We start from the raw sequence: 115,343 nt of genomic DNA on the forward strand, positions 1-115,343 counted from the left end.
GCAGCGCCTCCACGAATCCGGGCAGCGGCTCGCCGTGCAGCTGGACGGCGATGCGGCGCCCGTCGACGCCCTCGTCCAGCAGCCGGTCGAGGACCTCGGCCAGGGACTCGCTCGACGGCGACCACTCCTCGGTGAGCCCGGCCGCGCGCACGGCTCCCTTGACCTTGGGCCCGCGCGCGAGCAGTTCGGCCCGGCCGAGCGCCGCGAGCAGTTGCTCGCCGAGCCCCCAGCCGTCGGCGGCCTCGATCCAGCCCCGGAAGCCGATGGCGGTGGTGGCGACGACCACGTCCGGCACCTGGTCGATGATGTCCTTGGTGGCGGTGAGCAGTTCGCTGTCGTCGGCGAGCGGCACGATGCGCAGGGCGGGCGCGTGCAGGACGGTGGCGCCGCGCCGTCGGAGCAGCGCCCCGAGCTCGTCGGCCCGGCGTGCGGCCGTCACGCCCACGGTGAATCCGGCGAGGGGCGCGTGCTCGTGTTCCGGTCGCTGTCGCTGTTCTTCGTGTGCGTCGTGTGCGTCGTCCATGACCCGCTCTCCTGGCTGACCCGCGTGCCGGACGAGCCTGTCAACGGCGCGTGACGGGCTCGGTTCGGCGTGATGTCGCCGGTGTTACGTCACGTCACACCCTGGCATGGCTGAGCTGCGGCTTCGCCTCGGCGGCAGGCGACGCCTCCGCGGCCGGGCGGCGCAGGTAGACGCTCCAGGTGAGGGCGAGGCAGAGGCCGTAGAAGCCGAGGAAGGCGACGAACGCGCCGGTGCCGGAGCCGTAGGAGAGGAAGGACTGCCGGAAGGCGAGGTTGATCCCCACGCCGCCGAGCGCGCCGACGGCGCCGATGATCCCCATGGATGCCCCGGAGAGCCGCCGCCCGTAGCTGGCGGCCGCTTCACCGCTGAGGTCCTTGGCGAGGGCCTTGGCCTGGAAGATCCCCGGGATCATCTTGTACGTCGAGCCGTTGCCGAGCCCGCTGAGCACGAACAGCACGACGAAGACGGCCACGAACAGCGCCGGCGACTTCTGGGCCGAGGCCGCGATCAGGGCGGCGGTCGCGGCGGCCATGGCGACGAAGGTGCCGAGCGTGATCCGCGCCCCGCCGAAGCGGTCGGCGAGCCGGCCGCCGACGGGCCGGACGAGCGAGCCGAGCAGCGGGCCGATGAAGGTGAGGGAGGCGGCCTGGAGCGGCGTACGGCCGAACTGGCCGGTGAGCACCTGTCCGAAGGCGAAGCTGTATCCGATGAACGACCCGAAGGTGCCGACGTAGAGGACGGCCATGATCCAGGTGTGCGCGTCCCGTACGGCGTCCTTGGCGGCCCCGGTGTCGTTCCTGAGGGTGGCCAGGTTGTCCATGTACAGCGCGGCGAGGACGGCGGCCACGACGATGAGCGGGATGTAGATCCCGAGCAGCACGCGCGGACCGCCGCCCGCGCCGATGACCGCGAGGGCGACGAGCTGGATGACGGGCACGCCGACATTGCCGCCGCCGGCGTTGATCCCGAGGGCCCACCCCTTCTGCCGCAGCGGGAAGAAGGCGTTGATGTTGGTCATGGAGGACGCGAAGTTCCCCCCGCCGATGCCGGCGAGCAGCCCGACGAGGAGGAAGGTGCCGAAGGACGTCCCCGGCTCCATGACGAGGAACGCGGCGATGGTCGGCACGAGGAGCAGGGCCGCCGAGACGACGGTCCAGTTCCGCCCGCCGAACACGGCGACGGCGAAGGTGTAGGGCACGCGGACGACGGCCCCGACGAGCGTGACCACCGACGTCAGCAGGAACTTGTCGGCGGGGCCGAGCCCGTACTCCGGCCCCATGAACAGCACCAGCACGGACCACACGGTCCACACGGAGAACCCGATGTGCTCGGAGACGACGGAGAGGACCAGATTCCGCCGGGCGACCTTCTTCCCGGTCGCGTTCCAGAAGGCCTCGTCCTCGGGATCCCAGTGCGCGATCCAACGGCTGCCGGGGCGAGTTGGGGTTGCCATGCTGCCTCCACGATGCTGCGGGCTCGGGGGTGAGGAGTCCCGACGGTAGAAAGGCCGCGTTTCCACGCTGTGGCTGGGCGTGACCGGAAGGGAACGTTGCTCTCACCCTCGGGGGCGGGCAGGTGAGAGGTCGACCGGATACGCTGCCCGCTCGCTGAACGGCGACAAGGGGAGGGATCATGCGCGGAGTCGGGGAGATCGGGCGCAGGGGCATGGTGGCCGTCGCCGTGCTGGCCGGTGTGCTCGCGGCTGCGGGGTGCGGCGCGCAGAACCCGCCGAAGGAACAGGGCCCGTCGAAGTCCCGTGCGGGCGGCCTGCGTTGGGAGTTCGCGCACATCGCGGACTTCAGCGGAGAGCTCACCGACGTCGCCGCCCTGGCCGAGGAGGACATCTGGGCGACCGGGGTCGAGCACAACGGCGGGGCCGCCGTCCGCCTGCTCCACTTCGACGGCGAACGGTGGCGGCCTGAACCCCTCCCCGAGGCGCTCGGTGCCACCGCCTACCCGCCCCTGCTCGAAGAGGTCGGCGACGAAGACGTGTGGATGCGTCCGCGCACCCTTCCCGAGGGAACCCGCACGGTCCCCTGGCTGAGGTGGGACGGCACCCACTGGTCCCCGGTGCCGAACCCACCGCCGGACCGTTCCGGATATCTCAAGGCCGCGGCCCCGGACGACATCTGGGCCCTCGCCGACGAGCGGACCGCGCACCACTGGGACGGCACGCGCTGGACCACGACCCGGCTGCCCTCCCCCGCGGTCGACCTCGCGGTGGTGGGGCCGGACGACGCCTGGGCGGTCGGCAGCCGCTCGACGGGACCGGGCACCGAACTGGGATACGGCGAGCGGTACAGCCAACCTCTGTCGATGCACTGGGACGGCGTGTCGTGGAAGGCGGTCGAGACACCGCAGGTCCACTTCGAGAAGCCCTACCCGCCGGAGCCCGGCGCCGGACTCAGCCGGGTCGTCGCGCTCGCCGGCGGTGAGGTGCGCGCGTACGGCTCCAACGGCTTCAACCACGGCGAGGTCGAGGACGAACCCGAGGACCAGCCCATCCGGCTGCGCTGGGACGGCTCGCGGTGGGTCGAGCAGCGGCCCGCGCCGGGCCAGTGCGCCCAGAGGATCCCGATCGGTCAGGACACCGGGGGCCTGTTCCTCGACGGCAACTGGTACCTGACCGACGACGGCCGGTGCGTGAAGATCAAGCGCCGTCGCCTGCCCCTGTCGACCGGCGCCCGCAAGGAGTCGAACCAGTCACTGTGGCTGACGGAGATCCACCGGATACCCGGCACCGACGAGTGGCTGGGCGCGGGACACGTCCAGGTGAACCAGTCCGGCGACCCCTTCAGCGCCCCGGTCGTCGTACGCCTGAAGCGGGGCGGCTGACCTCCGGTCCCGTCCTGTCCGGCCACAGCCTCGGCCTGCGCAGGGCGGCGAGGTCCTCGATCCAGCCGAACGCCACCACCGCCAGTGCGATCAGCGGCCACACGACCACGAACATCCACAGGTTGTCCGTGGCGTCGAGGGCCGCGACCGCGCCGTCGCTCTGGAGGAACGGGAGGTCGTACGCCTGGTCGACGACCAGGACCGCCGCCGCGATCAGGAGGTTGTGCCACAGGTAGATCGTCACCGCGCGGTTGTTGGACAGAGTCACCAGCTTGTCGCAACGGGCCAGTCGGCCCGGGAGTCGCTGCCATGACGGGGAGCACTGGAGGAGGATCACCACGAAGCCGAGGGACCAGGTGGCCTGGGCGAGCGGGATGTCGTTGAGGTCCCAGCCCTCGGGGCCGAGGTGGCCCGAGGCCCACCACAGGCCGAAGGCCATCACCAGCGTCGACAGCGAGACCGCCAGATAGCGGGGGACGCCGGCGAGCAGGCCCTCGTGGTGGGCGAAGCCCAGGACCCAGCAACCGCCGTACACCGCGAAGTCGGTCACCGCGTTGCCGGTCTCGCCGGGGATCGTGACCAGCCCCGTGCCGACGATCGCGGTCAGGCCGAGGGGGGCCAGCAGGGTCGGCCATGGGGCTCGGCGGAACGCCCGGAGCAGCAGGGGCGAGGCGAGCACGAACCACAGGTAGGCGCGCAGGTACCACAGCGGGCCCGCGGCCTGTTCGGCCCACGAGGACTCCAGCAGGCCCGACTCCGAGCCGATGTGCCAGGGGAACGGGGGCGCGCCGACCGGGACGACGTAGTCGATCAGGTCCAGTACGCCCCACAGCCCCCCGTTGTCCGGGTCCTTCGCCGGGTTCCAGCCGCCCGCGAACAGCATCGTCAGCACCACCGCGCCGAACGCCCACAGGGGCGGCAGCAGTCGGCGGATCCTGCCCCTGATCACGCTCAGCGCGGGGCGGCCGAGCGAGCGCGCCATGAGGGAGCCCGCGAGCGCGAACATCACGCCCATGGACGGGAACAGCACGCTCAGCCAGGCCCAGCCGAAGAGGTGGTACACCACCACGCGGACCAGGGCGATCGAGCGGAGGAGGTCAAAGTAGCGGTCGCGGCCCGCCGGTTGACCAGCAGGGCCCTGCGACCTCTGCGGGGAGACAGCCTGGGTGGTCATGCCACGGGACTCCGATCACTACTGTCACGCGTCACCCGGCGTGGTGTCCGGCCGCCGCCCGGCGCCTCCACGACCCCGGTGCGGCGCAGCTTCTGCCAGCGCAGCCGGCCGCCGGTGAGGGCCGTGATCCAGGACTGGAGCAGGACGACGTACATGAGCTGGCGGTAGAGGATCTGCTGGAGCGGCAGCGAGACGAGGTGGGTCATCCGCTCCCGGTCGAGCCGGAAGGCGTACGCCGCGCACACCGCCTGGACCGTCAGGACGCCGAGCCAGGCGACGATCGTCTTCTGCGTGGGGCCGAACACGACCCCGTAGAGAAGGAACATGTCGATGAGCGGGGCCAGGAGCGGGGCCAGCACCATGAACAGGGAGACCAGCGGGAGGCCGACCCGGCCGAAGCGGCCCGAGGGGCCGCGCTCCACCAGGGCGCGCCGGTGCTTCCAGATCGCCTGCATCGTGCCGTACGACCACCGGTAGCGCTGGGACCACAGCTGCCGGACCGACTCGGGCGCCTCCGTCCAGGCCCGCGCCTTCTCGGCGTAGACCACGCGCCAGCCGTCGCGGTGCAGGGCCATCGTGACGTCGGTGTCCTCGGCGAGGGTGTCGTCGCTCATGCCGCCGACCCGCTCCAGGGCCGAGCGGCGGAAGGCGCCGACGGCTCCGGGGATGGTCGGCATGCAGCGCAGGATGTCGTACATCCGGCGGTCGAGGTTGAAGCCCATCACGTACTCGATGTGCTGCCAGGCGCCGATCAGTGAATCCCGGTTGCCCACCTTGGCGTTGCCGGCGACCGCGCCCACGCGCGGGTCGCCGAAGGGCTGTACCAGCTCGCGGACGGTGGCCGGTTCGAAGACCGTGTCGCCGTCCATCATCACGATCAGGTCGTGACGGGCGTTCGCCAGGCCGCGGTTGAGCGCCGCGGGCTTGCCCGCGTTGAGCTGGCGCACCACCCGTACGTCGGGCAGGTCCAGCGCCTCCACGATCCGCGCGGTGCCGTCCGAGGAGCCGTCGTCGACGACGACGATCTCGACCGGGTGCTCGCTGGCCATGAGTGAACGGACCGTGTTCTCGATGCACTTGGCCTCGTTGTACGCCGGCACGAGCACCGACACCGGTTCGGTAACCGGCGCTCCCCAGCGGAACCCGGCGCGGCGCACCCGGCGCGCGTGGAGGCCGGACAGCAGCAGCATCAGCGCGAAGCGGGAGATGACGAGGACGCCGATCACCGCGAGGCCGACCACCAGGACGCCGGTGATGTCCTGCGCGGCCTGGACCAGGAGGATCCATGCCCTGCCCTGCCACAGGTCGGCGCCGGTGACGGGGGTGTGCGCGCTGGGCGCGTCCAGCGCCTCGGTGACGTTGACGAACCGGTAGCCCTGCCGCTGGAGCGTGGGCAGGAACGTGTCGAGGGCCTCGACGGTCTGGTGGCGGTCGCCGCCGGAGTCGTGCATCAGGACGATCGCGCCCTTGCCGCCGTGCGGCGTGGCACGGCGGATGATCTCGGCGACACCGGGCCTGCGCCAGTCCTCGCTGTCGGTGTCGTTGACGACGGTGATGTAGCCGCGGCTGCCGATGTACCGGGTCACCGGCCAGGAGGCGTTGTCCATGGCGTCGGCGAAGGAGGAGTACGGCGGCCGGAAGAGCGAGGTGCGGATGCCCGCGGCGCCCGTGATCGCGAGCTGGGTCCGGGACAGCTCCTGGTCGATACGCTCCCTGGACTGGTAGGAGAGATCGGGGTGGTTGAAGGTGTGCAGCCCCACCTCGTGGCCCTCGGCCACCATGCGCCGGACGAGGTCCGGGTAGCGGGAGGCCATGGTGCCGGTGACGAAGAAGACGGCGTGCGCGTGGTGCTTCTTCAGTACGTCCAGGACCTTCGGAGTCCAGACCGGGTCGGGGCCGTCGTCGAAGGTGAGGACGAGGCGGTGGCGGGGCACGCGCAGGCTGTCCGTCCGGCCGCCGCGGGTGTCGATGACCGGGCCGCCGTCGAGGATCTTCTCCGGCACCTGGTCGGTGGCGGCCTCGGGCCGGACGCGGTGGTCGGCGAGGATCTCGCTGTGGACGTAGCCGCGCAGCATCAGCATGGCCATCAGGGCGGCGAGGATCAGTACGGGCAGCAGCAGGCGCATGGGCAGACGGCGGCGCCGGGAGCCGTCCCGGGGACCGGTCGTGCTTCGGGGACGGCGGGTGCGGGATGCCATCAGAGGGTGGGCTCCCGCGGCAGGCCGGTGGACGCCTTGCCGTGCCGCTCGGCGGCGACGGGCCGCCGCGAGGCCGCGCTGCCGGCGACCGGATCGCCGCCGGGTCCCGCGCTGCCGCCGGCCGGGGGTGCCGAGGGGGTGCCGGGACTCTCCGCCGGCCGGCTCGGGCCGGCCGAGGTCTGCGAAGGCGTGGGGGCGGTCGAGGGCTGGGTGCCCTGGGAGGGGCCGCCGCTCGCGCCCGAGCCGGACGTCGGCTTCGCCGTCGCCGCGGGCAGCTTGACGTCGGTGGTGGAGCCCGGCTTTCCGGGGCGCGGGCGGGCGGCGGGCGCGGTACTGCCCACCCCCTGCGACGGCGTCGTACCGTCGCTCGCGGCCGGGCCGGTCCCGGACGGCGCGCCGTCCTCGCCGCGTGGCGCGTCGGACTCGGCGGGCAGCGGTGAGATGTCCACCTGGCCGGCCGGTTTGCCCTCGCGCTGGCCCGGCATGGGCAGCCACGGCGCGTCCGAGCTGCCGGACAGCAGCGTGACGACGATGACGGCGCCGTAGGCCGCGCACGCGAGCCCCACGGCGGTGCCGATCCGGCGGAACGTACGGCTGCGCCGCCCCGACTCGTCGACGAACACCGGGCTGTCGGAGCCGTCCTGACCGCCGCCCCCGGGCGCCGGACGCGGGCCGCCCCCGAACCGGACGGCATCGAGCTGGACCGTCACCTCGTGCGGGTCGTGGGCCGGGGCGGCGACGGCCCCGCCGGACTCGCCCCAGGGATCCCGCAGGGACCCGGGCCGCGCGGCCCGACCCGCCCCGAACTTCGCCGTCGAGGCCTTGGCGGGCGGTACGGCGGTCTCGTCCGTCTCGGGCGCCGGCCGGGTCTCCATGACGGTCGCCGTCGCTCCGGTCTGCGGAAAGGTCTGGGTCTCTCCCCCTGCCGCCGGTAGGTTCCCGGTCGCCGTCGCGGCTTCGGGCCAGGTCGGACGGGCGTCTTCTCGCCACTGTTTCACGTGCGCGGATCCCCCCACGGGACGGTTCTGGGTGCGCCTACGAACCTGAGCACCCGTCGACCGGACCAGGCCCCCCGCCCGGCTCGGGCGCTCCTCCTGCCACGCCGTGCTCAGGCCAGAAATGTAGCGCGCAGAGTGGTTCCGTGCTGGCAATGCGTCAATTATCCCCACACATCGCATCTTCGTCAGTGGCCGGAATCCATCCGTCGGCGGGCCGTCGAAGCCATCCCTCGGCACGGGCGATCTCGGCCGCGGCCCGCCGAAGCGCGTCCAGCCCGCGATGGACCAGCCCCTTTCGCCACACGAGCGACACGGGTGACAGCGGGACGGGGTCGACGAGCGGCCGCAGGACCGTGCGCGGCATGGCCGGAAAGTCCACCACGGCCAGAATCGGGTTCCTCGTCCTGGCCATGATCCGCTCGAACTCCTCGTCCCCGACGGCCAGGGGAAGGGGTGAGGCGACATGGATGCCCCGCCCCTCAAAGAGGTGACGGGCGAGAGACGGGCCTGCACACGGCCACCTCGCTCGAACAGGCCGCGGACGAGCTGTGCTTCATGCTCGGCCCGGTCCTCGCGTCCTTCCTGACCGGCACGTTCTTCCCGGAGGCGGGCACGCTCACCGCGGCCGTACTGCTGCTCGCCGGCATGCTGCTGTTCACCGCCCAGCGGGCGACCGAGCCCCCGACCCACGCCCGTTCGAAGGCGCGGTCCCCGCTGCGCGCCCCCGGCATCCCACCTCTCCTGGCCTGCTTCACTGCCACCGGCGCGGTCTTCGGCTCGATGGAGGTCGTCACGATCGCGTACGCCGATGCGCAGGGGCACCGTACGGCGGCCGGTGCCGTCCTCGCGCTCCAGGCGGCGGGCTCGTGCGCGGCGGGCCTGCTGTACGGGGCCTCGAAGCCGGCCGGTCCGGCGGGACGACGTCTCCCCTGGTGTCTGCTGGCGATGGCCGCGCTGATGACCCTGCCGTGGCTGGCGGCCACTGCCGTCGGCACCCTCCCGGTCCTGGCGGTCGCGCTGCTGGTCGCGGGCATGGCGACCGCGCCGACGATGGTCACCGCGATGACGCTGGTCCAGGAGCGCACCCCCGCCGACCGGCTCAACGAGGGCATGAGCCTGGTCGTGACCGCCCTCCTCACCGGCATCGCCTGCGGCTCGGCGTCCGGCGGCTGGGCCGCGGACCGTCTCTCCGCCGCCGCTGCCTACGCGGTCCCGGCCGCCGCGGCCGCCGCGGCGGCGCTGATCGAGCGGGCCGGGACAGCGCGAAGGCCCCGCCGCTAGCAGCGACGGGGCCTTCGCCCACATGGGGTGCGGAAAGCACGGGGCTTTCCGATCGTGGAGATGGCGGGAATCGAACCCGCGTCCACCGGTGCAGAAACAGGGCTTCTCCGTGTGCAGTTCGCTTCGATTTTCTCGGCCCCGGAGATCACGCGAACAAGTCTCCGACGGGCTCAGTCACTGTTGGATTTCCCTCTTCACCCCGTGACCGGGATCAAGGTTTAGTTCCCTAGCTGATGCCAGGATCCGGGTCGGGAACAGCCCCGGGCTGACACTTCGCAAGTCGCTACTTAGGCAGCGAGGGCGAAGGAATCGCGCTTGGTGTTGGCGATTATTTTTTGCGACATATGGTTTACGAGATCATTGCCGCTTCCTCGACACGCTTCCCCTGCTTCGACAGCCGCTGTCGAAACCGATCATCCCCATGTTGATTTTTCAATGCCTCCCCGGAGGACCGGAGGAGACGCGCACCCTCTGTGGAGTGCATTGCCATCGTACGTGACCAACGCACGATGGTGCCAGCCTATTCCCGGCGGGCGGGCGAGACACCTCCTAGGCGCCCCGCTGCCGCCTCTTGGCCGCCGCGATCGCGCGGTCCGACTCGCGCCGGTCCTGCTTCTCGCGCAGGGTCTGCCGCTTGTCGTACTCCTTCTTGCCTCGCGCGAGCGCGATCTCCGCCTTCGCGCGGCCGTCCTTGAAGTACAGGGCGAGGGGCACGATCGTGTGACCCGTCTCCTGCGACTTCGCCGCCAGCTTGTCGATCTCCTCACGGTGCAGGAGCAGCTTGCGCTTGCGGCGCACGGAGTGGTTGGTCCAGGTGCCCTGGAAGTACTCGGGGATGTGGGCGTTGTGCAGCCACGCCTCGTCCCCGTCGATCTGGACGAAGCCGTCCGTCAGCGAGGCCCGCCCCTGGCGCAGCGACTTCACCTCGGTGCCGGTCAGGACGAGCCCGGCCTCGTAGGTGTCGATGATCGCGTAGTCGTGCCGCGCCTTCTTGTTCTGGGCGACGATCTTGCGCTTGCCGTCCTTGGCCTTGGCAGGGGCCCCGCCCTGCTTGGGCTGGGACTCCTTCGGTACGTACATTCCCTTGCTCATAGTGCTGGCCATTTTCGCACCAGGAGGGGGGCGGGGGGAAAGCCCATTTCAGGGTGGATCACCGAGGCCGCTCAGGACGGTCTCGGCGCGCTCCAGGGACCGCTTGCCCGCCTCCAGGTCAGGGGTGATGCCACGCTTGTCGACGGCGTGGCCGGAGGGGGTGCGGTAGTGGCCGACGGTCAGCTCGGCGACGGAGCCGTCGGGCAGCCGGGTCGGCATCTGCACGGAGCCCTTGCCGAAGGTGCGGGAGCCCACGACGACCGCGCGGCCGCGGTCCTGGAGGGCGCCGGTGAGCATCTCGGCCGCGCTCATCGTCCCGCCGTCGACGAGCGCGACCAGGGGGCTCGTGGTGTCGCCGCCGGGATCGGCGTGCAGGGCGCGTTGGGCGCCGTTCACGTCGTACGTGGCGATCAGGCCGCCGTCGAGGAAGGCGGAGGCGCTGGTGACGGCTTCGGTGACCAGACCGCCGGAGTTGCCGCGCAGGTCGAGGATGATCCCGGAGGACGCGGGGGCCTGCCGTACGGCGGTGCGGACGTCGTCCCCGGTGTCCTTGGTGAAGGCGGCGACCCGGATCACGGTCACCCCGCCGGGCAGCTTGCGGACGGTCACGGAGTCGGTGGACAGGCGCGCCCGGCGCAGGGTGCTGCTCCACGCGCGCGTGCCGCGCTGGAGACCGAGGGTGACGGTGGTGCCGGCGCGGGCGTCCTCGGCGTCACCGCGCAGTAAGGAGACGACCTCGGTGACCGGGCGGCCGGCGACCTTGGCGCCGTCGACACTGACGAGCCGGTCGCCGTGGCGGATCCCGGCGCGGCCGGCGGGCGACCCGGCCTGGACCCGGGTCACCTCGATCCGTCCGTCGCGCTCGCGCCGGGCCCAGAGCCCCACCCCGGTGTACCGGCCGTCGAGGGCGTCCTCGAACTCCTCGTACTCCCCGTGGGAGTAGACGGCGGCCCAGCGGTCGCCGCTGCGGCTGACCGCGCGTTCGGCGGCCTTCACGGGGGACTTCCCGGTGGCCATGGCCCTGGCGGCGGCCTCCTGGACGTCCTCGTGGGCCGGGGTGGCGGGCGGCGCTCCGGCCGTGTTCTTCCGGGCGGGGCCCGGGTGTCCCGGCGGGCCGGGGTACGGGAAGGAGCCGGTCGTGGCGCCGGCGACGAGGACGCCGGTGAAGACCAGGGTCAGCGCCGTCCCGCGGCGGATGCGGCGGGACTGGGTGAACAACACGTCGCGACAGCCGGACATGTCGGCGAGTCTAGGACAAGGCGAAGGGCCGTACGGGCGGTTGCCCGTACGGCCCTGTTGGCATGTGTCACACCTTCAAGTACTTGCGCAACGCGAAGAACGCGGCCAGCGCGGGCATCAGCACACTCGCGGCGAGGATCAGCGGGAGCTTGGTCAACACCGCGTCCCAGCCGACGAAGTTGATGAGGTTGAGCTTGGATGACAGGGCCATGCCGTGGTCGATGGTGAAGTAGCGGCCGACGACCAGGAAGACACAGGCGAGACCACCGCCGATGACACCGGCGACCGCGGCCTCCATGATGAACGGCGCCTGGATGTAGAAGCCGGAGGCACCGACCAGCCGCATGATGCCGATCTCGCGGCGGCGGCTGAACGCCGACACGCGCACGGTGTTGACGATCAGCAGCAGCGCGACGACCAGCATGAGCGCCATGAGGCCGAGGGCGGCGCGGTTCATCAGGTTCAGCAGCCCGAACAGGTTGTCCAGGATGCCCTTCTGGTCCTGCACCGACTGCACACCGTCACGCCCGTCGAAGGCGGTCGCGATGACCTGGTACTTCTCCGGGTCCGTCAGCTTGATCCGGTACGACTCCTGCATCTGGTCCGGGGTGAGCGAACTGGCCAGCGGGGAGTCGCCGAACTGCTCCTTGTAGTGCTTGTAGGCCTGATCCTGTGACTCGTAGGTGACCTTCTCGACCACCGTCATCTTGCTCAGGTCGGTCTTGATCTGCTTCTTCTGGTCCTCGGTGACCGCGCCCTTGGCGCAGTGCGGGTCGGACTCGGCGTCGCTCTTGTTGCAGAGGAAGACCGAGACGTTGACCTTGTCGTACCAGTAGCCCTTCATGCTGCTCACCTGGTCGCTCATCAGCAGCGAACCGCCGAAGAGGGCCAGGGAGAGGGCGACGGAGACGATGACGGCGAAGGTCATCGTCAGATTGCGGCGGAGACCGACACCGATCTCGGACAGAACGAACTGGGCGCGCATGGCGTCTGGTTAAGCCTTTCCGTGGATCCTGGGCGTCAGTGCTGGTAGCCGTAGACGCCGCGCGCCTGGTCGCGGACGAGGAGGCCCTTTTCCAGCTCGATGACGCGCTTGCGCATCTGGTCCACGATGTTCTGGTCGTGCGTCGCCATCACCACGGTCGTACCGGTCCGGTTGATCCGGTCCAGCAGCTTCATGATGCCGACGGAGGTCTGCGGGTCGAGGTTGCCGGTGGGCTCGTCGCAGATGAGCAGCTTGGGCCGGTTGACGAAGGCCCGCGCGATGGCCACGCGCTGCTGTTCACCACCGGACAGCTCGCCCGGCATGCGGTCCTCCTTGCCGCCGAGGCCGACGAGGTCGAGCACCTGCGGCACGGACTTGCGGATCTCGCCGCGGGACTTGCCGATGACCTCCTGTGCGAAGGCCACGTTCTCGCCGACGGTCTTGTTCGGCAGCAGACGGAAGTCCTGGAAGACCGTCCCCAACTGGCGTCGGATCTGCGGCACTTTCCAGTTGGAGACGCGGCCGAGGTCCTTGCCCAGAACGTGCACCTGTCCATGGCTGCACCGCTCCTCGCGGAGGACCAGCCGCAGGAAGGTGGACTTTCCGGAGCCGGAGGACCCCACGAGGAAGACGAACTCGCCCTTCTCCACCTCGAGGGAGACATCCCTGAGGGCGGGGCGGGTCTGCTTGGGGTAGACCTTGGATACGTTGTCGAATCGGATCACGGATGCACCACGGGTCGCCGGGGGTAGATGAGCGTGACCATACGCGACCCGGGTGCGCGAGCGCAGGCGCCGGTCGGGGTTGCGTGACGGTTGTGCGCTTTTGTGCCCGCAGGCCTTCACATTTGCGCGAAGAGGTCCGGTGTGCGATGGGGACCGCACGGGCGGTCGCGCTCTTTTCGGGGAACCTGGCACAGTGGAGGGGGAACGTTCTCGTTCCCGGCAGCGTTGTAGAAGTGATGGACGGCGCAAGGAGGGCGAGCGCATGACGTACGACCGGTTGGTGTGCGCGAACTGCGCGGCGCCCGTGAACGAGGGCCGGTGCCCGGTGTGCCGTGCGAACCGCGAGCGGTTGCAGCAGGACAGCTTCTTCGCGGGGATCAATCCGATGGCACTGGTCGTGCTGCTGGTGGTGCTGGTCGCCGCGGTGGCGCTGCTGGCGCACCAGACCGTGTAGACCCGTCCAGCGCGACCGCGCGAGAAACCGCGGACAGCAGACAGCCGAAGGGCCCGGAGCGTGCACTCCGGGCCCTTCGCCGTACGGTCATTCACGCACCGTACGGGTACGACTTCGGTCGGCTGCCGTCAGGCCGCCGCGCCGCCACGGCCGCCCGCGAGACGCGGGAGGACGCGGAAGCCGATGCCACCGGCGATCATGGTGGCGGCGCCGACGATCAGGAACGCGGTCTGGCCGGCACCCGTCTCGGCGAGCTGCTGGCCGTTGCCCTGCGGCTGGGCCTGCGTGCCGGCGGGAGCGGCGCCCGTGCCGGCGGCCGGCGTGTCCGAGCCGGTGTCGGTGAGGGAGGAGGAGCCCTCCTCCTGGGCCGAGGTGCCCGAGCCGCCGTTGGGGTCGGCGTTGTTGCCGCCGCCGTTGCCGTTGCCGCCGCCATTGCCGTTGCCGCCGCCGTTGCCCGGGTCCTGGGTGCCCGGGTCGGTGGGCTCGGTGGGCTCCGTCGGCTCAGTGGACCCGCTCGGGACACCCGGGCCGGTCGGGAGGGTCGAGCCGGTCGGGATACCCGGGCCACTCGGGATACCCGGGTCGGTGGGCGGGCTCGGCGACGTGCCGACGCACAGCAGGCCCAGGAGGCAGGTGTCCGCCTCCGCGGCCGAGGCGGCGCCCGCGGCGGTCAGCGAAGCACCGGCCGCGATCACGGCACCCGCGGCGACTCGCGCGATCCGGATCCGCGTCTTCTTCGTCATATGGTTGCTACCCCCAGTAGCTGAATGGTCATTGAGCGACACCTTGGGGGCCGCAGTGATCGACGGAGGTAGCGGTACACATTCAAGCCCCCCGGTTCACATGCGCCCCACAGATACGCATGCCACGCTTCACCCTTCCCATTTTTCAATGCAACGTCAAGGTCGTTGCGTACGCGATGTCCGCTTGGAGAGTTTTGCCGAGGCTCGAAGCGTGTGAGTGTGATGTAAAACCCAGACATAGAGGCCGAGAGTGGTTCCACAAACAACAACTGCCGCCCACGGGGCGGCAGTTGCGGACGACCGTCAGGTCGACAAATTCACTTCTCCTGCTGCTTGCGCCAGCGAATTCCGGCCTCCAGGAAGCCATCGATCTCGCCATTGAACACGGCCTCGGGGTTGCCGACCTCGTGCTCCGTGCGCAGGTCCTTCACCATCTGGTAGGGGTGCAGCACGTACGAACGCATCTGGTTGCCCCAGGAGTTGCCGCCGTCACCCTTGAGGGCGTCCATCTTGGCCTGCTCCTCCTGGCGGCGCCGCTCCAGCAGCTTGGCCTGGAGGACGTTCATCGCGGTGGCCTTGTTCTGGATCTGCGACCGCTCGTTCTGGCAGGAGACGACGATGCCGGTGGGGATGTGGGTCAGTCGCACCGCGGAGTCGGTGGTGTTGACGCCCTGGCCGCCGGGGCCGGAGGACCGGTACACGTCGACCCGGAGCTCGGACTCGTCGATCTCGATGTGGTCGGTCTGCTCCACGACGGGCAGGATCTCGACACCGGCGAACGACGTCTGGCGGCGGCCCTGGTTGTCGAACGGCGAGATGCGCACCAGCCGGTGGGTGCCCTGCTCCACCGAGAGGGTGCCGTAGGCGTACGGGGACTGGACGGCGAAGGTGGTGGACTTGATGCCCGCCTCCTCCGCGTACGAGGTCTCGTACAGCTCCGTCTTGTAGCCGTGCCGCTCCGCCCAACGCAGGTACATGCGCTGGAGCTTCTCGGTGAAGTCGGAGGCGTCGACGCCGCCGGCCTCGGCGCGGATGGTGACGAGCGCCTCACGGGAGTCGTACTCGCCCGAGAGGAGGGTGCGGACCTCCATCTCGTCCAGCGCCTTGCGGACGGCGGTGAGCTCGGACTCGGCCTCGGCACGGGTGTCCGGGTCGTCCTCCTCCTCGGCCATCTCGAAGAGCACGGCGAGATCGTCGATCCGACCGCGCAGCGCCTCCGCCTTCCTGACCTCGGCCTGGAGGTGGGAGAGCTTGCTGGTGATCTTCTGCGCCTCGTCCGGGTTGTCCCACAGGGACGGCGCGGCCGCCTGCTCCTCGAGCACGGCGATGTCTGCCCTCAGCTTGTCGAGGTCCAGAACGGCCTCGATCGACTCCATGGTCGAGGAGAGGGACTTGAGCTCTTCGGATACATCGAGGACTGCCACGCCATCAAGCGTAACGGCTACGGCAACCGACCCATGCCGCGCGGGCGTGGGCCGGCGCCCACGCCCTGAGCACCCGTGCCGTGCCACGGGGCGGGGCCGGCCGCCCCGAGCTACGGCGCCGAGGAGTTCCAGGTGTCCCACGATGCCTGGGTCCGGCGCCTGCGGGCGGCGGCCCGGTGCCGGGCCGAGCCGGGGCGGGGCGGAGCGGGGTGGGGCGTGCCGGACGCCCTGGGCACCCTTGCCGTGCCGCGCGGCGGGGCCGACCGGCCCGAGCTACGGCGCCGAGGAGTTCCGGGTGTCCCACGATGCCTGGGTCCGGCGCCTGCAGGCAGCGGCCCGGTGCCGGGCCGAGCCGGGGCGGGGCGCGCCCGACGCCCTGGGCACCCGTGCCGTGCCGCGCGGCGGGGCCGGCCGCCCCGAGCTACGGCGCCGAGGAGTTCCGGGTGTCCTGGGGCGTGGCTCCCGCGTCGCTGCCCTCCGTTGCCAGCCAGGCGCCCGTGCCCACGGCCGCCGCCAGCAGCAGGCCCACGACACCCAGGGCCACCCGGCGCCTGCGGGCGGCGGCCCGGTGCCGGGCCGAGCCGGGGCGGGGCGCGCCCGACGCCCTGGGCACCCTTGCCGTGCCGCGGGCGCCGCCGGCCAGCTCGTCGGGGCCGGGGACTCTCATCGAGGTGTGCGTGTCCCGGTTGGAGTCCGGCTTCGCCCCGGGGACCAGGGACACCGCTCCCCGGCGCCGTACCGGTTCCCCCGCCTCGGTTTCACTGGAAGCATCCGCCGCGGGTGGCGCGGTCTGCGTGCCGTCCTCGGGTTCGGTCCCCGGTTCGTCCACGTCCAGCGGCGGGATCCCGGCCAGCAGCGGCAGCAGCTCGCGCAGCCGGGCCGCCAGCTCGGAGGCCCGCAGGCGCGACGCCGGGGCCTTCGCCAGGCACTGGACGACGAGCTGCCACAGCTCGTCGGGGATGCCCGGCAGCGGCGCGACGGTCTCGGTCACATGCCGGCGCAGCACGGCGCCGGGGTGCCCGCCGCCGAAGGGGGTGAAGCCGGCCAGCAGCTCGTAGAGCACCGTCGCCAGGGCGTAGATGTCGACGGACGCCCGCGGGGGCAGGCCCTCGACGATCTCCGGGGCCAGATAGTCCGGGGTTCCGATGATCTTCGTGGCCCGGGTCCGCTTCGGGGTGTCGATCAGCTTGGCGACCCCGAAGTCGGTCAGCAGCGCCGGGTGGGCGCCGCCCGGGCCGAGCGGTCCCTGCATGTCCAGCAGGACGTTCTCGGGCTTGACGTCCCGGTGCACCACCCCGGCCGCGTGTGCCGCCGCGAGTCCGTCGGCGATGTCGGCCACGATGGCCACGGCCGCCTCGGGCGCCATGCGCCGGACCCGTTCCAGACGGGTGCGCAGGTCCGTGCCGCGCACCAGGTCCATGACGAGCGCGAGGTCGTTGCCGTCGACCACGAGGTCCCGTACGGAGACCACATGGGGGTGCTCCAGTCCGAGCAGGGCCGTGCGCTCCTGGACGAAGCGTCCGACGAGCTCCTGGTCGGACGCGAGGTCCTCGCGCAGCAGCTTGATCGCCACGGGCCCGTCCGGGCCCTCCCCCAGCCACACCGTGCCGGCGCTGCCCCGCCCCAGGATCTGGTTCGCGGTGTACCGGCTGCCGATCTTCCGTGTCAAGACTGCTCCTACAGACGCGTGTTGCCGACAAAGCTACGCGCCCGAGGGGCCAACCTCCGCCACGCGGACGGAAATCACCCGTCAGGTATCGACAAATCACCAAGCCCGGCGGGCCGATGCCACAGCGGCTGCCGCCGGACCGACCCGTCAGTTCCCGCCCGTACCGCTGCCCGAGCCGCTGGTCGCGTCGCTCAGGCCGCCGATCCAGCCGGCCACGGTGTCGTACAAGTCGGTCAGCTGCTGCCAGTAGGTCTTGCCGGTGCCGATCCACTCCTGGAGCGGGGTCAGCTCCCAGACCAGCCAGCCGGCGACGAACAGGATGACGATCGTGAACAGGCAGCCCTTGAGGCAGCCCAGCCCGGGGATCTTCATCGGGTTGGCGCTGCGCGGGCGCGGCTCGCGCGGCGGCCGCTGGGGCGGCGGTGCGGGCCGCTCGTAGTGCTGCGGCCGCTGGTGCTGCGGCGGGGCGTACTGCTGCGGCTGCCGCTGCGGCGGGCGGCCGTACCCGGCGGGCGCCCCCTGCTGGGGCCGGGCCACCTGCCGCTGGGGGCGGCGGCGCAGCGGGTCCTCGTCGGGGTCGATGTACTGGATCTGCGTCTGCTCGTTGCGGTCGCGGGCCGCGCTGAGCTGGCTCTGCCAGGGGTGCGGCTGGTCGGGCTGTTGCCCCTGCGGCACGGGCGGCATCACGGCGGTGGGGTCGGCCGTGCCCCCAAGGCCGCCGGGCATGCCGGTGTGCGGAAGGACACTCGTGGCCGCGTTCGGGTCGTACGCGTCCGCGGGCGAGTTCGTCGGCAGGACCTGCGTCGCGTCGCCGGCGCCGGGCACGCCCGGTACGGCGGCCGGGGCGGGATCGGGCGCCAGCAGGGCGGCGACGCCCTCGGCCGCGGCGATCTGCGCGGCGGTGGCGTGCACTCCGACGCCCTCGGCGACGACGCGCAGGGCGCGGGCGAGGCTCTCGGCGCTGGGGCGCTCGTCCGGGTTCTTGCGCAGACAGCGCTCGATGACCGTCCACAGCGGGCCGGGAACGGTGGAGGGGCGGCGCGGCTCGGCGTTCAGGTGCTGGTGCAGGACCTCAAGCGTGGAGCCGCCGGAGAACGGCGGACGGCCGGTGACCAGCTCGTACAGCAGGATGCCGGCGCCGTAGATGTCGACGGCGGAGGTCTGCGGGCGGCCCTCGGCGGACTCGGGCGCGACGTACGCGGGCGTGCCGACGAACTCCTGGGTACGGGTGAGCCCCGGGGAGTCGGCCAGGCGCGCGATGCCGAAGTCGGTCAGCAGCGGGTGCAGCTGACCGTCGTACTGCTGGAGCAGGACGTTGGCGGGCTTCAGGTCGCGGTGGACGACGCCGTCCGCGTGGCTGGCCGCGAGCGCGTCGGCGACCTGGGCGGTCAGCAGGGCGGCGGCGACGGGCGTGAAGGGGCCGTACTCGCGCAGGTAGCGGTGCAGGTCGGGACCCTCGACGAGGTCCATGACCAGCGCCAGCAGATCGCCCTCGACCACCAGGTCGCGCACCCGGACGATGTTCGGGTGGGTGAGGCGCAGCAGGACCGAGCGCTCCCTGAGGAACCGCATCACGACGTCCGGGTCGCTCGCGAGCTCCTCCTTGAGGACCTTGATCGCGACGGTCTCGCCGGGCTGGCCGGCCACGGCCGCCTCGGCGCCCGCGGTCTCCCTCTGGCGGGCTCGCCAGACGGTGCCCGTGGCGCCGCGTCCGAGCGGCTCCTCGAGCAGGTACTTGCTGCCTACCGGCCGCACGTCATGCGCTCCCTGCTGATTGCTGGTGTCCGAGCTGGTGGTCTCCGAGCCCGCCGTGACCGGGTCGGGTGAATCCGAGCCGGTCGTTCCGAGCTGGTGTTCCCACCCACCGCCTTGCCGGTGTTCCGATCCACTGTAGTGGCCACCCGCGCGCGGGCAGCTTGTCCTCCCTACGCGGTACGGACGCGGTCCCGCCCATGTTCGAAGAAAAGACGCTCGACTCCGTCCGTCGGTTGCCGGATCCGAGCGTGACCGATCTCAGGACCGATCTCAGACGGTCACCGGGGCGGCACTGGTCAGGCACTTTTACGGGCAGAGCCGACCAATCAAGATCACTTGGCGGTGGGGGGCGGGCACGATGTCGGCGGCAGGTGCGAGGATGCCCTCAGTACTGGCCGACGTGCTGGTGCGGCGGTGGGGGGAAGTCTGCGGTGGGGGGCCGCGGGGCGGCTTCGGCCCCCGTTCGCCGGCGCCCGCGCAGAAGGGACCGCAGACGGCGATGCAGATCCGGCTGACCGTCGTAGACCCGCTGGGCGCGAGCCCCGACAAGGGGCGAGCCGCGAGCCGAGACGTGCTGGTCACGGCGCCCGCCGGGACGGCCCTGGCTGCGGTGGCCCCGGCCCTGGCCTCGGCGGTCGCGGGCGAGGGCGCGGCGGGCCGGGAGGCCGTCGGCGCGACGATCGTGCTGTACGCCGACGCCCAGCGCCTGGACACCCAGCGCTCCACCCTCGGCGAGCCCCCGCTGATCGACGGCGCGGTGCTGTCCCTGGGCGCTCCCGCGGCGCCGGAGCCGCATCCCGAGCTGGACGACGCGCCGACCCAGCTCCATGTGGTCGCGGGCCCCGACGCGGGCGGCGTCCACCTGCTGCACGGCGGCCGGATCACCATCGGCCGCTCCGCCGAGGCCGACGTCCCCCTCGACGACCCCGACGTCTCCCGCCTGCACTGCGCCGTCACGGTCGCCGCCGACGGGCGTGTGTCGGTCGTCGACCTCGACTCCACCAACGGCACGGTCCTCGGCGACACGCACGTGGGCACGCGGCCCGTCCGCTTCCCCGCGGGCGCGCTGCTGCGCATCGGCGAATCCGCCCTGCGGCTTACGCCGTCCGGGGGTCCGGGGGCGCGCAGGGCGACGACGCCCGACGGCGAGGGATGCGTGCGCGTCACACTGGGCGAGCGGGACCCCGCCGCCCGGAACGCGCGCCCGGACACGGGAGCCGCTCCCGGCGGCCCCGCGCCCCACGCGTACGGCGCCACCGGCTGGAACGCCCCGGACGGCAGCCCCCGGGCGCAGGAGCACGGCCCGGTGGAGCCGCCCCTCGTCCCGGGGCAGGGCGGCGCGCCGCGGATCGAGAGCCACGGCACGGCCGCCGCGCAGGGCTTCCCCGGCTCGGGCGGGGACACGCACTTCGACCTTCCCGGGACCGCGCCGCACGCCTACGGACGGCACCCCCAGGACCCCACGACGCACGGCGAGGGCACCGGCCCCTCCGTCCGGCCCTCGGACGCCCCGGCGCACGCGACGGCACCGGACGGCTCCACCACCGGCACCCGCGCGCGGGACCGCGATCACGACCCGGAGGGCGGCCCGGACACCGGCGGCCGCAAAGGCACCCCCGTCCGCGGCACCGACGTCCCGCCGGGCGTGCGCAAGCGCGGCGGCCTCGGCGCCTGGGCGCGGCGGCTGACCGGCGGCTGGGGCGAGCCGGTGCCGGCGACGGGGGCGCACGCGTACGAGGCGGACGGGGCCGCCTCCGCACCCCACGTCCCGCAGCAGCCGGAGACCTGGCCGGACCCGGCGGCGCTGCTGCTGACCGCGCTGGGCCCCGGACCGCGGCTTTGGGAGCGCGGCCCCGGTCACCCGGAGACGCTCACGGTCCGGCTCGGTACGGCGGACCGGGCGATGCCGAACGGCCCGGGTCTGCTGCCCGCCGTCCCGGTCACCGCCGATCTGCGCGAGGCCGGTGCCCTCGGCCTGGCCGGCCCGCGCGCGCGGCTGTCCGGTCTTGCCCGCGCGGTGCTGGCCCAGCTCGCCGCGCTGCACTCCCCGGACCTGCTGGAGATCGTCCTGATCAGCTCGGACCGCTCGCGCCCGCTGGAGAACCGCACCGCCGAGTGGGCCTGGCTCGGCTGGCTCCCGCATCTGCGTCCGGGGCGCGGCCAGGACTGCCGTCTCCTGCTCGCCCTCGACCGCGAGCAGGCCGCGGCCCGCACCGAGGAACTCCTGCGCCGCCTGGACGACCGGACGCCGGAGGGGTCCGACCTGAACCTGGCCGACGCGTCCGCCTCCACCGCCGATGAGGGGCAGCGCGCCCCGGCCGACCGGGCGGCCTCGTCCGGCCGGGAGGCACCGGTGGACTGGGACACGCCCGTAGGCCGGGAGACCCCCGTGAGCCGGGAGACCCCCGTGAGCTGGGAGACGCCCGTGGGCCGGGAGGCACCGGCGGGCCGGGAGACCCCCGTGAGCTGGGAGACGCCCCCGGGCGGGAAGGCGTCGGCCGGTTTCCCCGGGCCGTACACCGTCCTCGTCGTGGACGGCGACCCCGGCGGCACCGGGCTGCACGAGGCCGTGGCGCGCCTGGCGCTGGAGGGGCCGCGGGCCGGGATCCACGTCGTGTGCCTCGCCGAGACCGCCCCGGCCTCGCCCGCCTCGCCGGTGGCGCAGACGTACGCGGCGGCGTGCGCGGCGGCTCCGGCCTTCCGCGCCTGCGGAGCGGTCGCGCTGCTGAGCGGTGACGTGGCCACGGGGATGCACCTGCTGCGCGTCCCGCGCGCGGAGCTGCGCAGCGGCTCTCCCGCCGGGCCCGTCGGCCCCGGCACCGTCGCCGCCGTGGACGCCGTCTCGGCCGCCTGGGCCGAGCGGTTCGCGCGGGCGCTGGCGCCGCTGCGCACGGACGGCACCCTCGGCGAGCGCGGGCACGCCCGCGCGGCGGCGCCGCTGCCCCAGTCGGCCCGTCTGCTGGACGAGTTGGGACTCGCCCGCGCCACCCCGGCGTCCCTGATGGCGCGCTGGGCGGCCGCGGCCGACGACACCGAGTCGCTCGGCGGACGCGCCTGGGCGGTGCTCGGCGCCGGACCGCGCGGCCCGCTCACGGCCGACCTGGTGGCCGAGGGCCCGCACCTGCTGATCGAGGGCCCGCCCGGCAGCGGTCGTACGGAACTGCTGCGCGCGGTGGTCGCCTCGCTCGCCTCGGCCGAGCGCCCGGACCGGCTGGGCGTCGTCCTCTTCGACGGCCGGGACGGCGTGGGCACGGGCTCGCGACAGGGCGAAGGCCTGTACGCCTGCACGGACATACCGCACGTCACCACCTACCTGACCGCCAACGACCCCGTCCGGATGCGGGAGTTCGCGCAGTCCCTGAGCGCCGAGCTGAAGCGGCGGGCAGAGCTGCTCGGACAGCTCGGCTTCGCCGAGTGGCATGCCGCGCGCGAGGTGTCGGGCCGGTTCGTCGCGCAGCGCACGGCCCCCGGGCGGGCGCCCGCGCCGGGCGACGGCGATCTCGACTCACCGCCCAGCACGACGCTGCGGCTGCGCCCCTCCGCCGGCGCCGCCCGTCAACAGGCCGAGGAGGCGGCCGCGTTGCCCCGGCTGGTGGTCGTCGTGGACGACCTGGACGGGCTGGTCTCCCCCGCCCTGGGCTCGCCGGGGCGGCCGGCCGCGGGGTCGGTGATGCGTGCGCTGGAGGCGGTCGCCAAGGAGGGCGAGCGGCTCGGCGTGCATCTGGTGGCGGCGGCCGCGCTCGGCGGTCGTACGGCCGAGACGGAGCTGTCGCGCCGGTGCGCCCTGCGCGTCACCCTGGACGCCCCCTCGGCCGGGCCGGAGGAACCGGCGCCGGGGCGTGGGCGGCTGGCCGTCGTAGGCGGTCCGACGACGCCCTTCCAGAGCGGCCGGGTCACGGGCCGTATCCCGCGCACGGCCACGCTGCGGCCGACGGTGGTCCCGCTGGAGTGGCAGCGCATGGGCGACCCGCCGACCCGCCGCCCGGTGCGCGAACTCGGCAACGGCCCCACCGACCTGGCCCTGCTGGCCAGCGCGGTGGAACGAGCGGCACGAGAGGTCGCGGCCGTGCACATACCCTCGCTCCTCTGAGCGCGGGCGGCAGCGGCCGCGACGCCCGCGCCGACGCCGGCCCACCCGTCACAACGCGGTCACGATCCCCCGGTCGACGCGGGAGGCGCCCTTGCCGCGCCCGCGCGGCCGGGCGTACACCGGACCGCACGGGACAGCGCTCGGCGTTCACGAAGACGCTCGGAAGTTCACGGAGAGACGTTCAACGAAAGACGTTCAACGGAGAACGAAGAACGGGGCAGTGATGCGCAGGAAGAGCAGCACCATCCGGACGAACAGGCCCGTCACGACACTCGCCGCCCTCATCGCGGGGGCCCTCGCGCTCACCGCGTGCGCGGGCGGCGACAGCGACCCGGGCGACGGCCAGGCCAGTGGCGCCGCCGAACCCACGACGACCGTCACCCTCCCCAAGCTCGACGGCGCGCACCTGGAGGTATCCGCCGTCTGGACGGGCGCCGAACAGGCCAACTTCAAGAAGGTCCTCGCCGAGTTCGAGAAGCGGACCGGCGCCAAGGTCACCTTCGTGCCCGCCCAGGACCCGATCATCAACTTCCTCGGCTCGAAGATCGCGGGCGGGCAGCCGCCGGACATCGCGCTGCTCCCGCAGCCGGGCGCCATCAAGCAGGCCGTGGACAAGAAGTGGGCCAAGCCGCTCGGCCCCGACGCCGTCAAGGAGCTCAAGAAGAACTACGCGCAGGGCTGGCAGGACATCGGCACGGTCGACGGCAAGCCGTACGGCGTCTACTACAAGGCCGCCAACAAGTCGCTGATCTGGTACAACGCTCAGGCCTTCGCGAACGCGGGCGCCAAGGAGCCCAAGACCTGGCCGGAGCTGCTGGCCACGGCGCAGGCGGTGTACGACTCGGGCGTCACCCCGTTCTCCATCGGCGGGGCGGACGGCTGGACGCTGACCGACTGGTTCGAGAACGTCTATTTGTCACAGGCGGGCCCGGAGAAGTACGACCAGCTCGCCCAGCACAGGATCAAGTGGACGGACCCCTCGGTCAAAAAGGCGCTGACCACGCTCGCCGAGGCCTGGGGGAAGAAGGACTACGTCGCGGGCGGTCCCGACGGCGCGCTCCAGACCGAGTTCCCGGCCTCCGTCACCCAGACCTTCACCGGCGGCGACCAGCCCAAGGCGGCCATGGTCTTCGAGGGCGACTTCGCGCAGGTCAACATCGGCGAGACCAAGGCCAAGGTGGGCACGGACGCCAAGGTGTTCCCGTTCCCGGCGGTCGGTGCGAAGGCGCCGGTGGTCTCGGGCGGCGACGCGGCCGTCATCCTGAAGGACTCCAAGGCGGCCCAGGCCCTGGCGACGTTCCTCGCCTCCCCGGACGCGGCGACGATCCAGGCGAAGCTCGGCGGCTATCTCTCGCCGAACCGGAACGTGCCCGTGTCGGCGTACCCGAACCCGGTGCAGCAGAAGATCGCGAAGGCGCTGATCGCGTCCGGCGACGACTTCCGCTTCGACCTGTCCGACCAGGCCCCGCAGGCCTTCGGCGGCACCCCCGGCAAGGGCGAGTGGAAGGACCTCCAGGACTTCCTGAAGAACCCGAAGGACGTCGCGGGCGCTCAGGCGAGGCTGGAGAAGGACGCGGCGGCGGCGTACGGCAGCGGGAGCTGAGCGAGCCATGCCGACGCGCAGGAGCGTGACCGGCACCCGCAGGACCGTGGTGGCGCTCTTCCTGCTGCCCTCCCTGGTGCTGCTCGGTGCGCTCGTCGTCTATCCGATCGGATACTCGGTCGTCCGCAGCTTCTACGACGCCTCGGGCGACCGCTTCGCCGGAGCCGGCAACTACACGACCCTCTTCACCGACGACGGCATCCGCACCGCCCTGAAGAACAACATCGTCTGGGTGGTGTTCGCGCCCACGGTCTCCACCGCCCTCGGTCTGGTCTTCGCGGTGCTGACCGAACGGGTGCGCTGGGGAACGGCGTTCAAGCTGGTCGTCTTCATGCCGATGGCGATCTCGATGCTGGCCGCCGGGATCATCTTCCGGCTCGTCTACGACCAGGACCCGCAGAAGGGCGTCGCCAACGCCGTCTGGGTCGGCGTCCACGACACCTTCGCCCAGTCCTCCGCGTTCCCGAAGGCGCACCCGGGGCGCGAGTCGCCGCTGAAGCCGGACGCGGGCGGGTTCGTCACCGCCGGGACGGTCCAGGCGGGCCGGCCGGTCGCGCTGCCCCTCGTGGGCGTCGCCCCCGACCAGATGCCCGACGGCGCGAAGAAGGCCGCCCAGGCACGGTCGGAGCCAGGGAAGGTCACCGGCACCACCTGGCAGGACTTCACCCGCGGCAAGGGCGTCGGCCGGCTGGACGCGCCCGACCCGTCCGAGCTCGGCTACGCCGGGATGCGGATCGAGGCGGTCAAGGACGGCCGGGTGGTCGCCTCGACGACGGCGGCGGCGGACGGCACGTTCAGCCTCCCCGCCTCCGCCGAAGGGGCCCGGCTCAGACTCCCGGCGAGCAACTTCGCGGCGCCGTACAACGGCGTCGACTGGCTGGGCCCGGCCCTCGTCACGCCGGCCATCATCGGGTCGTACGTCTGGATGTGGGCGGGCTTCGCGATGGTGCTGATCGCGGCCGGGCTCGCGGGCGTGCCCCGGGAACTGCTGGAGGCGGCACGGGTGGACGGGGCGAACGAGTGGCAGGTGTTCCGGAAGGTCACGGTGCCGCTGCTCGCCCCGGTCCTCGCGGTCGTCACCGTCACCCTGATGATCAACGTGCTGAAGGTCTTCGACCTGGTCTTCATCATCGCGCCGGGCTCGTCCCAGGACGACGCGAACGTGCTGGCCCTGGAGCTGTACCGCAAGGGCTTCTCCGAGGGGCAGCCCGGCGTCGCCAGCGCCATCGCGGTGTTCCTGCTGCTGCTGGTGATCCCGGTGATGCTGTTCAACATCCGTCGGCTCAGGCAGGAGGGGCGGCGATGACGACGCACGCGACGGGCACCGGCACGCAGGCCGCGGTGGCGGACAGGCAGTCGCTCGGCTCGCGTATCGCCGAGCGGCTGAGCGGCGGCACGGTCCGTGTGTTCCTCGTCCTCGTGGGTCTGTTCTGGCTGGTGCCGACCATCGGGCTGTTCCTCTCCTCCCTGCGCTCGCCCGCGCAGATGAGCGCGAGCGGCTGGTGGAAGGTGTTCACCGAGCCGTCCCAGCTCACCTTCGACAGCTACCGACGGCTCCTGGAGAACGGCGACATCACCCACTCCCTGGGGAACACGGTGCTGATCACGGTCCCGGCGACGATCCTGGTCGTCGTCATCGGCTCCCTGGCGGGCTACGCCTTCGCGTGGATGGAGTTCCCGGGCCGCGACTGGTGGTTCCTGGGCGTGGTGAGCCTGCTGGTCGTACCCGTACAGGTGGCGCTGATCCCGATCGCCGAACTGTTCGGCAACGTCGGCCTGTTCGGCACGATCCTCGGCGTCATCCTGTTCCATGTGGGCTTCGGCCTGCCCTTCGCTGTGTTCCTGCTGCGGAACTTCTTCGCGGAGATCCCCCGCGAGCTGCTGGAGGCCGCCCGCCTGGACGGCGCCGGTGAACTGCGCCTGTTCGCACGGGTGGTGATGCCGCTCGGCGGTCCCGCCATCGCGAGCCTCGGCATCTTCCAGTTCCTGTGGGTGTGGAACGACCTGCTGGTCGCGCTGGTGTTCACCAAGTCCGGTACGCAGCCGATCACGGTCGCGCTGCAGACCCAGGTACGCCAGTTCGGCAACAACATCGACGTGCTGGCACCCGGCGCGTTCATCTCGATGGTGATCCCGCTGGCCGTGTTCTTCGCGTTCCAGCGGCAGTTCGTGTCCGGCGTGATGGCCGGCGCGGTCAAGTAGCGGCCAACTGACAGCACGACGCGATCTGTTGAGGGGCGGGCCGGTCACGGCCCGTCCCTCGCGGCGCACCGGGCGTCCCCCGAACGACGTACGCGACCGTAACCAATTCACTCCATCGGCCGTTGCCGGACAAAGCGCCCGCGCCGCCGACCCATGGAATTCCCTTGCCCAGGTTCAGTGTCATCGTCCCCGCGTACAAGGTCCAGGCGTACCTGCACGAGTGCCTGGACTCCGTGCTCTCGCAGTCGTATCCGGATCTCGAACTGATCGCCGTGGACGACTGCTCGCCGGACGCCTGCGGCGCGATCATCGACGAGTACGCGGCCCGCGACGCCCGCGTACGGCCCCTGCACCTGCCGGAGAACCAAGGCCTCGGCCGCGCCCGCAACGCCGGGATGGAGCTGGCCCGGGGCGACTACCTGGTCTTCCTGGACAGCGACGACACGCTCACCCCGCACGCGCTGCGCTCGATCGCGGACCGCGTCAAGGAGACCGGCGAACCCGACGTCCTCGTCTACGACTACGCGCGCACCTACTGGACGGGTGAGGCGGTCCGCAGCCGTACCGCGCTCCAGCTGACCGAGGAGGGCCCGGCCCCCTTCCGGCTGGAGGACCGCCCCGGCCTGCTGCGCGTGCTGATGGTGGCCTGGAACAAGGCGTACCGGCGGGAGTTCGTCGAGCGGGAGGGCTTCGTGTTCCCGCCGGGCTACTACGAGGACACCCCCTGGACCTACCCCGTGCTGATGGCGGCGGAGTCGCTCGCCACCCTCGACCGGGTGTGCGTGCACTACCGCCAGCGCCGGCAGGGCAACATCCTCGGCACCACCAGCCGCAAGCACTTCGACATCTTCGAGCAGTACGACCGCGTCTTCGCGTTCGTCGAGCAGCGGCCCGACCTCGCCCGCTGGCGGCCGGTGTTGTTCCGCCGGATGATCGACCACTTCTCGACGGTGTTCACCAAGCCGGACCGGCTGCCGCGCGGCAGCCGCGCCGAGTTCCTGCGCAAGGCCCGTGCGCACCACCGCCGTTACCGCACCCCGGGCGACCCGCTCCCGCTGCGCTCCCGGCTGCGTCACACGCTCGTGCGCTTCGGCCTGCACCGCACCTACCGCACGCTGATGCGGGCGATGGCCGCGCGCCGCCGGGTCCTCGGGCTCACCGCCGCGCTCACCCGGGTCCTGCGGGCCGGCGCCCTCCAGCTGCACTACCGCGTCCAGTGCTGTCTGCCGGTGCGGGCCGACCGCGCCGTTTTCGCCGCCTCCTGGGGGCGCGGCCACGGCTGCAACCCGGGCGCGCTGGAGGCCGCGTTCCGTACGTACGCCCCGGACATCCGCACGGCCTGGATCGCCCGCCCCGAGCACCAGCACACCGTCCCGCCGGGCACGCGCCGGCTGCGCCCGGGCACGGCGGCGTACTGGACGGCGCTGGCCCGCTCCAAGTACCTGGTGAACAACGTCAACTTCGACCGGCGGCTGCGCAAGCGGCGCGGCCAGGTCTTCGTGCAGACCCAGCACGGCACCCCGCTCAAGCACATGGGCCTGGACCTCCAGGAGCGCCCGGCGGCCGCGCGCGGCATGGACTTCGCCGAACTGCTCAGGGGCGTCGACAAGTGGGACTACGTCCTGTCCGCCAACCGGCACACCACCCTGACCTGGGAGCGCGTCTACCCCGGCCGCTACACCACGCTGGAGTACGGCTATCCGCGCAACGACGTCTTCCAGAGGGCCACGCCCGCGGACGTGACCCGGCTGCGCGAACAACTCGGCATCCCGCGGGGCGCGGTGGCGATCCTCTACGCGCCCACCCACCGCGACCACCTCCGCACCCAGCGCACCAGCCTCGACCTGGACCGCGTCCTGCGCCGCCTGGGCCCGCGCTATGTGATCCTGGCCCGCGCGCACCCGGGCCAGGCCGCCGCCGTGCCCGAGGGCGCCCGGGTCATCGACGTCAGCGGCCACCCCGACGTCGAGTCCCTGTGCCTCGCCTCGGACGCCCTGGTCACGGACTACTCGTCGATCATGTTCGACTACGCCAACCTGGACCGGCCGATCGTCCTGCACGTCGAGGGCTGGGAGGCGTACGAGGCGGCCCGGGGCACCTACTTCGACCCGCGCGCCGTCCCGCCGGGCGCGATCGCCCGCACCGAGGACGAGCTGATCGACATCTTCGCGACCGGCCACTGGCGCGGCTCCCGCTCGGCGCAGCTGCGGGCGGCGTTCCGTGAGCGGTTCTGCGCGTACGACGACGGACGCGCCGCCGAGCGGGTCGTCCGGCATGTCGTGCTGGGCGAGAGCGAGCGGCTGCCGGCTCTCACACCGCTCGGCGAGCGCCACCCCGCGCCCTCGGCCTCCTCGGCCCTCACCGGGTCCCCGCTCGCCACCGTCCCGCAACCTTCCGGCCCCGCCCCCGTCACCAAGAGCCTCTGAACGCCGTTGCTTTTCCTGGGAGTTCGTATGCCACCGAGCACCTCACGGCCCACCCCGACCCGGCCGTCGACCTGGCGTCCGGCCCCACGGCCCGGCCGCGCCCGTACGGACTGAGCCTCCAGGCGGTCACGAGCCGGCCTGTGCTCCAGGACAGACAAGAGAAAGAGCAGTATGCCCCGCTTCAGCATCATCGTCCCGTCCCATGGGGTCGCAAGCCGGCTGTCCGAGGCGCTGGACTCGGTCCTCGCGCAGTCCTTCGGCGACCTGGAGCTGATCCCGGTGCACGACCCGTCGGACTCCCCCGCCACCGACGTCGTCGCCGCACACGCCGAGCGGGACTCCCGGGTGGCCCCGGTCCACTCGCCGCCGTCCGCCGGTCTGAGCGGGGCGCGCAACGCCGGAATCCGGGCGGCGACCGGCGCGTATCTGCTGTTCCTCGACGGCGACGACCTGCTGCTGCCGGGGGCGCTGGCGGCGCTCGACGCGCGGCTCGCCCAGGCCGGTGACGTCGACGTGCTGTACTTCGAGCACGAGCGGGCGCCGTGGTGGGAGGGCGAGACGACCAACCCGGTGGCGCCGCTGCTGGCCAAGGCCCCGGGCGGCGCGTTCACCCCCGGCCGCGCTCCCCAGCTCACCGGGGTGCACTTCCCGGCGTGGAGCGCCGCCTACCGCCGCGCCTTCGTCGCCGACAGTCATCTCGCCTTCCCCGGCGGGCACTTCACGGACATCGGCTGGGGCGGGCTGACCTCGGTCGCCGCCGAGCGGATCGCCGTGCTGCGCTCGGTCCTCGTACGGCACCGGCTGCGGCGCCAGGGCAGCCGGCTCAATCTGCCCGGTCCGCATCAGGGCGAACTGCTCGACCAGGTGGAGCGGGTGCTGGCCCGGGCCGCCGAGCACGGTCTGCCCGAGGAGCAGGCGCGGCCGCTGTTCGAGCAGCTCTTCTCCGTCGTGCTGAAGACGGCCTCGCGCACCGAGCGGCTGACGTCGGGGCGCCGGGCCTTCTTCCGCCGGGCGGGCCGGCTGTACCGGCAGCACCGCCCGAGCGGTTTCCGGGCGCCCGGCGGCAGCGTGGGCGTACAGCACCGGCTGCTGGCGGCGGGGGCGTACGCGGCGTTCCGCGCGCTGCGCGGCGCCAACCGGGCCGCGGCGGGCCTCGCCGAGCGCCTGCCCCGCCCCCGCATGCTGCGCACCCGGCTGCGCTACGCCCGCGATCTGCGCCGCCCGCTGGACGCCAACCTCGCGGTGTACTGCGCCTATTGGGGCCGCGGTTACGCCTGCAACCCGGCCGCGATCCATGCCAAGGCCCGCGAACTCGCCCCGCACATCCGCTCGGTGTTCCTGGTCGAGGCCGGCCAGGAGCACGGCGTACCGGAGGGCGTCGAGTACGCCGTCATCGGCAGCCGCAGGTACTGGCAGGTGCTGGCCCGCGCCAAGTACCTGATCAACAACGCCAACTTCGCCGAGGGGATCGTCAAGCGGCCGGGCAGCGTGCACGTCCAGACGCAGCACGGCACCCCGCTGAAGACGATGGGCGTGGACCAGTCGACGTACCCCGTGGTGGCCGCCCGCACGGGCAGCTTCACCAAGCTGCTGGGACGCGTCGACCGCTGGGACTTCAACCTCTCCTCCAACCGGCACTCCACCCAGATGTGGGAGCGCGCCTTCCCCGGCTCGTACGAGGCGCTGGAGTACGGCTATCCGCGCAACGACGTCTACTGCACGGCGCGCGCGGACGACGTGGCCCGTATCCGCGCGGAGTTGGGCGTCCCGGAGGGGAAGACGGCCGTCCTGTACGCCCCGACCCACCGTGACCACCAGAGCGGCTTCGAGACCGGCCTGGACCTGGAGGCCTTCTGCGAGGCGGCCGGCGAGGACGTGGTGGTGCTGCTGCGCGCCCACTACTTCTACGACCAGGGGCTCTCCCGGGGCTCCGGCCGGATCATCGACGTCACCGGGCACCGCTCGGCCGAGGAGGTGTGCCTGGCCGCCGACGCGCTGATCACCGACTACTCGTCGATCATGTTCGACTACGCCAACCTCGACCGGCCGATCGTCGTGCACGCCGACGACTGGGAGGTCTACCGGGAGACGCGCGGCGTCTACTTCGACCTGATGGCCCATCCGCCGGGCCTGGTCACCCGTACGCCCGAGGAGCTGGCGCGCGTCTTCGCCGACGGTACCTACGCCGGTGCGGAGTCCCGCGCGCTGCGGGCCGCGTTCCGGGAGCGGTTCTGCCAGTTCGACGACGGCCTGGCCGCCGAGCGCGTCGTACGGCGGGTGCTGCTGGGCGAGCCGCCGGAGGCGATCCCGCCCGTGATCCCGCTCGCGGAGCGCGTCCCCGCCCCCGCCGCCGCGACCCTCGTGAGGAGCTGACCCGCCGTGCCCCGCTTCAGCGTCATCGTCCCGTGTTTCAAGGTGCAGGGCTTTCTGCGCGAGTGCCTCGACTCGGTCCTGGAGCAGTCGTATCCGGACCTGGAGCTGATCGCGGTGAACGACTGCTCGCCGGACGGCTGCGGCGCGATCCTCGACGAGTACGCCGCCCGCGACCCGCGCGTGAAGGTGCTGCACCTGCCGGAGAACGTCGGCCTCGGCCGCGCCCGCAACGCCGGGATGCCGCTCGCCACCGGCGACTTCCTGTTCTTCCTCGACAGCGACGACACCCTCACGCCGGGCGCGCTACGCGCCATCGCCGACCGGCTGGAGGAGACCGGCGATCCGGACGTGCTGGTCTTCGACTACGCGCGCACCTACTGGTGGGGCGGCACCCGGCGCAACGTCCTCGCCCACGTCCTCGCCGAGGCCGGGGACACGCACGGCAGCGGCACCTTCACGGCCGCCGAACACCCGCAGATCCTCGACCTGTTGATGGTGGTGTGGAACAAGGTCTACCGGCGGGACTTCGTCGCGGAGCACGACTTCCGCTTCCCGCCCGGCTACTACGAGGACACGCCCTGGACCTTCCCGGTGATGCTGAGCGCGGAGCGCATCGCCACGCTGGACCGGATCTGCCTGAACTACCGCCAGCGCCGCCAGGGCAACATCCTGTCCACCACGAGCCGCAAGCACTTCGACATCCACGACCAGTACGAGCGGGTCTTCGCGTTCGTCGCCGCCCGTCCGCACCTGGCCGGCTGGCTGCCCTTCCTGCACCGCAAGATGGGCGAGCACTGCCTGGACATCCTCGCCAAGCCGGACCGGCTGCCGCCGTCGGACAAGGGCGAGTTCTTCCGGCGTACGGCCGCGATGTTCCGCGGGCACCGGCCCGAGGGCGCCTCGGTGAGCGGTGAACTCGCCCTGCTGAACGGCACGTACGCGACCTACCTGGCCGCGCGGCAGGCCGGGCGGGGCGTCCAGGAGCTGAGCCGGCGGGCCGGGCAGGTCCGCAGGTCCGCGGCGGCGCGGATGAAGCGGGGGCTGTCCGCGGTGCACTCCCGCCGTCCGCTGGACGGAAACCTGGTCGTCTACTCGGCGTTCTCGCACCGCGGGATGCTCGGCGATCCGGCGGCCGTGTACCGCGCGGCGCGCGAGATCGCCCCGCAGTTGCGCGGGGTGTGGGTGGTGCGCGACGAGGAGCACGCCGCTCAGCTACCGCCCGGTACCGAGCACGTCCTGCTCGGCTCCCCGCGCTATCTGGAGATGACGGCGCGGGCGAAGTTCTTCGTCAACAACGTCAACTGGCCCGGCGCGCTGGCCAAACGTCCCGGCAGCGTGCACATCCACACCCACCAGGGCACCCCGCTCAAGTACATGGGCGCCGACCTGCTGGACAAGCCGGGTGCCCGGCACAACCTGGACGTGCCCCAGATGCTGCGCCGCTCCGACCGCTGGGACCACAGCCTGGTCGCCAACCGGCACTCGGAGCTGGTGTGGGGGCGGGCCTACCCCTGCCACTTCGCCTCGGCGCGCACCGGCAGCCCGCGCAACGACGTCCTGGTCAGGGCCGTCCCGGACGCGGGGGCGGAGTTCCGCGCCCGGCACGGCATCCCCGCGGACCACACCGTGGTGCTCTACGCGCCGACCCGCCGCGACTACCGGCGCGGCGGCCTGGTGGACCGGGTGGACCTGGCCCGGTTCGCGGCCGACCTGGGCGAGGGCCACACCCTCGTCGTCCGGCTGCACCCCTCCCTCGCCACCGGCCCCGCGCGCGGGCTCGGCCTGAGCGATCTGCACCGGCGGGGCGTCGTGGTCGACGCGACGGACGAGCCGCACGTGGAGGAGGTGATGCTCGCCTCCGACGTGCTGGTCACCGACTACTCGGCCCTGATGTTCGACTACGCCAACCTCGACCGGCCGATCGTGGTCCATGCCGACGACCTGGCGGCGTTCACCGCGAGCCGGGGCACCTACTTCGACATCACCGCCGAGCCGCCGGGCCAGGTGTCGTGCTCCTACCGTGAGCTGACCTGGCTGTTCGCCTCGGGCGCCTGGCGGGACGGGGAGTCGGCGCGGCTGCGGGCGGCGTTCCGGGAGCGGTTCTGCGAGTTCGACGACGGGCGGGCCGCCGAGCGGGTCGTACGGACGCTGCTGCTCGGGGAGTCCCTGCCGGAGCCGGGTGTGGCCTGGGTGCCGAGGCCGTCCGCCGGTCACGACGCGCTGGCGTCGGCATGAGGGGCGTGCGGCCGCGCACCTGGGTGCTGCTCCTGGCCGCCGTGTTCGCGTTGATCCAGCTCGCGAGCATCACCGGCCGGGACACTCCCGACTCCAAGAACTACGTGTCGTACGCGCTGAGCCTGGGCGGCGCGGACAAGCGGGAGGCCGCCGGCTCGACCATCGACTGGGTCTGCGCGGGCATGGCGTCGATCGCCCGCCGCAACCAGAGCGTGGACGTGGTGCACTTCCACCGCGCCGACCCCACCGCACGCGTGAGCGCCGACTGCCGGGCCGACGAGTGGGGGCGCGTGGACCGGCGGCTGGCGGCCGGGCAGACGGACGGGCACATCGTGCCGTTCGTGGGGCCGCGCCTGAGGCAGATCTTCGAGGTGCGGCCGGGTTATCCGCTGTACCTGCTGCCGTTCGTCACAGCGTTCGGTGTGACGTGGGGCGTGTGGCTGTCGAGCGTGGTCGTCGCGGCGGCGTGCGGGGTGCTGGCCTTCCTGATCCTGCGCACGCTGTCCGTGCCCGTGCCGCTCGCCCTGACCGGGCAGGCCCTGTTCTACGTCCTGCCGTGCGGCGTGACCGCCATGCGGCCGATGACCGAGGGCCTGATGCTGGCGCTGACCCTGGCGGTGGTGTGGGGCTGCGCGCTGGCGCTGACCGGGCGGACCCGGGCCGGTACGGCGCTGACCGCCGGCTGCCTGGCCGCGCTGTTCGCCGTCAAGCACTCCCAGTCGCTGTTCCTCGGCCTGTGCCTGGCGGTCGCGTCCGCGGTCGTCGTCGTACGGCGGCGGAGGTCCGGGCGTGCTCCGGGGCGCGAGGTGATCGCGCTCGCGGCGGTGGGGTGCTGCGCGGTGCTGGGGACGCTGCTCCTGGCGGGGCTGCTGGACTACCCCTCGGAGTCCGAGAGCATGCAGGACCTGCTCACCGGTCACTTCGCCCGGCCCGACCGTGCCCGCCCGTGGCCGGAGTTCCTGCGTCTGCAGGGCAACTTCTGGCTGGAGTGGGGGCGGCGGCAGCTCGCCGAGCCGCTGCTCCTGGCGGCCCTGGCGGCGGGGGCGTGGGGTGCGCTGCGGCGGCCCGCGTTCGGCTGCTTCCTGTCGGCTGCCGCGTTCACGGGGATCCTCACCGAGGCCGGGCACCCCGACATCAACATCTGGGGCGACCGGCTGATCGTGCTGGTGTGGCTGCTGCCGGTGGTCGGGCTGCCGCTGCTGCTGGAGCCGTTCGTCCGGCGGCCGGTGAGCCTGCCGCTCCAGGGGCAGGGCGAGCGGCAGGCTCACTCGATGAGGTGATCGACGGCAACGCCGTTGACCTGGGCGGGAACAATCCTCAAATGCCCAGTCTCGTTTTCGTCGTCCCGGTCTTCGTCGTCCCTTTCTGCGTCGTCCCGCCTGCGCCGGACGTCCGGTGACCGCAGAAGTCCTGAACCGGCGCTCCGTGCGCGGGGTCACCGCGCTGCGCGGTGGCCGCAGATGGCGTCCGACGCCGTACCAGGTCTTCGGCCTGGCCTTCTGGCTGCTGATGACGCTGGCCTTCTGGCGGGTGCCGCCGTGCTGCGACGCCGGGCAGCACGCGGCGGCCGTGGAGCGGCTGCGGGCGGGCCTGCCGGACGCGGGTTTCTCCTCCCCGTACGTCCTCGCGCAGGGCGCGCTAGCCCGGCTGACGGGGCTGTCGGGCTGGGCGGTGCTGCGGGTGTGCGGTCCGCTGAACCTGCTGGTGCTGCTGTCCGGCGTCGGCCGTTTCGTCCGCGCGCTCACCCCGCGCGCGTGGGCGCCGGTGCTGGCGCTGGTCTTCCTGACCGTGCTGTGGGGCACGGAGCGGGCCTGGGGCGCCGGGTACCTCGCCCTGATGCCGATGACCGGCGTCCTCGGTTATCCGTCGGCCTGCGCGCTCGGCCTCACCTTCTGGGCCTGGGCCCTGACGGCGGCCCGCGCGCGGGACACGCGTCCGGTGCGGTTCGTGGGGCCGAGCGGGCTGCGGGGCTTCACCGGGTACGCGGCGCTCGGCGTGCTGTACGGGGCCGTCGCGCTGCTCGACCCGGTGACCGGGGTGGGCGCGGCGGCCGGTGCGGTGGCGTGCGTGGCGGGGTGGCAGCGGGGCCGGTGTGCCGCGGTGGCGGGGCGGTGGGCGCTGACGGGCGTGGTGGCGGTGCTGGTCGCGGCGTGGCGGCCGTACTCCGCCGGGGACTTCGCCCAGGGGCTGCCCGGCGGTCTTCTCGGCTGCTGCTGGCTGGCGCTGCTCGGGCTGCCCGCGCTGTGGCTGCGGGCCCGGCGGTCCTCCTGGCGGGATCCGCTGGTGCTGCTGACGGTGCTGGAGTGCTTGGCGGTGGCGTACGGCCGGCTCGGCGCCCTGCTCGGACTGGCGCTGGCGGGGCCGCAGTTGGCGCTCGCGGTGGAGCTGGCGGCGGCGCGTCCGTGGCCGGTGTGGCGGCGGGCGCTGGGCTGGTCGGCGGCGGGCGGCGCCTGCCTGGGCCTGCTGACCGTGCAGGCGGGGGCGGTGGTGCCGCGGTCCCTGGATCCCGTCGGCTTCGCGCAGCCGCCGCGCTGGCCGTCGTACGACTGGGCGGCGGGGTACCTCCGGCCCGGCGAGGTCGTCCTCGCCGACGGGTCCCACGCCCTGCGCACGCTACCGGGCTACGGCGTCACGGCCGCCGACGCCCGCGCCTACCTCTCCCCCGCGGCGACCCGCGCCCAGCGCACCGCGATCCTGCGCCGCGGCCGGGTGCGCTGGCTGCTGCTGACGCGCGGCCGGCGGATGCCCGCGGACGCGGTGGTGGTGGCCTGGAGCCGGCGGACCGGAGAAGTGCTGGCGCGGGTCGGCACGGGGCCGAACGCCACGGCCCGCCCGACCGCGGCGACCACGCGATGACGGCCGCTCGACGACTGCCGCGGCGACCACGCGCTGACCGCCGCTCGACGACAGCCCCTCGCCGGCTCCGTGACGGCTACTCGACGACGAGCTCGACCGGGATGTTGTTGCGGGTGGCGTTGGAGTACGGGCAGACCTGGTGGGCCTGCTCGACCAGCTTGCGGCCGGTCGCCTCGTCCACGGCGGCGGGCAGCTCCACGCGGAGGGTGACCTTCAGCGCGAAGCCCTCGCCCTGCTTGCCGAGGCCGACCTCGGCGGTGACGGCGGCGTCGCTGACGTCCGTCCGCGCGGCGCGGCCCACGAGGGCCAGCGCGCTCGCGAAGCAGGCGGCGTAACCGGCGGCGAAGAGCTGCTCCGGGTTGGTGCCCTGGCCGTTGCCGCCCAGCTCGACCGGCATGGCCAGGCCGACGTCCAGCTTGCCGTCGGAGGAGACGGCACGGCCCTCGCGGCCGTGGGTGGCGGTGGCGACGGCGGTGTAGAGCGCGTCCATGAAAGACCTCCGTGTCGAAATCACGTTCCCGTACTCCACGAGTAGAGCACACAATTAAATTGCGCACAATCTAATTGCGAGGGACGGCTACCCTGGAGTCATGACCGCCACCCCGCTCCCCGCCGCCGAGGCGGACTGGCTGCACCTGGACCGCCAGATCTGCTTCTCCCTGCACGCCGCGTCCCGCGCCTTCAACGGCGTCTACCGGACGCTGCTCAAGGACCTCGGGCTCACTTACCCGCAGTACCTGGTGATGCTGGTGCTGTGGGAGCAGGGCGAGCTGCCGGTCAAGAAGCTGGGCGAGTATCTGCGGCTGGACTCGGGCACGCTGTCCCCGCTGCTCAAGCGCATGGAGGCGGCCGGCCTGGTGCGCCGGGAGCGCAGCGCGCGCGACGAGCGCTCGGTGGAGGTGCGGCTGACCGAGGAAGGCGCCGCGCTGCGCGAGCGGGCTCTGGAGGTGCCGCGCGCCATCGTCGCCGCCACCGGCTTCGACGCCGACGAGGCCCGCGAGCTGCGCACCCGCCTCGACCGGCTCACCAGCGCACTGAACGCAGCGGCCGAACGCGTGTCGGCTCCAGGCGCAACGGCCCCGAAGGCTGCTCCGGACTCCCGGCCATGAGCGCGCGCCGCACATAGAGCCCGACGATCACCCGGCCCCGTACGGACTCCTCGCAGAGCGAGAACCGCTCGCCCAGGACGGCCAGTTTGAGGCGCTCGGTGGGGTTGCGGGGCGAGTACGAGGCCCTCAGGACGTACCGCTCGGCGACGACCCACACCCGGTCCAGCCCGGCGAGCCGGTGCCGCAGGACGGCCGGGGCGACCTCGGTGCCGTACAGCGTGCCGGAGGCGGGCGCCCCGGCCGCTAGTGCCACGTCCCGCATCCCGTGGAAGCTGCGCGGATACGCCAGCGCCGTGCCCCGCGCGTGGGAGGGCAGGAACAGCACCGGGTCGCCCGGGCGCAGTGCGCGCGCGGCGGCGGTGGAGACGGCGCCCAGGTTGTCGGGGCGGTGGTCCGCCACGCGGTCCTGGCGCAGGAGCGGGAGCTGCTGGGCGAGGACGAGGGCGACGGCGGCGGTGCCGGTGAGGGTGAGCAGGAGCGGCGGCCCGGGACGCAGCCGTCCGAGGGCGCCGGCCAGCCGGTCCGCCCCGGCGGCCACGCAGAGCGGCGCCCCGGCCAACGCGTAGAGCACGTACCGGTCGACGTACAGGGGCGAGACCTGCGAGGCGAGCATCAGCGTCACCGGCGGGACCACCACCAGCGGCAGTCCGACCCCGGCGCAGGTCAGCTTCCCGCGGCGCGCGATCACCTCGGTCAGTCCCACCGCCGCCAGCGCCAGGCACGTCCAGTACACGCCCGATGCCGGCCCGACGAACGCCCGCAGCAGGTCCTGCGCGTTCTCCACGGTGGGCACCCGCAGCCACGCGACCTGCGCGGACTGGCCGTGCGAGACGATCGCCATCGGCACCACCGCCAGGACGACGCCGCCCGCCGCGCACGCCCAGCCCCGCCAGACCGCACGTCCCGCGCGAGCGAGCGCGAGCGTTCCCGCGTGGGCGAGCAGCAGCAGGACCGCGAGTTCGTGCATCAGGCAGGTGCCGCCGAGGACCGCGCCGTACGCCCACCAGCGCGCGCCCGTACGCCCCTCGGCTTCACCCGAAGGTGGGGCACCCCTCTCCGCCGCGCGTGCGAGCAGCAGCGTCGCGCCCGTGGCTCCGGCGGCGACCAGGGCGTAGGAGCGGCCCTCCTGGGCGTAGTGGCCGGCCATCGGCGTGACCGCGTACAGCAGCCCGGCCCACAGCCCGACCCGGGGCCGGGCCAGCCGGACGCCGAGCGCGGCGACCAGGCCCGCCGTCGCCGCCGCCGCGCACACCGACGGCAGCCGGAGGAGGACCTCGCCGGGGCGTACGGCGAGGACGGCGTGCATGAGCAGGTAGTACAGGCCGTGCACCGCGTCCACGTCGTGCAGCAGCCGCCAGATCTGCGGCACCGTGCGCCGCGCGACCTGGTAGGTGACGGCCTCGTCGCGCCACATGCCGCCGCGGTCGATCCCCCACAGCCCAAGCGCGAGCATCACGGCGGCGGGGACGGCGACGGCCACGCGCGCGGGGCGCCGGTCACGGCTCGGCGGCGCGCTCGGCGGCGGCTCCAGCGGCTTTCGTGACGAACCCGACAACGTGCCCGACGGCGGACCCGACGATGTGCCCGACGACATGCCCGACGATGTGCCAGCGGGGGGATTCAGCAGGGGCCCGATGTTCACCACAGCCCGATCTTTTGCGATTAGCCAACCTTTATCGGCTATTGACGGCGTATCGGCATGGATACACCATCCGCGCGGCTTACGCTCCGTCGTGATGAACCGCCGTCAGTTGCCTTTCGCCGCCCTCGCCGCCGCCTGGCTGGCCACCCGCGCGCTGATGCTGTGGCTTCTCGTCCACGGCACGAGCCCTCATCTGGGCCGCGGTTCGGTGGCCCGTGAGGTGTGGCGGCTGTACTTCCACTGGTACGGGACCCTGTCCCACGGCGCCTTCCCGGCCCACGACACGCTGTGGCAGTACCCGCCGGGCGCGGGCCCGGTGCTGCTGGCGCCCGCGCTGCTGCCGGAACTGACGTACTTCCAGGCGTTCGTGGTCCTCACCCTCGCCGCCGACGCGGTCGTCCTGCTGGCGCTGGCCCGCGCGGGCGCGCGGCCCGGCCGCAGCCTGCTCGGGGCGGCCCTGTGGACCGGCGGTCTGCCGCTGCTGCTGCACGTCCCGCTCGCCCGTTACGACGTCCAGGTCACGGCGCTCGCGGTCGTCTCCCTGCTGACGCTCGCGCATCGCCCGCGCGCGGGCGGCGCGTTCGCGGCGCTGGGCGCCCTGGTGAAGGTGTGGCCGGCGCTGGTGCTGCTGGGGACGCCGAGGGGCCGCTCGACGCGGCGCGCGGCGACGGGGGCCGTCGTCACTGGCGCCGTGTCGCTGGGCGTCCTCGCCGCGTGGTTCGCCAATCCCCTGGCCTTCCTGCGACAGCAGGGGAACCGGGGCGTGCAGATCGAGTCCCTGGGCGGAACCGCGCTCAGCCTGGCGCGGCACGCCGGATGGCGGGGGACGGTGCGGTACCAGTACGGCGCGATGGAGTTCACCGGCCCGTACGTCTCCGCGGTCGCGGCCGTCTCCCTTGCGCTCACGGCGGCGGCCTGCGGCCTCCTGCTGCTGTGGCGAGTGCGGGCCCGGCGCTGGACCGAGGCGACGCCGTTCGACGCCGCCCTGTGCGCGGTGCTGCTGTTCACCGTCACCAGCCGGGTCATCAGCCCGCAGTACATGGTCTGGCTGCTGGGCCTGGCGGCCGTCTGCCTGACCTCGCGGCACACGGCCCAACGCCCGGTCGCCGCACTGCTGGTGGCGGCGACCGCGGTCAGCGCCGTCGCGTATCCCGCGCTGTACGGCGAGGTCGTGCGCTGCACCTGGACGGGCACGCTGCTGATGCTGCTGCGCAACGGGCTGCTGACGGCCGCCGCCGTCCTCTCCCTGACCCGGCTGTGGCGCCACGCGCGTCCCGCGGCCCCGCGGCCGGCCCCGGTGCACGAGCCCCGCTCCGGCGCCGACGGCCGCCCGCAGCACGCCCTGAGCACCTCGCCGTGACCGCCGCCCCCGGGGTCTGCGTCGTCGTCATCGGCTACGACGACGCCGGGCACGTGACCGACGCCGTGCGCTCGGCGCTCGCGCAGGGGCCCGCCGTCCGCGAGGTCGTCGCCGTCGACGACTGCTCCGGCGACGGCAGCGCGGAACTGCTGGCGCGGCTGGCCGCGGGCGAGCCGCGACTGAGGGTGGTGCGCCTGCCGGTCAACAGCGGCGGCTGCGGCACTCCGCGCAACACCGGCATCGACGCGGCGACCTCGCCGTACGTGATGTTCCTGGACAGCGACGACGTCCTGCCGCCCGGCGCGGTGGACGCCCTGCTCGCGGCGGCCACCGGGGCGGACGCCGAGGTCGCGAGCGGGCTGTGCGTCCGCCGGGAGCTGCCCTCGGGCCGCGAACGCCCCTGGCAGCCCGCGCTGTACCGGGCGCACTCCGTCCTCGCGCGCCCCGCCGAGTGCCCCCGCCTGGTCCACGACACGCTCTGCGTCAACAAGCTCTACCGCACCGCCTTCCTGCGCGAGCACGGCATCCGCTTCCCCGAAGGCCGCTTCCTGTACGAGGACTTCGTCTTCACCGCCCGAGTCCTGGCCGCCGCTCCCAGCATCGCCCTGGTGCCCGACCCGGTCTACGTGTGGCACGTACGCCGCTCGGCCGACCGGCTCTCGCTGTCCCTGGACCGGGCCGGCATCGGCAACTGGCAGGCACGCACCCGGGCGTGCGCGCTGGCGTACGACATCCTGCTGAGCGCCGGCCAGAAGGAGACCGCGCGCGCGGCCCGCGCCAAGTTCCTCGACCACGACCTGCGCATGTACGTCCGCGAACTCCCCCTGCACGACGAGCCGTACCGCCGTGCCTGGTGGACCCACACGCGCGCCCACCTGGCCCGCTACGACGCCGCCGACTGGGACCACGCCCCGGCCTCGACGGGCCGCCTCCTCGCCCAGGTCCTCCTGGCCTCCCCCGCCCCGCGCGACCTACCCCGCCTCAGGGACCTGGCGTCCCGCCCGGCCCGCCTGCTGCCCCCGTACGCTCCCAACCAGGTCTGGTCGCCCGACCTCCCCCAGGTCCCGCTCACCCCGCTCCTGTCCCGCCCGGCCCACGCCCTCCCTCTGGCGGCGGAGGCGGAGCTGCATCCGCGCGCGGGGACGACCCGGCTCCGGCTGCGCCTGCACGACCTCTACGGCCGTGTGACCGAGGCGCACCCCGAGGACGTGACGGTCTGGTGGCAGTCCCCGACGACCGGCCGCACGACGGCGTCCCGCACCACCGCACTGTTTTCCTCCCCTGACCACACCTGGTCGACGGAACTCGACCTCCGCCCAGCAGCCTTGACCGCAGGCACCTGGGAACTACGCCTACGCGTCCGCTTCGCCGACGGAACCCACCGCGACATGACGGCCCACGCGACGGGTTCGCTCCGCCGCCGTGCCCTTTTTGACCCCCGTCATGGCCTACTCCTCCTCCACCCCTACGCCACCCACTCGGGCGCGTTGGCGGTGCGGGTGGCTGTTGGGGTGCGGGGGGTCATGACAGTTGTCCGCGGGAGACTGCGGCGCCTGATTCGCTGAGAGGCGGCCGAACAAGCGGTCGCGTACGACGGCCTGTCCACCGGCATCGCCCAGCGCTCGAACGGTCAGCCGAGCCAGGTCACACGCTGGATGTACACACGCTTCCGGTAGTCGATGACCTGGTACCACACCATGAGCGGCCCCATGGCGATCACCCGCAGACCCTGCGGGTTCGTCGCACTCGCTCCATCGCCCGGATCCTGGCCCAGCGAGGCGAGTACGACGAGTTCCCGTGCGACCTCCTCGGCCGCTTCGCGACCCTTGACCGGCAGGTCTCGGGCCACCCAGTCAGGCTCTGCTCCGTACTCCCAAGCCCACTCAGAGTCCGGCGGCTCTTGATCGTTCAACGCCCGATCTCCTGCTCGGCCTCGCGCAGGATCCTGTTGATCTCCGCCATGGCGGCGCGGAAGGAAGCCTCGCCCACGGTGCCGTCCTGGGAGATCCGCTCAGCCTCGTGCAGACGTGCTGCTCGCGCCGGATCACGCTCGATCGCCACGAAGACCCCCCAGCGTTTCAGGAAGAGCTGGAGCGGAGCCGTGCTCCCGGTCTGACTGGCCTGGTCGAATGCCCGCCCGGCTTCCAGGTCGAACTGCGGGAGATCCACCAGGCTCAACCGCTTCACGGCCTCGCGCAACGCGTCCCTGGTCAATGGGGGCATCGGAATGATCGGCCCGTCGTGATGCACCGGCTGCGCGCTCATCCCTGGTTCCCCTCTCCTTCTCCGACCAGGCCCAGCAGGCCCGCACTCATCACCTGCCAGCGTAGCCGCGCGGAAGCCCAGCCGAACGGTCATCGGACCGACCCGGACGGGCTGACCGCCCCGAGCTCGAACCACACGCTTTTCCCACCCGCGCCGTCCAGTCCGAGGCGGTTCCCGGGCCCAGCCCCCCAGCGCCCCTCCGTCAGGGCGTCGACGACCCATAGTCCCCGGCCGGACTCACTGTCGTAGCCCTCTCTCAGGGCAGGCACCGCCTGACCCTCGTCGTAGACCGTGACACGCACGGCGGCGGTGTCTGTGGCGATCCGTAAAACAGCCCCCGCCCCCGTGGCGTGCACGCAGGAGTTGGTGATCAGCTCGGAGGTACAGGCGGTCGCGTCGCCGACGAATACCCCGAGTTGCTGTGCGCGCAGTACGGAGGCGACGAAGTCGCGGGCGATACGGGGAGAGGTGTCCAGACGTGGACAGTGGAGGGTGTATTCGGGCATGCGGGATCAACTCCTCGAGGCGTAACTCGGTTAGGGGTCACTCCGGTTGAGTTCAAGGATTCGCTGGGACGGCTGCACGTCGGCTCGTCGGTGGCTCTGCCCACGCGGTCGACTTCACGCGGGCGCACTTCCAACGGTCTTTGAATTTGGGCGGATTGAGGCCACAGCCATCACCACAACCGACCGTGTTGACTGCATCACCGAAGGTAATGGACAGTGTTGCTACGTAGCAACACTGTCCGCGAAACCCCGCCCGCAAGAGGGAGTCCGCCCCATGCCGCCGAGGACCAACCCCACCATCCGCCAGGAGCGCTTGGGCGCCGAGATGCGCAAGCTGCGCGAGACCGCTGGGGTCTCCGCACGTGACGCCGCCGCGCTGCTCGGCTCCGGGCCGACCCAGATGAGCCACCTGGAGGCGGGCCGATTCGGCATCAGCGAGGAGCGGATCCGCAGGCTCGCCGCTCACTACTCCTGCGGGAACACCCGCCTCGTCAACGAACTGGTCGCGATGGGAAGCGAGAAGTCCGGTCAGGGGTGGTGGGAGGAATACCGCGGCATCCTCACCCCCAGGTCGTTGGACCTGGGGGAACTGGAGCACTACGCCCATTACCTGCGCCAGGTCGAGGTCATGCACATCCCCGGGCTCCTCCAGACGGAGAGCTGCATGCGCGCGATGTTCGCATACGCCGTACCCGAGCTGCCGAAGAGCGAGTCGGAGCCGCGCATCGCGTATCGGCTGCGGCGCCAGGAGATTCTCACCGACGCACGGGCACTGCCGTACGAGGCCGTCATCCACGAGGCGGCCCTACGCATCAAGGTGGGCAGCAGCAAGGTCGGGCGTGCCCAGCTTGAGCATCTACTGGAGATGTCGGAGCGGGGGAACGTGACGGTACGCGTCATCCCATTCGACGTGGAGGGTTTCGCTGGGTCCGGGTACTCGATGACGTACGCGGGCGGGCCCGTGCCGGAACTCGACACGGTCCAACTGGACACGGCCCATGGGAGCATGTTCCTCGACGCGGCACCTCAACTCGACAAATACCGGGCCCTCTTCGACAAGATCGAGGGCGCGTCCCTCACGGCCGCGGAGTCCAGAGACCTGATCCTCCGTATCGCACAGGAACTGTGAAAGGCCCTTCGTGTCCCCCATGCCGAGCTGGCAGAAGTCCTCGTTCTCCGGAACCGGGGACGACAACAACTGTGTGGAGCTGGCCTCCGCCTTCTGCTGGATACACCTCCGCGAAAGCGACACCCCCACCACTGTCCTCACCACCAACCGCGCCGCCCTGAGCGCCCTCCTGGCCACAGTCAAGAACGGCAACGGCCTGACCGAATGAGCAACACCCTGGTCGTATCCTTCGAGTTCGGCCCCCGAAGGGGCCTTCTCCGCGCGCTTCCCGAAACTGGAGCACGTTGGGGGGTTACGCAAGGGCAGCCGTGGCACACCGCCGCTGACGAGGTCAGTCACCGGACCCGCCGGACGGCCCCTGAGAAACGACCGCCGTCACCGACCGGCTCGGCAGCGGGCTGGAGTAGACGACACTCGTCGTGACGGAGCCCAGGGTGGCGATACGGCCTGTGATGCGTTCCAGGTCGCGCATCGAGCGGGCGACGACCTTGAGGACAAAACACTCCTCGCCCGTCACGTGATGGGCCTCTACGATCTCGGGTGTGGTGTCGAGCAGGTCGTGGAACGGCTTGTAGTTGCCGGTGGGGTAGCGGAGGCGGACGAAAGCAAGGATGTCGAGCCCCAGGGCCTCGGGACTCACGACGGCGGAGTAGCCGGAGACGGCCCCGCTCTCCTCCAGCCGGCGGACTCGTTCCGTGACGGCGCTCGGCGACATGGAGACACCACGCGCCAACTCCGCATAACTGGCACGCCCGTTGCATTGCAGGGCTTCCAGGATGCGTATGTCGGTGGCGTCAAGGGAATCAGCGGCCATGGCCGATAGATACCACGCATTGCACGGCGAGCGACGGCTCGGTCCGGCGATCTCGCGTTCCGGGGTGGGGCCCGGAGCCATAGCGTCTACGACATGACCAACACCCTGATCAGCGCCGCCCTGCGAGTACCCCCGGCGGCCCCCGCAGAGGCGACCGCCTTCTTCGCCGCGCGCCTCGCCTTCCAGGCGGATGTGTCCGATGTCCACGCCTCACTGGAGTCCGAGGACCCGGGCTTCGTACTGATCGACTCACGCGGGTCCGACGCATGGGCGCAAGGGCACGTACCCGGTGCGCTGCATCTGCCGACGGCCGAGATTCCCGAGCGCGCCGCCCACATGCTGGACGCTTCGGTTCCGGTCATCGCTTACTGCTGGGGACCCGGCTGCGACGGAGCGACCCGCGCGGCGCTCGCCCTCGCCCGACTCGGCTACCACGTCAAGGAAATGATCGGCGGGATCGAGTACTGGATCCGTGAGGGGTTCCCGGTCGAGGGCCCGAACGGGGTGGCACGACGCGCGGCCGACCCGTTGACGGCGCCGGTCGGGTCAACCCACTGTGCTTGCTAGAGCGCTCCGCCGAGTCGCCCACCCTCGCAACCGAAGACGGACTGCGGCGACGGTGCGAGTCCCCTTGTCGTCGGCGTTGCCACCAGGGCCACTCGGACGGTGCTACTTCAGGCGCTCTTCGAGGTCCTCGACGGTCCAGTCGGCCTGACGGAGGATGGAGCGGAGGGTGCCGGGTGCAAGGGTACGGTGAAGTGGCACGATGACGGTCCGCTCGCCGTTGCGGTACTTGGCGTGGCTTCCGCGGGCGGAGATGTACTCGAACCCGCCTCGCTCCAGAGCCTTGGCGACGGCCGTTCCGGAGAGGCCCGCGGGCACGGCGGGGCTCACGCGACGCGCCGCACTTCGACGGGGGCGGTGATCACGTCGGTGACTTCGGGTGCGGGGGCGTCCTCGAAATAGAGTTCCAGCGCCTCGCGCAGGTTCTCCAGGGATTCCTCGATGGTCTCGCCCTGGGAGGTGACCTCGACCTGGAGACAGCGTGCCACGTACCACTCACCTTCGTGGGTGATCGCGGCGGTGAGGTGCAATGCGTCAGCCATGCCGCCAGTCTGGCATGTGTATCTTCCTCCGCGGAGCGGCTTTCCTCGTGTCACCCGAACGTGCCCGGCCTCGCGCCGCCCCGAGGGAAGCAGCCCGCCAGGGCTGTGCCGCCCCGATCACAACGCCTTCAGCGCCGCCGCCGTGGCCCGGGCCAGGCTCTCCAGGTACCCCTTCGGCGGCTTGGGGCCGCGGACCACGACCGCTCGCCAGTACAGGGGGCCGGACATCAGGTCGAGCGCGAGTTCCTGGTCGATGTCCTCGCGTACCTCGCCCCGGGCCGCCGCCGCCGCGACGATCCCGCTCGCCACGCTCTGCTGCCCCTCCCGCAGCGCCTTCTGCAGCGCCTCGGCGATCTCCGGGTTGCGGGCCGCCTCGGCCTGGAGGTCCGGGATGATCTGCGAGGCGACGGGGTGGCGCAGGGCGCGTGCGGTGACCTCGTAGAGGAGGCGCAGGTCGCCGTCCAAGGAGCCCGTGTCGGGGACGGGCAGGCCCAGGACCGCGAGCGCCGAGACCACGTCGAGGACCAGATGCAGCTTGGAGCGCCAGCGGCGGTAGACGGCGGTCTTGCCGACGCCGGCGCGGCGCGCGATGCCCTCGATGGACATCCGGGCGTACCCGACGGACGCGAGTTCCTCGAAGACGGCCGCCCGGATGGCCTCCGTCACGTCCTCCCGCAGGACGGCCGCCCCCGCGGGTGCGCGGCGGCGCGGACGCGTCTGGGGCCCGTCGGCGTTCGTCGTCATGCGGACCAGCATAGGGCGTTACGACGAAACGGTTGCGTTCCGACGTCGAAACGTCCTACGCTCCCGTTGCGACGATACGGTCCCGTCCCGACGTAAGAGAACGTGAAGCAAAGCGCAGGGAAACACCGGGAGACGGACCCGCCGGACGCGTACTCCCCACCCCCCGAGCGAAAGCAGCGGATGTGAGTCAGGTCCTCCACACACCGCCCCCGACCCAGGCGGCCCCGGCCGACGACGACCTCGCGGCGCTCGCCGCCCGGCACGGGCTCACCGTCAGCGGCGCGCGCCCGACACTGCCCCAGTACGTCCGCGAGCTGTGGGCGCGCCGCCACTTCATCACCGCCTTCGCCACCGCCAAGCTCACCGCGCAGTACAGCCAGGCGAAGCTCGGCCAGCTCTGGCAGGTCATGACGCCGTTGCTGAACGCGGCGGTCTACTACTTCATCTTCGGCGTGCTGCTCGGCACCAAGCAGGGCGTGCCGGACTACGTGCCGTTCCTGGTCACCGGCGTCTTCGTGTGGACGTTCACGCAGAGCTCGATCATGTCGGGCACCCGGGCGATCTCCGGCAACCTCGGCCTGGTGCGGGCGCTGCACTTCCCGCGGGCCGCGCTGCCCATCTCCTTCGCGCTCCAGCAGCTCCAGCAGCTGCTGTTCTCGATGGCCGCGCTGATCGTGATCCTGCTGTGCTTCGGCGTCCCGGTGGCCGCGTCCTGGCTGCTGGCGGTGCCGGTGCTGGTGCTGCAGTCCACCTTCAACGCCGGCGTCTCGATGATCATGGCCCGCATGGGCGCCAAGACCCCGGACATCGCCCAGCTGATGCCGTTCGTGCTGCGCACCTGGATGTACGCCTCCGGCGTCATGTGGAGCATCGACAAGCTGACCTCCGACGACCGGCTGCCGCACGCGGTGACCTTCCTGCTGGAGATCAACCCGCCGGCCGTCTACATCGACCTCATGCGGTTCGCGCTGATCGACAGCTTCACCTCCGACCACCTGCCGCCGCACGTGTGGGCCGCGGCGGTCGGCTGGGCCGTGCTCGCCGGCATCGCCGGCTTCGTCTACTTCTGGAAGGCTGAGGAGAGGTACGGCCGTGGCTGAGAACCTGAACGAGCGGATCCCCACCGTCGTCGCCGACGGCGTCGACATCGTCTACCGGGTCAACGGCACCGGCGCCGGCCGCGGCACCGCGACCGCCGCCCTCAACCGCATGCTGCGCGGCAAGCGCGCCGAGAAGGCGGCCGGCGTGCGCCGGGTGCACGCGGTCAAGAGCGTCTCCTTCGCCGCGTACAAGGGCGAGGCCATCGGCCTGATCGGCACCAACGGCTCCGGCAAGTCGACCCTGCTGAAGGCGGTCGCCGGACTGCTCCCGGTGGAGAACGGCCGTATCTACACGGGCGGTCAGCCCTCCCTGCTCGGCGTCAACGCGGCCCTGATGAGCGACCTCACGGGCGAGCGCAACGTGTTCCTCGGCGGCCTCGCCATGGGCATGTCCCGCGAGCAGATCAAGGAGCGCTACCAGGAGATCGTCGACTTCTCCGGCATCAACGAGAAGGGCGACTTCATCACCCTGCCGATGCGCACCTACTCCTCCGGCATGGCCGCCCGCCTGCGCTTCTCCATCGCCGCCGCCAAGGACCACGACGTCCTGCTGATCGACGAGGCGCTCGCGACCGGTGACCGCTCCTTCCAGAAGCGCTCCGAGGCCCGGATCCGCGAGCTGCGCAAGGAGGCGGGCACCGTCTTCCTGGTCAGCCACAACAACAAGTCGATCCGCGACACCTGCGAGCGGGTCCTGTGGCTGGAGCGCGGCGAGCTGCGCATGGACGGGCCGACGGAGGAGGTCATGAAGGAGTACGAGGCCTTCACCGGCGACAAGGCCAAGCCGAAGCCCAAGCCGAAGCCGAAGGCCGCCGCCCCCAAGGCGCCCCAGCAGGCCCAGGCCTCAGCCGGGGAGACAAAGGTCGCGCTGCCCTCCTGAGCGACCACCCTTCCTGACCTCCCGCCCTGACCGCCGGACGCCCCGAGCCCCGAGCCCCGTGAAGCCTCCCGCCTCACGGGGCTCGACGGTTCTCCGCCGGGGGACACCACCGCGGGTCCACATATCCGTTTCGCCTACTTGATGGCAGTATGACCGGATACGTTTCCCCGGCGACGACCAGGCGAAGGAGTCCCCCGCGATGCCCGAGCTCAGCGTCATCGTCCACGGACCCGACACCCAGGGGCACTTGGCCGAGCTGCTGGACTCCCTCGCCGCCCATCCGCAGGGCGACACCGAGGTCGTCGTGGCGGCGGTCGGCGACTGGGCCCGTGAGGCCGCCGAGGCGCACCCCTCGAAGCCGGTGGTGGCGCCCCTGCCGGACGGCACCGGCGAGGCGGCGGCCCGGTCGGCGGGAGCCGTGCGGGCGGGCGGACGCTGGCTGCACTTCGTCCACACCAAGGACGGGCTGCCCGCCGACGCGCCGCGCCTGATCGCCGAGCGCACCGCCGAGCTGCCGGACTCCGTCGACGCCCTCCTCCTGGACCACGTCCGCACCACCTGGAGGACCCCCGCCGCCCCCTCCGGCGACGCGCGCCTGCTCATCCGCACCGGCCGCGCCGACGTCGCCCTCGACGACGCCGCGAACCTGCTGCGCCTCACGCCGCTGCTCGGCAACCGCGTGCTGCGCGCCGGTTTCTGGCGGGCACACGAGGAGCAGCTCGCCACCGACGACGAGGCGTACGCCGCGCACGCCGCCCTCCTCCACGCGGACCGCCTGGCCTGCCTCGGCCACGCCGCGTACGACGACCGGCAGCCACGCCCCGAGAGCCTGCCGCCACCCGCCCCCGAGCAGCGCTACGCGCTCGTCGACCGCTACGAGCGGCTCCTCGACCTGACCGAGGACCGCCCGGCCGCCCACGCGGTCCTGTACGACGTCATGGTCCGCGACCTGCTGCGCACCTTCGCCCGTGAGGAGCTGCCCGAGGCGGTGGCCCGGGAGTTCTTCCGCCGCGCCTCCGAGGCGGCGGTCCGCCGGCGCCCCGCGGGCCACCGCCGCCCGGGCGGCTTCGAGGGCATGCGCCGCACGCTCCTGGAGGAGAACGCCTACACCCGCTACCGCGCCCTCCAGGCCGCCAACCGCGCCCGCCGGGCGGCGCGCAAGGAGGTGCGGTCCCGCAAGCGCCGCCTGGGCACCCGGCTCCGCGACCACCGCTACCAGCGCGCGCTGGAGCGGCCGGTCGATCCCGGCCTGGCCGTGTTCTCGGCGTACTGGGACCGCGGGGTCAGCTGCAACCCGGGCGCCATCGCCGCCAAGCTCACCGAACTCGCCCCGGACATCCACCCGGTGTGGGTGGTGACGAAGGAGAACGCGGTCCTCCTCCCGCCCGGCACGGACCACGTGGTCCCGGGGACCCGGCGCTACTGGGAGGTGCTGGCGCGGGCCAAGTACCTCACCAGCAACGTCAACTTCCCCGGCGCGGTGGTCAAACGCCCCGACGCGATCCACCTACAGACCCACCACGGCACCCCGCTCAAGCGCATGGGCCTGGACCAGATGGCACACCCGGCCGCCGCCCAGGGCCTGGACTTCGCCGCCCTGCTGAGCCGCGTCGACAAGTGGGACTACAGCGTCTCCGCCAACGGCCACTCGACCCGGATGTGGGAGCGCGCCTACCCGGCCCGCTTCACCTCGCTCGACTACGGCTATCCGCGCAACGACGTCTTCGCCACCTGCACCGCGGCCGACATCCGCGCGGTCCGCGCGCGCCTGGGCATCGCCCCGGGCCGGACGGCCGTCCTCTACGCCCCCACCCACCGCGACTACGAGGCCGGCTGGAACCCCCGCCTGGACCTCGCCGCCCTCGCCGAACGCCTCGGCGAGAACACCGTCCTCCTCGTCCGCGGCCACTACTTCTACGGCGACACGGCCTCCCCGCTCACCGGCCTGCGCCGCACCGGCAAAGTCGTCGACGTCTCCTCCTACGAGCCGGTCGAGGAGCTCTGCCTCGCGGCCGACGCCCTGATCACGGACTACTCGTCGATCATGTTCGACTACGCCAACCTCGACCGCCCGATCGTCGTCTACGCCGACGACTGGGAGACGTACGCGACGACCCGCGGCGTGTACTTCGACCTGCCGGCGAAGGCGCCCGGCCCGGTCGCCCGCACCCAGGAGGAGCTGGCCGAGATCTTCACGTCCGGCGCCTGGCGGGACGAGCGCGCGGCGCGGGCGCGGGCCGCCTTCCGCCGCCGGTTCTGCGAGTACGACGACGGACGCGCCGCCGAGCGGGTCGTGCGCCGGGTGTTCCTGGGCGAGAGCGAGGAGTCGCTGCCCCCGGTGATCCCCCTGGACGAGCGCGTCACGGCACCCACCCCGCAGGAGGCCACCGGATGACCCCCGAGGTTCCCGACGTCACGGTCACGGTGATCGTCTACAACGACGCGGCACGGCTCCCCCGCGCGGTCGCCTCCCTGCTCCGGCAGACCCACGCCAACATCGAGATCGTCATCAGCGACGACCACTCCACGGACGAAACCCCGTCCGTCGCCCGGGGGTTGGCGGCCCAGGACCCACGCGTGCGCTATCTGCGGCTGCCGGAGAACAGCGGCGGCTGCAGCGCCCCGCGCAACCGCGCCCTGGAGATCGCCCGGGCGCCGTATCTGATGTTCCTGGACAGCGACGACGAACTCCCCGAGAAGGCGGTCGAGTTGCTGCTGGCCGCGCACCGCGAGCGCGAGGTCGACTTCACGATGGGCGCGGTCCGGCGCATCCGCGTGGACAACGGCCGCCGCTCGACCTGGATGCCCCAACTCGTGGCCCGGCGCCGCACCCTGGACGGCATCGAGACCGACCCGCGCCTGCTCTTCGAGCACCTGTCGACGAGCAAGATGTACGCCCGGGACTTCCTCGACCGCCACGACCTGCGCTTCCCCGAGGGCATCCACTACGAGGACCAGCTGTTCTCGGCGCAGGCCTACTGCCTGGCCAAGGCGTTCACGATCATCCCGGACCCGGTCTACCACTGGTACATCGAGCCGTACGCGGCCTCCGACGCGGCGTCGATCTCCAACCAGCGGCACAAGCTGACCAACGTCGGCGACCGCGTGCACGTCCAGCGCCTGATCGACGACTTCCTGGTGACGAGCGGCCGCGGGTCGCTGCGCGAGGACAAGGACTACAAGTTCCTCAAGCACGACTTCCGGATGTACGCCGGGGACCTGCCGTACCGCGACGACGCCTGGCTGCGCGGCTTCGCCGAGATCATGACGCCGTACCTCGACACCCTCGCCTCGAACGCGTACGCCCGTCTGCCCCGCCCGGAGCGCGTGGTCCTCCAACTGCTGCGCGACGGCCGCCTGTCCGACGCGCGCTCGGCGGCACGCGGCCTGGGCCATCCGGTGGCGCCTGCGCGGGTGACGGCGGATCCGGAGACCGGCGCGACGTACTGGGGCGACCGCGTCCCCGAGTCGGCGACGGCCCGCCGCGAACTCGACGTGTCCGACCTGGAGTTGGACACGCTCCCCCTCGCGAGTGCCCGGTTCCGCCACGAGATCACCGAGCTGATCCCGGGCCCCGGCGCCTCGCTCACCCTGCGCATCCGCACGTACGACCCCGGTCTGCGCCTGCCGATCGGCCCCCACCGCGCCGCCCTCCTCCTCTCCCCCGGCTCGCGCCGGCTCACGGCCCCCTTCCGGCTGACGCCGGTCCGCCCCGGCGTCTTCGAAGGCGAGGCCCACCTGGACCTGGCAGCCGCCCGCCTTCCCCTCCATGGCTTCACCGGCCTCCGCCACCCGGTGCTGCGCGTCCAGCACCGGGGCCAGACCCACACGGGCCTCCTCCTGGCCCCGCTGACCTTTCCCGCCCTGACGGCCCGCGTCGCCTACCGCGGCGGCGCGACCCCCCACCACGTCACGGTCGAACCGGAGGGCCGCAACCCCGGCCGCCTCCAGGTCCGCTGGCAACCGACGGGCACCACAGCGCGAGTGCTCGGCCCGGCGGTCCGGCGCCTGGCCCACCCGAAGGTGAAGAACGCGGCACGAATGCTGGCGAGCGCCCTCAGGTGACGGAACCCCGGCCGACCCGGGGGGTCTGCTGAGGCACCACGGCGTACAGCATCTGGCCACCCGGCCCGCAGCCCGGGCCAGGCCCCGAACCCACGCCCGTGGTGAAGAACGCAGCGCGACCAGTGGCGAGCGCCCTCCGCTGACAGTGCCGGCTGACCTGGGGCGCACCACGGCGTACAGCACCCGGCCCACAACCCACCCCGCCCGCAACCCGGGCCGCTCCGCCCCCACGCCTTAGCCAGGTGACTGTGCCGGCCGACCCGGTATCTACCGCCGCACCACCGCGTACAACACCTGCCCACCCGGCCCCCGTGCCACCGCCCGCAGCCCGGGCCACGCCGACCCCACGCCCGTGTCGACGACCCAGTTCGCCCCGTACTCCCGTACGATCCGGCGCCGTTCGCCGTCGCCGGTCCCGGTCGCGAAGTAGCGTCGTACGGCCGCCTCCCGGTGGCCCGCGTCCGGCAGGAACACGTCGGGATAGCCGGGCGCCACCGTGTACGGACCGTACGCCGGGATCTGGCGGGCCGGGACCGTGCGGGCCATGACCACCTCGCCGTACTCCACCCACGGCCTGATCCAGCCGTACCCCGTCCAGGGCGTCCGGTACGCCGCCGCCATCGCGTCCGGCAGGTGCTCGCGCCCGATCACGTACCCGAGGGTCCCCGCCTGGGCCCAGGCGCCGGCCGCCAGCGCGACGGCGAGCGCGCACGCCCACCACGTCCGTACGGCCCGGCGCCCCGCGGACACCGTCTCCAGCGCGGCGGCGATCTGCGCCGGGATCACCACGGCCGGCATCACCCGCCCCCACGAGTAGTGACCGCTCGCCCCGCCCGCCACGAACACCACCGCTCCCAGCGCGAAGAAGATCACCAGCGGATCCCGGTGGTCGCGCCGCCACCGCAGGACCAGCGCGACGACCCCGAGCAGCACCAGCCCGTAACGCCCGGGCAGGTGGCGGTAGAGCGAGCGGTGGATGGCCTCCAGGTCCGTGCCGGCCGTCAGGAGCGCGAAGAAGTCGTAGTACGGCCAGATCCCCAGCACCACCAGCCCCAGTACCACCCCGGCCCCCGCCCGCACCAGCAACCGGCGCCCCGGCCGCGCCGCGACGACGAGGGCGAGCGCGCCCAGCGTCGCCACGACTCCGGAGAACTGGTGGACCAGCAGGATCACCGCCCACAGCACCCCCAACCCGAGCCATCTCCCCCACCCGGCACCGGCGCCCCGCAGCGCCCGCGCGAGCCACGCCCAGAAGTGGAAGGAGAGCCCCAGCGCGAACACGCTCGGGTACGCCACCGTCAGCGCGAGCGAGTTGAGCGCGAGGAAGCCGCTCCAGTTGAACGGCACCGGCCCCCACAGCAGCACCAGACACAGCAGCACCAGCGCCGGCGCCGCCCGGTGAACGCTCAGCGTCCGGACGTACCGCCACACGCCCGTGGCGAGCAGCACCAGCCCCGCGACCGCGCCGACGCGCAGGACGCCGAACACGGACATGCCGGTGACCTGGGCGACGCAGCCGAGGACCAGCATCCACGGCGAGTAGTACGGGCTCGGGGTGTCGGCGTCGACCAGCGGGTTGCCGGGGTCGATCAGGCTGTGCCGCAGGCGCTGGAGCGTCGCCGCGTGCATGCCCAGGTCGCCCACCCAGGGCAGGCGGACGACGACGAGGAACAGCAGGACCAGGACGAGCGCGGCGGCGGCCTGCGGCAGGGCTCTGCGGAGGGCGGTCATCGGTGTCGCGACCACGGACGCGGCCCTGACCCCGGCCGTGCTCGCCCTAGGCGGCGCGGCGCGCATCCCGCTGGAACACCCAGGTGCGGTAGCCGAAGAAGCGGAAGGCGGAGGCGAGGACGATCGACAGCGCCTTGTCGGCGTTGGAACCGACCGGCCCGTTCAGCCCCAGGCCGTGGTACGCGGCGTAGAACAGGCCGCTCTCCAGGGCGACGCCGAGACCGCTGAGGCCGAAGAACAGCGCGATCTGGCGGCGGGTGCGGCAGACGCGGTCGCGGTAGGCGAAGAAGCGGAAGCCGAGGTAGTTCGTCGTCATCGCGAGGCAGCTGGCCGGCACCGTCGCGGTCGTCGCCCGCCAGCCCAGGCCGTGCAGCAGCAGGTTGAAGACCAGGAAGTTGACGAGGACACCGCTGCCGCCGACGACACCGAACTTCACGACCTCCAGCACGACACGCGCCAGCGGCCGGACGCGCGCGGGAGGGGAGGCGGGAGGGGCGACGCCCGGTGCCGGAGGGGGCTCGGCGAGGTTCACTGTCACGCCGCCGACTTTATCCGAAACGTCCCAAATGCCCGGAAATGACGAACTCGCCGCGGCGGTGCGTGAGTCGGGCCCGCGCAAACGGGGGCGCCCCGGGCCGGTGCGGCCCGGGGCGCCCTGTGCGCGTCCTGAGGGACTACGAGTGCGTGCGCAGCAGCGTCCGCATCGTGCGCATCGCCACCGACAGGTTGGCGAGGTCGAAGGAGTCCGACCCGCGGATCTCCTCCAGGGTGGTGCGGGCCCGGCTCAGGAGCGGCGCGTTGCGCTCCTCCCAGGCCGTGAAGCGCTGCTCCGGCGTCGAGGTGCCGTTGCCGACGGCGAGGACGTCGGCGGTGAGCGCCGCGTGAGCCGCGTAGAGGTCCTCGCGGATCGAGGCGCGGGCCATGGACGACCAGCGGTCGGTACGGGGCAGCTCGATGATGCGGTCCATGAGTTCGGCGATTCCGAGGCGGTCACCGAGGTCGTAGTAGACCTCGGCCACGTCCAGCGGCTCCTTGCCCATGCGGTCGGCCACCGAGACGATGTCGAGCGCCGGGAAGGCCGAGGAGAACCCGGCCACCCGGGTGGCCAGCTCGTCCGGGACGCCCGCCGCGGTCAGCTCGTCGTGGATCCGCTCGTACCACTCCAGGTCCGCGCCGCGCAGCAGCTTCGGCAGCTCCTGCCAGACCTGCTCGACCCGCTCCGAGAAGAAGTCGACGGTCTCGGAGAGCTCCAGCGGCTGCGGCCGGTTGTTGAGCAGCCAGCGCGTGCCGCGCTCGACCAGACGGCGCGAGTGCAGCCGGATCCGGGTCTGGACCTCGGCGTCGACCTTGTTGTCGAGGTCCTCGACCGCGTCCCACACCGGGGCGGAGCGGAAGATGGCGCGCGCGGCGGTCTGCGCCCGCACGATCTCCTCCAGCGACGCGCCGGTCTCCTCGCGCAGCCGGTGCAGATAGGTCGTACCGCCCGTGTTGACCGTGTCGTTGACCAGCACCGTCGTGGTGATCTCGCGGCGCAGCGGGTGGTTCTCGACGCCCTCGGCGAACCGTTCACGCAGCGCGGTCGGGAAGTACGCGTGCAGCAGGGTACGCAGGTACGGGTCGTCGGGCAGCGAGGTGTGCAGCAGCTCCTCGGCGACCGTGATCTTCGTGTACGCCAGCAGGACGGCCGTCTCCGGGCCGGTGAGGCCCTGGCCCTGGCCGAGCCGCTCGCGGATCTGACGGTCGGCCGGCAGGAACTCCAGCGCCCGGTCGAGGCGGCCCTCGCGCACCAGGTGGCGGATATAGCGCTGCTGGGCGTGGAGCATGTCCTTGGACTGGGCCAGCGCGTTGGCGATCGCCGTGTTCTGCGCGTAGTTGTTGCGCAGGACCAGGGCGCCGACCTCGTCGGTCATCTCGGCGAGCAGCTTGTTGCGCTGCTTGACGGTCATGTCGCCGTCCGCGACCAGGCCGTTGAGCAGGATCTTGATGTTCACCTCGTGGTCGGAGGTGTCCACGCCGGCGCTGTTGTCGATCGCGTCGGTGTTGATCCGGCCGCCGTGGCCCGCGAACTCGATGCGGCCGAGCTGGGTCAGGCCCAGGTTGCCGCCCTCGCCGACGACCTTGACCCTGAGGTCCGCGCCGTCGACGCGGATGGGGTCGTTGGCCTTGTCACCGGCGTCCGCGTTGGACTCCGCGGAGGCCTTGACGTACGTACCGATGCCGCCGTTCCACAGCAGGTCCACCGGGGCCTGGAGGATCGCCTTCATCAGGTCGGCCGGGGTCATCTTGGAGACCTTCTCCTCGATGCCCAGCGCCTCGCGGATGTGCGCGTTGACCGGGATCGCCTTGGCGGTGCGCGGGAAGATCCCGCCGCCCGCGGAGAGCAGGTCGGTGTTGTAGTCGGCCCAGCTGGAGCGGGGCAGGTCGAACAGGCGGCGGCGCTCGACGTAGGAGGTGGCCGCGTCCGGGTTCGGGTCGATGAAGATGTGCCGGTGGTCGAAGGCGGCGACGAGGCGGATGTGCTCGGAGAGCAGCATGCCGTTGCCGAACACGTCACCGGACATGTCGCCGATGCCGACGACCGTGAAGTCCTCGGCCTGCGTGTCCACGCCCAGCTCCCGGAAGTGCCGCTTGACGGACTCCCAGGCGCCGCGGGCGGTGATGCCCATGCCCTTGTGGTCGTAGCCGGCCGAGCCGCCGGAGGCGAAGGCGTCGCCGAGCCAGAAGTCGTACGACTGGGCGACCTCGTTGGCGATGTCCGAGAACGTCGCCGTGCCCTTGTCGGCCGCGACCACCAGGTAGGTGTCGTCCTCGTCGTGCCGGACGACGTCCTTCGGCGGGACGACCTCGCCCGCGACCATGTTGTCGGTGATGTCGAGCAGCGCCGAGATGAACGTCTTGTAGCTGGCGATGCCCTCGGCCAGCCAGGCGTCCCGGTCCTCGCTCGGGTCGGGCAGCTGCTTGGCGACGAAGCCGCCCTTGGCGCCGACGGGCACGATGACGGTGTTCTTCACCATCTGCGCCTTGACCAGGCCGAGGATCTCGGTACGGAAGTCCTCGCGCCGGTCGGACCAGCGCAGGCCGCCGCGCGCGACCTTGCCGAAGCGCAGGTGCACGCCCTCGACGCGCGGCGAGTACACCCAGATCTCGTACGCCGGGCGCGGCGCGGGGAGGTCGGGGATCGCCTGCGGGTCGAACTTCATCGACACGTAGTCGTGCGGCCGGCCGGCCTGTGTCCGCTGGAAGAAGTTGGTGCGCAGGGTGGCCTTGATGACGGTGAGGAAGGAGCGCAGGATGCGGTCCTCGTCGAGGCTCGCCACCTGGTCCAGGGCGAGGTCGAGCTCCTCCAGGAGGGCGTCGACGATCTCGTGCCCGGCGCTCTGGCGCTCCGGCGACATCCGCGCCTCGAAGAGCGAGACGAGCAGCCGGGTGGTGTGGACGTTGTTGCGGAGGGTGTCCTCCATGTAGTCCTGGCTGAAGGTGGAACCGGCCTGCCGCAGATACTTCGCGTACGCGCGCAGCACCATCGCCTGCCGCCAGGTCAGCCCGGCGCCGAGCACGAGGGCGTTGAAGCCGTCGTTCTCCGCCTTGCCGGTCCAGGTCGCGGCGAAGGCCTCCTGGAAGCGCTCGCGGCCGTCGTCGCCTAGGTAGTCGCCGTTGGCGCCGGCCAGCGCCTTGGGGATGCGCAGACCGAAGTCGTAGATCCAGGCACTGGTGCGGTCCGAGCAGCGCAGCTCGTACGGCCGCTCGTCGATCACCTCGACGCCGAGCCGGTTGAGGACCGGCAGCACGGCGGACAGGGAGACGGCGCCGCCCTTGCGGTAGATCTTGAAGCGGCGCTCGTCGGGGCCGGCGCCGACCGGCTCGTAGAGGCTGAGCGAGAAGTCGTTGCCCTCCTCGTCGCTGAGCCGCTCCAGGTGGACCAGGTCGGCGACCGCGGCGCGCGGGCTGTGGTCGGCCTTGTACCCCTCGGGGAAGCCCCCGCCGTAGCGGCGCAGCAGCTCGGCCGCGCGCTCCTCGCCGCACTCGGCGGTGAGCGCCTCGGCGAAGCCGTCGGCCCAGGAGCGGGCGGCCTCGACGAGACGGGCCTCGATGCGCTCCTTGTCGGCGTCGGACAGCTGCGGCAGCTCGGTGCCCTGCGGCACCCGGACGACGAAGTGCAGCCGGGAGAGAACCGATTCGGTGTTCCAGGCCGTGAAGTCGACGCTGGTGCCGCCCAGTTCCTCCTTCAGGATGTCGATGATCCGCAGCCGGACACCGGTGGTGTAGCGGTCGCGGGGGAGGTAGACGAGGGCGGAGTAGTAGCGGCCGTACTCGTCCTGGCGCAGGTACAGCCGCAGCCGGCGGCGCTCCTGGAGGTACAGGACGGACGTGACGATGGGGCGCAGTTCGTCGGCGGTCGTCTGGAAGAGCTCGTCGCGCGGGTAGGTCTCCAGGATCTGGAGCAGGTCGCGGCCACCGTGGCTGTTGGGCGAGAACCCGGCGCCCTTGAGGACCTCCTCGACCCTGCGCCGCACGACCGGCACGCGGCGGACCGACTCGGTGTACGCGGCGGAGGAGAACAGGCCCAGGAAGCGGCGCTCGCCGATGACGTTGCCGTCGGCGTCGAACTTCTTCACGCCGATGTAGTCGAGGTACGACGGCCGGTGCACGGTGGCGCGGCTGTTGGCCTTGGTGAGGACGAGCAGCTTGTGCTCGCGGGCCTTGGCGCGGGCGTCGGCGGAGAGCCGCTCGAACGACGGGGTGACCGGATGGAGGTCGTCACCGGCGTGGTGCGGGTCGGAGCGCAGGATGCCGAGGCCGGTGCCGGGCACGGCGGCGAGGGTGTCGTCCTCGCGCAGCTCGTACTCGCGGTAGCCGAGGAAGGTGAAGTGGTCGGCGGACAGCCAGCGCAGCAGCTCGCGGGCTTCCTCGGCCTGCGGCCGGGGCAGATCGGCGGGCAGCGGCTCCTCGCCGAGGCCCTCGGCGATCCGCAGCGCCGCGTCCCGCATCTTCTCCCAGTCCTCGACGGCCTCGCGGGCGTCGGACAGGACGCGGAGCAGATCGGCGGTGATCTGCTTCAGGTCGGCGCGGTCGGTCTCCCGGTCGATCTCGACGTGGATCCCAGGACTCGACGTGCGCGTCGTGCGGGAGGTCGGCGCCGTTGGCCGGGGTGGGCAGCACCTCGATGAGCTTGCCGGTGAGATCGCGCCGGACGACGAACTGCGGGTGGATGACGACGTGGATGCCGCGCCCCTGCCGGGTCAGCTCGTTGCTGACCGAGTCGACGAGGAAGGGCATGTCGTCGGTGACGACCTCGACGACGGTGTGGCTGCAGGTCCACCCGTTCTCCTCGACCGTCGGGGTGTGCACCCGGACGTTCGCGGTGCCCTGCGGGCGCGTCTCAGCGAGGCGGTAGTGCGAGAGTGCGGCTCCGAAGACGTCGACCGGGTCGCGGCCTTCGAGGTCCTCCGGAGCGGTGTGCAGGTAGTAGCGCCGGAGGAACGCGAGTACGGACTCCTGGTCCGCGGTCTCCGGCGTTCCCGGAGCGCCCTCACTCGTCGTCCCAGTCGGTAGGTGCCCCCCGACCGGGCTGTTCTCAGCTACCCGGGCGGCCCTCTCGAGCAGCTCGGCCTTGGCTTCGTCCAGCTTGGTCTGCATTGTCCTCTGGCTCCTGTCGCGCGCCGTTGCGTGACGTAGAAGGAAGTACGGTCTCTTCCCCTTCGGCGTAACGCCACGGCCCGGGGTCTCCGGTCTGTTTCGACGCTATGCCGCGAGGTGGGATGAGCGGGGAGTATTCAGCCATTCTCGACACGCCCGAGGGGTGTGACGCCGTTCTCCATGACGTCGGCACCCGGGACGGACGCGGTGCCTCGGGAATCCTTGCGGCCCCGTCCCGCCCGCGAAGACCAGCGACCGCCGCCCGGTCACGGATGTCGTCCGTGCTCTCCGGGCGCAGGGCAGGGGCAACGCTGCCCCCGCGAGATATCGCGCTGATCACGCCACCAGGCTATCGCCCCTCACCCCAGGACCGTCATGAGCCGTATGTGTACAAAACCGGGGGTAGAACTTTGACGTTCTGCACAGGGACGAACACGCCTCGCACGGCGTATCGGCCGGCGGCCGGAACCAGGCTTACGAACGGCCGGAACCGGTGGCGCGACCCCTCGGCGGCGCGGCACGCTGGAGGCACGTCGCCCCCGGCGCGGCCGCTGCGCGTGGCGCCGCACCGCACCGCACCGCACCGCACCGCACCGCACCGCACCGCACCGCACCGCACCCGGCCGATGTACGCCCGCCCGAGAGGAGCCGCCCGCCATGCCCCCGAAGGTTCTCATCGTCACCGGCGACGCAGCGGAGTCCCTGGAGGTCATGTACCCCTACCAGCGCCTCCGCGAGGAGGGCTACGACGTCCACATCGCGGCCCCCGCCCGCAAGCAGCTCCGCTTCGTCGTCCACGACTTCGAACCCGGCTTCGACACGTACACCGAGAAGCCCGGCTACACCTGGCCCGCCGACCTCGCCTACTCGGAGGTCGATCCCGGGGAGTACGCCGCCGTGGTGATCCCCGGCGGGCGCGCGCCCGAGTACCTGCGCAACGACCCGGAGCTCCGCAAGATCCTCAAGTCGTTCTTCGACGCGGACAAGCCGGTCGCCCAGATCTGCCACGGGCCGCTGCTGACCGCCGCGACCGACAGCCTGCGCGGACGCCGGGTGACCGCCTATCCGGCCCTGGAACTCGACATGCAGGCGGCCGGGGCCACCTTCCAGGACACCGAGACGGTCGTGGACGGCTCGTTGGTGTCCGCCCGCGCCTGGCCGGACCACTCGGGCTGGATGCGCGAGTTCCTGAAGGTGCTGCGTGCCAAGGCGCCGGTGGACTCGCCGGTGGACTGAGCCGCCGCGGCTGACGCCCGAGCGGCCGGCCGGGTCACGCCGCCAGCCGCTCCGCCTCCGCCACGGCCTGCTCCAGGGTGTCGACCACGGGGACGCCCACGCCTTCGAGGCTGGCGCGGCTGTGCGAGCCGCCGGTGTACAGCACGGCCTGCGCCCCCACATGCCGCGCCGCCAGCGCGTCGTCCGCGGCGTCCCCGATCACCACCGTGCGCGCCGGCTCGGCCACGCCGGCGAGCTCCTCCAGATGGCGCACCATGTGCACGGCCTTGCTGCCGCCGGAGGGCCCGGTGCGTCCGTCGACGCGTATGAAGTGCGGCTCTATCCCGAACTCCCGGACCAGCGGCAGGAGTTCGGCATGCCCGTACATGCTGAGCAGCGACTGGCTGTTCCCCGCCGAACGCCAGCCCGCCAGCAGGTCGGCCGCCCCCTCGGTGAGCCCGCACCGGAGCCGGTGCTCGGTGTAATGCCGGTGGAAGACCTCGTCCATGGCCTCCCACTCGGTGTCGGTCGGCATCCGCCCCAGCAGCCGCTCGTAGAACCTGGGCACCGGCACGCAGTACAGCGACCGGTACCGCTCCAGCGTGATCGGCTCCATCCCCAGCTCGGCGAACGCGGCGTTCGTCGCCCCGATGATCGCGTCGTTGTCGTGGAACAGCGTGCCGTTCCAGTCCCAGACGATGTGCGCGCTTCCGTGCATCCCCATGGAAAAACGGTACCCGCTGCCACTGACAGTCAGGCGTCGGGGCAGGTCAGGGCGGTGTGAGGGGTCAGCTCGGGCCGCCGGCGGGCCGGGTCAGGGGTGGTCGACCAGGTTGGGGATCTCCTGCGTGGCGTACCACAACAGGTCGTGGTCCTCGGCGCCGTCCACGACGAACTGCGCGTCGTCGTCACCGGCGTCCGCCGCCGGGAGCGCCTCGGCCGCGGCGGTCACGTCCTGCTCCGCGTCGGCCCCGTCGACGTGCACCGCGGCCGCCTTGGCCAGCGGCACCGGTCCGGCCACGCGCACCTCGCCCAGCGCCGCCGGGTCGAGGCCGCGGTCCGGGTCGGCCGCGGCGGCACGGTCGGGGACGTCGACGGCGACGACGACCCGTCGCCGCGGGGCGTCCGGGTCCGCCGCGAGCAGGCGGACGGAGGCGAGCCCTGCACGGTTCAGCGCGGCGTACTCCAGCTCCTCGATGTCGTCGGAGACGTACCACTCGCGCAGCGCGGGCGTCACGGCGTACGCGACGAACGGGCCGGCCCCCAGCTCGCCCGTCCTGTGCGCCTCGGCGAGAGCGGGGAGGGTCAGGGGGACGTAGACGCGCATGGCCGCCGCTCTCTTCGTGGTCGAACTGCTCGGACGGCCTTCAGGATACGTGCGGGCGTCCCCTTTCGGGTCCCCGGCCGCACCCCCTGCCACGTCCACCTCACGCCCCACAACTCACCCGGTACCGCCCTGCCTCTTCGGGGTTTCCCATGCCCCCGGTCACCCTGATAGGTGAACTTCCCGGGGCCTCCGACGCGGGCGACGCCTTCCTTGCCGCCGTCCCCCGCGGCCCCGTACAAGATCCCCACCAGGAAGTTACCGCCCGGTATCCGCCGGGCCGGCCGAACGGGGACTCCCATGCACAAGGTCATGACCAGGACCGCATCCCACGCCCGCCCGGGCACCCGCCCCCCGACCCGCCACGACTCCCGCCGTCCGGGCGGCTCGACACCCAGGACGGCGACGACGCGCGCGGCGGGTGCGGCGGGGGCCGGCACGGCAGGTACGGCGGGGGCCGGCACGGCAGGTACGGCGGGGGCCGGCACGGCGGCATCGGCCCGTGGGGCGGCGCCCGCGCCCGCCAGGGCGCCCCGGCCGACCGACCTCTTCGCCGACCGTCTGCTCGCCGTCCTGAGCGGTCACCGGCCCGTCCACTGGATGCTCCGGCACACCGCGGGCCGCGCCTACGACGAACTGGCCCGCCTCGCTGAACGCGGCCCGCTGCGCGCCCGTGGCACCCGTCCCGTCGTCCGTGACATCGGCTACTTCGTCCCGCGGCAGGGCGCCATCGAGGCCTTCGCCCGCATCGGCGCGGGCGACCAGTTGCGCGCCATGGCGTTCCGCCTGGAGCTGGGCCCGGACCTCCGCTGGCGCTGCACGGCGGTGGAACTGGGCGGCCCCCGGCCACCCCGCGAGGAGTAGCCCCCTCCTGGGCTTTCTGAGCCTCCTGAGCCTCCTGAGCCGAGGATCAGCCCCGCCTGCCCCCGAGCCGGCGGCGCGTATGTCGAAGGGCCGGGCCCCCTTCTCCAGGTGGCCCGGCCCTCCTCAGCCCTCACGACGCCGCTGCCGGCGTCGGTCGCTCACTTCTTGCGGCGGCGGCTCTTCGCCTGCTTGCGGCGCTCGGCGCGCGTGAGGCCGTCGGCCTCGGAGCGGACCGGCTCCTCGTCGTCGTAGGTGAAGTCACCCTCGACGAGGCCGCCCTCGCCGTCCACCTTCGCCGCAGAGAAGTGCATGCCGCGCCGCTGCGGGGCCTCCAGGCCCTTGGCGCGGATCTCCGGACGGGCGCCAGCCTGGGCCGGCACGGCGTCCTGCGGGACCTTCTCCAGCGACGGCTCCTCGGCCTTGACCTCGACCTCCTCGACCTGCTGCTCGACCTGGACCTCCAGGTTGAACAGATAGCCGACGGACTCCTCCTTGATGCCCTCCATCATCGCGGTGAACATGTCGAAGCCCTCGCGCTGGTACTCGACCAGCGGATCCTTCTGCGCCATCGCGCGCAGGCCGATGCCCTCCTGGAGGTAGTCCATCTCGTACAGGTGCTCGCGCCACTTGCGGTCGAGGACCGACAGCACGACCCGGCGCTCCAGCTCACGCATGATCTCGGAGCCGAGCTGCGTCTCGCGCGCCTCGTACTGGTCGCGGATGTCCTCCTTGATGGACTCGGCGATGAACTCGGCGGTCAGACCGGCCCGGTCCCCGGCCGCGTCCTCCAGCTCCTCGATGGTGACCTTCACCGGGTACAGCTGCCGGAAGGCGCCCCACAGCCGGTCCAGGTCCCAGTCCTCGGCGAAACCGTCGGCCGTCTCGGCGCCGACGTACGCGTCGATCGTGTCGTCCATGAAGTGCTGCACCTGCTCCTGCAGGTCCTCGCCCTCCAGGACGCGGCGCCGCTCGCCGTAGATGACCTCGCGCTGCCGGTTGAGCACCTCGTCGTACTTCAGGACGTTCTTACGCGTCTCGAAGTTCTGCTGCTCGACCTGCGACTGCGCGGAGGCGATCGCGCGCGTGACCATCTTGTTCTCGATCGGCACGTCGTCCGGCACGTTGGCCATGGACATCACACGCTCGACCATCTGGGCCTTGAACAGCCGCATCAGGTCGTCGCCCAGCGAGAGGTAGAAGCGGGACTCGCCCGGGTCGCCCTGACGGCCGCTGCGGCCGCGCAGCTGGTTGTCGATACGACGCGACTCGTGCCGCTCGGTGCCCAGAACGTACAGGCCGCCGAGCTGCTCGACCTCGTCCTTCTCGGCCTTGACCGCGAGCTCGGCGCGCTCCAGGGCGGCGGGCAGGAACTGGGCCCACTCCTCGATGTGCTCCTCGGGGTCGAGGCCGCGCTGGCGCAGCTCCGCCTCGGCGAGGTCCTCGGGGTTGCCGCCGAGCTTGATGTCCGTACCACGGCCGGCCATGTTCGTGGCGACGGTCACGGCACCCTTGCGGCCGGCCTGGGCGACGATCGTCGCCTCACGGTCGTGCTGCTTGGCGTTCAGCACCTCGTGCTGGATGCCCCGCTTGCTGAGCTGCTGCGAGAGGTACTCGGACTTCTCGACCGAGGTGGTGCCGACCAGGATCGGCTGGCCCTTCTCGTGCTTCTCGGCGATGTCGTCGACGACCGCCTGGAACTTCGCGACCTCGGTGCGGTAGATGAGGTCGGACTGGTCCTGACGGACCATCGGGCGGTTGGTCGGGATCGGGACCACGCCGAGCTTGTAGATCTGGTGGAACTCGGCGGCCTCGGTCATGGCCGTACCGGTCATTCCGGAGAGCTTGTTGTAGAGGCGGAAGAAGTTCTGCAGGGTGATCGTGGCGAGCGTCTGGTTCTCGTCCTTGATGTCCACCCCTTCCTTCGCCTCGATCGCCTGGTGCATGCCCTCGTTGTAGCGGCGGCCGGCGAGGATACGGCCGGTGTGCTCGTCGACGATCATGACCTCGCCGTCGATGACGACGTAGTCCTTGTCCTTCTTGAAGAGCTCCTTCGCCTTGATGGCGTTGTTCAGGTAGCCCACCAGCGGCGTGTTCACCGACTCGTAGAGGTTGTCGATGCCCAGCCAGTCCTCGACCTTGGTGACACCGGACTCGTGGATGGCGACCGTGCGCTTCTTCTCGTCGACGTCGTAGTCGCCGGTCTCCTCGATGCCCTTGAGTGGGTTGCCCGCCTCGCCCTTCTTCAGGCGGGTGACCAGCTTGGCGAAGTCGCCGTACCACTTGGTGGCCTGGTCGGCCGGGCCGGAGATGATCAGCGGCGTACGGGCCTCGTCGACCAGGATGGAGTCGACCTCGTCGACGATGGCGAAGTTGTGGCCGCGCTGGACGAGTTCGTCCTTGGACCACGCCATGTTGTCGCGCAGGTAGTCGAAGCCGAACTCGTTGTTCGTGCCGTACGTGATGTCGCACTCGTACTGCTCGCGGCGCTGGGCCGGCGTCATGTTGGCCAGGATGCAGCCGACGCTCAGGCCCAGGAACTTGTGGACGCGGCCCATCATCTCGGAGTCGCGCTCGGCCAGGTAGTCGTTGACCGTGATGAGGTGGACGCCGTCGCCGGACAGGGCGTTGAGGTACGCCGGCAGCGTGCCGACGAGGGTCTTGCCCTCACCGGTCTTCATCTCGGCGACGTAGCCGAGGTGGAGGGCCGCACCGCCCATCATCTGCACGTCGTAGTGGCGCTGGCCGAGGACGCGCTTGGCGGCCTCGCGAACGGTGGCGAAGGCCTCGGGGAGCAGGTCGTCCAGGCTCTCACCGTCGGCGTAGCGCTGTTTGTACTCGTCGGTGAGGGCTCGCAGCTCGGCGTCGGAGAGGTTCACGAAGTCCTCTTCGATGGAGTTGACCTGGTCCGCGATGCGGTGCAGCTTGCGCAGGATCTTGCCTTCGCCTGCACGCATGATCTTCGAGAGGACGGACACGGGGGCTGGTCTCCTTGCCGGTCGGGCCTGGGACGGTCGGTTTCCGTTTGGCTTACTGAGCAACGGCCATCGTATGCGAGGACCCCGCCGTGCCGGGAGGCCTGGCGGTACGACGGCCGTCGGCTGCCGATTCACCGCTCGTTTCGTTCGGACATCCCGTCAACGGGACATCCAAAGTGACAACGGCCGGGACGCGCGGATAGTGCCGCGCCGCTGCCGGGAATTGCGCGAAATGTGATCGCGCGCCGCCCCGCCGGGCGCCCTGATGCGGCCGCTTCCGATCCGTCCGGTAAACGGCTGGCAGTCTCCCGGACCGCTGAGCAGAATCGGCCGATGGAACCCGTCACGCTCACCACCAGCCGTCTCCTGCTGCGCAGCCCCGGTCCGGCGGACGCCGAGGCCGTGCACGCCGCCGCCCAGGACCCGGAGCTGGCGCGCTGGATCCCGCAGTTCCCGTCGCCCTACCTGCGTGAACACGCCCGGGGCTTCACCGAGCAGGCGGTCCCCGACGGCTGGGCGCACGACTCGATGTTCACCTTCGGGCTCTTCCTCCCCGAAGGGGAGGACCTGGTGGGCATGCTCGGCATCACGATGCGCGCGTTAGGCGTGGCGGAGATCGGCTTCTGGGCCGCGAAGGAGCACCGCGGCCACGGCTACGTCGCCGAGGCCACCGGGGCCGCCGCCCGCTGGGCCTTCGCCCGTCTGTCCATCGACCGCATGGAATGGCGCGCGGAGGTGGGCAACCGAGCCTCCCGCGCGGTCGCCGAACGCACCGGATTCACCATCGAGGGCACCCTGCGCTCCGCCATCAACAACAAGGGAGTACGCCGCGACTGCTGGGTGGGCTCACTGCTGCCGTCGGACCTGGGGCTGCCCTCGACGGCCCCCTACCTGCCGACGCCGGACGACCGGCTCTGAGCCCTGCGGCGATACCGCTCTCATATGCCCGAAACCGCAGGTCAGGCCCATTGTCAGTGCCACGGCCTATCGTGCGGACACATGACGACCCCGCGCTCCGCCCTCACCCTCTCCGCGGACGACGCCCGCCGCATCGCCCTGCGGGCGCAAGGCTTCCTCGGCATCCCCGACCGTCGCGCGGGTGTCCCCGGCGTCCTCCGTCATCTCGGCGCTGTGCAGCTCGACACGATCTCGGTCCTCGCCCGCTCGCACGAGCTCATCCCGTACGCCCGCCTCGGCGCCGTCGGCCGCAGGACGGTCGAGCACTCCTACTGGAAGCCCGCGCCCTCGGCCCGGCCGCACGCCTTCGAGTACTGGTCGCACGCCGCCTGCATCCTGCCCGTGGAGGAGTGGCCGCACTTCGCCTTCCGGCGCCGCGCGTACCGCAACCGACCGCACTGGAACCACGAGCTCCCCGACGGCGCGTACGAGCAGGTCGTCAAGCAGCTCCGCGCCGAAGGCCCGCTCACAGCCACCCAGTTGGGCGGCGCGAAGAAGACCAGCGAGTGGTGGGACTGGTCCGGCACCAAGGTCGCCGTGGAGCGCGCGCTGATGTACGGCGAGGTTGTCTGCGTGGAGCGCCGCGGCTGGAAGCGGGTGTACGACCTCGCCGAGCGCGCCATCCCGGAAGCGCTGCTGCACGACGAACTGGACGACACCGAGTGCCTGCGCCGACTGATCCGCCTGGCGGGCCGGTCCCTCGGAGTCGGCACGCGCGCGGACATCGCCGACTACCACCGCCTCAAGGGCGAGCAGGTGGACGCGGTGATCGCGGACTCGGGTCTGGTCCCGGTCACGGTGGAGGGCTGGGGCAAGCCGGCCTGGGCCGACCCGGAGGCCCTGCGAACACCACCGCGCGGCCGCCACCGCACGACGCTGCTGTCCCCGTTCGACTCCCTGATCTGGGAGCGGGCACGCACGGAGCGGATCTTCGGCTTCACCCACCGCCTGGAGGCCTACGTCCCCAAGTCCAAGCGGGTGTACGGCTATTTCGCGATGCCGGTTCTGGCGGGCGGCCAGCTGGTCGGCCGCGTGGATCCGGCCCGCGAGGGCCGCACGCTGGTGGCCAAGCAGGTCACCCTGGACGGCGCGAAGGCGGTTCCGGCCACGGCCCAGGCCCTGGTCGAGGCGGCCGGCTGGGTCGAGTGCACGGACGTACGCGTGGAACGCGTCGACGCCCCCGAACTCCGCGAGCCCCTCATCCGGGAACTCGGCCGCCTCCTAGGCTGACCGTCACCGGATCTCGAGGATCTTCTCCCGCATCGCATAGACCACGGCCTCCATCCTGGAGTGCAGCTGAAGCTTCTCCAGGATGTTGCGCACATGGTTCTTCACGGTGTTCTCGGAGATGAACAACTCCTTGGCGATATCACGGTTGTTCATCCCCGTGGCCACGAGTTTGAGCACCTCGAGTTCGCGGTCGGTGAGCCGCGGCGCCGGCACCAGCCGGCGCTCGTCGGTGCGCTGGATCATCGACTTGAACTCGGTGAGGAGTTTCGACGCCATGGAGGGGCTGATCTGCGACTGCCCGTCGGCCACGGCGCGAATGGCCGTCGCCACCTCGTCGGTGGAAATCTCCTTGAGGAGATAACCGGTCGCACCGGCCTTGATCGCGTCGTAGAGGTCGGCCTCCTCGTCACTGATCGTCAGCATGATGATCTTCGCGCTGGGGGCGACCTCCTTGATGGAGGTGCACGCCTCGATCCCGCCCCGCTTGGGCATCCGCACGTCCATCAGGACGATGTCGGGCAGCAGGTCGGCCGCCTTGTCGACGGCCTCCGCGCCGTCCCCGGCCTCGCCGACGACCTGGATGTCCTCCTCGGCGGCGAGCACGATCTCCAGTCCACGACGGAAGAGCGCATGGTCGTCCACGACCAGCACTCTGATCGGCTCCTTGCGTTCCGAGCCCGTGTCCGGGCCCATGCCGACGACGTTGTCGTCGTCGTCCGCGTCCCGCATCGGTCCGAAGCTGTCCGCCATGGTTCCTCCCCCTGAAGGCTGCGGCCTGTGGTCCGTGCCATCGCCAACCCAAGGCAGCGGCCCACCCGTTGGCCCGCTGCGGCCATGATTTCATGCCCGGCCGACACTGGGGTGACAGAGCGGGGCGCGAAGTGGTGGCACGCCGGAACCCCTGGAGCGCACCCGCGCTCCCAGGGCACCGGTTACCTCAGTCGTCGGCCGGGCGGTCAGCCGCCCAGCGTGCCGCCGCTCGCAGGGGCCTCCACCTCGGCGACCATCGGGTCCGTGCTGAGGTGGATGACGCCGTAGTCGTACGCGTGCCGCCGGTAGACGACACTCGGTTCCTTGGTCTCGGAGTCGACGAACAGATAGAAGTCGTGACCGACCAGTTCCATCTCGTACAGGGCCTGGTCGAGAGTCATCGGGGCGGCGACGTGGGTCTTCTCGCGGACGACGAGGGGCCCTTCGCCCTTCACCTCCAGCGAACCGATCTTCTTCGTCGGTACGCTGTCCGCCTCTTCCTCCTCGACCGGGTAGCCGTTTCCGTTGAGTGTCGCCACGCCCGGCACGTGGTCGGGGACCTCCGCGGCCGAGATCCGGCGTGAGCCACGCCGCGAGAAGCGCTTGTCGTGCTGCTTGCGCAGTCGGGCGTCCAGCTTCTCCGCGGCCATGTCGAGTGCCGCGTACGGGTCGCTGGCCGCCGCCTCCGCCCGGATCACCGGACCGCGGGAGCGGAGCGTGATCTCCACTCGATCGCAACGGTCGGCCTGTCGGGGGTTGGGCTCCTTGGACACCTCGACGTCGAGGCTCATCACCTTGCCATCGAGCTTCTGGATCTTCTCCAGGTTCAGCTTGTCGGCCACGTGCTTGCGGAACCGCTCGGGCACCTCGGTCTTGCGGCCCTTGACGACGATGTCCACGCAGAACTCCGTTCCCGGATCGCTCCGCTCCTGTGGCGGAGCATCTCCCTTTTGCACCCGGTTCCGGTGAAGCCCGGAACCTCGGACTCGGTGACGTCCACCTCCTCCTCCCCCACGGGCAAGTTCTCCACCCCACCAACACGAGTGATTACGGGAAACCCGTAGCACGCATTCAGGTTTGGGAGGTATGGCCTGCGCCTTTCCCTCACACCCGAACATATCTCGCCCGGACGGATGTCGTCACCCTCTACTCTGGCGTACCTCCATTCAGGTGAATTGGCTCGCTCACTATCAGCAACGATGCACGCTTGCGATCAGTTCCGGTTTATTTCGAAGGAATCCAGCGGCGCCGCGACCACTCCCGCGCAGATGATCTGCCGGCCGGGGGTCGCCCATGCCATTCCTGATGCGCCACCTACACGGTTTCCCTTCTCTTGCCTCGGGTCCGCCGTCTGTTCCTCCTTTCCTTCCCGAGTTGCGCGGACGTACACAGCTGTCTCTCGGGCCTCGTGCGCGACAGCCGTGCGCACCGCCCGCGCCGCCTCCGCGAGCGAGGCGCCGGTCGTGACGAGGTCGTCGACAAGCACGACCTGACCGCCGGCCAGCAGCCCCGCCCCGCCCGGCACCACATCCAGGGCGCCCGCCAGGTTGTCCCAGCGCTGCCGGGAGCCGAGCCCGGACTGGTCGGCCACCGCCCGCCGCTGGCGCAGCACGGCGGCCACCCGGGCGGGCGTCCCGGTCCGGCGCAGCTCGGCCGCCGCCGCGAGCGCGATCCGCCGCACCGGGTCGTGCCCGCGCGCCCGCACGGCCCACGGCGCGGAGGGCACCGGGACGAGCAGCGCGGCCCCGCCGACGTCACCACGCCCGGCACCCGCGCCCCGTACACCGAGCGCCGCGCGCACCGCTCCCGCCAGAGCCGTGCCCAGAGGTCGCGCGAGCGCCAGCGCACCCCGCTCCTTGTGGGCGAGGAGAGTCGCCCGCACCTCGTCCGCGTACGGTGCCGCCGCGTGCACCGACGGCAGACCGGGCGGTTCCGGCACCGGTCGCACCCGGCGTGGTGCGGCCCCGCTCAGGGCGGCACGGCACTCGGGACAGAGCACCGTGCGAGGCGTCCCACAGCCTCCGCACTCAGCCGGCAGCACCAGGTCGGTGAGGTCCTGCCACCAGCCCCGCATGGCCACCACTGTGCCAACGCCGGAGCGGCCCGGCCACCCCTGTGGAAAAGTCCCTGTGGACAACTCGACGCGAGGTGTCACGGCCGTCACTCACACGAGTGCGGCGGCCGCCGGGCGTACTCCGGAGGACTGGGCACTCACCCCGGATAGACCGGCGCCGACCCCGACTTGACCACCTTCTGCCACTGCGCGCCGGACGGCAGTCGCACGATCCCGTCCTCCGAGTACGCCACCAGCGGCACCCGGTCGTCATCGGACGCGGCGATGGCGCTCACCCCGTTGGGCGCCGCGGGCGCGGGCCCCTCGGGCGTGGAGCCGTCGACCTCGACGTACCGCATCTGCTGGACGCCGCCGTGCTCACGCCCGACGACCACGAGCCGGCTGTCTCCGGCCCACGACATGGCGGTGACCTGTTCCAGTCCGGGGGTCGCGGAGTGCAGTTCGAGGACCGCCGGGCCCTCGCCTGCCTTGTCGTCCCGCTCGATCCGTCCGATGAGCAGCGACTGCTTGTCGTCCTTCTCGACGACGAGCGCCATTCGCACGCCGTCGGCGGCCACCCGCACGTCCTTGATCCGGCCGGGCAGGTCCGGGGTGCGCACCGTCACCGGACGGCCCGTGCCCTGCTTCAGCAGGAACAGCTGCGGGTGGCGCGGGTCGCGGTCGGCCACCCACAGATCGCCGCGGGCGTCCCAGGTGGGCGCGGTCAGCCGGTCGCGCTCGTCGGCGCCCTGGCTGACCAGGACGGGGTCGCCGAGCGAACCGCCCGCCGCCATCGACGTGACGTACAGGGACCTGCCGTCGCCGCTCACCCCGGCCGCGGTGTGCTCGTCACGCGAGACCGCCGCCGACCGCAGCGCCTTGAGCCCCTCGCCCAGCGCGCCCGGCACCGGGAGTGCCTCCGTGTTCGCGTCGGCTCCCCCTATCCGGACCAGCCGCTGCTTGCTGTCGAGGAAGTACAGGTATTCGGGGTGCCGCGCGGAGCCGCGCCAGGCGACGGCGTCGGCCCGCTGCTCGGTGACGTCGCACAGGGTGCCGCCATCGGGCCCCTCGAGCTTGACCGAGTCCAGCGTGGGCGTGAGGTTCTGCAGCGTGAACAGCAGCTGGGTCGCCATCTCGGAGCACTGCGCCGCCCCGACCCGCGCGGCCCTTCGGTTCAGCGGCACCGTCAGCCGGTTCCGGTCGTCCGGCGCCAGCGACGTGGTGCCCTTCCGCAGCGCCGTACCGGTCGGGAAGCTCGACCGGACCACCGGTCCCAGCCAGCTCGTCGGCCCGTCGAGCAGCGAGCGCACGGTCTGCGTCATCGAGTCGATGCGCTTGCGTACGAAGACGGGGTCGGCTACGGCCACGGGCTGCCCGGTCGCCCCGACCGACGTGTTCGAGGCGAAGTAGTACTTGTCGACCGAGGTGTAGTTGCGCTGGAAGTCCGACTTGCCCATGACGACGCCCTCCGGCAGCGCGTCGATGCGCCACTGCCGGGTCGCGGGGTCGCGGACGAGGTGGATCTTGTCGCTGTACGCCCCCTCGGCCGGCTCGTACGCCTGCCGATCGTTGACGGTGGCGACCCTGGTGCCCGCCAGCGTGTACGTGAGGTTGTCCCGGTCCTCCCGGTCGCCCGCCAGGGGGTCGAGCTCGGTGCTCGGACCGTCGGCGAGCACCGTCGTGGACCGCTCGGGCCGCCACTTGCGCGCGGCCGCGGGCGTCAGGTACTTGCGAGCCGTGTCGTAGTGCGGATCGTCGCTGGTCAGGGCCTCCAGGAAGCCCTGCACGATGTCCGCGTGCGAGGCGTCCTCGCGGGGCGGCACGGCGAAGACCCGCACCTGCGTGTCCTGCCGCGGCGTGGACTCGACGTCCCGCAGGTCTCCGCTGTCGGGCATCGAGGCGCACCCGGCCAGCAGTACGACACCGCAGGCGGCGTAGGCCACCGCGCGCATCGGGCGCCGCACGCCCCCGTCGCGGTCAGCGCCCACGAATTGCCTCCCCTGATGTTCCGGATGTCTGCGAGTCCTCCTCCGGCTCGGCGGCCGGAGCGGAAGCCTCGTCGCGCGCCTCGTCGCGCGCCGCGTCGGCGGGCTCGTCGGCGGGCGGGTCGTCCTGGCGCCGGACGCTCCCCGTCGGCCGGGGCACCACACGGGCTCCGTTGCCGGGCAGGGCGGTCGGGTCGGCCGCGGGCGTCCGCTGCGCCATCGTGGTGCGCGGCGGCAGCGACGGCACCTGGCCGCCGGTGGACTGCGCCGGCACCGTGGCCCGCTTGTCCTCGCCCCCGCTCGGCAGGCCGGCGTCACTGAGGCCCCGGTTGCGCCGCGAGTCCTTCGGCTCCAGCGGTATCGGCGAGCCCCGCAGCGGCTCGTCCGCGGTCCGCGGCAGCGTGAGCCGGAACTGCGAGCCGCCGCCCGGCTCGCCCCAGGCCTGGAGCCAGCCGCCGTGCAGGCGGGCGTCCTCCAGGGCGATGGACAGGCCCAGACCCGTACCGCCCGTGGTACGCGCGCGTGCCGGGTCGGCGCGCCAGAAGCGGCTGAAGACGCGGGTCGCCTCGCCGGGCTTGAGCCCGACGCCGTAGTCGCGCACCGCGACCGCGACCGCGCCGCCCGCCGCGGCCAGCTTCACCACGACGTCCTTGCCCTCGCCGTGCTCCACGGCGTTGACGACGAGATTGCGCAGCACCCGCTCCACGCGCCGGGCGTCCGCCTCGGCGACGACGGGCTGCTGGTCGCCGCGGACGCGGATGCGCGTGCCCTTGCGCTCGGCGAGCGGTGCGGCCCCGCTGACGACGCGCCGGACGACCTCCCTGAGGTCGATCGGCTCGGCTTCCAGCGCCGCCGCGCCCGCGTCGAAGCGGCTGATCTCCAGCAGGTCCGCGAGCAGCGACTCGAACCGGTCGAGCTGGTCGGCGAGCAGTTCGGCGGACCGTGCGGTCACCGGGTCGAAGTCCTCGCGCGCCTCGTGGATGACGTCGGCGGCCATCCGTACGGTCGTCAGCGGCGTGCGCAGCTCGTGCGACACGTCGGAGACGAACCGCCGCTGCATCCGCGACAGCTCCTCCAGCTGCTGGATCTTCAGCTGCAGGTTCTGCGCCATCTTGTTGAAGGCCTCGCCGAGCCGCGCGATGTCGTCCTCGCCGGTGACCTTCATCCGCTCCTGCAGGTGCCCCGCGGACAGCCGCTCCGCGATCCCGGCCGCCATCCGCACGGGCGTGACGACCTGCCTTACCACGAGCCACGCGATGGCCCCGAGGAGGACGACGACGAAGAGGCCGGCGGTCGCGAGTGTGCCCTTGACCAGGCTGAGGGACTTCTCCTCCTGCGTGAGCGGGAAGAGGTAGTACAGCTCGTACGGGTCGCTGTTCGGGTCGTTGACCTGCTTGCCGATGACCAGCGCGGGCGCGGACTCCTTGCCGTTGCTGTAGACGACGCGCGTGTAGCTCTGGGCTGCCGTCGTACTGCCGCCGACCCGCGCGCGGAGGGTCTCCGGCACGCTGGCGGACGGGTCGACGTATCCCGAGCCGCGCGGGCTGCGGCCGCCGGCACTGTCGTCGTCCGCGGGGAGGGTGACGACCTCGAAGGCGCCCTGGCCGCCGTTGCCGTTGGAGAGGTACTCGACGAGGTCGCTCATCCACTGGATGACGTTCTGCGACTGCTGTCCGTCCACGGCCGCGGTTTCGTCACCGGAACCGGACGCGGCCTCGTCCGCCTTCTGCCGGGCCGCCGCGAACCCGCCGGTGGCCTGGCTCTGCGACGCCTTCACCTTGGCGTCGAGCAGGCCGTTGCGCACCTGGCCGATGACGACGAAGCCCAGCAGCAGGACGACGCCCAGCGACATCAGCAGCGTCGTGACGACGACCTTGAGCTGGATGTTGCGCCGCCACAGCCGCATGACCGGCAGCAGCGGCCGGCGCACCCAGCGGGCGAACAGGCGCAGGACCGGGCTGCCCTGGACACCGCCCTCGAGCAGTCCGCTCTCGAACAGGCGGCTCCAGCGGACCGCCGCGCTGCCCCGGCCGACAGGCCGCCCCGGCCCTGCCCCGGGCGCACCGGGGCCCGAAGCGGCACTGTCCACGGGCATGTCAGCTGGGTCCGGCCTTGTAACCGACGCCGCGAACGGTCACCACGATCTCCGGCCGCTCCGGGTCCTTCTCGACCTTGGAACGCAGCCGCTGGACGTGCACGTTGACCAAGCGGGTGTCGGCGGCGTGCCGGTAACCCCACACCTGCTCCAGGAGCACCTCGCGGGTGAAGACCTGCCACGGCTTGCGGGCGAGCGCGACCAGCAGGTCGAACTCCAGCGGCGTCAGCGCGATCGACTGGCCGTCCCGCTTCACGGAGTGCCCGGCGACGTCGATGACCAGGTCGCCGATGGCGAGTTGCTCCGGCGTGGGCTCCTCCGACCTGCGCAGCCGCGCCCGTATGCGGGCGACCAGCTCCTTCGGCTTGAAGGGCTTCACGATGTAGTCGTCGGCACCCGACTCGAGGCCGACGACGACGTCGACGGTGTCGCTCTTGGCCGTGAGCATCACGATCGGCACGCCGGACTCGGCCCGGATCAGGCGGCACACCTCGATGCCGTCCCGGCCGGGAAGCATCAGGTCGAGCAGCACGAGATCGGGCTTGGTCTCACGGAACGCGGCCAGCGCCTTGTCGCCGTCGGCTACGAAAGACGGCTCAAAACCTTCACCACGCAACACGATGCCGAGCATCTCGGCCAGTGCGGTGTCGTCGTCGACGACGAGGACTCGTCCCTTCATAAACGACATCATCCCATTCTCGTAACAGTGACAGTGGTGCTGGTGAGCAGGGTCACTGGCCTGTGACGATAGTCGTATCGGGCCGTCACTGTCTGCCCGCGTCCACCGCACTGCTCATCGGTGCCCCGGCGGCCCGGGGCACCGACCGTGCCCCTAGCCGATCGTCACCTGCCCCGCCTGGGCGCAGACCTGCGCGAGCGCCTCGGCCGTCACGGGCGACACGGCGCCCTCCTCGGTGACGATGGCGGTCACCAGCTCGGGCGGCGTCACGTCGAACGCGGGGTTGTACGCCTGCGTCCCGAGCGGCGCCACCGGGACCCCGCCTCCCGCGCCGGCGCCGGGCACCTGGGGTGTCCTCAACTCGGTCACCTCGGAGCCGGGGCGCTGCTCGACCTCGATGGACGCCCCGTCCGGCGTGTGCGGGTCGACCGTCGTCACCGGCGCGACCACGATGAACGGCACATGGTGGTAGCGGGCGAGCACCGCGAGGGGGTAGCTGCCCACCTTGTTCGCCACCGAGCCGTCGGCCGCGATCCGGTCCGCCCCGATCACCACCGCGTCCACCTCGCCCGCCGCGAACAGCGACCCCGCCGCGTTGTCCGTGAGCAGCGTGTACGCCATGTCGTGCCGCGCCGCCTCGTACGCCGTGAGGCGGGCGCCCTGGAGCAGCGGGCGCGTCTCGTCCACCCACAGGCGCCGCAGCTGCCCGGCCCGGTGTGCGGCGAGCGCCACGGCGAACCCGGTGCCCTCCCCGCCCGACACCAGCGCCCCGGAGTTGCAGTGGGTCAGGATCCGGTGACCGCCGCCGGGCAGCAGCTCGCCCAGCAGCGCCAGTCCGTGCGCCGCCATCCGGGCGCTGGCCTCGGCGTCCTCGCGGTGCAGCTTCAGCGCGGCGTCCAGTGCCGCCGCGGCCGCCTGCCGCGGGTCAGCGCCCTGGGTGATCGCGGCCCGGTACGCGGAGCGGGCCCGGTCGACGCCGACGGAGAGGTTGACCGCCGTGGGCCGGGCGTCCCGGAGCGCACTCGCGGCCTCGTCCACGTCGAATCCGCGCGCGGCGGCGAGCGCGACCCCGTACGCCCCCGCGATGCCGAGCAGCGGCGCCCCGCGCACCGCGAGCGACTGGATCGCCTCGACCAGCGCGGACGCGTCCGTGCACACCAGCTCGACTTCCTCGGCCGGCAGCCTGGTCTGGTCGAGAAGGATCACTACGGGACCTTCGGGCGGTTCCTCCCAGCGGATCACCGGTATCACGGTCGGTCGCTTGTCCTCGCCAGGTTGTGCGTCCTGATCAGCCATGCGGTCAGTCTGCCCGGTATCAGGCGGACAATTGAAGGTGCACAGCCCCTACCGCGGCAGGTCTCCTGGCGACCACCCCATGGCACGATGGCAGCCGACCTGCCGCCGCGACGGCGCACGGGCACCGTGAAGGAGCTTCGATGAACGACACTCCGGGTTGGGCCTCGCCCGGATCCGCCTCGTCCGGCGGACGGGAACCCGGCGCGTCCGGACCCGCGGAACAGCCGGACCAGGAACCCCAGAACACCGGCTCCAAGTGGTCCAAGGAACAACCACCCGCGGGCCAGTGGTCCGCGCCCACCGGCACCCCGGACGAGGGCCCGACGCCCCAGCCCCCGCCGCCCGGTCCCGGCTGGGGCAGCCCCGGCGGTCACGGCGGCCACGGCGGCCACGGGAGCGGCGGACAGGGCGGCCCGGGTGGGTACGGACCGTGGGGCGGCGGCTGGGGCGGTCCTCCGCCGGCGGCCAAGCCCGGCGTGATCCCGCTCCGCCCGCTCAGTGTGGGCGAGATCCTCGACGGCGCCGTGACCACCATGCGCACCTACTGGCGCACGGTCCTGGGCATCTCGCTGGCCGTCGCGGTCTTCACGCAGATCCTGGTCGTCCTCTTTCAGGGCTTCTTCCTGAACGACACCGCGAACCCGGCGGCCGTCACGGACCCGAGCACCGCCCTCAGCGAGATGGGCCAGGCCGTCGGCGAGTCCCTGGCCGGCTCCGCCGTCGTCTCGCTGATCTCCCTGATCGGGACGGTCATCGCCACCTCCCTGCTGACGACGGTGACCAGCCGTGCGGTGCTCGGCAAACCCGTGAGCACTGGTCAGGCCTGGCGCGACGCACGCCCGCAGATCCCCAGGCTGTTCGGCTTGATCTTCCTGCTGGTCCTCATCGGTGTCTGTGTGGTGGGGTGCGGCGCGCTGCCCGGCATAATCGCGGCGGCAGCGGGCGCGGGTGGCACCACCGTGGCCCCTCTGCTGGCCGTGGGCATCCTCGCCGGCGGCGTCGTCGCACTGTGGCTCATGATCCGCTTCTCGCTGGCGTCGCCCGCCCTGATGCTGGAGAAGCAGGGCATCCTGAAGTCGATGAGCCGCTCGGTCAGGCTGGTCAACGGCTCCTGGTGGCGGATCTTCGGCATCCAACTGCTCGCCGGGGTCATCGCGAACATCGTCGCGTCGATCATCGTCCTGCCCTTCGCCGCCATCGGCATGGCCCTCAGCGGCGACGGCTTCGCCAGCTACCTCGACGGATCCGGCGGCATCGGCTGGACGTTCCTCATCATCAGCGGGATCGGCGCGGTGATCGGATCCATGATCACATTCCCGATCACCGCGGGCGTGACCGTGCTCCTCTACATCGACCAGCGCATCCGCCGCGAGGCCCTCGACCTCGAACTGGCCCGCGCCGCCGGTGTCCAGGGCTACGGGACCGGCACCACTGCGGGGAGCTGATGCGGTGAGCCCGGCGGGGGGAGTTCTCACCATGGCACCGGCCCTGCCGGGCGCCTTCGGTCCGGCCGCACGCGGCCTGCTGCGTGCGGCCGGCACCGCCGCCCTGTTCCGCTCGGACGACGAGCCGCCGGTGACCATCTCGCGCGACCCCGCGCGGGAGGCGGCCCTGCGCGAGCTGGCCAAGCGGATGTACCACGAGAACGACCCCGGCCTGCTCCAGCGCGCCCTGAACGCCTTCTGGGACTGGCTGAGCAAACTCCTCGCCGCGGCCGCCGGCGCGACTCCCGGCGGGGCGATCGGTCTGGCCGTCGTCGCTCTGGCCGTCATCGCCGTGCTCGCCGCCCTCTGGTGGCGCCTCGGCACGCCACGCCCCACCCTCGTCTCCGCCCCCGCCCTGTTCGACGACCGCCCCCGCAGCGCCGCCGAACACCGTGCGGCCGCCGAGAACCACGCCGCCCGGGGCCACTGGAACCAGGCGGTCCAGGAGCGCATGCGGGCCATCGTCCGCGCCCTCGAGGAACGCGCCCTGCTCGACATCCGCCCCGGACGCACCGCCGACGAGGCGGCCGCGGAAGCCGGCCGTGCCCTGCCCGCGCACACGGACCACCTGCGGGACGCCGCCCGGGAGTTCGACGACGTGACGTACGGCGGCCGCAGGGCGAGCGAGCGGTCGTACCACCGCATTACCGAACTCGACCGCACCCTGGACCACACCAAGCCGGCCCTCACCAGCAACACCCACAGCACGGCCCCTCCGCGCCAGGGGGACGACGTATGACCTCCGGAGCCACGCTCCCCGCCACCTCGACGTCGCCCACGGTCCGTCAACTGTGGACCCACACGCGGGGCATCGTCCTCGCCCTTGCCGTTCTCCTGGTGGGCGCCGTCGCCATCGCCGCAGTCCGGTCCAACTCCCGGCACGACGCGCTCGACCCACGCTCCGCCGACCCCCTCGGCAGTCGCGCCGTCTCCGCGCTCCTCGCCGACCGCGGCGTGTCCACGCGCGTGGTCACCACCCTCGACGCGGCCCGTGCCGCCGCCGGCCCGCAGAGCACCCTTCTGGTCGCCGCACCCGACCGCCTGACTCACCGTCAACAGTCCGAACTGCACTCCGCGACCGCCCGCTCCGGCGGGCGCACCGTCCTCGTCGCCGCCGGTAGCTGGTCCGTCGGACGGCTCGCGCCCGGAGTCACCGCGGACCCCGCCACCAGCGCGCGCTCCACGTTGTCCCCTCGCTGCGACCTGCCCGCCGCTCGGCGCGCGGGCACCGCCGACACCGGCGGCATCCGCTACACCACCAGGCGCACCGACGCGGACGCGTGCTACCCCAGCGCACGCCTGGCCACCCTTCTCCGCCTCCCCCCTGCGACCTCCGGAAGTGGCGACACCGTCGTCCTCGGCGCACCCGACATCCTCTACAACAAGCGCCTCGACGAGCAGGGCAACGCCTCGCTCGCCCTCCAACTCCTCGGCTCCCGCCCCCATCTGATCTGGTACCTCCCCTCCCTGTCCGACACCTCCGCCACCGACGATGGCGGCCGGAAGGGCTTGCTCGACCTGCTGCCCTCCGGCTGGCTCTGGGCCACCCTGCAGCTCTTCATCGCCGCGGCACTCGCCGCCCTCTGGCGGGCCCGCCGCCTCGGGCCTCTGGTACCCGAGCAACTCCTCGTCGTCGTCCGCGCCTCCGAGACCGTCGAAGGCCGCGCCCGGCTCTACCGCAAGGCCGATGCCCGCGACCGCGCGGCCGCCGCTCTACGCTCCACCACCCGCACCCGCCTCGCCCCTCTCGTCGGCGTCCCCGTCGCCCAGGCGCACGCGCCCGAAGCTCTGCTCCCCGCCCTGTCCGCCCACCTCCAGGGCGACGGACGGGACCTGCACACCCTGCTGTTCGGGTCGCCGCCCGGCGACGACGCGGCCCTGATCGCGCTCACCGACCAACTCGACGCCCTCGAAAGAGAGGTACGCCGTCCATGATGGACCCGACCACTGACAACGCCGGGGCCGCCGGGGATCCGGGCAGCTCGCGCGCTTCCCTGGAGGCCCTGCGCGCCGAGATCGCCAAAGCCGTGGTCGGCCAGGATCCCGCCGTTACCGGCCTCGTCGTCGCCCTCCTGTGCCGCGGACACGTCCTCCTCGAAGGAGTCCCCGGGGTCGCCAAGACGCTGCTCGTCCGCGCCCTCGCCTCCGCCCTCGAACTGGACACCAAGCGCGTCCAGTTCACCCCCGACCTCATGCCGAGCGACATCACCGGCTCGCTGGTGTACGACGCCCGCACGGCCGAGTTCTCCTTCCAGCCCGGCCCTGTCTTCACCAACCTCCTCCTCGCCGACGAGATCAACCGCACCCCGCCCAAGACCCAGTCCGCCCTCCTCGAAGCCATGGAGGAACGTCAGGTCACGGTCGACGGCACACCGCGCCTCCTCCCGGAGCCGTTCCTGGTCGCCGCGACCCAGAACCCGGTCGAGTACGAGGGCACGTACCCCCTCCCCGAGGCCCAACTCGACCGCTTCCTCCTCAAACTGACGATCCCTCTCCCCTCCCGCCAGGACGAGATCGACGTCCTCACCCGGCACGCCGAAGGCTTCAACCCGCGCGACCTGCACGCCGCCGGCGTACGCCCCGTCGCGGGCCCCGCGGACCTGGAAGCCGCCCGCGTCGCGGTCGCCAAGACCACCATCTCCCCGGAGATCACCGCGTACGTCGTCGACATCTGCCGCGCCACCCGGGAGTCCCCGTCCCTCACGCTCGGCGTGTCCCCGCGCGGCGCCACCGCCCTCCTCGCCACATCGCGCGCGTGGGCATGGCTGACCGGACGCGACTACGTCATCCCCGACGACGTGAAGGCCCTCGCCCTCCCCGCCCTCCGGCACCGCGTACAACTGCGCCCCGAGGCCGAGATGGAGGGCGTCACCGCCGACTCCGTCATCAACGCGATCCTCGCCCACGTACCGGTCCCCCGCTGATGGCGCTCACCGGACGCGCCGCCCTCCTCGCGGCCCTCGGCTCGATCCCCGTCGGCATCTGGGAACCCAGCTGGACGGGCATCCTCGCGGTCAACGCTCCCTTGGCCATGGCATGCGCCTGCGACTTCGCCCTCGCGGCGCCCGTACGACGCCTCGTCCTGACCCGCTCCGGCGACACAACCGCACGCCTGGGCGAGACCGCCGACGTGACGCTCACGATCACCAACCCGTCCCGCCATCCGCTCCGGGCCCTGCTGAGGGACGCCTGGCCTCCGAGCAGCTGGCAGCAGGGCACCGAGATCGAGGCGTCCCGCCATCACCTCACCGTGCCGCCGGGCGAACGCCGACGCGTGACGACCCGCTTGCGCCCCGCCCGCCGCGGCGACCATGAGGCGGATCGCGTGACCATCCGCTCCTACGGCCCCCTCCGTCTCTTCCCCCGCCAAGGTACCCACGAAGTGCCCTGGTCTGTACGGGTTCTGCCCCCGTTCACCAGCCGCAAGCACCTTCCGTCGAAACTCGCTCGTCTGCGTGAACTCGACGGCCGCACCAGCCTTCTGACTCGCGGCGAGGGAACCGAATTCGACAGCCTGCGGGAGTACGTCCCCGGCGACGACACCCGCTCCATCGACTGGCGCGCCACCGCCCGCCAGTCCACGGTCGCCGTACGCACCTGGCGCCCGGAACGCGACCGCCACATCCTCCTGGTCCTCGACACCGGCCGTACCTCCGCGGGCCGCGTCGGCGACGCCCCGCGCCTCGACGCCTCCATGGACGCCGCCCTGCTCCTCGCGGCCCTCGCGTCCCGCGCCGGCGACCGCGTGGACCTCCTCGCCTACGACCGCCGGGTCCGCGCCCTGGTCCAGGGCCGCACTGCTCGTGACGTCCTGCCATCCCTCGTCGAAGCAATGGCCACACTCGAACCGGAGCTCGTCGAGACCGACGCCCGAGGCCTCGCCGCAACGGCACTGCGCGCGGCCCCGCGCCGATCCCTGATCGTCCTGCTCACGACGCTGGACACCGCGCCCGTCGAAGAGGGGCTGCTTCCCGTCCTCGCACAACTCACCCAGCGCCACACAGTTCTCCTGACGTCCGTGGCCGACCCGCACGTCGCCTGTATGGCCGCCGCTCGCGGAAACGTCGACGCGGTGTACGAGGCGGCGGCTGCGGCTCAGGCCCAGGCGGAACGTCTACGCACCGCGGAGAAACTCCGTCGGCACGGCGTGACGGTCGTCGACGCGACCCCGGACGAACTGGCGCCGGCACTGGCGGACGCGTATCTGGCCATGAAGGCGGCGGGTCGGCTCTGATCCGAACTGATCTGTTCGTCGATCTGCGTCGATCTGTTCGTCGAGGGGCGGCCAGAAAAGCGCCTCAAACGCAGAAAACCCCCGTACCGATATCCCGGCACGGGGGTTTTCTCAACAATAGTTCGGCGGCGTCCTACTCTCCCACAGGGTCCCCCCTGCAGTACCATCGGCGCTGTGAGGCTTAGCTTCCGGGTTCGGAATGTAACCGGGCGTTTCCCTCACGCTATGACCACCGAAACACTATGAAACTGACAACCAGACCACGCTCTGTGAAACGTGGGGCTGTTCGTGGTTTCAGAACCAACACAGTGGACGCGAGCAACTGAGGACAAGCCCTCGGCCTATTAGTACCAGTCAACTCCACCCGTTACCGGGCTTCCATATCTGGCCTATCAACCCAGTCGTCTACTGGGAGCCTTACCCTCTCAAGGAGGTGGGAATACTCATCTCGAAGCAGGCTTCCCGCTTAGATGCTTTCAGCGGTTATCCCTCCCGAACGTAGCCAACCAGCCATGCCCTTGGCAGGACAACTGGCACACCAGAGGTTCGTCCGTCCCGGTCCTCTCGTACTAGGGACAGCCCTTCTCAATATTCCTACGCGCACAGCGGATAGGGACCGAACTGTCTCACGACGTTCTAAACCCAGCTCGCGTACCGCTTTAATGGGCGAACAGCCCAACCCTTGGGACCGACTCCAGCCCCAGGATGCGACGAGCCGACATCGAGGTGCCAAACCATCCCGTCGATATGGACTCTTGGGGAAGATCAGCCTGTTATCCCCGGGGTACCTTTTATCCGTTGAGCGACGGCGCTTCCACAAGCCACCGCCGGATCACTAGTCCCGACTTTCGTCCCTGCTCGACCCGTCGGTCTCACAGTCAAGCTCCCTTGTGCACTTACACTCAACACCTGATTACCAACCAGGCTGAGGGAACCTTTGGGCGCCTCCGTTACTCTTTAGGAGGCAACCGCCCCAGTTAAACTACCCATCAGACACTGTCCCTGATCCGGATCACGGACCCAGGTTAGACATCCAGCACGACCAGACTGGTATTTCAACGACGACTCCCACGACACTGGCGTGCCGTGCTCAAAGTCTCCCAGCTATCCTACACAAGCCGAACCGAACACCAATATCAAACTGTAGTAAAGGTCCCGGGGTCTTTCCGTCCTGCTGCGCGAAACGAGCATCTTTACTCGTAGTGCAATTTCACCGGGCCTATGGTTGAGACAGTCGAGAAGTCGTTACGCCATTCGTGCAGGTCGGAACTTACCCGACAAGGAATTTCGCTACCTTAGGATGGTTATAGTTACCACCGCCGTTTACTGGCGCTTAAGTTCTCAGCTTCGCCACACCGAAATGTGACTAACCGGTCCCCTTAACGTTCCAGCACCGGGCAGGCGTCAGTCCGTATACATCGCCTTACGGCTTCGCACGGACCTGTGTTTTTAGTAAACAGTCGCTTCTCGCTGGTCTCTGCGGCCACCCCCAGCTCGAGCAGCAAGTGCTCTCACCAGTGATGGCCCCCCTTCTCCCGAAGTTACGGGGGCATTTTGCCGAGTTCCTTAACCATAGTTCACCCGAACGCCTCGGTATTCTCTACCTGACCACCTGAGTCGGTTTAGGGTACGGGCCGCCATGAAACTCGCTAGAGGCTTTTCTCGACAGCATAGGATCATCCACTTCACCACAATCGGCTCGGCATCAGGTCTCAGCCTTGATGTACGACGGATTTACCTATCGCACGGCCTACACCCTTACCCCGGGACTACCATCGCCCGGGCTGGACTACCTTCCTGCGTCACCCCATCACTCACCTACTAACCGCTTGGGCCGGCGGCTCCACCACTTTCCTTTCCCCGAAGGGTCCGGAACGGCTTCACGGCCTTAGCATCACGATGCTCGATGTTTGACGCTTCACAGCGGGTACCGGAATATCAACCGGTTATCCATCGACTACGCCTGTCGGCCTCGCCTTAGGTCCCGACTTACCCTGGGCAGATCAGCTTGACCCAGGAACCCTTAGTCAATCGGCGCACACGTTTCTCACGTGTGTATCGCTACTCATGCCTGCATTCTCACTCGTGAACCGTCCACAACTCGCTTCCGCGGCTGCTTCACCCGGCACACGACGCTCCCCTACCCATCCATACACCCGTTGGGGCTTATTGTATGAATGACACGACTTCGGCGGTACGCTTGAGCCCCGCTACATTGTCGGCGCGGAATCACTAGACCAGTGAGCTATTACGCACTCTTTCAAGGGTGGCTGCTTCTAAGCCAACCTCCTGGTTGTCTGTGCGACTCCACATCCTTTCCCACTTAGCGTACGCTTAGGGGCCTTAGTCGATGCTCTGGGCTGTTTCCCTCTCGACCATGGAGCTTATCCCCCACAGTCTCACTGCCGTGCTCTCACTTACCGGCATTCGGAGTTTGGCTAAGGTCAGTAACCCGGTAGGGCCCATCGCCTATCCAGTGCTCTACCTCCGGCAAGAAACACACGACGCTGCACCTAAATGCATTTCGGGGAGAACCAGCTATCACGGAGTTTGATTGGCCTTTCACCCCTAACCACAGGTCATCCCCCAGGTTTTCAACCCTGGTGGGTTCGGTCCTCCACGAAGTCTTACCTCCGCTTCAACCTGCCCATGGCTAGATCACTCCGCTTCGGGTCTTGAGCGTGCTACTGAATCGCCCTGTTCGGACTCGCTTTCGCTACGGCTTCCCCACACGGGTTAACCTCGCAACACACCGCAAACTCGCAGGCTCATTCTTCAAAAGGCACGCAGTCACGAGACATCAGCAAGCTGATGTCCGACGCTCCCACGGCTTGTAGGCACACGGTTTCAGGTACTATTTCACTCCGCTCCCGCGGTACTTTTCACCATTCCCTCACGGTACTATCCGCTATCGGTCACCAGGGAATATTTAGGCTTAGCGGGTGGTCCCGCCAGATTCACACGGGATTTCTCGGGCCCCGTGCTACTTGGGTGTCTCTCAAACGAGCCGCTGACGTTTCGACTACGGGGGTCTTACCCTCTACGCCGGACCTTTCGCATGTCCTTCGTCTACATCAACGGTTTCTGACTCGTCCTGTCGCCGGCAGACGACAGAAGAGAGATCCCACAACCCCCACGACGCAACCCCTGCCGGGTCTCACACGTCGTAGGTTTGGCCTCATCCGGTTTCGCTCGCCACTACTCCCGGAATCACGGTTGTTTTCTCTTCCTGCGGGTACTGAGATGTTTCACTTCCCCGCGTTCCCTCCACACTGCCTATGTGTTCAGCAGCGGGTGACAGCCCATGACGACTGCCGGGTTTCCCCATTCGGAAACCCCCGGATCAAAGCCTGGTTGACGGCTCCCCGGGGACTATCGTGGCCTCCCACGTCCTTCATCGGTTCCTGGTACCAAGGCATCCACCGTGCGCCCTTAAAAACTTGGCCACAGATGCTCGCGTCCACTGTGCAGTTCTCAAACAACGACCAGCCACCCATCACCCCACCAGACAAACCGGTGAGTGCACTGGGGCCGGCGACTGAGGAGAAGATCATTCCCTCAGACACCCAACAGCGTGCCCGGCCAAGCCCCCGTCCGAAGATCATGCGTTCCACACTCTTGCGAGCAGTACTGGCAGCCTCCGACCCGAGACCCTGGCCGAATAGTCAACGTTCCACCCATGAGCTGACCACCGTCGATCATTCGCCGACGTAGTGGCTCTGGACAACCTTGCGGCTGCCTAGATGCTCCTTAGAAAGGAGGTGATCCAGCCGCACCTTCCGGTACGGCTACCTTGTTACGACTTCGTCCCAATCGCCAGTCCCACCTTCGACAGCTCCCTCCCACAAGGGGTTGGGCCACCGGCTTCGGGTGTTACCGACTTTCGTGACGTGACGGGCGGTGTGTACAAGGCCCGGGAACGTATTCACCGCAGCAATGCTGATCTGCGATTACTAGCGACTCCGACTTCATGGGGTCGAGTTGCAGACCCCAATCCGAACTGAGACCGGCTTTTTGAGATTCGCTCCACCTCACGGTATCGCAGCTCATTGTACCGGCCATTGTAGCACGTGTGCAGCCCAAGACATAAGGGGCATGATGACTTGACGTCGTCCCCACCTTCCTCCGAGTTGACCCCGGCGGTCTCCCGTGAGTCCCCAGCACCACAAGGGCCTGCTGGCAACACGGGACAAGGGTTGCGCTCGTTGCGGGACTTAACCCAACATCTCACGACACGAGCTGACGACAGCCATGCACCACCTGTACACCGACCACAAGGGGGGCACTATCTCTAATGCTTTCCGGTGTATGTCAAGCCTTGGTAAGGTTCTTCGCGTTGCGTCGAATTAAGCCACATGCTCCGCCGCTTGTGCGGGCCCCCGTCAATTCCTTTGAGTTTTAGCCTTGCGGCCGTACTCCCCAGGCGGGGAACTTAATGCGTTAGCTGCGGCACCGACGACGTGGAATGTCGCCAACACCTAGTTCCCACCGTTTACGGCGTGGACTACCAGGGTATCTAATCCTGTTCGCTCCCCACGCTTTCGCTCCTCAGCGTCAGTAATGGCCCAGAGATCCGCCTTCGCCACCGGTGTTCCTCCTGATATCTGCGCATTTCACCGCTACACCAGGAATTCCGATCTCCCCTACCACACTCTAGCTAGCCCGTATCGACTGCAGACTCGGAGTTAAGCCCCGAGCTTTCACAATCGACGTGACAAGCCGCCTACGAGCTCTTTACGCCCAATAATTCCGGACAACGCTTGCGCCCTACGTATTACCGCGGCTGCTGGCACGTAGTTAGCCGGCGCTTCTTCTGCAGGTACCGTCACTTTCGCTTCTTCCCTGCTGAAAGAGGTTTACAACCCGAAGGCCGTCATCCCTCACGCGGCGTCGCTGCATCAGGCTTTCGCCCATTGTGCAATATTCCCCACTGCTGCCTCCCGTAGGAGTCTGGGCCGTGTCTCAGTCCCAGTGTGGCCGGTCGCCCTCTCAGGCCGGCTACCCGTCGTCGCCTTGGTGAGCCATTACCTCACCAACAAGCTGATAGGCCGCGGGCTCATCCTTCACCGCCGGAGCTTTTAACCGCAGATCATGCGATCCGCAGTGTTATCCGGTATTAGACCCCGTTTCCAGGGCTTGTCCCAGAGTGAAGGGCAGATTGCCCACGTGTTACTCACCCGTTCGCCACTAATCCACCCCGAAGGGCTTCATCGTTCGACTTGCATGTGTTAAGCACGCCGCCAGCGTTCGTCCTGAGCCAGGATCAAACTCTCCGTGAATGTTTTCCCGTAATCGGGATGAACACCACGAGAGCGGTGCGAGAGGAGGAATAGTCCCCTCGCACACAGCGTCCTCGCTGTGTTATTTCAAAGGAACCTCGCCCCAGCTACTGCTGGAGACGGGGTATCAACATATCTGGCGTTGACTTTTGGCACGCTGTTGAGTTCTCAAGGAACGGTCGCTTCCTTTGTACTCACCCTCTCGGGCTTTCCTCCGGGCGCTTCCCTTCGGTCTTGCGTTTCCGACTCTATCAGACCGTTTTCCGATCCGATTTCCTCGATGCTTTCCAGGTTCTCGCTCTCGCGTTTCCCTTTCCGGCGATTCCGACTTTATCAGAAGTTCTTGGCCAGTCTGACCGGCCACTCATTTCTGAATCATCGGGGATGCTTCTCGGGAGTGTCTTCACAAGAAGCAGATAGATTCTGTGTGGTCGCCTTCTGGACTGTCCAGTCCTCTAGGCAACTAGTCAAATCTACCTCCCCACCGGATCCGTGTCAACAGCTCCTGTGGGGCGAAGAGGAGACTAGCAGCTCAGCAGGGGCTTTCGCACATCAGGCGGCGGTCGGGACGACCGAGCTGCGCTCGGACTCCTCGACGTCGCCGATGTCGCCGGCCCGCGCCGCGCGACCGCCCAGGACCCAGACGTACGCCAGGAAGGCCAGCTCGGCGGCGATGCCTATACCGATGCGGGCCCAGGTGGGCAGGCCGGACGGGGTGACGAAGCCTTCGATGGCGCCGGAGACTAGGAGGACCAGGGCGAGGCCGATCGCCATGCCGACGGCGGCCCGGCCCTCCTCGGCCAGAGCGGTGCGGCGGGTGCGGGGCCCCGGGTCGATCACGGTCCATCCGAGGCGCAGGCCCGTACCGGCGGCGACGAAGACCGCGGTCAGTTCGAGCAGGCCGTGCGGGAGCAGGAGGCCCAGGAAGGTGTCGAGTCGGCCTGCCGACGACATCAGGCCGAGACCGACGCCCAGGTTGAGCATGTTCTGGAAGAGGATCCACAGCACCGGCAGTCCGAGGAAGATGCCGAGGACGAGGCACATCGCGGCGGCCTGAGCATTGTTCGTCCATACCTGGGCGGCGAAGGACGCCGCGGGATGGCTGGAGTAGTACGTCTCGTACTCGCCTCCCGGCCGTGTGAGCTCCCGCAGGCGGCTCGGGGCAGCGATGGAGGACTGGATCTCGGGGTGGGTGCCGATCCACCACCCCAGAAGGATCGCGACGGTGGTGGAGATCAGCGCTGTGGGCACCCACCAATAACGCGAGCGGTAGACCGCGGCGGGGAACCCCTGTCCCAGGAAGCGCGTCACGTCGCGCCACGAGGCGCGGCGGGTGCCTGTCACGGCGCTCCGCGCGCGGGCGACGAGCCGGCTGAGCCGACCGGTCAGTTGCGGGTCGGGGGCGCTGGACTGGATGAGGGAGAGGTGGGTGGCGGTGCGCTGGTAGAGGGCGACGAGTTCGTCGGCTTCCGCGCCGGTCAGGCGGCGCTGGCGGCGGAGCAGGGCCTCCAGACGGTCCCACTCGGGGCGGTGGGCGGCGACGAAGACGTCGAGGTCCATCGGGTCTGCCTGCTCCTTGGCTGGTCGTCGACTGGTCGTCGTACCGGCGCGGGAGGCCAGTGCGACCGTCCTCTTTCCTGCCGGCGTTGTCCCTTCCACGGCACGATGCGCCCCCAGCTTGGCAGACTTGCCGTGCCGGGGGCAGGGCAGGCGGGGAAAGGGCGCGGACGTGAGTGAGCTGGTGACGGGCGAGGCAGTGGCCCTCGAGTTGCGCCCCGCGAGGCTGCCCAGCCGGGCCCTCGCCGTCGTGGTCGATCTGGTCGTGGCCCTGGTCGCCTACATCGTCGTCACCACGGCGGTGGTTGCGGCGACGTCGTCCCTGGACGAGGCGGCGGAACTCGCGCTGTCGGTCGTGACGTTCCTGCTGGTGCTGGTGGGCGGGCCGATCGCGGTGGAGACGCTCAGTCATGGGCGCTCGCTGGGGAAGCTGGCGTGCGGGCTGCGCGTGGTACGGGACGACGGGGGTCCGATCCGTTTCCGGCACGCGCTGGTGCGCGGGGCGATCGGGGTGGTCGAGATCCTGCTGACGTTCGGCGTCGTCGCCTGCATCGCCTCGCTGGTGTCGGCGCGGGGGCGGCGGCTCGGGGACGTCTTCGCGGGGACCCTGGTCGTACGGGAGCGGGTGCCGGCCGGGCAGGGCGGGTTCGTTCCTCCGCCGCCGCCCGGGCTGGCCGGGCGCTTCTCAGGGCTCGATCTGTCGGCGGTCCCCGAGGGGCTGTGGCTTGCCGTGCGCCAGTACCTGACGCGGATGCCCCAGCTGGATCAGCAGATCTCCCAGGCCATGGCGGGGCGGCTTGCGGCGGACCTTGCGGGCTGTACGGGAACTCCTGTCCCGCAGGACATGCCGCCTGCCGTGTTCCTGGCGGCGGTGGTGCAGGAGCGGCAGGCGCGCGACGCCCGGCGGACATTCGGGGACGCCCCGTTCGGGGGCGGCGGGGCTCCTTCCCCTTCCCCTTATCAGGCCCCACAGCCCGTACAGCCACTAGCACAGCCCGTGCTGCCACCCGTGTCATCCGCACAGGAGACACAGGAGAAGAAGGCGCCCGGCGACGACGGCCGTCCTCCGGCCACCGGGTTCGCACCGCCGGCCTAGGGGACGAGACACCCCCTAGGGCAGCACGGCCCCTCGGTTCAGCCGAACACCGACGGCGGTGTCTCCAGGTCCTCGAGTTCGATGCCGGGTGCGGAGAGGACCACGTCCCCGGCGATGTGCACGGCGTGCTGCTCGCCCGTGTCCAGGGCTGTGACCTGGTATTCGTCCACGTGCAGGGGGCCGTTGTCAGTGGCGTGTGCTTCGCTCTTCACCAAGGCCCAGGACTGGTCCACGGTGCGGGGGGCGAGGACCGGGTCCGTGAAGGCCACGAGGCGCACGCGGGTCGCGGATGCGGAAGGGGTGAGGCGCAGGAGACGGGCAGTGGCGACCAGGAACGCGGGGGACGTGCCGGTGAAGGCGTGGGCGCGCACGTTGCCTTCCGTGGCATGAGCGCCGGTGGGGTCGGTGCGGACCCAAGTGACGCCGTCGAGGGCGGCGCCGCGCACCTGCCAGCCCCCGGCGTGGAGTTCGAGGCGGATGGGGCGGCCGAGTTCGTCGAGGGCGAGGTCGACGGAGCCGCGGTGGTCGCCCGAGGGGGAGGTCACCTGGGAGACGTAGCGCCAGCCGGACGGGCCGGGGGCGCAGTGGAAGTGTTCTTCGGCGAAGGGGGCGTGGTCGTGCGGATCGAGGAGCGAATAGCGGCCGCGGGGCATGGGGGGTCCTGGGTCGTGACGGGCGGTTGATCCGACCGGAGACCGGCTGGTGATCCGGCCAAAGGGGCAGGCCCCCGACACGGGGGTGCGGGGGCCTGCCTTGAAGGATCTGCCGCCGGGGCGTGCGCGTTCCGTTCGTGGACGCGCCCTCCCGGTGGGCGGGACTGCGGACTCAGTAGCGGTAGTGGTCCGACTTGTACGGGCCCTCGACCTTCACGCCGATGTACGCGGCCTGCTCGGGGCGCAGCGTGGTCAGCTTCACGCCGAGCGAGTCCAGGTGGAGGCGGGCGACCTTCTCGTCGAGGTGCTTGGGCAGCGTGTACACGCCGGTCGGGTACGCGTCGGGCTTGGTGAACAGCTCGATCTGGGCCAGGGTCTGGTCCGCGAAGGAGTTGGACATCACGAACGACGGGTGGCCGGTGGCGTTGCCCAGGTTCAGCAGGCGGCCCTCGGACAGGAGGATGATGACCTTGCCGTCGGGGAAGGTCCAGGTGTGGACCTGCGGCTTGACCTCGTCCTTGACGATGCCGGGGATCTTGGCCAGGCCGGCCATGTCGATCTCGTTGTCGAAGTGGCCGATGTTTCCGACGATGGCCTGGTGCTTCATCTTGGCCATGTCGCCGGCCATGATGATGTCCTTGTTGCCGGTCGTGGTGATGAAGATGTCGGCCTTGTCGATGACCTCGTCGAGGGTCGTGACCTGGTAGCCGTCCATCGCCGCCTGGAGGGCGCAGATCGGGTCGATCTCGGTGACGATCACCCGGGCGCCCTGGCCCCGCAGGGACTCCGCGCAGCCCTTGCCCACGTCGCCGTAGCCACAGACCACGGCGGTCTTGCCGCCGATCAGGACGTCGGTGGCGCGGTTGATGCCGTCGATGAGGGAGTGGCGGCAGCCGTACTTGTTGTCGAACTTCGACTTCGTCACGGCGTCGTTCACGTTGATCGCCGGGAAGAGCAGGACGCCGTCGCGCTGCATCTCGTACAGGCGGTGGACGCCGGTGGTGGTCTCCTCGGTGACACCGCGGATCTCGCAGGCCAGCTGGGTCCACTTCTGGGAGCCCTCGCTGATGGTGCGGTGGAGCAGCTCGAGGATGACGCGGTGCTCATCGGACTCGGCGGTCTCGACGCCGGGGACCTTGCCGTCCTTCTCGTACTCGACGCCCTTGTGGACGAGGAGGGTGGCGTCGCCGCCGTCGTCGAGGATCATGTTCGGGCCGCCGGTGGGGCTGTCCGGCCAGGTCAGCGCCTGCTCCGTGCACCACCAGTACTCGTCCAGGGTCTCGCCCTTCCAGGCGAAGACCGGGACACCCTGCGGGTTGTCCGGGGTGCCGTTCGGGCCGACGGCGATGGCGGCGGCCGCGTGGTCCTGGGTGGAGAAGATGTTGCAGGAGGCCCAGCGGACCCGGGCGCCGAGGGCGACGAGGGTCTCGATGAGGACGGCGGTCTGCACGGTCATGTGCAGGGAGCCGGTGATACGGGCGCCGGCCAGGGGCTGCGCCTCGGCGTACTCCTTGCGGATCGCCATCAGGCCCGGCATCTCGTGCTCGGCGAGGGTGATCTCCTTGCGGCCGAACTCGGCCAGGGAGAGGTCGGCGACCTTGAAGTCCTGTCGGTTGTCGACAGTCGTCATTGCGGGCTGCTCCTCGGGGTTTGGGGCGAGGTGGGTAGGGCTGGTCTGCGCGGCGGCGGACACAGGGGTGCCCGGGAAGAGGACACAGGCATGCCCACGTACGCGCAGCGCAGTCCGTCGGAGGCCCTCTCTCCCTCGGCCGGTCCTTCGGGGACCGCCCGACCGCCATCAGCAGCGACGTCTGGCTCCGTCCCAAGCTACACCGGATGTCCCGGGCGCCCCCAGTCCGCGTTCGGACACGTCGGCTCGTTCGTGGAGCGCGAACAGAGCGTGCGTTGGGCTCGTCCCGGCGGGGGCAGAGGCGGCGAATGCGGTGTCGTGCGTGGTGGCGCAGCACGCGGGGCCCGCCGGAGAGTCCGGCGGGCCCCATGGCCGTACGTCTGTGTTCCCGCGTCGGCGGGGGACGGTCAGTGGTCGGCGGAGTGCGGCGTCGGGCCGCCCGGAGTCGCCTCCGGGTCCGGACCCTTGGCGGCCTCGGCCTCGCTGTAGATGTCCGGCTCCAGGTAGATGACGCGCGCTATCGGGACGGCGGCGCGGATGCGGGCCTCGGCGGCGTTGATGGCCTCGGCCACCTCTGCCGCCGTGTCGTCGGCCTTCACCCCGATCTTCGCGGCGACCAGCAGCTCCTCGGGGCCGAGGTGCAGCGTGCGCATGTGGATGAGGCGGGTGACGTCGTCGCCGTCGACCATGGCCTCCTCGATCTTCTTGACCACCGGAAGGCCGGCCGCCTCGCCGAGCAGCAGCGACTTGGTCTCGGCGGCCAGGACGAGGGCGATCAGGACGAGCAGGACACCGATGCACACTGTGCCGATGCCGTCCCAGACGCCGTTGCCGGTGATCAGGGCGAGGCCGACGCCGATGAGGGCGAGGACCAGACCGATGAGCGCGCCGAAGTCCTCCAGGAGGACGACCGGCAGCTCAGGCGCCTTGGCGCGGCGGATGAACTCGGTCCAGGACTGCTTGCCGCGCAGTTCGTTGGACTCCTTGATGGCCGTACGGAAGGAGAAGCCCTCGGCGATGATCGCGAAGACGAGGACGCCGACCGGCCAGTACCAGTGCTCGACCGGGTGCGGGTGGCTGATCTTCTCGTAGCCCTCGTAGATCGCGAACATGCCGCCGATCGAGAAGAGGACGATCGAGACGAGGAAGGCGTAGATGTACCGCTCGCGCCCGTAGCCGAAGGGGTGCTGCGGGGTGGCCACGCGCTGGGCGCGCTTGCCGCCGAGGAGCAGCAGGAACTGGTTGCCGGAGTCGGCTATCGAGTGCACACCCTCAGCGAGCATCGACGACGAACCACTGAACGCGAACGCCACGAACTTCGATGCCGCGATCGCTAGGTTGGCACCAAGTGCCGCAACGATCGCCTTGGTGCCGCCTGACGCGCTCATATGTCCGCGCTTTCCCTTCGCCTTCGTAACGTCTGACCGGCGCAGACCTTTGCCTGTCCTTTGCCGGTGGCCCATTGTTGCAGGCCGAACGGCGACGGCGCGTCATCTGTCCACAACCACCGGTCAGATGATCATCGTTGCCCGGTAAAGAGTTCCGCTTCCCGACACTTCGGCCTTGTCGCCCGCCGGGACGAAAACCGACCGGCCCGGGGTCAGCTCGTACTCGCCCGCCCGGACGGAACCGGCCGTGCACAGCAGGATCTGCGGGGTGGCGCGGGTGAGGTCGTGAGCGGCGCCGCCCTCGGGCAGGACGTAGCGGGAGAGCCGGAACTCGTCGATCGGCGTCTCGTAGACCTCTTCCCCGTCGGGGGACGCCTCGGGGCGCAGCACTCCGGGGTCGCCGGCCTCGAAGCGGACGACGCGCAGCAGCTCGGGGACGTCGACGTGCTTGGGGGTCAGTCCGCAGCGCAGGACGTTGTCGGAGTTGGCCATGATCTCGACGCCGAGGCCGCTGAGGTACGCGTGCGGGATGCCGGCGCCGAGGAAGAGCGCCTCGCCGGGCTGGAGGCGTACGTGGTTGAGGAGCATGGCGGCGATGACGCCGGGGTCGCCCGGGTAGTGGTGGGCGATGTCGGCGTAGGGGGCGTACTCCTCGCCGAGGCGGACGCAGGCGGCCATGGCCTCGGCGACGGTGTGGGCCATCTCCGCGGGGTCGGCGGTGAGGATCGCGGTGAGGACCTCGCGCAGCGCCGCCTCCGCCGGGTGGGCGTGCAGGAGGTCGATGTAGGGCTTGAGGGAGTCCACGCCGAGGCCGTCGAGCAGGTCGGCGGCCTGGAGCGGGTCGCGGAAGCCGCACAGGCCGTCGAACTCGGTGAGCGCGCAGATCAGTTCGGGCTTGTGGTTGGCGTCCTTGTAGTTGCGGTGCGGGGCGTCCACCGGGATGCCGCGCCGCTCCTCGTCCGCGTGGCCATGCCGGGCCTGCTCCAGGTCGGGGTGGACCTGGAGGGAGAGCGGGGCGCCGGCGGCGAGGATCTTCAGCAGGAAGGGAAGGCGCGGGCCGAACCTGTCGACCGAGGCGGCGCCGAGTTCCTTCTCCGGGTCCGCGTCGATGACCTCGACGAGCGTGCCGCGCGCGGTGCGCGAGGGGGCGCCGGGGTGGGCCCCCATCCACATCTCCGCCTGCGGCTCACCGGTCGGCTCGACGCCGAGGAGCTGCGGGATGGCGGTCGCGGAGCCCCAGGCGTAGGGGCGGATGGAGTTGTCGAGGCGGTCCATGGGGGATCTGGCTCTCTCTGCTGATGTTCCGACGGCGAGATCGGGTGGGTGGTCCGACGACCAGATCAGGCCACCGAGGCGAGCGCGAGGTAAACGGCGGCGAAATCCGTCATGGCGATCAGCTCGGCGAGGGTCTCCAGTTCGTCGCCGGGCTCCGGTTCCAGCTCGCTGACGGGCGTGTCGTGGTTGAGGGCCAGGTCACGGGCGGTGGGAGCGGCGGTCAGGTCGCTGATCGGCCGGTCGCGGAGCAGCACCACGCGCGCGTGCATCGCCGGGGTCTCCTCGACACGGTCGCGGAAGAAGTCGTCCGGGTCGGCCTTCGCGGCGAGCGGGCCGGCGAGCAGGGCGCCGTGTTCGGCGAGCGCCTCGGGCAGTTCGGCGACGAGGGCGGGGCGGCCGGAGAGTTCGGCGAGGGCCGCGGTGAAGCGGCGGCCCGCCGGACCGGCCGAGCTGCCCTCCGTCCAGATCAGCGGGAGGGCGTCGGCGAGTTCGGCGGCGAGGGACTTGGCGGGGTTGACGTAGGTCGCGATGGCCGGGCCGCAGCGTTCGGCCACGCTGTCCAGCCGGTCGGCGATCTTCCCCAGGGCGTCGGCGGGCGCGCTGACCAGGCCGATGCGGTCGAGGAGCGCGAGCAGCGGGGTGAGCAGCGCCCACAGCACGCCCGGGGAGGACGCGGCGAGCGGCTCGTCCTGGTCGTACGGGGCCGTCGCCATCGGTACGAACAGGCCGTGGACGCCGGTGACCGCCTCGACGAGCGGGGTGCGGGCCGGGGCCACGGCCGCGACGGTGCAGCCGCGGCGGTAGGCCTGTTCGGCGAGCAGGGAGAGGCTGGGTTCGTTGCCGTCCGGGGTGGCGATCAGGAGCAGGTCCACCGACCCGGCCCAGCCCGGGAGTTCCCAGCGCAGGGCGCCCGCGGCCGGGGCGACGCCGGTGGGCGCGAGCCGGATGACGGGGCTGCCGGGGCCCGCGAGCGATCCGAGGAGGTCGGCGGTGTGCGTGGCCGCGGCGCCCGGTCCGGCGATGAGGACCGCGCGGGGGCGGCCGTCAGGCTTGAGGTCGCCGATGCCGGCCTCGGCCGCGTGCCGGGCCGCGGTGCGGACACGCGCGCCTGCCTCGGCGGCACCGCGCAGCAGACCTCGGCGGTCCGCCTCGGCGAGTGCCTCCGGAGTGTCGAGCAGCGTTTCGTCGAGCATGGGGCGGCAGCCTCCGATCGCCGGGAGTCCTTCGGGCCGACTCGTCGTGGGATGAGCGCCTGGGCGGTCCTTGCTCGCCCTGCGTTACGCGGCCGCGTTAGGCGGGGCGGCGGGCCTCGTCGACGAGGAGGACGGGAATGCCGTCACGGACCGGGTACACCAGGCCGCAGTCCTGGCCGGTGCAGGCCAGCTCGGCGTCCTGCTCCGTGAGGGGAGCGTGGCAGGCCGGGCAGGCGAGGATCTCCAGGAGGCCGGCTTCGAGCGGCATGGGGTGTCCCTTCGGGCGGGGGTCGGCGTGCACTGATGTGCCTGGTCAGCGTACCGCCGTGGGGGCGGGGTCGGAGGGGATGGGGCTCGTTGCGCGCAGGGACGGCGCGGGCGGGGCGGCCCGGTGCGCCGTTCGCCCTGGTGACCAGCACCCTCTGCACCCCGCATGCGCTCGGACCCTCTGCACCCCGCATGCGCTCGGAGCACCCCATCCCCACGCGCAGCGCACCGCGCCGCTCTCACTCCCGGATGATCGCCAGCGCCTCGTCCCGCACCTTGGCCATCGTCCCCTCGTCCCGCGCCTCCACGTTCAGGCGCAACAGCGGCTCGGTGTTGGAGGGGCGGACGTTGAACCACCAGTCGGCGGCGGTGACGGTGAGGCCGTCGAGCTCGTCCAGGGTCACGTCGTCGCGACCCTCGTACGCGGAGCGGATCGCGGCGAGGCGGCCCGCCTGGTCGGCGACCGTGGAGTTGATCTCGCCGGAGCCGGCGTAGCGGTCGTACTGGGCGACGAGCTCGGAGAGCGGGCCGTCCTGGCCGCCGAGAGCGGCGAGGACGTGCAGGGCGGCGAGCATGCCCGTGTCGGCGTTCCAGAAGTCCTTGAAGTAGTAGTGGGCGGAGTGCTCGCCGCCGAAGATCGCGCCCGTCTTCGCCATCTCCTCCTTGATGAAGGAGTGGCCGACGCGGGTACGGGCCGGCATGCCGCCGTTCTCCCGGACGACCTCGGGGACGGACCACGAGGTGATCAGGTTGTGGATGATCGTGCCCTTGCCGCCGTTCCTGGCCAGCTCGCGCGCGGCAACCAGGGCGGTGATCGCCGACGGGGGCACCGGGTCGCCATGCTCGTCGACCACGAAGCAGCGGTCGGCGTCGCCGTCGAAGGCGAGGCCGAGGTCGGCGCCCTCCTCGCGGACGCGCTTCTGGAGATCGACGAGGTTGGCCGGATCGAGCGGGTTGGCCTCGTGGTTCGGGAAGGTGCCGTCCAGCTCGAAGTACATCGGGACGAGGGTCAGGGGCAGGCCGGCGAACACCGTGGGGACGGTGTGGCCCCCCATGCCGTTGCCCGCGTCGACGACGACCTTCAGGGGGCGGCTGGAGGTCAGGTCGACGAGGGAGCGGAGGTGCGCCGCGTAGTCCTCCAACGTGTCGCGCCGGGTGACGGTTCCCGTCGCGGCCGCAGGTTCCGGCGGGCCCGACTCCAGCCGGCGCTCCACCAGGGCGCGGATCTCCGCCAGCCCCGTGTCCTGACCGACCGGCGCCGCGCCCGCCCGGCACATCTTGATGCCGTTGTACTGGGCCGGGTTGTGCGAGGCCGTGAACATCGCGCCGGGGAGGCCGAGGGCGCCGGACGCGTAGTACAGCTGGTCCGTGGAGCACAGGCCGATCTCCGTGACGTCCACGCCGCGGGCCGCCGCCCCGCGCGCGAAGGCGCCGGACAGGCCGGGGGACGACGGGCGCATGTCGTGGCCGACCACGATCGCGTCCGCGCCGGTCACCTCGGCGAAGGCGGCCCCGAAGAGTTCGGCCAGCGACTCGTCCCACTGGTCCGGGACCACCCCGCGCACGTCGTACGCCTTCACGATCTGTGACAGATCAGCAGCCACGGCCAACCCTCCTGAAAGTCCTGTCGGTCAGCACAAACTACCCGCCCGTGCCGATTCCGCCGTGCGGACGCCCTGGCTGCCCCTTCGGCTGCAGCCCGGGGTCAGGGTCACAGAGGTCAGGGAAGCATCCACCCGAGGACGGGTGAGCTCTGGCCGACCACGATCAGGCACATCACCAGCAGCAGGCCGACGCTCCACGGCAGGACGCGGCGCAGCAGGTCGCCCTCGCGGCCCGCCAGACCGACCGCGGCGCAGGCGATGGTGAGGTTCTGCGGCGAGATCATCTTGCCGAGCACACCGCCGGAACTGTTGGCGGCGGCGAGCAGTTCCGGCGACAGCCCCGACTCGCGGGCCGCGCTCACCTGGAGGGCGCCGAAGAGCGCGTTGGCCGAGGTGTCGGAGCCGGAGACGGCCACGCCGAACCAGCCGAGCACCGGCGACAGGAAGGCGAGCCCCGCACCGGCCGCCGCCACGAAGTGGCCGATGGTGGCCGCCTGTCCGGAGAGGTTCATGACGTAGGCGAGGGCCAGCACGGAGGTGACGGTCAGGATCGCGAACCTCAGTTCGCGCACCGTCTCCAGCCACTCGCGCACCGCCGCGCGCGCGGGCACCTTGAGCACGACCGCCGTGAGCACCCCGGCGAACAGCACGAGCGTGCCGCCGGTGCCGACGATCGGCCAGGTGAAGAGGTTGCCGCCGACCGGCTTGCCGTCCGGCCCCAGGACGTCCAGGAAGGGCCAGTCGTACGTCTGCGTCGCCTGCGCCAGCCAGTCCTTGATCGCCGGGATCTGGGCGAGGGAGAAGATGGCGACGATGAGCGCGTACGGCGCGTAGGCGCGCAGGACTTCGGGGCGCGGGTCGGTCTCGTCCAGGTCCTCGCTGCGGGCGCCGGTGAGCACGGAGGCCCGTACCGTCTCGGTGGCGGGCACGCGCGCGTGCGGTACGGCCACCAGGGCCCCGGCGCCGATCAGGGAGGCGGCGATGTCGGCGAGTTGGGCGGACACGAAGTTCGAGGCGACGAACTGGGCGGCTGCGAAGGCGACTCCGCAGACCACGGCGGGCACCCAGGTCTCCCGCAGCCCGCGCCGGCCGTCGACCAGTCCGACGAGCACCAGGGGGACGACGAGGGCCAGCAGCGGCGTCTGACGGCCCACCACGGAGGCCACGGAGTCCAGCGGCAGCCCGGTGACCTGGGCGAGCGTGACGACTGGGGTGCCCATCGCGCCGAAGGCGACGGGCGCGGTGTTGGCGACCAGGGAGACCGCCGCCGCGCGCACCGGGTCGAAGCCGAGGGCGACCAGCATCACCGAGCAGATCGCCACCGGCGTCCCGAATCCGGCGAGGGCCTCCAGCAGGGCGCCGAAGCAGAAGGCGATGACGAGGGCCTGGATGCGCGGGTCGTCGGACAGCCGCCCGAAGGAGCGGCGCAGTACGTCGAAGTGCCGGGTGCGGACGGTCATCCGGTACACCCACAGGGCGTTGACGACGATCCACATGATGGGGAAGAGGCCGAACGCGGCGCCCTGGACGGCGCTGGCGACCGTCTGCTCAAGGGGCATGCCGTAGGCGAGCCAGGCGACCAGAGTGGCCATCAGAAGGCCGATCAGACCCGCCAGATGCGCCTTCAGGCGCACGCCGCCGAGCAGGACCAGCACGATGACGAGGGGCAGTGCTGCCACGAGGGCGGACAGGCCGAGCGAGTCGGCGACGGGCTCCAGTTTCTGGACGTACACGGGGCCTCCCCGGATTCCGTCATGCGGAAAGTGATTTCTCGTTCCGGATGACGAATGGTCGTGTCCGCGCCAACGGCCCGTCAATGGGTGTGCGTCACCCAGTCGGTGAACGAGTGTCAGGCGTCGTGGAGCGGCACGGGGAGGAGGCCGGAAGCCGGTCGGCGGAGCGGGAGGGACGTCGGCTCAGTTGTCCGGCGAGCGCAGCACACGCAGGTGGCCGCGGCGGGCGACCTCCATGGGGTCTGCCGTACGGGCCCCGCCGCCCGCCTCGGCGGCGCGCTCCTGAGGGCGGGCCGCCTCGCGCACGGCGTTGGCGAGCGCTTCCAGGTCGTCGCCGCTGGGACGGGCGGGGGCCGAGCCGTCGATGAGACGGACGACCTCCCAGCCGCGCGGTGCGGTGAGGCGCTCGGAGTGCTCGGCGCACAGGTCGTAACAGTGGGGCTCGGCGTAGGTGGCGAGCGGGCCGAGGACCGCGGTCGAGTCGGCGTAGACGTACGTCAGCGTCGCGACGGCGGGTCGGCCGCAAGCGGTGCGCGAACAGCGACGTACAGGGCTCACGACGTTGGACGGTACCGCACTCTTGAGCGGGCCGCGACGACTCTCCGCCAGGTCACTCCACCGTGTCGTGATGTGAACCCTCCCATACACCACTCTGGACAAGCCGTTTTGACCTGCATGAACACCCTTGTGCCGCCTGCGGGCCGGGTGGCCCCCTGTCGCCGATCGGCACAAACCGCGTCAATTGCCTTGAGGCCGACGGTCTCAGAAAGATACGGAAACGAGCCCAACCATGACCGGAACGGTCATCGGGCGACATGCCGCATGAGGCCGGATGTCATCGCTCCGCCGCGCGCGCGGGGGCGCGGAGGCGGGGGCGCGGAGATCGTCCGCGGCGTGGTGGCGGCCGGGCGCGCGGGCCGGCCGAGGACTACGCTTCACCGGTGATGGACAACCGTGTACCGCCCCGCGCCGCAGGCCCCGGGCCCCGTCGCCGTGATCGCCACGGACGGGGCATGCGCGGGCCCATCGCTCCCCCGCAGGTGCCGCTCGCGGCGAGCCGTGCCGAGGCGTTCGCGGACCTCGTGCAGGACTCCGTGGAGCGGCTCGAGCGGCGTTGGCCGCAGCTGGCCGACATCGACTTCCTGGTCCTCGAGGTGCCGCGGCTGAACGCACGGACGGAGTGGAGCGACGAGGCGGTTCCGCTCGGCGGCACGGTTCCCACGCGCGAGGGACACCGGGCGCGGGTCGTGGTATACCGGCGGCCGGTGGAGATCCGCACGAAGGGGCGCGACGAGCGCGCGGCCCTGGTGCACGAGGTCGTCGTCGAGCAGGTGGCGGAACTGCTCGGGCTCACCCCGGAGACGGTCGACCCCCGCTACGGCGAGGACTGAGTCCGCGCTCCAGAACCACCCGCGCGCGTGACACGACAGGGGCGGCGGCCACCCGGCCACCGCCCCTGTGTTGTCCTTCTGTTGTCCCTCTGCGCTGTCCGCCTGATACGGGACCTACTTCTGCAGGACCGACAGATCCTGGTCCGCCTTCGGCACCGCCACCATGCCCCGGTCGTCCGGGAGCGTCTGGACGGTGAAGCCGGGCACGCTTCCCTCGGTGGCTGCCAGGGTGCGCGCGGCGTAGACCGGGCCGCCGGAGACCGGCTCGACCGTCAGGGCGTATGTGCCCTTCAGGCCGGACGGGACCGGGGCGGCGACGTCCTGGGTGGTGCCGGCCTTGATCGTGTACGTCTTCGTCGCCGGGGAGCCGCCTTCGCTGCCCGCCGACGCCGTGACCTTGACCCGCGCGTCGCCCTTGGGGGCGGTGAGGGACAGCGTCGTGCCCTTGCCGCTGTTGTCCACGGCCGACGCGCGCGTGCCGACCGGGCTCGTGGCCGGGATGAAGGCCGTCTCCTGGTTGCCGGGCTTGCCCCGGATCACGCGGAGGGCCGCCACCACGGGGACGGCGCGGTCGGTGGGCGTGAGGACCAGGGAGCCCGCCTCGCCGCGCGTGAGGGCACCGAGGTCGACGGCCGTCGTCATGCCGCCCTTCACGTGCAGCGTCTCGTTCCCGGCCGGGGTGATCAGACCGTGGGGGGAGGCCAGGCGCACCTTCAGGTCCGCGTCGGCGTCACGCGGCGTGAAGGCGATGAGCCGCACCGAGGTGGCGTCCTTGGGGATGCCCGGCAGCACCAGGCTGCCCGCCGGATCGGTGGACGCGGGCAGCCAGTCGCCGCCCAGCTGGTCGTCCAGGGCCAGCACGCTGGCGCCGACCCGGCCGCTGCGGACGCTCACGTGCACGGTCAGGTTGTTCTCCTGCTGGTCCGAGAGCGTGGACAGCAGGACCGGCTTGGAGGCGTGCGGCTGGACGGTCAGGCCCTCACCCAGGGTGGACTTGACCGCGCCATCCTTGCCGTACAGCTCGATGTCGACGACGGCGGCGCTGTCGTCGGGGTTGACCAGGTGCACGTAGTCGGTGCGGTCGGCGGCCGTGCTGGCGCCCGGGAACCAGAAGTCCGTGTCCGGAGCGCTGCAGTTGACGCCCTGGAGACCGCGGCCGGTGCCCACGGCGACCTCGGTGGTCTGCTGGACGGTCCAGCCCGGCGCGAACCTGCCGTCGGCGGTGCCGACGAGCGCGGGCGTGTCGGAACCCGAGGTGTCACCGGTGGCCGGTGTGCCCGGGTCCTTGGGCTTGAGGGCGGGATCGGCGCCGCTGCTCGCGCGCTTGCCCTTCTGCGAGCCTCCCGTACCGTCGGCCTGCTCGGCAGCGGGCTGGAGTTCGGCCTTGCCGCCGCTCTCCGCGCCCTTGGTGACCGGAGTGAAGGACGTGTACGACGTGTCGGCGATCTCGGAGAGGCTCGGCGCCGGACACACCAGGCTCGTGCGCTGCACGGGCAGTCGGGCGGCCGCCTCGGCGGTGCCCGCGCTCGACGCGTCGGGCGCGTCGAGGGCCGCGAATGCGGTGACGGCGGCGAGGGCGGCCGTGCCGGCGAACAGGGACAGGGTCGTGCGGTTCACTGCTGGCTCCCGTCGGGACGCTCACTGCCGGTGCCGTGGGGGTGGGGCTGCGTCGGGTCGTACGCCGGGTCGTAGCCCTGCTGGTACGCCGGGTCGTACGCGCCCTGTTCGGCCTGGCCGCCGTACCCGTAGGGGTCGTACGCGGCGTTCTGGTACGGGTCGGCCGGGTATCCCTGCGGGTCGTAGCCGCCGGCCGGGTGGCCGGTGCCGTCCTGGTACTGCTCGCCGTCGTAGGTGCCGTACTCGGCGCCCGCGTAGGCCGGTCGGTCCCAGTCGCCGTACGACGCCTGGTGCGGCACGGCGGCCGGGGCCTCCTGCGGAGGAGGCGGCAGGGTGCCGGGCGCGGACTCCTCCGCGGCGGCCTGGGCCACCTCCTCAGCCTCCGCCTGGGCGCGCAGGCGGCGGGCACGGCGGCCCTCCCCCGCCTCGGCCAGGGGAGCCGGCTCCTCGGGCAGGTCGTCGTCGACGTCACGGCGGCGGCCCGGCAGCGCGAGCACGACGAGGACGACGGCGAGCGCGCCCTGGACCCACAGCCAGCCGGTGTGGCCGATCGGGTCGTCGAAGGTGACGTCCAGCTTGCCGCCGGAGGCCGGGAGTTCGAAGCCCTGGGCCCAGCCGTCCACCTTGGTGGGTGTGAGCGGCTTGCCGTCCAGGGTGGCGGTCCAGCCGTCGGCGGCGGTGTCGGCCAGGCGCAGGACGCGGCCGCCGGAGCCGGTCGGGATCGTGGTGTGGATCTCCACGGGCCCGGCGGCGACGGACCGCGCGGTGCCCGTACCGGAGGCGGTCACGATCGCCGCGCGCGAGACCTGGCGGTCGACCCGCCACAGCCCGCTGCCGTCCTGCTGGCTCAGCCGGCTCAGGCCGGGGGTGGCGTCGAGGACGCGGCTGACCTGGCGCGGCGCGCCCTTGTGGACGAGGACGTAGCGGACGGCGAATCCGCCCAGCTGGTTCGCCTGGTCGGCGCCGGAACCGGCGACGAGGTTGGCGACGACCTTGTCGAGCTTGGTGTTCTGCCCGTCGGCGACGGCCAGTTCGCCGTCGCCCATGCGGGCGCCCGAGCCGCGGACGAGGGTGTAGCGCACGCGCGCGGCGGAGTCGCTGTCGAGGACGAGGGTGCGGGCCTGGTCGCGGGTGCCGCTCTCCTCGGCGACGAACGCGGGGACCTGCACCGGGTCGCGCCGCTCCACGGGACCGTCGGCGCCGCCGATCATCCACGTGGCGGCGGCCAGCAGCGGGCCCACCGCCGAGGCGAGCGCGATCAGCGCGGCCACCGGCTGGCGCCAGCCGAAGCTCTGCTCGGCCACCCGCGCGCGGGCACCGTCGGCGCCGAGCGCGGCGGCGGCGAGGAGCGCCATGCCGTAGACGAGGGTCGCGGGACCGGCCCAGGCGGAGGCGTTGGCCAGGACGGCGAGGACGAGCGCCACCAGGGCGACCGCCCACGCGGTGCGGATGGCCGTCTGGCGCTCGGAGCGCAGCAGCGCGGCCAGGGCCGCCAGGACGATGCCGATCAGCGTCAGCCCGGACACCGTGCCGGGCCCGCCGGGGCCGGTGCCGAGCAGGTCGAGGGCGGTGGCGGCCGACGCGCCGTAGTCCAGGCCGGCCTCCTTGAAGAAGCCGAACGGCAGCAGCGTCAGCGACCAGGGCGCGAGGACCAGCAGCGGGGTGCCGAGCTGGGCCAGGAAGCGCAGGCCGTGGGCGACGATGTCGCGGCGCTGGAGGACCAGCACGCCGATCCCCAGGATCAGCGCGATCGGCCACACGATCGGCGTGAACGCGGTGGTGACGGTCAGCAGGAGGGCGTACGCCCAGGTGGCGCGCCAGCTGCCGCGCGTTCCTTCGGGGTGCGTCAGGCTGCTCGCGGCGATGCCCGCGCGCGCGATGAGCGGCAGCAGCGCGGCGAGGAGGGCGGTGCCGATGTGGCCGCCCGCGAGCGCGCCGGTGACGGCGGGCAGGAACGCGTAGGCGATGGCCGCCCACGCGCGGAGCAGGCGCGAGGTGACCAGCGGGCGCGAGGCGAAGTACGCGGTGAACCCGGCCAGCGGGACCGAACCGACCAGCAGGACCGTGACGGCGAGGCCCGTCGAGCCGAACAGCACGGAGGCGAGCAGCGCCATGACGACGAGGTACGGCGGCGCGGACGGGGTGCCGCCGGCGCCCACCGGGTGCCAGGCGTCGAGATAGCGCGACCACAGCTCGCCGACGCCGGCCGGGACCGGCAGCAGGGCGCCGCCCCCGAGCGCGCCCCCGCCGAGCAGGGCGCGGCAGGCGATGAGCGAGAAGAGCAGCAGGACAAGGAAGAGCGGCGGGCCGGGGTTGCGGGCGAGCCGCTTGAGGCGGGCGTGCCGCTCGGGCATGAGGAACTCGGCGTCGTCGGTGGAGCCGACGCCGCCGTGCCGCCCTGCGGAGGAGACCTCCGGGTCGGAGCTGCCGAAGAGGTTGCCGGCGACCTGTTCGACGGTGGCCCGCACAGTCGCTCCGGGCGGCGGGAACAGCGGCCGCAGTTCCTCCTTGCCGACCTGGGGCCGGCCGCGCGTGCGGCGCCCGGCGATGATCCGCTCGGGCCGCAGCAGGACGCTCAGCAGACCGCGGACCTCGTCGACGGCCTGTCCGGGGACCTTGCCGACGAGATAGGCGAGGGTCCGCAGGGCCGTGCCGAGCACGAGGCGCAGCAGCACCCAGGGCAGCACCGCCGTACGGACGTTGGTGAGGAGGGTGTAGACGGCGCCCGCCTTGTCGACCTTGTGCGGGGACGCGGCGGTGCGGCCCACGCAGTCGACGGTGCGGCGCTCGCGCGAGGAGGCCTCGGCGTGCCGTACGACGGCGTCGGGGGCGATGAGGACGCGGTAGCCGGCGGCGTGCGCGCGCCAGCACAGGTCGACGTCGTCACGCATCAGGGGCAGCCGGCGGTCGAAGCCGCCGAGCCGCTCGAAGACGTCGCGGCGGACCAGCATGCCCGCGGTCGAGACGGAGAGGACGGGCTGCACGTGGTCGTGCTGGCCCTGGTCCTGTTCGCGGCGGTCCAGGCCTGTCCAGCGGCGCCCGGAGTTGGCGATGGAGACGCCGACCTCCAGGAGCTGGCGGCGGTCGTACCAGCCGCGGAGCTTGGGGCCGACGACGGCCACGTCGTCGCGGCCGAGTTCCAGTTCGTTGTCCACGACCTGGAGCAGTTGGGCCAGTGCGTCGGGCTCGGGGGCGCAGTCGTCGTGCAGCAGCCAGAGCCACTGGACGGGTTCGCCGTGCGGGAGCTCCGGCATGTCGTAGGCGTCGTCGCGCCACGTGCGCGTGGCGGGGTCCCAGCTGTTGGGGCGCCTGAGGTAGGGCAGCTCGTCCGGCGTGAGGACCGGCGCGATCCGGCTCGCCTCCTCGACGGCCTGGCCGAAGCCGGTGCGCCGGGCGAGGTGCAGCACCTGCTCGTCTCCGAGCGCGGCGCCGACCAGCTGGGCGGACTCGTCGGCGCTTCCGGTGTCGGCGGCCACGGCGAACTGGACGGGGCGCTCCTGGCCGAGCAGCCCGTCGAGCGCTTTGGGCAGCCAGCGCGCGCCGTCATGGGAGACCAGGACGGCGGTCACGACATGGCGCGGGAACTCAGGTGTGGCAGCCGTCTCGTGGTGGGCTGCCGTATGACTGTGCACGGACATCGAGGTACGGGCCCCGGTTCGGTGGACTGTGGTGGACGCCTGTGCCCCGAGAGGGCAGCGGGGCGTCTCGGACGAGCGACCACACTATCGGCTGGGCATGACCGCGGCCCGCCGCCTGTGGACAACTCACCTGCGACGGGCCGTTCGTGACGTATGCGCATGTACGGGAGGACCGGACCTGTTCGGGACGACCCGGGCCCACGGCCCGGACCGCCGGGTCAGACGGCGGCCTTCTTGAGCCGGCGGCGTTCGCGCTCGGACAGGCCGCCCCAGATGCCGAATCGCTCGTCGTTGGCGAGGGCGTACTCGAGGCACTCGGAGCGGACCTCGCAGGCGAGGCAGACCTTCTTCGCCTCTCTGGTCGAGCCGCCCTTCTCGGGGAAGAAGGACTCGGGGTCGGTCTGGGCGCACAGTGCGCGCTCCTGCCAGCCGAGTTCCTCGTCCGCGTCGTCGACCAGCAGTTGCTGCACCAGCTCGGTCATGTGCGCCCCTCGTCTGTCTCGCGTCCCCGTGTGGCGGCCGTTACCGATTTCGGCTGAACGACACGAGTGAAATTACAAGTGTGCTGCTCCGGGCGAGTCAAGCCGAGATCTGCTATTGGGCCCGTTATTCACTCTGCGGAACCAAGGCTGTGCGGAAAGTGTTCAAATCGCCATAAACCTTGACACTCCGCGAGACCCGGGAAGGACGCCGATCCCACTGCTCCCTATAGGGAGCAGTACGGACAGGGACGCCCTGGAGTTCGACCGCGTTCCGGCGAGGCTCGAGCGCCCGGATGTGCGCGATGTGTCCCGGCCGGCCGATGAACAAACCTTTCACCTGACAGGTGAACCGGATGGGGTGAAATATGTCCCACATACCGGGCAGCCAGTTGACACCGCGCGTGTGAGCCGATCTCCTGGTGGGCATGCTCGCGCATTCGGCACTCACCTCGACCCGCACCGCCGGGTCCCACGGTGCTGCCCGCGCACGCTGTAGCTGTTGTTGCTGTTCCAGCTGTTGAGCCACGCGCGCTCCGGCTGTTCCTGAGTCCATCCCGACTCGGCCGCCGCTCACTTCCCGAGCTTCTGAGCCCTCATCCAGGGCCCGCCCCGCCCGCACCCCGGGCGAGCGCCACGCGACTTCCAGCCCCCGCTCTTCTCTTCGCCGAGGACTCCGCACCCCCATGAACAGCGACAACGACCTCCAGATCGCCGGCGACATCCTCGAAGTCACCCACCTCCTGCGGCCCCCGGGCGAACACCCGGCCACCATCGCCGAGTTCGTCGGCCTCGCCCGCTCCATCGCCGCCGACCGCTCCCAGTGGGAGCACCTCGTCCGGTACGACGCCACGACGCGCTGGTACCACCGGCTGCGCACCGGCCCCGGCTACGAGGTGTGGCTGCTGTCCTGGGTGCCCGGGCAGGGCAGCGGACCGCACGACCACGGCCCGTCCTCCGGTGTCCTGACCGTCCTGGAGGGCACGCTGACCGAGCGCACCCGCGACACCACGCGCGTGCTGACGGCGGGCGCCCAGCGGGTGTTCGCGCCGGGCTACGCGCACGAGGTGCTCAACACCGCGCTGGAGCCCGCGGTCAGCCTGCACGTCTACTACCCGGGCCTCACCGAGATGCCGATGCTCCCGCAGACGCGGCTCCGCTCGGCCGACGGGACCCCGACGGCGCCGTCCTGCGAGGCGCACACCGAAACCGGCGGCGGGGCGCGCCCGGTGACCGCCTGACGCCTTGTCGTACCCGCCTGCAACACTGGCCCACCCGTCGCCCGACCACCACCCCTCAACGAGTCAGCCTGACGGCTGACACACTGTTCCAATGCGCATTGTGGTTCTGGCAGGCGGCATCGGTGGTGCCCGTTTCCTGCGTGGTCTGAAGCGGGCCGCGCCGGACGCGGACATCACGGTCATCGGCAACACCGGGGACGACATCCACCTCTTCGGGCTGAAGGTCTGCCCGGACCTCGACACGGTGATGTACACGCTCGGCGGCGGCATCAACGAGGAGCAGGGCTGGGGGCGGGCCGACGAGACGTTCCACCTCAAGGAGGAGCTCGCGGCGTACGGCGTCGGACCCGAGTGGTTCGGGCTCGGCGACCGGGACTTCGCCACGCACATCGTGCGGACGCAGATGCTGAGCGCCGGTTATCCGCTGAGCGCGGTCACCGAGGCGCTGTGCGACCGCTGGAAGCCGGGTGTGCGGCTGATCCCCATGACCGACGACCGCGTCGAGACGCATGTGGCGGTCGACGTCGACGGTGAGCGCAGGGCGGTCCACTTCCAGGAGTACTGGGTGCGGATGCGGGCGGCCGTCCCGGCCGAGGCGGTCGTGCCGGTCGGCGCGGAGCAGTCCAAGCCGGCGCCGGGTGTACTGGAGGCCATCGCCCAGGCGGACGTGATCCTCTTCCCGCCGTCCAACCCGGTCGTCTCGGTCGGCACGATCCTCGCCGTGCCCGGCATCCGGGAGGCGATCGCCGACGCCGGGGTGCCGGTGGTGGGCCTGTCCCCCATCGTCGGTGACGCGCCCGTGCGCGGGATGGCGGACAAGGTTCTGGCGGCGGTCGGCGTGGAGTCGACGGCCGCGGCGGTGGCCGAGCACTACGGCTCGGGCCTCCTCGACGGCTGGCTCGTCGACACCGTGGACGCGGGCACGGTCGAGCGCGTCGAGACGGCCGGCATCCGCTGCCGCGCCGTCCCGCTGATGATGACCGACGAGGAAGCGGCCGCGCAGATGGCCCGCGAGGCGCTGACGCTGGCGGAGGAGGTGCGCGGGCTTGATCAGGACGGTGCCTGAGTACCAGGTCCGTGCCGTTCCCGGGATCCCCGAGATCCAGCGGGGCGACGACCTGGCGAAGCTGATCGCCGCGGCGGAGCCCGGGCTGGCCGACGGGGACGTGCTGCTCGTCACGTCGAAGATCGTCTCCAAGGCGGAGGGCCGCATCGTCGAGGCGGCCGACCGTGAGGCGGCGATCGACGCCGAGACCGTACGGGTGGTGGCCCGGCGCGGGCCGCTGCGCATCGTCGAGAACCGGCAGGGTCTGATCCTGGCGGCCGCCGGGGTCGACGCCTCCAACACCCCGCCCGGCACCGTGCTGTTGCTGCCAGAGGACCCCGACGCCTCCGCGCGCGCGATCCGCGACGGGCTGCGCGACGCCCTCGGCGTGAACGTCGGGGTCGTCGTCACCGACACCTTCGGGCGGCCGTGGCGCACCGGGCTCACGGACGTCGCGATCGGCGCCGCGGGCGTGCGCGTGCTGGACGATCTGCGCGGCGGCACCGACGCGCACGGCAACCCGCTCAGCGCCACCGTCGTCGCCACGGCGGACGAACTCGCCGCCGCCGGCGACCTGGTGAAGGGCAAGGCGGCCGGCCTGCCCGTCGCCGTGGTGCGCGGGCTGCCCCACGTCGTGGCCGGTGACCACGGGGAGGGGGCCCGGGCCCTCGCGCGCGTGGCCCGCGACGACATGTTCCGGCTCGGCACCTCCGAGGCGGTACGCGAGGCGGTCACCCAGCGGCGTACGGTACGGGCCTTCACCGACGAGCCGGTCGACCCCGGGGCGGTCCGGCGGGCGGTGGCCGCGGCGGTGACCGCGCCGGCCCCGCACCACACGACGCCGTGGCGGTTCGTGCTGCTGGAGTCGCAGGAGTCGCGCGTACGGCTGCTCGACGCCATGCGCGACGCCTGGATCGCCGACCTGCGCCGGGACGGCAAGTCCGAGGAGTCGATCGCCAAGCGGGTGCGGCGGGGCGAGGTGCTGCGCAGGGCGCCGTATCTCGTCGTCCCCTGCCTGGTCATGGACGGCTCGCACACCTACGGCGACGCGCGGCGGGACGCGGCCGAGCGGGAGATGTTCGTCGTCGCCGCCGGGGCCGGGGTGCAGAACTTCCTGGTCGCGCTGGCCGGGGAGCGGCTCGGCTCCGCCTGGGTGTCCTCGACGATGTTCTGCCGGGACGTGGTGCGCGAGGTGCTCGGCCTGCCGCAGGGCTGGGATCCGATGGGCGCGGTGGCGGTCGGACATCCCGCGGAGCAGCCGCGGCCCCGGCCGGACCGGGAGGCGGAGGCCTTCATCGAGGTGCGGTGACGGTGGCGAACGTGCGGTGACCATGCCGCACGAACGCCTAGTCTCTTAGGACGACTCGTCCCGTAGGACGGCTCCGCTCGTAGGACAACTCCGGCACCCCAGGGACCCCGCTCGTGGCAGGACGCTTCGCTCCGCGGCCCACGCGTACGACCGTGCGCGGTGGGCACGTCGGCGTACCCGCCGGGGTGCCGCGGCAGGCCGCGCAGGGCCAGGGGCGGGTGCGCCGGTGGCGGCCGGACGGCCCGCTCGATCTCGGGCTGGTGCTCGGCCCGCTGCGGCGCGGCCCGGGCGACCCGACGTTCCGCGCGACGCCCGACGGCTCCGTGTGGCGGGCCAGCCGCACGCCCTGCGGGCCGGGGACGCTGCGGGTGTCGTCGCACGGCACCGAGGTGCGCGGTGAGGCGTGGGGGCCCGGGGCCGAGTGGCTGCTGGAGCAGCTGCCGCGGCTGCTGGGGGCTGAGGACGACCCCGCCGCGTTCGCGCCCCGGCACCGGGTCGTCGCCCAGGCCCGGCACCGGCGGCCCGGGCTGCGGCTGACGCGGACCGGGCTCGTACTGGAGTCGCTGATCCCGTCGGTCCTCGAGCAGAAGGTCACGACGGTCGAGGCGTACCGCGCGTGGCGGCTGCTCGTGCGCCGGTTCGGGGAGCCGGCGCCGGGGCCCGTGGACGGGCGGATGTGGGTGATGCCCGCGCCGCGTACGTGGGCGCTGATCCCCTCCTGGGAGTGGCATCGCGCCGGCGTCGACAACAAGCGGGCGTCGACGGTCCTGCGGGCCGTACGGCTCGCCGCGCGGCTGGAGCAGGCGGCGGGGATGGCGCCCAAGGAAGCGCAGGCGCGGCTGGAGGTCGTGCCGGGGATCGGTCCCTGGACGTCGGCGGAGGTCGTGCAGCGCAGCCACGGGGCGCCGGACGCGGTGACCGTCGGGGACCTGCATCTGCCGGGCATCGTGGGATGGGCGCTCGCCGGGGACCGGCACGCGGACGACTCCGTCATGCTGTCCCTGCTGGAGCCGTACGCCGGTCAGCGTCATCGGGCGGCACGGTTGATCCTGCTGAGCGGGAGGGTGCCGGAGCGGCGGGGCCCACGGTTCCCTGTCGGGGACATCAGCCTGCTGTAGCCGCTCGACCAGTGGTTACGGAGCACTCCTTACAGGTCGGAAGAAAAGCGGAGCGCCCCCGCCGGGATGTGCGCGTCGCACCACACCCGTACCCCGTCCCGGAGTTCGTTGTCCGGGCCGATGACCGCTCCGTCGCCGACGACCACGCCGTCGAGGACCGAGCGTTCGCCGACGCGGGCGTGGGCGCCGATGAGGGAGTCGGTGATGACGGCGCCGGGTTCGACGACGGCGCCGGGGAGGATCGCGCTGCCGAAGACGCGCGCGCCCTCGGCGACGGACGCGCCCTCGCCGACCACCGTGCCGCCCGTCAGCTTGGCGTCGGGCGCGACCGTCGCCGTCGGCAGGACCAGGCGGTCGCCGCAGCGGCCGGGCACGGCCGGGGAGGGGGCGCGGCCCAGGACCAGGTCGGCGGAGCCGCGGACGAAGGCGGCCGGGGTGCCGAGGTCGAGCCAGTACGTCGAGTCCACCATGCCCTGCAGATGGGCCCCTGCGGACAGCAGGCCGGGGAAGGTCTCGCGCTCGACGGACACCACGCGGCCCGCCGGGATCGCGTCGATGACGGAGCGGCGGAAGACGTACGCGCCCGCGTTGATCTGGTCGGTGACGATCTCCTCGGGCGTCTGCGGCTTCTCCAGGAACGCCAGGACCCGGCCGGTGTCGTCCGTGGGGACGAGGCCGTACGCCCGCGGGTCGGTCACCTTGGTCAGGTACAGGGAGACGTCGGCGCCCGTCGAGGCATGCGTGCGCACCAGCGCCCCGATGTCCAGGCCGGTCAGGATGTCGCCGTTGAAGACCAGCACCGGCTCGTCGGGACCGGAGTGGAGGTGGGCGGCCGCGTTGCGGATCGCGCCGCCGGTGCCCAGCGGCTCCTCCTCCGTGACGTACTCGATGTGCAGGCCGAGCGCGGCACCGTCGCCGAAGTACGGCTCGAAGACCTCGGCGAGATAGCTGGTGGCGAGCACGATGTGCTCCACGCCCGCGGCTCGCGCCCGAGCCAGCTGATGGGTCAGGAACGGCACCCCGGCCGCGGGGACCATGGGCTTGGGCGTGTTGACCGTGAGCGGACGCAGCCGGGTGCCTTTGCCGCCGACCAGGAGGATCGCTTCTGTCACCTGTCGTCTCTGCTTCCTGCCGGGACCGGCCGAACTGTCTTTCGGCCGGCCAGTGTATGCAGACCGTGCGTCGACGCCCTCGATGGCCGCGCGGTGTCCCGCGATATCGGCGTGCGGTTTCCCCCGACTGCTCCCCCGACGGCGGTGAACGGGTGACCGGGCCTCAGCGCCCCTGGTAGCGCGCCGCGGCCGAGCGGGCAGAGCCGAGCTTGGAGTACAGCCGCTTGCCGGGGCAGGTCGTGGCGAACCCGTCCCGATGGCCCGAGATCACGTTCAGTCGTACGTTCTTCCCCTTTGGGTAGAGATTGCCACCCCCCGACTTCAGATATGTCTTGCCGCGGGGGTTGGCTCCGTAGAGGCCGAGCTTCCAGGCCGTCAGCTTGGCGACGGCGGTGACGGCGGAGGAGGACGGCTTGCTGGAGCCGAACGACCCGATCACCGCGATGCCCATGCTGTTGGTGTTGAAGCCGAGCGTGTGGGCGCCCATCACCGCCTTCGACACGCCCCCGGCGCGCCCCTCGTAGATGTTTCCGCACTTGTCGACGAGGAAGTTGTAGCCGATGTCCCGCCAGCCCATGCTCTTGACGTGGTAGCGGTAGATACTGCGGA

85 protein-coding genes, 3 rRNA genes, 1 other RNA gene and 3 pseudogenes (2 of these 92 only partly in view) are annotated in these 115,343 nt (G+C 71.5%); 37 read left to right on the forward strand and 55 right to left on the reverse strand.

The window, feature by feature from the left end:
- Both QFZ74_RS12160 and QFZ74_RS12165 read right to left on the reverse strand, forming a co-directional pair.
- On the reverse strand, positions 1 to 523 hold the 5' portion of the coding sequence (locus QFZ74_RS12160; protein ID WP_307620828.1) for a uroporphyrinogen-III synthase. Its footprint begins 656 nt before the window's first position; 523 of the gene's 1,179 nt are visible here — the first part of the coding sequence; its start codon is at positions 521 to 523; its stop codon lies off the left edge, out of view.
- A 94-nt stretch (positions 524 to 617) separates the two neighbouring features.
- Positions 618 to 1,976: a NarK/NasA family nitrate transporter gene (locus QFZ74_RS12165; RefSeq protein WP_307620829.1), complete on the reverse strand. Its 1,359-nt coding sequence runs from the start codon at positions 1,974 to 1,976 to the stop codon at positions 618 to 620.
- Between the two features lie 179 nt (positions 1,977 to 2,155).
- On the opposite strand from QFZ74_RS12165, the gene QFZ74_RS12170 reads away from it, so the two are divergent.
- A complete protein-coding gene (locus QFZ74_RS12170) occupies positions 2,156 to 3,358 on the forward strand; it encodes a hypothetical protein (protein ID WP_307620830.1) in 1,203 nt (400 codons plus the stop codon).
- Here the strand turns inward: QFZ74_RS12170 and QFZ74_RS12175 are convergent.
- The 4 genes and pseudogenes from QFZ74_RS12175 to QFZ74_RS12190 form a co-directional block, all read right to left on the reverse strand.
- A complete protein-coding gene (locus tag QFZ74_RS12175; RefSeq protein ID WP_307620831.1) occupies positions 3,318 to 4,532 on the reverse strand; it encodes an acyltransferase in 1,215 nt (404 codons plus the stop codon). The two genes, QFZ74_RS12170 and QFZ74_RS12175, sit on opposite strands and share 41 nt — an antisense overlap.
- The gene (locus tag QFZ74_RS12180) at positions 4,529 to 6,730 is read right to left on the reverse strand and encodes a glycosyltransferase (protein ID WP_307620832.1); all 2,202 of its coding nucleotides are present in this window, start codon (positions 6,728 to 6,730) and stop codon (positions 4,529 to 4,531) included. Before QFZ74_RS12180 ends, QFZ74_RS12175 begins: the two co-directional genes overlap by 4 nt.
- Entirely contained in the window at positions 6,730 to 7,605 is an 876-nt protein-coding gene (locus QFZ74_RS12185) for a hypothetical protein (protein ID WP_307620833.1), read from the reverse strand. The genes QFZ74_RS12180 and QFZ74_RS12185 overlap by 1 nt, the downstream gene beginning before the upstream one ends.
- Positions 7,606 to 7,885: 280 nt before the next feature.
- Positions 7,886 to 8,227, reverse strand: a pseudogene (locus tag QFZ74_RS12190) (LysR family transcriptional regulator); the annotation flags it as partial.
- Between QFZ74_RS12190 and QFZ74_RS12195 the strand changes: the two are divergent.
- Positions 8,221 to 9,009, forward strand: a pseudogene (locus QFZ74_RS12195) (MFS transporter); the annotation flags it as partial. The pseudogenes QFZ74_RS12190 and QFZ74_RS12195 overlap by 7 nt on opposite strands.
- Before the next feature lie 52 nt (positions 9,010 to 9,061).
- Here the strand turns inward: QFZ74_RS12195 and ssrA are convergent.
- From ssrA to ftsE, 5 genes are all read right to left on the reverse strand, one after another.
- Positions 9,062 to 9,430: a transfer-messenger RNA gene (ssrA, locus tag QFZ74_RS12200) on the reverse strand.
- A 128-nt stretch (positions 9,431 to 9,558) separates the two neighbouring features.
- Positions 9,559 to 10,089 (reverse strand): SsrA-binding protein SmpB, encoded by a 531-nt coding sequence (gene smpB, locus QFZ74_RS12205; RefSeq protein ID WP_307624127.1) that lies wholly within the window; start codon positions 10,087 to 10,089, stop codon positions 9,559 to 9,561.
- Between the two features lie 60 nt (positions 10,090 to 10,149).
- On the reverse strand, positions 10,150 to 11,340 hold the full coding sequence (locus tag QFZ74_RS12210) for a S41 family peptidase (protein WP_307620834.1): 1,191 nt from the start codon (positions 11,338 to 11,340) through the stop codon (positions 10,150 to 10,152).
- 67 nt (positions 11,341 to 11,407) lie between these two features.
- The gene (gene ftsX / locus QFZ74_RS12215; protein ID WP_307620835.1) at positions 11,408 to 12,325 is read right to left on the reverse strand and encodes a permease-like cell division protein FtsX; all 918 of its coding nucleotides are present in this window, start codon (positions 12,323 to 12,325) and stop codon (positions 11,408 to 11,410) included.
- 35 nt (positions 12,326 to 12,360) lie between these two features.
- Positions 12,361 to 13,050 (reverse strand): cell division ATP-binding protein FtsE, encoded by a 690-nt coding sequence (ftsE, locus tag QFZ74_RS12220; RefSeq protein WP_307620836.1) that lies wholly within the window; start codon positions 13,048 to 13,050, stop codon positions 12,361 to 12,363.
- A gap of 262 nt (positions 13,051 to 13,312) precedes the next feature.
- Between ftsE and QFZ74_RS12225 the strand changes: the two genes are divergently transcribed.
- Positions 13,313 to 13,504, forward strand: coding sequence for a hypothetical protein (locus QFZ74_RS12225; RefSeq protein ID WP_307620837.1), 192 nt, complete (start codon positions 13,313 to 13,315; stop codon positions 13,502 to 13,504).
- A 128-nt stretch (positions 13,505 to 13,632) separates the two neighbouring features.
- Here QFZ74_RS12225 and QFZ74_RS12230 read toward each other — a convergent pair whose 3' ends face one another.
- From QFZ74_RS12230 to QFZ74_RS12245, 4 genes are all read right to left on the reverse strand, one after another.
- On the reverse strand, positions 13,633 to 14,247 hold the full coding sequence (locus QFZ74_RS12230; protein ID WP_307620838.1) for a hypothetical protein: 615 nt from the start codon (positions 14,245 to 14,247) through the stop codon (positions 13,633 to 13,635).
- Positions 14,248 to 14,564: 317 nt separating this feature from the next.
- The gene (gene prfB / locus QFZ74_RS12235; RefSeq protein WP_307620839.1) at positions 14,565 to 15,671 is read right to left on the reverse strand and encodes a peptide chain release factor 2; all 1,107 of its coding nucleotides are present in this window, start codon (positions 15,669 to 15,671) and stop codon (positions 14,565 to 14,567) included.
- 421 nt (positions 15,672 to 16,092) lie between these two features.
- Positions 16,093 to 17,340 carry a serine/threonine-protein kinase gene (locus QFZ74_RS12240; protein ID WP_307620840.1) on the reverse strand — a complete coding sequence of 416 codons (1,248 nt, stop codon included), beginning with the start codon at positions 17,338 to 17,340 and terminating at the stop codon, positions 16,093 to 16,095.
- 147 nt (positions 17,341 to 17,487) lie between these two features.
- Positions 17,488 to 19,095, reverse strand: coding sequence for a serine/threonine-protein kinase (locus QFZ74_RS12245; RefSeq protein ID WP_307620841.1), 1,608 nt, complete (start codon positions 19,093 to 19,095; stop codon positions 17,488 to 17,490).
- A 499-nt stretch (positions 19,096 to 19,594) separates the two neighbouring features.
- On the opposite strand from QFZ74_RS12245, the gene QFZ74_RS12250 reads away from it, so the two are divergent.
- From QFZ74_RS12250 to QFZ74_RS12290, 9 genes are all read left to right on the forward strand, one after another.
- Positions 19,595 to 23,185, forward strand: coding sequence for an FHA domain-containing protein (locus tag QFZ74_RS12250; protein ID WP_307624128.1), 3,591 nt, complete (start codon positions 19,595 to 19,597; stop codon positions 23,183 to 23,185).
- A gap of 223 nt (positions 23,186 to 23,408) precedes the next feature.
- Positions 23,409 to 24,788, forward strand: coding sequence for an ABC transporter substrate-binding protein (locus QFZ74_RS12255; RefSeq protein WP_307620842.1), 1,380 nt, complete (start codon positions 23,409 to 23,411; stop codon positions 24,786 to 24,788).
- 7 nt (positions 24,789 to 24,795) lie between these two features.
- Positions 24,796 to 26,094, forward strand: a complete 1,299-nt coding sequence (locus QFZ74_RS12260; RefSeq protein ID WP_307620843.1) for a carbohydrate ABC transporter permease — start codon at positions 24,796 to 24,798, stop codon at positions 26,092 to 26,094.
- On the forward strand, positions 26,091 to 26,990 hold the full coding sequence (locus QFZ74_RS12265) for a carbohydrate ABC transporter permease (RefSeq protein ID WP_307620844.1): 900 nt from the start codon (positions 26,091 to 26,093) through the stop codon (positions 26,988 to 26,990). Before QFZ74_RS12260 ends, QFZ74_RS12265 begins: the two co-directional genes overlap by 4 nt.
- Positions 26,991 to 27,154: 164 nt before the next feature.
- On the forward strand, positions 27,155 to 29,416 hold the full coding sequence (locus QFZ74_RS12270; RefSeq protein WP_307620845.1) for a bifunctional glycosyltransferase family 2 protein/CDP-glycerol:glycerophosphate glycerophosphotransferase: 2,262 nt from the start codon (positions 27,155 to 27,157) through the stop codon (positions 29,414 to 29,416).
- A 171-nt stretch (positions 29,417 to 29,587) separates the two neighbouring features.
- Positions 29,588 to 31,789, forward strand: coding sequence for a CDP-glycerol glycerophosphotransferase family protein (locus QFZ74_RS12275; RefSeq protein WP_307620846.1), 2,202 nt, complete (start codon positions 29,588 to 29,590; stop codon positions 31,787 to 31,789).
- A gap of 6 nt (positions 31,790 to 31,795) precedes the next feature.
- Entirely contained in the window at positions 31,796 to 34,024 is a 2,229-nt protein-coding gene (locus tag QFZ74_RS12280; RefSeq protein ID WP_307620847.1) for a bifunctional glycosyltransferase/CDP-glycerol:glycerophosphate glycerophosphotransferase, read from the forward strand.
- 5 nt (positions 34,025 to 34,029) lie between these two features.
- Entirely contained in the window at positions 34,030 to 35,304 is a 1,275-nt protein-coding gene (locus QFZ74_RS12285) for a hypothetical protein (RefSeq protein WP_307620848.1), read from the forward strand.
- A 115-nt stretch (positions 35,305 to 35,419) separates the two neighbouring features.
- Positions 35,420 to 36,880 (forward strand): hypothetical protein, encoded by a 1,461-nt coding sequence (locus QFZ74_RS12290; protein WP_307620849.1) that lies wholly within the window; start codon positions 35,420 to 35,422, stop codon positions 36,878 to 36,880.
- A gap of 76 nt (positions 36,881 to 36,956) precedes the next feature.
- Here the strand turns inward: QFZ74_RS12290 and QFZ74_RS12295 are convergent, their stop codons facing one another.
- A complete protein-coding gene (locus QFZ74_RS12295) occupies positions 36,957 to 37,370 on the reverse strand; it encodes an organic hydroperoxide resistance protein (RefSeq protein ID WP_307620850.1) in 414 nt (137 codons plus the stop codon).
- Between the two features lie 100 nt (positions 37,371 to 37,470).
- Here QFZ74_RS12295 and QFZ74_RS12300 point away from each other — a divergent pair, with 100 nt between their 5' ends.
- Positions 37,471 to 37,989, forward strand: coding sequence for a MarR family winged helix-turn-helix transcriptional regulator (locus tag QFZ74_RS12300; protein WP_307620851.1), 519 nt, complete (start codon positions 37,471 to 37,473; stop codon positions 37,987 to 37,989).
- Here the strand turns inward: QFZ74_RS12300 and QFZ74_RS12305 are convergent.
- Positions 37,904 to 39,442, reverse strand: coding sequence for a hypothetical protein (locus QFZ74_RS12305; RefSeq protein ID WP_373462480.1), 1,539 nt, complete (start codon positions 39,440 to 39,442; stop codon positions 37,904 to 37,906). The two genes, QFZ74_RS12300 and QFZ74_RS12305, sit on opposite strands and share 86 nt — an antisense overlap.
- 283 nt (positions 39,443 to 39,725) lie before the next feature.
- Here QFZ74_RS12305 and QFZ74_RS12310 point away from each other — a divergent pair, with 283 nt between their 5' ends.
- Entirely contained in the window at positions 39,726 to 40,991 is a 1,266-nt protein-coding gene (locus QFZ74_RS12310; RefSeq protein WP_307620853.1) for a glycosyltransferase family 87 protein, read from the forward strand.
- On the forward strand, positions 40,988 to 42,556 hold the full coding sequence (locus QFZ74_RS12315) for a glycosyltransferase family 2 protein (protein WP_307620854.1): 1,569 nt from the start codon (positions 40,988 to 40,990) through the stop codon (positions 42,554 to 42,556). The genes QFZ74_RS12310 and QFZ74_RS12315 overlap by 4 nt, the downstream gene beginning before the upstream one ends.
- A 65-nt stretch (positions 42,557 to 42,621) precedes the next feature.
- On the opposite strand, the gene QFZ74_RS12320 is transcribed toward QFZ74_RS12315, so the two are convergent.
- From QFZ74_RS12320 to QFZ74_RS12330, 3 genes are all read right to left on the reverse strand, one after another.
- Positions 42,622 to 42,840: a hypothetical protein gene (locus QFZ74_RS12320; RefSeq protein ID WP_307620855.1), complete on the reverse strand. Its 219-nt coding sequence runs from the start codon at positions 42,838 to 42,840 to the stop codon at positions 42,622 to 42,624.
- Positions 42,841 to 42,899: 59 nt separating this feature from the next.
- Complete coding sequence (locus tag QFZ74_RS12325; protein ID WP_307620856.1) at positions 42,900 to 43,256, reverse strand: DUF6247 family protein; 357 nt, start codon at positions 43,254 to 43,256, stop codon at positions 42,900 to 42,902.
- 89 nt (positions 43,257 to 43,345) lie between these two features.
- Positions 43,346 to 43,762 (reverse strand): ATP-binding protein, encoded by a 417-nt coding sequence (locus QFZ74_RS12330; RefSeq protein WP_307620857.1) that lies wholly within the window; start codon positions 43,760 to 43,762, stop codon positions 43,346 to 43,348.
- A 274-nt stretch (positions 43,763 to 44,036) separates the two neighbouring features.
- Here QFZ74_RS12330 and QFZ74_RS12335 point away from each other — a divergent pair, with 274 nt between their 5' ends.
- Positions 44,037 to 44,891 (forward strand): helix-turn-helix transcriptional regulator, encoded by an 855-nt coding sequence (locus QFZ74_RS12335; RefSeq protein WP_307620858.1) that lies wholly within the window; start codon positions 44,037 to 44,039, stop codon positions 44,889 to 44,891.
- 19 nt (positions 44,892 to 44,910) lie between these two features.
- Positions 44,911 to 45,099: a DUF397 domain-containing protein gene (locus tag QFZ74_RS12340; RefSeq protein ID WP_307620859.1), complete on the forward strand. Its 189-nt coding sequence runs from the start codon at positions 44,911 to 44,913 to the stop codon at positions 45,097 to 45,099.
- 123 nt (positions 45,100 to 45,222) lie between these two features.
- Here the strand turns inward: QFZ74_RS12340 and QFZ74_RS12345 are convergent, their stop codons facing one another.
- Entirely contained in the window at positions 45,223 to 45,705 is a 483-nt protein-coding gene (locus tag QFZ74_RS12345) for an Lrp/AsnC family transcriptional regulator (protein ID WP_307620860.1), read from the reverse strand.
- A 93-nt stretch (positions 45,706 to 45,798) separates the two neighbouring features.
- On the opposite strand from QFZ74_RS12345, the gene QFZ74_RS12350 reads away from it, so the two are divergent.
- The gene (locus tag QFZ74_RS12350) at positions 45,799 to 46,272 is read left to right on the forward strand and encodes a rhodanese-like domain-containing protein (RefSeq protein WP_307620861.1); all 474 of its coding nucleotides are present in this window, start codon (positions 45,799 to 45,801) and stop codon (positions 46,270 to 46,272) included.
- Positions 46,273 to 46,374: 102 nt separating this feature from the next.
- Here the strand turns inward: QFZ74_RS12350 and QFZ74_RS12355 are convergent, their stop codons facing one another.
- The 3 genes from QFZ74_RS12355 to QFZ74_RS12365 form a co-directional block, all read right to left on the reverse strand.
- Positions 46,375 to 46,599, reverse strand: a complete 225-nt coding sequence (locus QFZ74_RS12355) for a type II toxin-antitoxin system HicA family toxin (RefSeq protein ID WP_307620862.1) — start codon at positions 46,597 to 46,599, stop codon at positions 46,375 to 46,377.
- Positions 46,596 to 46,811, reverse strand: coding sequence for a type II toxin-antitoxin system HicB family antitoxin (locus tag QFZ74_RS12360; RefSeq protein WP_307620863.1), 216 nt, complete (start codon positions 46,809 to 46,811; stop codon positions 46,596 to 46,598). Before QFZ74_RS12360 ends, QFZ74_RS12355 begins: the two co-directional genes overlap by 4 nt.
- A gap of 117 nt (positions 46,812 to 46,928) precedes the next feature.
- Positions 46,929 to 47,567, reverse strand: coding sequence for a TetR/AcrR family transcriptional regulator (locus tag QFZ74_RS12365; RefSeq protein ID WP_307620864.1), 639 nt, complete (start codon positions 47,565 to 47,567; stop codon positions 46,929 to 46,931).
- A 170-nt stretch (positions 47,568 to 47,737) separates the two neighbouring features.
- On the opposite strand from QFZ74_RS12365, the gene QFZ74_RS12370 reads away from it, so the two are divergent.
- The 4 genes from QFZ74_RS12370 to QFZ74_RS12385 all read left to right on the forward strand — a co-directional run bounded on the left by QFZ74_RS12370 (position 47,738) and on the right by QFZ74_RS12385 (position 53,600).
- Complete coding sequence (locus tag QFZ74_RS12370) at positions 47,738 to 48,655, forward strand: ABC transporter permease (protein WP_307620865.1); 918 nt, start codon at positions 47,738 to 47,740, stop codon at positions 48,653 to 48,655.
- Entirely contained in the window at positions 48,648 to 49,535 is an 888-nt protein-coding gene (locus tag QFZ74_RS12375; protein WP_307620866.1) for an ABC transporter ATP-binding protein, read from the forward strand. The genes QFZ74_RS12370 and QFZ74_RS12375 overlap by 8 nt, the downstream gene beginning before the upstream one ends.
- 199 nt (positions 49,536 to 49,734) lie before the next feature.
- Entirely contained in the window at positions 49,735 to 51,930 is a 2,196-nt protein-coding gene (locus QFZ74_RS12380) for a CDP-glycerol:glycerophosphate glycerophosphotransferase (protein ID WP_307620867.1), read from the forward strand.
- Entirely contained in the window at positions 51,927 to 53,600 is a 1,674-nt protein-coding gene (locus QFZ74_RS12385) for a glycosyltransferase family 2 protein (protein ID WP_307620868.1), read from the forward strand. The genes QFZ74_RS12380 and QFZ74_RS12385 overlap by 4 nt, the downstream gene beginning before the upstream one ends.
- A 267-nt stretch (positions 53,601 to 53,867) precedes the next feature.
- On the opposite strand, the gene QFZ74_RS12390 is transcribed toward QFZ74_RS12385, so the two are convergent.
- The 3 genes and pseudogenes from QFZ74_RS12390 to QFZ74_RS12400 form a co-directional block, all read right to left on the reverse strand.
- Positions 53,868 to 55,331: a hypothetical protein gene (locus tag QFZ74_RS12390; RefSeq protein ID WP_307620869.1), complete on the reverse strand. Its 1,464-nt coding sequence runs from the start codon at positions 55,329 to 55,331 to the stop codon at positions 53,868 to 53,870.
- A 46-nt stretch (positions 55,332 to 55,377) separates the two neighbouring features.
- On the reverse strand, positions 55,378 to 55,869 hold the full coding sequence (locus tag QFZ74_RS12395) for a GtrA family protein (protein ID WP_307620870.1): 492 nt from the start codon (positions 55,867 to 55,869) through the stop codon (positions 55,378 to 55,380).
- A gap of 136 nt (positions 55,870 to 56,005) precedes the next feature.
- A pseudogene (locus QFZ74_RS12400) lies at positions 56,006 to 60,968 on the reverse strand (NAD-glutamate dehydrogenase).
- A gap of 657 nt (positions 60,969 to 61,625) precedes the next feature.
- On the opposite strand from QFZ74_RS12400, the gene QFZ74_RS12405 reads away from it, so the two are divergent.
- Entirely contained in the window at positions 61,626 to 62,204 is a 579-nt protein-coding gene (locus QFZ74_RS12405; RefSeq protein WP_307620871.1) for a DJ-1/PfpI family protein, read from the forward strand.
- Positions 62,205 to 62,238: 34 nt separating this feature from the next.
- Here QFZ74_RS12405 and QFZ74_RS12410 read toward each other — a convergent pair whose 3' ends face one another.
- Both QFZ74_RS12410 and QFZ74_RS12415 read right to left on the reverse strand, forming a co-directional pair.
- Positions 62,239 to 62,907 carry an HAD family hydrolase gene (locus tag QFZ74_RS12410; protein WP_307620872.1) on the reverse strand — a complete coding sequence of 223 codons (669 nt, stop codon included), beginning with the start codon at positions 62,905 to 62,907 and terminating at the stop codon, positions 62,239 to 62,241.
- 90 nt (positions 62,908 to 62,997) lie between these two features.
- The gene (locus QFZ74_RS12415) at positions 62,998 to 63,510 is read right to left on the reverse strand and encodes a hypothetical protein (protein WP_307620873.1); all 513 of its coding nucleotides are present in this window, start codon (positions 63,508 to 63,510) and stop codon (positions 62,998 to 63,000) included.
- Positions 63,511 to 63,807: 297 nt separating this feature from the next.
- Between QFZ74_RS12415 and QFZ74_RS12420 the strand changes: the two genes are divergently transcribed.
- The gene (locus tag QFZ74_RS12420; RefSeq protein WP_307620874.1) at positions 63,808 to 64,371 is read left to right on the forward strand and encodes an Rv3235 family protein; all 564 of its coding nucleotides are present in this window, start codon (positions 63,808 to 63,810) and stop codon (positions 64,369 to 64,371) included.
- Positions 64,372 to 64,529: 158 nt separating this feature from the next.
- On the opposite strand, the gene secA is transcribed toward QFZ74_RS12420, so the two are convergent.
- A complete protein-coding gene (gene secA, locus QFZ74_RS12425) occupies positions 64,530 to 67,346 on the reverse strand; it encodes a preprotein translocase subunit SecA (RefSeq protein WP_307620875.1) in 2,817 nt (938 codons plus the stop codon).
- Between the two features lie 333 nt (positions 67,347 to 67,679).
- Between secA and QFZ74_RS12430 the strand changes: the two genes are divergently transcribed.
- Both QFZ74_RS12430 and QFZ74_RS12435 read left to right on the forward strand, forming a co-directional pair.
- The gene (locus tag QFZ74_RS12430; protein ID WP_307620876.1) at positions 67,680 to 68,264 is read left to right on the forward strand and encodes a GNAT family N-acetyltransferase; all 585 of its coding nucleotides are present in this window, start codon (positions 67,680 to 67,682) and stop codon (positions 68,262 to 68,264) included.
- An 81-nt stretch (positions 68,265 to 68,345) separates the two neighbouring features.
- The gene (locus tag QFZ74_RS12435; RefSeq protein ID WP_307620877.1) at positions 68,346 to 69,533 is read left to right on the forward strand and encodes a winged helix-turn-helix domain-containing protein; all 1,188 of its coding nucleotides are present in this window, start codon (positions 68,346 to 68,348) and stop codon (positions 69,531 to 69,533) included.
- 3 nt (positions 69,534 to 69,536) lie between these two features.
- Here QFZ74_RS12435 and QFZ74_RS12440 read toward each other — a convergent pair whose 3' ends face one another.
- The 7 genes from QFZ74_RS12440 to mtnA all read right to left on the reverse strand — a co-directional run bounded on the left by QFZ74_RS12440 (position 69,537) and on the right by mtnA (position 78,391).
- Positions 69,537 to 70,283, reverse strand: coding sequence for a response regulator transcription factor (locus tag QFZ74_RS12440; protein ID WP_307620878.1), 747 nt, complete (start codon positions 70,281 to 70,283; stop codon positions 69,537 to 69,539).
- A 206-nt stretch (positions 70,284 to 70,489) separates the two neighbouring features.
- A complete protein-coding gene (gene hpf, locus QFZ74_RS12445; RefSeq protein ID WP_307620879.1) occupies positions 70,490 to 71,182 on the reverse strand; it encodes a ribosome hibernation-promoting factor, HPF/YfiA family in 693 nt (230 codons plus the stop codon).
- Positions 71,183 to 71,496: 314 nt separating this feature from the next.
- Entirely contained in the window at positions 71,497 to 72,357 is an 861-nt protein-coding gene (locus QFZ74_RS12450) for a ComF family protein (RefSeq protein ID WP_307620880.1), read from the reverse strand.
- A gap of 137 nt (positions 72,358 to 72,494) precedes the next feature.
- Positions 72,495 to 74,324, reverse strand: a complete 1,830-nt coding sequence (locus QFZ74_RS12455; protein WP_307620881.1) for an LpqB family beta-propeller domain-containing protein — start codon at positions 74,322 to 74,324, stop codon at positions 72,495 to 72,497.
- A complete protein-coding gene (gene mtrB / locus QFZ74_RS12460) occupies positions 74,314 to 76,416 on the reverse strand; it encodes an MtrAB system histidine kinase MtrB (RefSeq protein ID WP_307620882.1) in 2,103 nt (700 codons plus the stop codon). The genes QFZ74_RS12455 and mtrB overlap by 11 nt, the downstream gene beginning before the upstream one ends.
- 1 nt (position 76,417) lies before the next feature.
- Positions 76,418 to 77,107, reverse strand: coding sequence for a two-component system response regulator MtrA (gene mtrA / locus QFZ74_RS12465; RefSeq protein WP_307620883.1), 690 nt, complete (start codon positions 77,105 to 77,107; stop codon positions 76,418 to 76,420).
- Between the two features lie 141 nt (positions 77,108 to 77,248).
- Positions 77,249 to 78,391, reverse strand: a complete 1,143-nt coding sequence (gene mtnA / locus QFZ74_RS12470; RefSeq protein WP_307620884.1) for an S-methyl-5-thioribose-1-phosphate isomerase — start codon at positions 78,389 to 78,391, stop codon at positions 77,249 to 77,251.
- 140 nt (positions 78,392 to 78,531) lie between these two features.
- Between mtnA and QFZ74_RS12475 the strand changes: the two genes are divergently transcribed.
- Genes QFZ74_RS12475 through QFZ74_RS12495 form a run of 5 tightly spaced genes read left to right on the forward strand, consistent with a single transcriptional unit; the run spans position 78,532 to position 84,109 of the window.
- Complete coding sequence (locus QFZ74_RS12475) at positions 78,532 to 79,836, forward strand: hypothetical protein (RefSeq protein ID WP_307620885.1); 1,305 nt, start codon at positions 78,532 to 78,534, stop codon at positions 79,834 to 79,836.
- A gap of 4 nt (positions 79,837 to 79,840) precedes the next feature.
- Positions 79,841 to 80,614 carry a DUF4129 domain-containing protein gene (locus tag QFZ74_RS12480; protein WP_373462376.1) on the forward strand — a complete coding sequence of 258 codons (774 nt, stop codon included), beginning with the start codon at positions 79,841 to 79,843 and terminating at the stop codon, positions 80,612 to 80,614.
- Complete coding sequence (locus tag QFZ74_RS12485; RefSeq protein ID WP_307620887.1) at positions 80,611 to 81,810, forward strand: DUF4350 domain-containing protein; 1,200 nt, start codon at positions 80,611 to 80,613, stop codon at positions 81,808 to 81,810. Before QFZ74_RS12480 ends, QFZ74_RS12485 begins: the two co-directional genes overlap by 4 nt.
- Positions 81,810 to 82,799: a MoxR family ATPase gene (locus QFZ74_RS12490; protein WP_307620888.1), complete on the forward strand. Its 990-nt coding sequence runs from the start codon at positions 81,810 to 81,812 to the stop codon at positions 82,797 to 82,799. Before QFZ74_RS12485 ends, QFZ74_RS12490 begins: the two co-directional genes overlap by 1 nt.
- Positions 82,799 to 84,109: a DUF58 domain-containing protein gene (locus QFZ74_RS12495; RefSeq protein WP_307620889.1), complete on the forward strand. Its 1,311-nt coding sequence runs from the start codon at positions 82,799 to 82,801 to the stop codon at positions 84,107 to 84,109. The genes QFZ74_RS12490 and QFZ74_RS12495 overlap by 1 nt, the downstream gene beginning before the upstream one ends.
- Positions 84,110 to 84,229: 120 nt before the next feature.
- On the opposite strand, the gene rrf is transcribed toward QFZ74_RS12495, so the two are convergent.
- From rrf to QFZ74_RS12515, 4 genes are all read right to left on the reverse strand, one after another.
- A 5S ribosomal RNA gene (rrf, locus tag QFZ74_RS12500) occupies positions 84,230 to 84,346 on the reverse strand.
- An 87-nt stretch (positions 84,347 to 84,433) separates the two neighbouring features.
- A 23S ribosomal RNA gene (locus QFZ74_RS12505) occupies positions 84,434 to 87,555 on the reverse strand.
- A gap of 308 nt (positions 87,556 to 87,863) precedes the next feature.
- A 16S ribosomal RNA gene (locus QFZ74_RS12510) occupies positions 87,864 to 89,388 on the reverse strand.
- Together the 16S, 23S and 5S rRNA genes form the textbook arrangement of a ribosomal RNA operon.
- A 552-nt stretch (positions 89,389 to 89,940) precedes the next feature.
- Positions 89,941 to 90,948, reverse strand: coding sequence for a stage II sporulation protein M (locus QFZ74_RS12515; protein ID WP_307620890.1), 1,008 nt, complete (start codon positions 90,946 to 90,948; stop codon positions 89,941 to 89,943).
- Between the two features lie 169 nt (positions 90,949 to 91,117).
- On the opposite strand from QFZ74_RS12515, the gene QFZ74_RS12520 reads away from it, so the two are divergent.
- Entirely contained in the window at positions 91,118 to 92,041 is a 924-nt protein-coding gene (locus QFZ74_RS12520) for an RDD family protein (RefSeq protein ID WP_307620891.1), read from the forward strand.
- A gap of 38 nt (positions 92,042 to 92,079) precedes the next feature.
- Here the strand turns inward: QFZ74_RS12520 and QFZ74_RS12525 are convergent, their stop codons facing one another.
- The 9 genes from QFZ74_RS12525 to QFZ74_RS12565 all read right to left on the reverse strand — a co-directional run bounded on the left by QFZ74_RS12525 (position 92,080) and on the right by QFZ74_RS12565 (position 102,342).
- Positions 92,080 to 92,694 carry a hypothetical protein gene (locus QFZ74_RS12525; RefSeq protein ID WP_307620892.1) on the reverse strand — a complete coding sequence of 205 codons (615 nt, stop codon included), beginning with the start codon at positions 92,692 to 92,694 and terminating at the stop codon, positions 92,080 to 92,082.
- A 172-nt stretch (positions 92,695 to 92,866) separates the two neighbouring features.
- Positions 92,867 to 94,324, reverse strand: a complete 1,458-nt coding sequence (gene ahcY, locus QFZ74_RS12530; protein WP_307620893.1) for an adenosylhomocysteinase — start codon at positions 94,322 to 94,324, stop codon at positions 92,867 to 92,869.
- Between the two features lie 407 nt (positions 94,325 to 94,731).
- Positions 94,732 to 95,712, reverse strand: coding sequence for a cation diffusion facilitator family transporter (locus QFZ74_RS12535; protein ID WP_307620894.1), 981 nt, complete (start codon positions 95,710 to 95,712; stop codon positions 94,732 to 94,734).
- A 123-nt stretch (positions 95,713 to 95,835) separates the two neighbouring features.
- Positions 95,836 to 96,987 carry a mannose-6-phosphate isomerase, class I gene (gene manA / locus QFZ74_RS12540; protein ID WP_307620895.1) on the reverse strand — a complete coding sequence of 384 codons (1,152 nt, stop codon included), beginning with the start codon at positions 96,985 to 96,987 and terminating at the stop codon, positions 95,836 to 95,838.
- 65 nt (positions 96,988 to 97,052) lie between these two features.
- Positions 97,053 to 98,180, reverse strand: coding sequence for an SIS domain-containing protein (locus tag QFZ74_RS12545; RefSeq protein ID WP_307620896.1), 1,128 nt, complete (start codon positions 98,178 to 98,180; stop codon positions 97,053 to 97,055).
- Positions 98,181 to 98,277: 97 nt separating this feature from the next.
- Positions 98,278 to 98,448: a Trm112 family protein gene (locus tag QFZ74_RS12550; protein ID WP_307620897.1), complete on the reverse strand. Its 171-nt coding sequence runs from the start codon at positions 98,446 to 98,448 to the stop codon at positions 98,278 to 98,280.
- 238 nt (positions 98,449 to 98,686) lie between these two features.
- The gene (locus tag QFZ74_RS12555; RefSeq protein ID WP_307620898.1) at positions 98,687 to 100,051 is read right to left on the reverse strand and encodes a phosphomannomutase/phosphoglucomutase; all 1,365 of its coding nucleotides are present in this window, start codon (positions 100,049 to 100,051) and stop codon (positions 98,687 to 98,689) included.
- A gap of 116 nt (positions 100,052 to 100,167) precedes the next feature.
- Positions 100,168 to 101,784, reverse strand: a complete 1,617-nt coding sequence (locus QFZ74_RS12560; protein ID WP_307620899.1) for an L-lactate permease — start codon at positions 101,782 to 101,784, stop codon at positions 100,168 to 100,170.
- 183 nt (positions 101,785 to 101,967) lie between these two features.
- Positions 101,968 to 102,342, reverse strand: coding sequence for a DUF3499 domain-containing protein (locus tag QFZ74_RS12565; protein WP_307620900.1), 375 nt, complete (start codon positions 102,340 to 102,342; stop codon positions 101,968 to 101,970).
- Positions 102,343 to 102,728: 386 nt separating this feature from the next.
- Between QFZ74_RS12565 and QFZ74_RS12570 the strand changes: the two genes are divergently transcribed.
- Positions 102,729 to 103,175 (forward strand): metallopeptidase family protein, encoded by a 447-nt coding sequence (locus QFZ74_RS12570; RefSeq protein ID WP_307624129.1) that lies wholly within the window; start codon positions 102,729 to 102,731, stop codon positions 103,173 to 103,175.
- A gap of 114 nt (positions 103,176 to 103,289) precedes the next feature.
- Here QFZ74_RS12570 and QFZ74_RS12575 read toward each other — a convergent pair whose 3' ends face one another.
- The 3 genes from QFZ74_RS12575 to QFZ74_RS12585 form a co-directional block, all read right to left on the reverse strand.
- Positions 103,290 to 104,792: a DUF5719 family protein gene (locus QFZ74_RS12575; RefSeq protein ID WP_307620901.1), complete on the reverse strand. Its 1,503-nt coding sequence runs from the start codon at positions 104,790 to 104,792 to the stop codon at positions 103,290 to 103,292.
- Positions 104,789 to 108,430 carry a glycosyltransferase family 2 protein gene (locus tag QFZ74_RS12580; RefSeq protein WP_307620902.1) on the reverse strand — a complete coding sequence of 1,214 codons (3,642 nt, stop codon included), beginning with the start codon at positions 108,428 to 108,430 and terminating at the stop codon, positions 104,789 to 104,791. Before QFZ74_RS12580 ends, QFZ74_RS12575 begins: the two co-directional genes overlap by 4 nt.
- A 218-nt stretch (positions 108,431 to 108,648) precedes the next feature.
- A complete protein-coding gene (locus QFZ74_RS12585) occupies positions 108,649 to 108,912 on the reverse strand; it encodes a WhiB family transcriptional regulator (protein WP_003975777.1) in 264 nt (87 codons plus the stop codon).
- Between the two features lie 683 nt (positions 108,913 to 109,595).
- Between QFZ74_RS12585 and QFZ74_RS12590 the strand changes: the two genes are divergently transcribed.
- From QFZ74_RS12590 to QFZ74_RS12605, 4 genes are all read left to right on the forward strand, one after another.
- A complete protein-coding gene (locus QFZ74_RS12590; protein ID WP_307620903.1) occupies positions 109,596 to 110,150 on the forward strand; it encodes a cysteine dioxygenase family protein in 555 nt (184 codons plus the stop codon).
- A gap of 91 nt (positions 110,151 to 110,241) precedes the next feature.
- Positions 110,242 to 111,216 carry a 2-phospho-L-lactate transferase gene (gene cofD / locus QFZ74_RS12595; RefSeq protein ID WP_307620904.1) on the forward strand — a complete coding sequence of 325 codons (975 nt, stop codon included), beginning with the start codon at positions 110,242 to 110,244 and terminating at the stop codon, positions 111,214 to 111,216.
- Positions 111,197 to 112,504: a coenzyme F420-0:L-glutamate ligase gene (locus QFZ74_RS12600; protein ID WP_307620905.1), complete on the forward strand. Its 1,308-nt coding sequence runs from the start codon at positions 111,197 to 111,199 to the stop codon at positions 112,502 to 112,504. The genes cofD and QFZ74_RS12600 overlap by 20 nt, the downstream gene beginning before the upstream one ends.
- Before the next feature lie 113 nt (positions 112,505 to 112,617).
- The gene (locus QFZ74_RS12605) at positions 112,618 to 113,622 is read left to right on the forward strand and encodes a DNA-3-methyladenine glycosylase (RefSeq protein WP_307620906.1); all 1,005 of its coding nucleotides are present in this window, start codon (positions 112,618 to 112,620) and stop codon (positions 113,620 to 113,622) included.
- Between the two features lie 29 nt (positions 113,623 to 113,651).
- Here QFZ74_RS12605 and QFZ74_RS12610 read toward each other — a convergent pair whose 3' ends face one another.
- Positions 113,652 to 114,734 carry an NDP-sugar synthase gene (locus tag QFZ74_RS12610; RefSeq protein ID WP_307620907.1) on the reverse strand — a complete coding sequence of 361 codons (1,083 nt, stop codon included), beginning with the start codon at positions 114,732 to 114,734 and terminating at the stop codon, positions 113,652 to 113,654.
- A 163-nt stretch (positions 114,735 to 114,897) separates the two neighbouring features.
- Positions 114,898 to 115,343, reverse strand: partial view of an N-acetylmuramoyl-L-alanine amidase gene (locus tag QFZ74_RS12615; protein WP_307620908.1) — the 3' end only. Its footprint extends 898 nt past the window's final position; 446 of the gene's 1,344 nt are visible here — the last part of the coding sequence; its start codon lies off the right edge, out of view — the gene reads right to left on this strand; the stop codon is at positions 114,898 to 114,900.

It is taken from the genome of Streptomyces sp. V3I7, assembly GCF_030817495.1.
GTDB lineage: Bacteria > Actinomycetota > Actinomycetes > Streptomycetales > Streptomycetaceae > Streptomyces.

Bases quoted from the DNA above. Each gene is read 5' to 3' on its own strand.
- QFZ74_RS12420 (WP_307620874.1), top strand. From the start codon at position 63,808: ATGCACAAGGTCATGACCAGGACCGCATCCCACGCCCGCCCGGGCACC.
- QFZ74_RS12350 (WP_307620861.1), top strand. From the start codon at position 45,799: ATGACCAACACCCTGATCAGCGCCGCCCTGCGAGTACCCCCGGCGGCC.
- QFZ74_RS12250 (WP_307624128.1), top strand. From the start codon at position 19,595: ATGCAGATCCGGCTGACCGTCGTAGACCCGCTGGGCGCGAGCCCCGAC.
- QFZ74_RS12380 (WP_307620867.1), top strand. From the start codon at position 49,735: ATGCCCGAGCTCAGCGTCATCGTCCACGGACCCGACACCCAGGGGCAC.
- QFZ74_RS12435 (WP_307620877.1), top strand. From the start codon at position 68,346: ATGACGACCCCGCGCTCCGCCCTCACCCTCTCCGCGGACGACGCCCGC.
- QFZ74_RS12485 (WP_307620887.1), top strand. From the start codon at position 80,611: ATGACCTCCGGAGCCACGCTCCCCGCCACCTCGACGTCGCCCACGGTC.
- ahcY (WP_307620893.1), bottom strand. From the start codon at position 94,324: ATGACGACTGTCGACAACCGACAGGACTTCAAGGTCGCCGACCTCTCC.
- mtnA (WP_307620884.1), bottom strand. From the start codon at position 78,391: ATGGCTGATCAGGACGCACAACCTGGCGAGGACAAGCGACCGACCGTG.
- mtrA (WP_307620883.1), bottom strand. From the start codon at position 77,107: ATGATGTCGTTTATGAAGGGACGAGTCCTCGTCGTCGACGACGACACC.
- QFZ74_RS12385 (WP_307620868.1), top strand. From the start codon at position 51,927: ATGACCCCCGAGGTTCCCGACGTCACGGTCACGGTGATCGTCTACAAC.
- QFZ74_RS12345 (WP_307620860.1), bottom strand. From the start codon at position 45,705: ATGGCCGCTGATTCCCTTGACGCCACCGACATACGCATCCTGGAAGCC.
- QFZ74_RS12515 (WP_307620890.1), bottom strand. From the start codon at position 90,948: ATGGACCTCGACGTCTTCGTCGCCGCCCACCGCCCCGAGTGGGACCGT.
- QFZ74_RS12490 (WP_307620888.1), top strand. From the start codon at position 81,810: ATGGACCCGACCACTGACAACGCCGGGGCCGCCGGGGATCCGGGCAGC.
- QFZ74_RS12415 (WP_307620873.1), bottom strand. From the start codon at position 63,510: ATGCGCGTCTACGTCCCCCTGACCCTCCCCGCTCTCGCCGAGGCGCAC.
- QFZ74_RS12410 (WP_307620872.1), bottom strand. From the start codon at position 62,907: ATGGGGATGCACGGAAGCGCGCACATCGTCTGGGACTGGAACGGCACG.
- QFZ74_RS12535 (WP_307620894.1), bottom strand. From the start codon at position 95,712: ATGAGCGCGTCAGGCGGCACCAAGGCGATCGTTGCGGCACTTGGTGCC.
- QFZ74_RS12295 (WP_307620850.1), bottom strand. From the start codon at position 37,370: ATGGACGCGCTCTACACCGCCGTCGCCACCGCCACCCACGGCCGCGAG.
- QFZ74_RS12545 (WP_307620896.1), bottom strand. From the start codon at position 98,180: ATGCTCGACGAAACGCTGCTCGACACTCCGGAGGCACTCGCCGAGGCG.
- QFZ74_RS12430 (WP_307620876.1), top strand. From the start codon at position 67,680: ATGGAACCCGTCACGCTCACCACCAGCCGTCTCCTGCTGCGCAGCCCC.
- QFZ74_RS12550 (WP_307620897.1), bottom strand. From the start codon at position 98,448: ATGCCGCTCGAAGCCGGCCTCCTGGAGATCCTCGCCTGCCCGGCCTGC.
- QFZ74_RS12170 (WP_307620830.1), top strand. From the start codon at position 2,156: ATGCGCGGAGTCGGGGAGATCGGGCGCAGGGGCATGGTGGCCGTCGCC.
- mtrB (WP_307620882.1), bottom strand. From the start codon at position 76,416: ATGCCCGTGGACAGTGCCGCTTCGGGCCCCGGTGCGCCCGGGGCAGGG.
- QFZ74_RS12330 (WP_307620857.1), bottom strand. From the start codon at position 43,762: ATGCCCGAATACACCCTCCACTGTCCACGTCTGGACACCTCTCCCCGT.
- QFZ74_RS12275 (WP_307620846.1), top strand. From the start codon at position 29,588: ATGCCCCGCTTCAGCATCATCGTCCCGTCCCATGGGGTCGCAAGCCGG.
- QFZ74_RS12585 (WP_003975777.1), bottom strand. From the start codon at position 108,912: ATGACCGAGCTGGTGCAGCAACTGCTGGTCGACGACGCGGACGAGGAA.
- QFZ74_RS12165 (WP_307620829.1), bottom strand. From the start codon at position 1,976: ATGGCAACCCCAACTCGCCCCGGCAGCCGTTGGATCGCGCACTGGGAT.
- QFZ74_RS12440 (WP_307620878.1), bottom strand. From the start codon at position 70,283: ATGGCGGACAGCTTCGGACCGATGCGGGACGCGGACGACGACGACAAC.
- QFZ74_RS12265 (WP_307620844.1), top strand. From the start codon at position 26,091: ATGACGACGCACGCGACGGGCACCGGCACGCAGGCCGCGGTGGCGGAC.
- QFZ74_RS12185 (WP_307620833.1), bottom strand. From the start codon at position 7,605: ATGGAGACCCGGCCGGCGCCCGAGACGGACGAGACCGCCGTACCGCCC.
- smpB (WP_307624127.1), bottom strand. From the start codon at position 10,089: ATGTACGTACCGAAGGAGTCCCAGCCCAAGCAGGGCGGGGCCCCTGCC.
- manA (WP_307620895.1), bottom strand. From the start codon at position 96,987: ATGGACCGCCTCGACAACTCCATCCGCCCCTACGCCTGGGGCTCCGCG.
- QFZ74_RS12210 (WP_307620834.1), bottom strand. From the start codon at position 11,340: ATGTCCGGCTGTCGCGACGTGTTGTTCACCCAGTCCCGCCGCATCCGC.
- QFZ74_RS12300 (WP_307620851.1), top strand. From the start codon at position 37,471: ATGACCGCCACCCCGCTCCCCGCCGCCGAGGCGGACTGGCTGCACCTG.
- QFZ74_RS12495 (WP_307620889.1), top strand. From the start codon at position 82,799: ATGGCGCTCACCGGACGCGCCGCCCTCCTCGCGGCCCTCGGCTCGATC.
- QFZ74_RS12260 (WP_307620843.1), top strand. From the start codon at position 24,796: ATGCCGACGCGCAGGAGCGTGACCGGCACCCGCAGGACCGTGGTGGCG.
- QFZ74_RS12405 (WP_307620871.1), top strand. From the start codon at position 61,626: ATGCCCCCGAAGGTTCTCATCGTCACCGGCGACGCAGCGGAGTCCCTG.
- QFZ74_RS12450 (WP_307620880.1), bottom strand. From the start codon at position 72,357: ATGCGGGGCTGGTGGCAGGACCTCACCGACCTGGTGCTGCCGGCTGAG.
- QFZ74_RS12360 (WP_307620863.1), bottom strand. From the start codon at position 46,811: ATGGCTGACGCATTGCACCTCACCGCCGCGATCACCCACGAAGGTGAG.
- QFZ74_RS12590 (WP_307620903.1), top strand. From the start codon at position 109,596: ATGAACAGCGACAACGACCTCCAGATCGCCGGCGACATCCTCGAAGTC.
- QFZ74_RS12180 (WP_307620832.1), bottom strand. From the start codon at position 6,730: ATGGCATCCCGCACCCGCCGTCCCCGAAGCACGACCGGTCCCCGGGAC.
- QFZ74_RS12225 (WP_307620837.1), top strand. From the start codon at position 13,313: ATGACGTACGACCGGTTGGTGTGCGCGAACTGCGCGGCGCCCGTGAAC.
- QFZ74_RS12230 (WP_307620838.1), bottom strand. From the start codon at position 14,247: ATGACGAAGAAGACGCGGATCCGGATCGCGCGAGTCGCCGCGGGTGCC.
- QFZ74_RS12325 (WP_307620856.1), bottom strand. From the start codon at position 43,256: ATGAGCGCGCAGCCGGTGCATCACGACGGGCCGATCATTCCGATGCCC.
- QFZ74_RS12255 (WP_307620842.1), top strand. From the start codon at position 23,409: ATGCGCAGGAAGAGCAGCACCATCCGGACGAACAGGCCCGTCACGACA.
- QFZ74_RS12175 (WP_307620831.1), bottom strand. From the start codon at position 4,532: ATGACCACCCAGGCTGTCTCCCCGCAGAGGTCGCAGGGCCCTGCTGGT.
- cofD (WP_307620904.1), top strand. From the start codon at position 110,242: ATGCGCATTGTGGTTCTGGCAGGCGGCATCGGTGGTGCCCGTTTCCTG.
- ftsX (WP_307620835.1), bottom strand. From the start codon at position 12,325: ATGCGCGCCCAGTTCGTTCTGTCCGAGATCGGTGTCGGTCTCCGCCGC.
- QFZ74_RS12340 (WP_307620859.1), top strand. From the start codon at position 44,911: ATGCCGAGCTGGCAGAAGTCCTCGTTCTCCGGAACCGGGGACGACAAC.
- QFZ74_RS12305 (WP_373462480.1), bottom strand. From the start codon at position 39,442: ATGCTCGCGCTTGGGCTGTGGGGGATCGACCGCGGCGGCATGTGGCGC.
- QFZ74_RS12390 (WP_307620869.1), bottom strand. From the start codon at position 55,331: ATGACCGCCCTCCGCAGAGCCCTGCCGCAGGCCGCCGCCGCGCTCGTC.
- QFZ74_RS12580 (WP_307620902.1), bottom strand. From the start codon at position 108,430: ATGTCCGTGCACAGTCATACGGCAGCCCACCACGAGACGGCTGCCACA.
- QFZ74_RS12475 (WP_307620885.1), top strand. From the start codon at position 78,532: ATGAACGACACTCCGGGTTGGGCCTCGCCCGGATCCGCCTCGTCCGGC.
- QFZ74_RS12570 (WP_307624129.1), top strand. From the start codon at position 102,729: ATGGACAACCGTGTACCGCCCCGCGCCGCAGGCCCCGGGCCCCGTCGC.
- QFZ74_RS12310 (WP_307620853.1), top strand. From the start codon at position 39,726: ATGAACCGCCGTCAGTTGCCTTTCGCCGCCCTCGCCGCCGCCTGGCTG.
- QFZ74_RS12525 (WP_307620892.1), bottom strand. From the start codon at position 92,694: ATGCCCCGCGGCCGCTATTCGCTCCTCGATCCGCACGACCACGCCCCC.
- QFZ74_RS12335 (WP_307620858.1), top strand. From the start codon at position 44,037: ATGCCGCCGAGGACCAACCCCACCATCCGCCAGGAGCGCTTGGGCGCC.
- QFZ74_RS12365 (WP_307620864.1), bottom strand. From the start codon at position 47,567: ATGCTGGTCCGCATGACGACGAACGCCGACGGGCCCCAGACGCGTCCG.